Genomic DNA, 105722 nt, shown 5'->3' with positions numbered 1-105722 from the left:
TATCTGCTCAGGTCATGCCCCCGCCCGGTCCCTCCCCCGCTCCTGCGCTCTCCAACGTCCATGCTCGAGGACGTGAGAAGCTGCTTGCTCATCTCGCCATGCTGTTGTTCGCCTCACTCATCGCGGGATCATTCTCGTTCGGCGGCATGGCGGCGCAACATCTGGACTCCGGGCCGCTGACATTGATGCGCTACCTCATGACGGTGGCAGTGATGGGCGTTCTGACGTTCTGGATCATGAGGGTCCCGTTCGCGCTGCCTCGAGCCATCTGGAGATATGCAGTCCTCGGCGGTCTCATAGCAACGTACATGCTCACGATGTTCATCGCGCTGGAGTTCACCAGCCCGGTCCAGACAGGAGCAGTCTTCACCCTCATGCCGCTGATCAGCGCAGGGTTCGCGCTGATGTTCATCGGCCAACGGACACGACCAGACGTCCTGGCTGCTCTTGTCACGGCGGGGCTTGGAGCCATCTGGGTCATATTTCGCGCCGACGTTCAGGCACTGCTTTCGTTCGATATCGGACGCGGCGAGCTGATTTTCCTGGCTGGTGTGATCGGCCATGCTGCCTACGTGCCGCTGCTGAGAAAACTATCCCGGGGGGAGAACCCCGTATTGTTCGGTTTCTGGATTATCGTGTTCACGGTGCCATGGCTGGTGCCGACGGGTGCACGCGAGCTGGCCTCGCTGGAGTTTAGAGCGCTGCCACTGTCGGTCTGGGCCACCCTTGCCTACCTTTCCATCGTGACGACTGCCTTTACCTTCCTACTGCTTCAGTACGCGTCCATGCGTCTACCGGCTGCCAAAGTCCTTGGTTATGGATATTTGACGCCCAGCTTCGTGATCGTGCTTGAGGGGCTTCTGGGGCACGGGTGGGTTGCTCCCCCGGTCATCCTCGGCGCCCTCGTGACTGCGGCAGGACTCATAGTCATGGGCGTTCTGAAGGACTAAAGCATCCCTCCCCCGGAGATGTCACAGGCGACCTTGAATGGTGAAGCGGGAGGAATTTGCTTTCGAAGCACCTAATCCGGCTTCGAGGTCCTAGCTGACGGAGTGCGATATCGGGACGATGTATCTGCTCAACTTGGATCAGACTCGTTCGGGCCTGATTTCTTCGCGGACAGCTTTGGAAGCATAGCGGGTACTGCCGCGAGAATGATCAAGACCACGAAGGTTGACAGGACGGCGGTTGCTTCCAATCCCAGGCCCGCTATCACTCCAATTCCTGCCGTCGCCCAGATGTTCGCTGCCGTCGTTAAACCCTCGACCTCCCGCCGCGCTGCACGAACCATGATCGCGCCCGCACCGAGAAAGCCGATCCCTTGTACAATGCCCTGCAGCACGCGAGATAGATCTCCAATCTCCATGCCACTTTGCAACGGACCTAGTACGAAAAGTGCTGCACCGACGGCCACCAGCATGTGCGTCCGGACGCCTGCGCTTCTTCCCTTCAGTTCCCGCTCATATCCGAGGATCCCGCCGAGCACCGCCGCGAGTACCAGGCGCACCGTGATGCGTGTAATGGTAGACACGTCTGGAACATCCGAGAACTCACTGACCACCGTTGACCAAATCTCCGCTCCCACGGCAGTATCCTCATGTTGGTTGTACAGTCGCAGCGACGCTGCAGTGCCATCCGTTAACCGGGTTGGCAAGTGCAGGTTGCTGCACCCGCCGGGATGGACATCCCGATCCTGCCTGGTGGTGAGTTTTCTTTAGAGGAACGGCAACTTGATCAACGTTGAGCAATGTTCGCACCTCACGCCGCCTGAGCTAATGGTTCACCACCGCTCTCAGCGCCGCCCTTAGTTGCTCCACCCCATGGGGTTTCGTCAACAAAGCCGTGCGCGACGCATCTTCCAGCACGGGGCCATTGGCTGCTCCTGTCGCGAAAACCAACCCATATGGAGCAGTCACGCCATCTCTCCGTGCAGCAAGCTATCACAACAACGCTCACGGGCGGACTGGACACTCCATGCGTCTTCTCGATTGACAGCCGCGGGAGAACCCTGTGGCCGCTGGCTTTAGCCCTTGAACAACACTCTTGCGGCCGCAGCCGCTTGCGCTCGCTGCAGTTCAGAAGGTATCGACCAAGGTAACGACGCGCGAACGCACAACTCCTCGCGCAAAGAGACGATAACCGGCAATCATTGACGATTTGCTAGAGATTGGATTCCCATGGAAACCACCACGATCAGCAACCGCGCATAATTCGCGCAATGGGCAATCGAACGTTCCCGTGTCATCGTCGCGGAGCAAGGGAGCAACCTGGCGATGGCGGCACGCGACATGGATGAGGGACAGATTGCCGAGACCGGCAATGCACTCGGACAGGCGATTGTCGACGCCCTGCTCGAGGTTTTTGACGGCTTGCTCGCGGAGGAGTAATCACCCGCTTGAACGTACCCCCTAAAACTCCGTTTCCGTCACCGTGAGACCAGCACCCCGATGGAATTTAGTGCGAAGGAACTCGGAGTACCGCTGTTTCAGTTCCTGGATTGAAATCCGGCCCTCGATCCAGTCGTCAACGCTGGCGCGGAATATCGGACTGGTCTCGAACTGAAAACCCCGCTGAGCCCAACGATCGACAACGCGATCAAAGATTTCCCTGCGCCGTTCAGGCGTCATGCTGAACTCCCACTTCACCGGCCTCACGTCCGGATGAATACAGGATTCGCTTGGTCATCGCAGCAGCTAAATTAGCAGGTCGTACGGGTGCCCACGCGAAAGACATCCCGGGGTTAGCTACGGGCCAAGCACAAGCAGATTTGGATCATGACGCGTCTGATTTCGAGGCCTGCAGTCCGCAGCAACCCCACATCAGACCCTCAACCATCGGGACTTCAAGATGGGCGAGCTTCGCCAGAACTCCAGTAAAGTCTGAACTTCGCTCGCCGCATGGCACTGGGCGGCAGAGATCATCGACACCTCCCTTCGACCGCTTGTCAGTCATCCGAAGAACCAAGGCCGAGTGCCTCGCCGATTGACGCTGTAGCATAGGCTATGCGGGATCGAACCGTCTCGCGGCACTTTTCAAAGCTCATCGAAGGGAGAACCTCGTTGTGGAGATCGCATCAGATGTCGTGCAGCAATAACCAGGACAGCAATGCAGCCAGCAACCTTCATCAGTTCTACGCCGATCGCACCATACGAGAAGCTGCCTGAAGAACCCAAATTGCCTGCACTGATCATGCCTATCAATCGGAACAGGAAGATAGCAGTCCCGGAAGCCGACAGCGCTATGGCCAGCTTGAGGTAGAGCTTCGGCATGTAGTCCTCATTGGTTACGGCATCTGCTAAATAAATGTTAGCAACTCGTGCGACACTGGCCAATCCCCGAGGATACGAGCGTGTGCATCTCAGCGTGGCGTGCGGGTGGTCGAACTCGATTGCGATACTACCGCCACCATGATGAAACGCCTGATCGACCTGCTCGGCCTCGACTTGTTACGTGCGCAACGTTGAACGCTTCTTCCAAACGGTGCCAGATCGCATTGTAAGGAGGATGCTTGGTCTGTAGCCGAGGTCCATTTACATCGTGATTGGCACCGGTTGGTGACCTGCGGCCGAGCACTGCGCCTGGGAAGAGCAGGCCCTGCGGAGGCGACTATGCGGCTAGGTCTGGATCAGACGTCCTCGGCCAGGCCCTGAACGGTCACCTTGGTAGGAACATCCGGGTTGTTCTCGAACCGATCCCGATGGAGCGCTGCTCTTGCCAACAACATAAAGGTCACAGGCGTGGTGACGGTGATGAAGAGCCCGACAAGCAGCTCGTGAGCAACAAGCCGCCCTCCAGCAAAGCTGAAGAACAGGATCGAGGCGGTCATGATGCCGCCCGTGCCCCAGCTCGTCGACAAGGTCGGGGGATGAAGCCGTTCATAGAAGTTTGGAAGCCTCAGGAAGCCGATTGCTCCAATGAGAGCCAGGCCGGCGCCCAGCAGCAGGAAGAAGGCGACCAGAATGGCCGCCCAAATCGGGATGTCGGCTGCCGAGTAGATCATTCGATCACCTCCCCGCGCATCAGGAACTTCGCAAGCGCGACGGTGGCGACGAAACCCAAAAGGCCGATGACCAGAGACGCCTCGAAATAGACCGTCTTCCCCGTTCCGATGCCGAAGGCAGCCAGTAGAAGCATGGCATTCACGTAGAGCGCATCGAGGCCAATGATCCGGTCTTGAGCACGCGGGCCGAAAAACATCCGGACCGAGGCAATCGCCATGGCGATCATCAACATGATCTGCGCCAGGCTGACGGCCGTGAAGATTATGATCGCGCTCATGAGAAGATCTCCATCAACAGCTTTTCATAGCGATTTTTCAGCAGATCGCGCCACTCGTCCTCGCTGGCCAGGTCGAATACGTGGATCAGAACCGAACGCTGATGGGAATCATATTCCAGCCAAGCTGATCCTGGTGTGCTGGTCACGATCACGGCGAGGATGGCAAGGGCGGTCGGATCATCCAGATCGAGCGGCAGATCTATGAACGCTGAATGTCGACCGCTGCCGCGCCCGCGCAGGATCACCCACGCGACCGCCAGATTGGACCGGACGATGTCAGTCATCACAACCATCAGCAGCTTCGGGATCAGATACCACTTGCGCAGGCGTGGCTTGCTGGGACGTAAGGAAACCATGGTCCATGAAGCCACGACTGCCACGATGGTGCCGAGCACGAGATGGCCCAACGTAAACCCGTTGAGGAGCAGCCACATGACGAGAAGCGCGAGTGTCAGGAGCGGATACGGAAACATGATTTAGTCCCCGCTCGCTTGAGGCTGCAGATCGCGCCAGGAGGGCAGCGCCTTTTCCTCCATGACGCCATTCAGGTAGCTGCCACCCTTGCCTGTGGAGCGGACGGCAGCCTCCATGTAGGATAGCGCCGGACCGGCCTGGATGGTCAGTGCAGCAAGCAGTGCCAACAAGGCCAGTACGGGAGCAACTTCGACGACCAGCACCCGTGGCACTGCGACGTCGAGGGAGCTCCAGAAGGTTCGAATTCCCGCACGCGTCAGCGCAATGAGGGTCGCCAACCCGGCAATGATGATCAAGGCGGCGAGGGCGAGCGCCGGCCCTGTAGGCGGAACGCCGATCGATCCGGTGCCTATGATCGCCGAGAGAATGCCGAACTTGGCAATGAAGCCCGAAAGGGGCGGTAGGCCCGCAAGCAGGATAGTGCAGCCCGCGAAGCAGACACCGAGCATTGCAAGCGTTGCCGGCATCGTGACCCCATCCAGTTCTTCCGGGACATCGTCATCTGCATCGCCATAGGCCTCCATGGTGACGGCAAGCACGGATGCTCCTGCCCCCTGGCATCGCTCGACCAGTTCCACAAGCAGGAAAAAGGCACCCAGAGTGAGGGTGGAGCTGACCAGATAAAGAAGGGCGCCTGACGTGGCTGCCGCATCGTTGAGGCCTATGACGGCCAGCAAGGTGCCGGAGGACACGAGGATCGAATAGGCACCAATCCGTGCCAGTGCCTGGGAAGCGAGGACCCCTATGATTCCGAAGGCAAGCGTCACCATTCCACCGTACAGGAGAAGGGCTGACCCGAAACCGGCAGAGGGACCCTCGGCGAACAACAGCATGGTCAGCCGCAAAATGATGTAGATCCCGACCTTGCTGAGCAAGGCAAAGATGGCGGCGACTGGTGCCGCGGCAACGCTGTAGGCACTGGGCAACCAGAAGCAGAGAGGCCACATGCCTGCCTTGATCAGAAAGGCAACCCCGAGCACTGCGGCTCCGGCTTCCATCAACATCCTTCGGTCCGGCTCGATCCCGGGAATGCGGGCGGCCAGATCGGCGATGTTGAGCGTGCCGGCGGTACCGTAGATCAGGCTTACGCCGATCAGGAACAGCAGCGCCGCCGCCAGATTGACGGCGATGTAATGAAGCCCCGCCTTGACCCGCAGCGGTCCTGACCCGTGCAGCAACAGACCGTACGAGGCCGCCAGCATGACTTCGAAAAATACGAAGAGGTTGAACAGGTCACCCGTCAGAAAGGCGCCGTTCAGGCCCATCAACAGAAACTGGAAGAGACTATGGAAATGAGCACCCGCCGAGTGCCAGCGGGCCATCGAAAAGACAAGGACAGGAACGGATAAAACCGCCGACAGCGCCACCATGAATGCGGAGAGGCGGTCGACCACGAGCACGATCCCGAAGGGAGACGCCCAGTTGGCGACGAGATAGACCCCGCTCGCACCGTAGTCGGCTGCCGCGATGCCGACCAGCAGCAGCGATACCAGCAACAGCAGCAGAGAACTGACGAGGCCGACCATCGACTTCAGGACGCGCTGACGGTCCGCGATGAACAGCATGAGTGCGCCCGATACCAGGGGTATGAGGATGGGCGCCACGATGAGATGCTTTGACCAGTCCATCATCGGGAATCGCTCCGACCATCGACGTGGTCACTACCGGTCAGCCCCCTGGCGGCCAGAAGGACGACCAGAAAGAGCGCGGTCGTCGCGAAACCGATGACGATCGCCGTCAAGACCAGCGCCTGCGGAACCGGATCGCTGATGCTGGCCACAGAGGCTCCGTCGATGAGAAGCGGCGGCTCGTCCGACTTGACGCCGCCCACTCCGAAGATGAACAGGTTGACGGCGTAGGAAAGCAGGGAAAGACCGATGATCACCTGGTAGGTGCGCGGGCGAAGGATCAGCCACACGCCGCAGCCGGTCATGACGCCGATGGCGATCGAAAGCACAACTTCCATCAGCCGACCTCCTCCGCCTTCTTCTCCAGTGCATTCAGCCGGTTGATGCGGATCGACTGGTGCGCAAGGGCTACGAGAATGAGAACGGTCGAACCGATCACCAGCAAAAAGACGCCGAGATCGAAGAGCATGGCGGTCGCGGCGGGAACCTTGCCGATCAGTGGCAGGTCCAGATATCGGGAATGGGAGGTCAGGAAGGGATACCCCAGAAGCCACGCCCCGACGCCCGTCGCAGTCGCGGTTAGCAGGCCTGATCCCATCCATCGCAGCGGTAGGATGCGGATACGTTCTTCCGCCCAACGCGTCCCTCCCGCGAGATACTGGAGGAGGAAAGCGATTGACATGGCGAGACCTGCGGAGAAGCCGCCTCCCGGCAAGTCGTGCCCGCGAATGAAGAGATAGATCGCGAATGTGATCACGACAGGAAACAGCCACTGCATGATGACGGAGGGAACGGCGAGATAATCTCGGGCCGTATCTCCGACGGTTCGGTCAGGCTGTTGCTGGTCAAAGGCTGTCTGGACTCGCTGCTGTTCCGGGGGCGCCATACTGTCTGCTGCCGGACGGAAGCGGCGCAAGAGCGCGTAGACGGTCAACGCGACAATTCCTAGAACGGTGATCTCGCCCAGCGTGTCAAACCCGCGGAAATCGACGAGGATCACATTGACGATGTTGCGCCCGCCGCCTTGGCTATAGGCATTGCTGATGAAGTAATTGGCGATCGCGTCGGGTACGCTCATGGTCATCACTGCGTAAGCGATGAACGCCATTCCCACGCCACAGGCCATGGCGAGGATGAGGTCGCGGAAGCGTCTGAACCTCGCCCGGAAGGTCAGTTCATCCTTCAGTTCCTCAGTCCTCTTCGGCAGCCATCGAAGCCCGAGCAGGATCAGAACCGTCGTGACGATCTCGACCAGCAACTGGGTGATCGCCAGATCCGGGGCCGAGAGCCAGACAAAGGTCAGGCAGACGATCAGGCCAACACCGCCCAGCATGACCAGCGCGGCCAGGCGGTGATATTTAGCAAGATACGCGGTACCGACCGCCAGGCAGGCACCGATGACCCACAGGCCCGAGAAGGCGATATCGATGCGGGACGGCTCGATCATCCGCGACTGGAATCCGAGCAGGTACAAGGGCGTCAAGGCGGCCATGAAGCCGACAAAGGTGACCCAACGCAGCTGCGGCTGCAGAGCGCGTGTCCCGAGACGGGCCTCGAGCTCCCTTGCCCAGCGCCATGACACCGTCACGAGGACACGTTCGAAAATGCGCTGCCCCCTGAGGTGCCGGAACCATGGAGGGCCCTCATCGCAGCGTGCAAAGTAATGGCGAAACCCGAAATAGATTCCGGTCCCCGCAACAAGTGCGAGAGCACTCATCAGGAGCGGCGTATTGAAGCCATGCCAGACAGACAGGCTGTACTCCGGCGTCGCTTGACCAAGAACGCTGACGGCAGCTTCCCGGAGAAAGGGACCGATCGTGAGGTTCGGTACGATACCGACGACAAGACAGGCAAAGACGAGAAATTCAATGGGGAATCGCATCCAATGCGGTGGCTCATGCGGCTGCCCCTTTGGAAGATCGAGGGCCGGGGGGCCAAAGAAAACGGCGTGGATCAGACGCAGTGAATAGGCAACGCTGAACGCACTGGCGGTGACGGCCAGATAAGGCAGAGCGGTATCGAGCCACGAATCGGCATGTGTCTCCACCGATTCCGCAAAGAACATCTCCTTCGACAGGAAGCCGTTCAGGAGAGGCACGCCAGCCATGGCAGCACTGGCGACCATCGCCAGCCGACCGGTTATCGGCAGGTATCTCAGCAGTCCGCTGAGCTGGCGCATGTCGCGGGTGCCAGTTTCGTGGTCGATGATGCCGGCAGCCATGAACAGCGACGCCTTGAACGTCGCGTGGTTGACCATGTGGAAGATGGCGGCAACGGTTGCGACCGGACTGTCAAGACTGAGGAGCGTGGTGATCAGGCCAAGGTGGCTGATCGTCGAATAGGCCAGCAGTGCTTTCAGGTCCTGCTGGAACATGGCGAAATAGGCACCAAGAACGAGCGTACTGATCCCGGCAAGGCCGAGCAGCAGGAACCATTCATAGGTCCCCGACAGGGCGGGCGAGAGGCGCACCAGGAGAAAGACACCTGCCTTCACCATCGTTGCCGAATGGAGGTAGGCCGATACCGGCGTGGGCGCGGCCATGGCGGCTGGAAGCCAGAAATGGAATGGAAACTGCGCGCTCTTGGTAAAGGCACCGACCAGGATCAGGATCAGGCTCGCCAGGTAAAGCGGGTGTGCGCGGATCTGGTCGCCAGCTGCCAATATAGCATCGAGTTCATAGCTCCCGACGATAGAGCCGAGCATCAACAGGCCTACCAGCAGACAGAAGCCACCCGTCGCCGTGATGGTCAGTGCCATGCGAGCGCCATCACGCGCAGCGGCATTGTGATGCCAGTAGCTGATCAGGAAGAAGGATGAGAGACTCGTCAGCTCCCAGAAGATCGACAGGAGGATGACATTGCCGGAGATGACGATGCCAAGCATCGAACCCATGAACGCCAGCAGGAATGAGAAGAAGCGCGGGATCGGGTCCTGCTCCGACATGTAGTAGCGGGCATAGAGCACCACGAGCAGGCCAATGATCGCAACGAGTGCAGCGAACAGCCATGCGAACCCGTCCATTCGCAATGAGAAGCTGAGGCCCAGTTGCGGCAGCCAATCAACCGCGAAGCGAACAATTCCACCGTGGGCTATGGCGGGATAGAGCGCCGCAATGGCCGCTATGACAATGCCGCAGACCGCTGCCGCGATCGAGGCGGGAAGTAGTCGTGAATGCGTGCGCAGCGCCAGCGCAACAACGACGCTTCCCGCGAAGGGAAGGAAGACCACCAGAAGGAGAAGATGCTGCTGCGTGATTATCCCAATGCCGTATTTCCTTCCGGGGCCTTCGCAAATCGCCCTAAATGACGTATATCGCCACAGACGGGGGTGCCGCAATGGGTCAAGCCACAAAAGAGCCAGCCATCACACCGGCAATGTGTCGCGCCGCTCGAGGCTGGCTCAACTGGACGCAACAGCAGCTTTCGGACCGTTCCTCCATATCTCGCAGCACGATCCGCGATTTTGAAGGTCACCGGCACGGTCTCCACCGCTCAACGGCCGCGCAGTTGAGGCGTACGTTTGAAGACGCCGGGGTGCTATTCACCTCGGTTGAAGGGGTGGGCGCTGGCTTATACGGACCGGCGGCATCATTGGCCGATGAATCGTTAGGCTCGGATGACGCGGCTTTGTTGAAGGGGAAGCGGAGTTAGTATGTGGCTCATCAACGCCGCATACTTGTAAACCTTGTACTATTAATTGTAACAGGCTTTGCCTTGGCCGTGCAGCTTGGTCAAGGGCGAGCCGACACCAGTGCGTGGCGCTCCGGCTGAATACAACGTTAGGAAAAGATGACACTGACATCTGGGCGGAAGCGCGACGTCAGGCTCCTATGGCCGTCGTTCCCGCCCATCACATGTCTTAGGACTCCGACGGCGCACCCATCTCACCCGGAGTCAGGGAACGACGGCGGACAATATTTACCTCGCCCTGAAGGGTCTGCTTTCGGGTGCACCCGAAGCCAGCTCCTATGACTGAGATACACGCGCTAAGCGGAAATTATTTCCGGTACGGGGCCGACATCAGACAGTCCGATGTTGGGTGCCGAAAGGTAAAAGCCGACATCGCCGATGTGCTCAGAGTTCGACCCTTAGCCAACAAATGATTGCGTGTTGGGGAGCGTCAGCGTAGTGTCAAGCATGTTGCCGATGGCGCTGGTGAAGTCCGGGATACAGTGGGCGGCGCCGCCTCCTTCGCGACCAGCCACGTCACCAATGACGGAGGTAGGCCAGATTGAGCGACGCAAGCGCTTACGATGTGATGAACTGCTCGTGAGTTCGCTTAGTAGCGGCTCGCAATCTTGCTCAACGGACGAGGTAGACTGAAAAAGTGTTCACTGGTTGCCCGCTATGCGTTCCCTCGCCGCGGCCACTGCCGTCTATTTAACTACCGCCTGCAATGACTGCGTGATCGACTTGGCCGTTTCCCGGATCATCCTGGCATAGTCCGCGTGCTTGCCTTCGTCGTAGCGATAGAGCGGTATGCTGATGCTTACCCCTGCAACCGGCTCGCCGGATCGATCGTAGACGGCGCTGCCAAAGCAGCGAATATCTCGCTCATTTTCCTCATGATCATAGGAATACCCCCGATCCCGGGTCTTCCTGACCTCATCAAGGAAGAGATTTGGGTCGGTGAAGGTGAACTCGGTGAACGGGCGCAGTTCAAGCCCCGCGATGATCTTCAGGGCCCGCTCCTCTGGAAGTGCGGCAAGATAGGCCTTGCCGACCGAGGTTGAGTGAAATTCAACGCGCGCGCCAATCCTGGTCATCATGCGTACCGCGTTTGGACTTTCCAGCTTGTCGATATACGCCATACCATTACCGCTTGGCACCGCAAGGTGAACGGTCTCCTTGGTGGCATCGCGAAGCGCCTCGATAAAGGGGCGTGCCGCGGTGCGGATATCGGAAGCTTCCCAGCTCTTCGATGCAAGTTGAATGAGCCGGTAGCCCAGCGTGTAGGTGCCGTCACGGTTCTGCATTACCAGCCCTTCAGCGGCGAGGCCCGCAACGATCCGGTAGGTCGTTGCGCGGGGAAACCGAGCGGTGGCGGTGAGCCGCGCGATGTCGAACTTCCCCGGGTTGTCGGCAATTACCTGCAGCACAGTCATGAATTTCGAGAAGGAGGCTGCACCTTGCACGGTGGGGCCAAACGCCTCTCCTGTAGATACAGCTGTGTGCTTGTTCATGGTGTCGATCGCCGGACAAATTGTTTCAAACGCTAGCGTCATGATGCGCGGCTAAGGTCACTTTCGCAAGCACACCGGCGCCACCAATGATGGTGACGGCAGATCGGGTGGGTCAGCGGGAATGCACTTCCAGATAACGCAGGACCAGCTTTGCGATTGACAAAGGCGTCCGGCTCAGCAACCATGAAGTGGACAGAACGTCCATATTGTGGACAGGCAGGACTTGCTTTGAGGAGGCGGTCTATGCCGGATTGACACTGGGAGGTGGCAATGACTGCGATCGATCGGATCAGTTCGCGCGTGATGCGGCCTGAGAACCTCCGTCACCTTTTCCCATCCTGTTTTGGCCCGATTGCCGCAGCCATATCCGCGCCGCGGCCTTGGGCACCAGCATTCTCCCGGGAGCAGACATGAACATCATCCAATACCTGACAACGATCCATTTTGGCGCAGGTGCAGTTTCTTCTCTCAGTCAAACTTTGGAGGAACTGGGCATCACCAGACCCTTCGTCATCAGCGACCACGGCGTAAAGGCTGCAGGGCTGCTGGGTAGTGATGCAATGCAGGTGCTTTCATCGGCTCCGGCTTTCCTGGATGTCCCGACCAATCCCACCGAATCTGCAGTCAAGGAAGCACTGGTGGCGTATCGGCAGCACGGCTGCAATGGCGTGGTAGCAATAGGCGGCGGCTCCCCCATCGATCTGGCCAAGGGCGTTGCGCTCCTTGCGACACACGAGGGGGAATTGGAGCAGTATGCAGCCATTCTTGGTGGCATACCGAAAATCACCAGTTCAGTTGCCCCCTTGGTGGCGGTGCCCACCACGGCCGGGACAGGGTCGGAAGTCGGCCGAGCAGCGCTCATCACCTTGGACGATGGCCGCAAGCTTGGCTTCATCAGCCCGTTCTTGATTCCCCGACGCGCGATCTGCGACCCCGAGCTGACGCTGGGGCTTCCCCCTGCTCTCACCGCTGCGACGGGCTTGGATGCCTTGTCTCACTGTATCGAAACCTATCTGTCGCCGCGCTACAATCCGCCGGCGGAGGCAATCGCTGTGGATGGCTTCGCGCGCATCTGGGAGGCCCTACCAAAGGCCTACGCCAATGGAGCTAACTTGTCCGCCCGCACAGAGGTGATGATGGGAGCGCTGCAGGGCGGTTTGACCTTCCAGAAGGGGCTGGGCGCCGTTCACGCTCTCAGCCACGCATTGGGTGGATTGAAGGAACTCAAGCTCCACCATGGCACCCTGAATGCCATATTGATGCCACCGGTTCTGCGTGCCAACGCCTCGCATGCCGCCACGGCTGCCAAGATCAGTCGACTGGAAGCGGCTGCGGGAATCGAAGGCACTACACTTGCAGATGCACTCGACGAATTGAACCGCAAGCTCGGCGTGCCCCGAAAATTGTCCACCCTTGGCGTCACTCGCGACGTCTTTGCCTGGACATGCGAACGCGCGCTCGCCGACCACAGCCATCAAACCAATCCGCGCAACCTCACGAGTGAAGAGTATGCGGAAATACTTGAGAGCGTCATGTGATGGAGGCCGCGCAGTCTATAGACGGACAACGAGGAAGGCCCGTTGCACTGGTCACCGGTGCAAGCCACGGCATTGGAGCTGCAACTGCAAGACTGCTGGCAGCCGAGGGCTTCGATGTCTGCGTGAATTTCCTGAGTGACGCAGATGCCGCCGCCAAAGTGGTGGCAGATTGCGAGGCTGCGGGTGCTCGAGCGGTAGCGGTGCGTGGTAATGTCGGCGATCGCGAGGACGTCAGACAGTTGTTTGCGACATGTGACGAAACACTGGGCCGCGTTTCCTGCCTGGTGAACAATGCCGGCATCATCGGGCGAGCTTGCCGTCTGGAGGAGCTTCGACCTGAAGAACTCGAGAAAACATTCGCAGTCAATACCTACGGCGTCGTCTATTGCACGCAGGAGGCTGCGCAACGAATGTCGACACGGCATGGAGGCAAGGGGGGGACAATCGTCAACATGTCCTCCATTGCGGCAGCTCTCGGCAGCCCGAATGAGTACATCCACTACGCGGCTTCGAAGGGTGCGGTCGAAACGTTAACGGCGGGAACAGGAAAGGAACTGGCGCCGGAGGGCATTCGCGTGAATGCCATTCGCGTCGGGACGACCAACACTCGGATCCATCTCGAAGGTGGGAATCCTGAGCGCCCGGCAAAAATTGCGGCACTGACGCCGATGGGGCGCATCGCCGAACCAGAAGACATTGCTCGAGCCGCATTGTGGCTTGCATCACCCGGATCCGGTTTCATCACCGGTACCGTCATTACGGTGGCAGGAGGACTATGACGATGGCAATAGGCGCTAAGCTGCCAAAAAGCTTCGAGGAGGAACGACGATATTGATGACATCGCTGACCTGAACGACACCATCACTTGCGAAACCTTGGGAGGAACAACATGAAATTCGCAAAAGGTATCATTGCAGCTCTCATGCTGTCGGCAACAGCAATGCCCGCATGGGCAGAATATCCCGATCGCCCGATCACTCTGCTGGTCGCCTGGGGTGCCGGCGGCGGTACAGACGCCGTCGCACGCGTAGTCGCCGTGGGGCTTGAAAGGGAACTCGGACAGTCCGTCAACGTGGTGAATCGCACCGGTGGTTCCGGCGTCGTCGGTCACTCGGCCATGGCAGACGCCGAGCCCGACGGATATACACTTGGCCTGGCGACCACGGAGGTCAACCTGATGCACTGGCTCGGGCTGACGGAGCTGGACTACAAGGTCTACACGCCCCTCGCCCTGATGAACCAGGACCCAGCCGGCGTGCAGGTATCCGCGGATTCTGAATATCAGAACCTGGGCGAACTGCTGGAGGCAATCAAGACGTCGCAACCCGGCACCTTCCGCGCTACCGGCAGTGGCCAGGGATCAAGCTGGCACGTGGCGATCGCCGGCCTGCTCAACTCCGAGGGCATTGACGCCTCCACCGTCACCTGGGTGCCAAGCGATGGTGCCGCGAGCGGCCTACAGGAACTCCTTTCAGGGGGAACCGAGATCGTACCCTCGTCACTGGTCGAAGCCCGTGCTCTCATTGAGGCAGGTCGAGTGAAGTCGCTTGCCTACATGAGCAAGGAACGCTCCAAACTCTTCCCTGATGTGCCGACCCTGAAGGAGGAGACGGGTTCCGACTGGGAATTTGGCGCCTGGCGTGGGATCGTGGCACCGAAGGGCTTGCCGGACGACATTCGCGACAAGCTGATTGCTGCCTTGGAGAAGGTCTACAATAGCGAGGAATACAACCAGTTCCTGAGCGCACAGGGTTTTGGGGCGAACTTCCTACCCGGTGAGGAATTCGGTAACTTCATGGCGACCAATGACGTGAACTTCGGTGAAACGATGAAGGCGATCGGGTTGGCCAAGTAGCCGCGAGGAGCGATCAAGCAGGCCTGATTACTTCCGGGCCTGCCTGACCATCATCAATCAGGTGCTTTCATGCGATTCAGCGATACCACGCTTGGTGCAATCTTCCTTCTCGCAGGCATTTCACTTGCCTGGTATTCCTTCAATCTGCCCGCGATCCCGGGTCAAAACTACGGTGCAGCCACGTTCCCGCTCCTTATTGCGATGGGGCTTATCGGCTGCTCTGCCCGGCTGCTGTACACCGGCATCAGTCAAGGAAATCAGCCCTTGATGTCCCTCTCGGACGAGGTGAGGAACCCACGCAGGCTCGCCGGCGTCGTAGCAACGCTGCTTCTCGTTCTCTTCTACATTCTCTTCGTGCAGATCCTGGGATTCATCCCGACCGCGATCATCATAACGCTTTCCATGTTCCTCATCTTGAAGGTACGCCCTGCCAAGGCAGTCATTCTAGCGATCCTTGCCGCCTTTGCTTGCGACTTCATCTTCAGGACGATGCTGCTCGTTCCCCTGCCGTTCGGGATAGTCCCGCGGCTTCCCTGGTAGGAGATAGAGATGGATGTCATCCTTCAGGCGGTCGGGCTGGTGGCAAATGGCAATGTCATCCTTACAATCATCGCCGCATCGATCTTCGGGCTCTTTGTTGGCGCCGTGCCAGGCCTTACCGCCACAATGGCCACAGCTCTGCTCGTTCCCCTCACCTTCTTCATGGAACCGGTAGCCGCCGTTGGCGCCATCGTCGCTTGTTCGGCCATGGCGATCTTCGCAGGCGATATTCCGGGAGCATTGCTCCGCATACCGGGCACACCCGCCTCTGCGGCCTATGTCGAAGACACTTATAGGCTTACCCAAAAGGGACAGGCGGAACTTGGTCTCGGGGCTTGCGTGCTCTTTTCGGCACTCGGCGGCCTTTTCGGCACCATCGTCCTCATCTTCGCGGCACCGTCACTGGCCGAATTCGCCGTCAAGTTCTCTTCTCCCGAATACTTCTGGATCGCGCTCCTCGGCTTGACCTGCGCCGTCTTCATGGGAGCTTCCAATCCGGCCAAGGGTCTTCTCAGCCTATTCATTGGCCTCACCATCGCGTCCGTCGGCTTGAACAATCCCGCCGGTGTTCCGCGGCTCACCTTTGGCTCGACCGAAATGATGGCGGGCATCGACTTCATTCCAGTCATGATCGGCATCTTTGCCATTTCCGAGGTCTTGCGGACGGTCTTGAGCGGGGGCGAGAGCTGGCAACAAGCGCCAGCGGCTGTCGGGAACATCTTCCGCGACTGGGGCGGCATGCTGAAGACTTATTGGAGACAGCTTCTCCGGGGCAACATCACAGGAACTGCGGTCGGCATTCTCCCCGGCGCCGGGTCGGATGTCGCGGCTTATGTCAGCTATGCGATCAGCCGCCGGTTTTCCAAGACGCCGGAGAAATACGGAACGGGTCATGTCGAGGGTGTTGTTGAAGCGGGAGCGGCCAACAATGCCTCCCTTTCGAGCGCATGGGTGCCCGCACTGGTCTTTGGGATTCCCGGAGACACGATGACTGCGATCGTGATCGGCGTGCTCTACGTGAAGGGGATGAACCCCGGGCCAACCCTGTTCATCTTCAATCCGCAGACGATCTATGCGGTCTTCCTTATCTTCATTCTCGCCAACCTGATCATGATTCCGCTGGGCTGGGCGCTGATCAAATTTTCCAAGAATATCCTCCGGGTCTCCAAAGCGGTTCTCATGCCGTTGATCCTGATCTTTTGCATCGTGGGCGCATTTGCTTCCAACAACGCGGTCTACGGGGTCACGATCATGCTCGTCTTTGGCGTTGTCGGTTATCTGATGGAGGAGAACGGGTTTCCGATAGCGCCGTGCGTGCTCGGCATCGTCATCGGCCCCATCCTGGAAAAGAACCTGATCACCACCCTGATCAAGTCGCAGGGCAATCTGTTGGACTTTATCAACCGCCCGATCGCCTTCGGCATCTTTGCGATATTCTGCCTGGTATGGGTGTCGATCATCATCTCGTGGATCAAGGCGCCTCGGCGGAACGACGAAGCGGTTAGCGAGGAATCCGATTGACGAGTTCATGCCTGCTGGGACACCTGGACCCGTGCAGGCGCCAAGAAACCTCTTCGGTAAAGACGAAAGGTGATTCACATATGTACAGCTACATGAAGGGCTCGACCCATGAGCTTGCGTCACTGGAGATCGCCATTAAGGCCATCCCGGATGACCCGCGCGTGTGGGTTCCGCAGGCTCCTAATGTCTACTTCCGTCCGATGTTCCTGAACACTCTCGGCGGCCAGTGGTGCAATCTGCTGAAGGTCACCCGCTCCGGCATCCTGTCCCGGCACGTTCATCCGGCTCCGGTGTTCGGGATGGTGATGAAGGGCAAATGGCACTACTTCGAACATGACTGGGTTGCCGAAGAGGGTTCCTTTGTCTTCGAACCGCCGGGTGAGATACACACCTTGAATGTCCCTGAAGACTGCGAGGAGATGATCACCTTCTTCAACATTTCCGGTTGCATGGTCTACCTGGACAAGGACGACAGGCAGATAGGCTACGAGGACGTCTTCACCAAGATCGACATGTGCCGTGCCCACTATGACAAGATCGGCCTGGGAGCGGATTATGTCGACCAATTCATCCGCTAGCTCCGCGGAGTGGGCTCGAGGCTGGCTCGAGGGACGTCGCGTTTTAGTCACTGGCGGGACCGGCGGCATTGGCGGCGCGATTGCCCGATGTTTCATGGAAGCCGGGGCAACAGTCCATGCAACAGGCGCAACAGAACAAGATTGTGAAACGGCTCAAGCTGCCGATCCTTCCGGCTCAATTGTCTACAGCGTGCTGGATGTTCGCTCGAATGATGCAGTCACACGTTTTATCGGTGGGCTCGATGATGTCCATGTTGTCGTCAACTGCGCGGGCGTCATACGCCGTGGCGAAGAGCGGAATCCTGAGGTCTTCGATACGGTGGTCGACATCAACCTCAATGGCACGATGCGCGTGTGCGAAGCGTCTTTGGAGAAGCTTGCAGCCAATGGGGGCTCCATCATCAACATCGCCTCAATGCTGAGCTTCTTCGGCGGCGGTCTGGTACCGGGCTATTCTGCCTCCAAGGGTGGCATTGCTCAACTCACCAAATCGTTAGCCATTGCTTATGCTCCCAAGGGCGTTCGTGTAAATGCCATCGCGCCAGGATGGATCGCAACGCCACTTACCCAGGCGCTACAGGATGATGCGGCTCGAGCGGGCCCGATACTGGCGCGTACGCCGATGGGGCGTTGGGGCAGCCCGGAAGACATACAGGGTTTGGCACTCTTCCTTTCGAGCCCCCAGGCCGCTTTCATGACAGGGACTATAATCCCAGTCGACGGGGGCTATTCTATCTCTTAGGAGCTTAGGGTCGAAACCCATTGATCATGTTGATTTGCTGCGGCAAATCAGATTCAAGATTCCCAATCAATGGATTGGAGGCTTTAAGTCGCTTGTTTTGGCTGTCGGACGAGCAATGGGCGGTCATTGAGCCCCTGTTGCCGAGGAACAAGGGTGGGGCTCGCCGGGTCGATGATCGTCGAGTGATCTCAGGCATCATCCACGTTCTCAAGGTCGGCTGCCGGTGGTGCGATTGCCCGGGCGACTATGGCCCTTCGACCACGGTCTACAACCGCTTCAATCGTTGGTCTCGCAAACGGTTCTGGACTGAATTGGTCGAGGCGCTCGCGACGTCTGGCGCGGTCACCAAAAGCACCTCCATCGACAGCACCTACGTCAAGGCGCACCGCTCGGCCATGGCGGCAAAGGGGGGCGAAAAATCAGGCTATCGGACCTTCGCGCGGCGGGCAAACCACCAAAATCCACGTCCTCACCGACGTGATCGGTCGCCCTTTCGCATTCATGCTGACCGGTGGCAATGCGGCAGACAGCCCGGTCGCGCCACACCTGCTGGCTGGTCTGAAGGGTGCGCGATATCTCCTTGCGGACAAGGGATATGACGCCAACAGTCTGCGAAAGCGACTGCGCCAGTCCGCAATCGTCCCCGTGATACCTGGCCGTTCAAATCGCACAAGGCCGATCCGATACGACGCCGAACGCTACAAGAGCCGCCACCTCATCGAGAACGCCTTCTGCCGACTGAAAGACTTCCGACGCGTCGCAACGCGTTACGACAAGCTTGCCAGAAACTTCCTCTCCGCAGTCGCCTTGGCCACCCTCGTCGCGTTCTAGCTATGATTGAGTCTGAACCCTAGCGCACCCGGTTGGCGTGCAATGTCGGCTTTCGCGCAGTTATGTCGACAGTCTCAACGACAGAAATGAAGGCGCAAAGCGGAAATGATTTCCGCTGTCGGCGGATATCGTTGAAAAACTCGTAGGGTTGGCTGCTCATCCGCCCATTTCTGCCTTTAGGCAGATCCAGCATGTCCCTCTGCCCAGAGCCTCAGCGTAGGGTGGTAGCCGATGCCGCTCTCAGGCGGCATTGACGCTGTGTGATGGCCTGAGTTTGGCCAGCCTTTTTAGGTTTTGGGCAGTTGCGGAAAGCAGGATTTGTCTCGCGCACCACACGGCCTCGAGCCTTAGCCGGGCCATGCGCATGATGCGCTTGAGGTGAGCAAAGAGCATCTCGACCTTCTTTCGGCGATGCCATGACTGCAGGTATTCCGGTGTCGCGGCTATCGCTCGGGCGACATCACGGGCATCTGCGTTGAGATCGCGCGGCACCTCGCGCATCGGTGTGTTAGGGCAGCAGCGAGGCTTCAGTTCGCAGCGATCACAGTCCCTCTTGCTGGCGCGGTAAAGCCGCGTCCCTTCGATCTCCTTTTGTTAGGGACGAACAATTCTTGTCGATGAAGGCGAGAGGCAGCATCTGCAACCTCCCGCCTCGACGCGCCTAGTGCGCTGCCCTGCCACTACCGCCAACAGGCCTGATCATCCAAGGCTTCACAGCAGGTTCCTTGGCAAGGATACCCTTCTTCTTGGCAAAAGAACGTATCGCATCGCGTGCTGCCCGAAGAGGTTTCAGACCATCATGGGCCATATAGCAGGTCTTCAAGACCGCCTCATGAATGAGGTCGCGCTCCCGTTCTGGCCAATCCTCCAGGTAATCAATCGCCTCCTCCACGGCCGTAATCTCGCGGACGAGGTTCTTTTGTTCCTTCAGATACACCGGACGATCAAAGAGCTTCGAGATCATTTCCACCTCACTGATTCTGTTTGTGATCAACAAGGAAGGCGCTGTGGCCAACGCCGATTATCGATGTGGTTTGCCGCGTCCTTCCGTTCAAGTCGGAACACCACTCAGGTCACTAAATCTGATAGGAAAACCGTATATGTCGTAGGGCGCGAACGTAGGCGCTTACTGCACATAAAAGCAGGTGGGCGTACCTGTTGCCCCTTACCTGAACGGGATTACGCGGCGGCGAAAAATTTCATCCGAGGTTCTTGAACCGGCATTTCTCGCCAACCAGATTCATTGCATCGGCAGCCTTAGTAGGGGCCGATAGGCCGGAGACGCAGGTTTTCGGTGGCGTCTCCAATCCATGTTGCTTTACGGAGGATATGGTAATGAGAACGGAACTTGATTTCGCACCCCTCTACCGGTCCAGCATTGGCTTCGACCGTGTGTTCAACCTTCTCAATAACGCGCAGCGCCTGCAGGCAGTTGACCTCTGGCCACCCTACGACATCGTCAAAGTTGGCGATGACGACTATGCGATCACCATGGCAGTCGCAGGTTTCAGCCAGAGCGATCTCGACGTCACCCAGGAGCGCAACGTCCTGATCATCAAAGGGACGAAAGCAGAGAAGAAGGAAGGGGAGTACCTACATCGGGGCATTGGCGGACAGTCGTTCGAGCGTCGCTTCGAACTGGCTGACCATGTTCACGTCGAGACGGCGTCGCTCTCCGACGGTCTCCTGCGAATTGTCCTGAAGCAGGAAGTCCCGGAGGCGATGAAGCCCCGGCGGATCGAGATAGGCAATGGGACCGCGGCCCCGCCGCTACAGATTGAATCTGACAAGCAGGTAGCCTGAACTCATTGAACTTCCTAGATACAGGAAGACCACGAAAAGAGGGCCCGCGTAGGGCGGGCCCGCCAACAGGACTCCATCTGGTCTAAGTAAGGCAGCCGCGGTCAGCGGCCGCCTCTATCGTTCACGTCTCTATGAGACAACCCTGTTTTCTCAGAGCGGCATCGACCCAAGTCCGATCGTTCGTTCCTGCGCGGATGTTCTCCATCTGCTTCGTCTCCGCCTCATGCTTTTTGCTGGCAGCGTTGAAAACGTTCTCGACATCGTTGATGGACACGCTCAAAAGACCATCTGCATCACCACAAATCAGGTCTCCAGGGTTGATCACCATCCCGCTGATTGAGATCGGAACGTTCACCTCGCCAGGTCCATCTTTGTAGGGGCCTCGATGGGTGACTCCGCAGGCAAAGACTGGGAACGAGCCGGCGCTCAACTCAGCACTGTCGCGGATCGCTCCATAGATGACAATGCCGCCTAAGCCGCGCTGGGCAGCGTGTGCTACCATAAGCTCGCCAATGATCGCATTAGTGAGATCACCTCCTGCATCGACGACGACGATATCGCCGGGTTCCGCTACGTCGAGGGCCTTGTGGACCATCAGGTTGTCTCCGGGACGAGACTTAACAGTCACAGCCGGACCAACCATCGTGCCGCCGGTATAGTAGGGGCGTAGGGCGGCCCCAGCCGCTGTCATCCGGCTCATGACATCACTAACATTCGCCACAGGCAGCTTCCGAAATGCCTCTACCCAATGCGCATCGACGCTACGCTCACGGCGGCAGACTCGAAATCCGATCATTCTATTCCTCCTTTTTGAGCCAGCGCCAATTCAAGCGGCAGCTACGAGTTCCTTGTTCGCCAGCGCGCGGCTGTCATAGCCTCGCCCTTCGAGCACGCCGACAATATGCTCAACACTCTGAACCGCCATGTTGCGGAGAGCCGAGCGACTTGCGCCGCCGATATGCGGTGTGGCGATGACGTTAGGCAGCGACCAAAGCGGGTTGTCGTTGTCCGGCGGTTCTGTTTCAAAGCTGTCGAGGGCCGCGCCCGCTATCAACTGTGAACGCAATGCAGCAACCAGAGCTCCCTCGTCGACAACAGCGCCACGGGCGGTATTTACGAGGAATGCAGTTGGCTTCATCAGTGCGAGGCGCTCCGCGTTAATGAGATGGTGCGTCTGTGGGATCAAGGGGCAGTGAAGACTAACGACGTCGGCGGCTTTCAATATAGCTTCGAGATTGCGGCTGACCGCAATATCAGGTGTATCACCAGCGAAGGGGTCATAGGCCGCCACCTCCATACCGATGCCTTTTGCAAGAGCGGCAGCACGTTGCCCAATCTCGCCGAACCCGATCACCCCGAACACTGCGCCAGCCAAATCGCGGCCAACATATTTCGTCTTCGGCCAGGCTCCACCCTTGACCGCCGTGTCGAGCGGAACGACGTCCTTCATTAGCGCGACCGTGAGGCTGATAGCTAGTTCCGCAACCGATTGTGCGTCGGCCGCCAGCGCACGCAGTACCGGCACGCCACGTCCAGTGGCAGCAGAAAGGTCGATGTTGTCCACGCCGCTGCCGTGCTTAGCAATCACTCTCAGACGGGGAGAGGCTTCGATCACCGAACGGTTGATCTGACCCTGGCGCACCAGGATTGCATCTACCTCCTTGTCATGCGCGAGAGCGGCAAGATCATCGGAGGTTGAATAGGCCGGCGCGTAGATGGTTTCGATCCTATGCGCGGCCAGTCGATCCCTTGCCTCTTCAACCAGCTCCGCGCCTGTGACCATGACCCGCCTTGGCCGCATCGCACCGGATTCGGCTCCTGCGCTCATCTACTCCTCCTTCGACTCCAACGACTACTAACGTGCCCAGGAATGGGCCGTTGACGAAACTCATTTATCGCGTATTGTACTAAATGAAAAGGTGTTGTACTTAGTACAACGTACAGCATCTTTCGGAGGAGTCAATGCCTGGAAATTCAGCCGGCGTCGCCGCGGTAGAGCGCGCCGCATCATTGCTTGAGGCTTTCACCGACCGCGATTTCTCTCTGTCGCTGGGCGAGCTCTCGCGTCGCGTGGAATTAGACAAGTCCACCGTGCTTCGGATTGCTCGTTCCCTTGCGAAGCACAGTCTGCTCATTCGCAATGACGACGGAAGTTGGAGACTGGGACCGAAGCTGATGAAGCTCGGTAACATCTACCAATCAACCTTCAGAGCAGCGGATATCATCGAGCCGCTCCTGGCTCAGTTGGTGGATCAGACGGGGGAAAGCGCGGCCGTTTATGTGCGCGAAGGACAAGAACGGCTCTGCCTGTTCCGCCACGATTCCCATCAATCAATTCGTCATTCGGCACGTGTTGGCGACCTGATGCCACTCGAGCTCGGTGCACCAGGGCGCGTCATCCTCGCGTTCACAGGCAAGACAGGAACTGTCTACGACGAAATCCGTCAGAAAGGGTTCTACGCGACGTTCGGTGAACGAGACCCTCAGGTGGCAAGCCTCGCGGTACCTATCTTCCGCGATGGCACGAACCTCTTTGGGTCGCTTGCCCTGACTGGCCCGCCAGCGCGCTTCACTGAAGAAGCGATCAACAGAAATCTCGAAAATCTTCAAATGGCTGCCCGCCGACTTTCGGCAGCCATGGGAGGAGAACCCGGATAATTAAGCGGGACCGGGCCCGGCCCACGGCCGGCGCAGGCCGCGCAGGCCTTCCTCAGACAGAGCCCAGCCAGGCGAATGGTCGGCGATGCGCCGGCGGGTTCGTAAAACGTCGCGGGCGATGGTGAGTTCGTGGGTTGGGGTGCGGATGTCGCGGAGAGCGTCGTGGAGGACGAGGTCTTCGAGGTGGGCGAGTTCGCCGTCGATCCACAGCGAGGCGCAGGCGTCGGTGAAGTTCTGGCGTTCAAGGAAGCCGGCGCCGACGGGGGAGCGGGCGATGCGTTCGTCGAGACGGGCGAGAGCGCTGCTGGCGTCGGCGACGGGTCTCAGCAAGTTTGAGATGGGCAGTTTGGCGAGATCGTAAAGCATTGATTTTATGGTAAACGATTTGCTAAGCGAAAGCCATCGCGCCTCTACAGTTCCTCACATGACATAAAGAAGCCCCCGGTGGTTCACCGGTGATAAGTAATGCTTATCGTCATCTATTGCTTGCCGACTTTTTACAATGACGAGGACTTTTGCCTCAGCGAATCCCACCTATACTTTAGGCTCGCTGCCCCTTGCTATCCGCAACGACCTAGCATCTGTGTAATACTTGACGACTAACGTCGCTCGAAAGAACCTGAGCCTAGGTCGAACGCAGGAGCGACACCCGTAACGTTAATCGAGCATTTTGCGGAAAGACTGCGTATCCCCCATTAGCGCCATCGGCCCGGTAAGGGACTTCCTCCACTTGCATTCGGATCACGTTCCACATTCGGTTTGGCCGCCTCAGACCCAACCTTCAATAACCTCTTGCATATGTGACAGTCTCTGTGATAGTCGAGTCGCTAGCAGTTCGGACTTCATCGTGCAGATTCAGGGGGTTACGGATGTAACATCTCCTGATGAGCGAGTCCTCTTCTGGGCACCATTTCCCACTAAATAACTGATCCCATTCAGTTTGGTCACGTCACGCGTGGCCCTGCCACTACGCTGAATCTCAGCCCTCAGCACCGATCGCCTGGAACAGCAGGGTTTCCCCGATCCCAACCCTTGGATCGGGGCAGTTCGTCCCGCGGCACTTCTCAGAGCACGGGTCAACTCGGCCAGTAAAAGACTACCGCGACAGTTCCTCAGGCTGGCCGCGGGAGAGTCCAACCTTCAGCTGACTTCCTGCTTCGGCGCGACCTTTTCGGAAAAATTCTCGAAGAACTGGCCTGCCAGCTTCTGCGCCGTACTCGCAATGAGGCGGCTGCCGAGCATGGCGAGCTTGCCGCCGACATCGGCCTTGGCCGCATAGCGCAGGATGGTCGAGTCACCGTCCGCCTCCAGTTCGACATCCGCGCCGCCCTTGGCGAAGCCGGCGACGCCGCCGCTTCCCTCGCCGGAGAGGGAAAAACGATCCGGTGCCCCGGCGGTATCGAGCGTCACCTTTCCGCCGAAGGTCGCCTTCACGGGACCGACCTTCAACGTCACCTTCGCCTCAAGCTCGTTGTCGGACACCTTTTCAAGTTCCTGGCAGCCCGGGATCGAAGCCTTCAGCACCTCGGGATCGTTGAGCGCGGCATAGACCTCGTGCTTCGGCGCCTCGATGCGGATTTCGTCTTTCAGTTCCATCTTGTCTCCACCCTTACATGCAACAAAACCGACGATGCAGAAGCAGAGAGAGATCAGATGTCTCCTCCTGCCGCTGTTCTTCGGCCGGCATAGTCGAGAACATCTTCTCGCGAAGACGATCTCCTGCCCTCCTCAACAGGCCCGGTCTGGCTGCAGCATCAGCCGGACCAGCCTCCGGAGCATCGTCCTTTTCCGGCCCCGCGCCAAGCCGTTCTTTTTCGGCCGGGCCTTCGCGCATCACCCGCCGCTGGCTGCGCCGCCGCACCTCCACTAGTTCGGCGACGAGCGAGAGCGCAATTTCCTCCGGCGTCACCGCGCCGATGTCCAGGCCCGCGGGCGCCTTCACGCGCTCCAGATCCTCCTCAACCACCCCGGTCGAGCGCAGCTCCTCCTTGAGCGAAGCGGCTTTGGCGCGGCTGCCAACGAAAGCGACATGGGCGGCGGGAGAACCGAGTGCCGCGCGTAACGCCGCCTCGTCGCCCCGCCCCTGAGTCGCCACCACCAGATAGCGCTCGCCCGGCGCATCGGTCGGCAGAAGATAGCCCTCGATCCGATCGTCGACCTCGGCGAAGGCCGGCTGATCGGGCGCCGGCGCGCAGGCGACGGTATGGAAACCGAAGCGGCGGGCAAGATCGGCGAGCGCGATGCCGACCGGGCTTGCGCCCAGCACGTAGAGATGCGGGACCGGCAGCACCGGCTCGATGAACACGTCCATGGTTCCCTTGGACGGGCACATGTTGCGGGCAAAGCGGATGCCGTCTCGGACTTCGCCCGGCGCCACGCCGAGTTCGGACAGCAGGTCCTCCGGCTGGACGGAGATGAGGCGCGGCTCGCCATCGGCGATCGCGTCCCTTGCCGCCCGCAGCACCGCGCCGCGCGCGCAGCCGCCGCCGATCCAGCCCTCGGCAATCGTGCCGTCCTCGACGATCACGGCCTTGGCACCGGCCTTCGCCGCCGTCGCCGCGACGGTGCGCACGACCGTCGCCATGACGAAGGGCGTTCCGGCGCGTTTCAGCGCCTGTGCGATCTCGTCGATTTTCGGTTTCCTCATCATGCGAGCCTCCTCCGCTCACACCTTTCGAAGATGCGGTTCAAGCGCCGCAAGCGCATCAAGCGTATTGGCCGCGGCGAAGAGATCGAGATGCGGCAGCGCCGCCGCCATGCCGCGCGCCACCGGCTCGTAACCCCCCCAGCCCTTCAGCGGATTGAGCCAGACGATCTTGCAGCCCCGCCGCCTCAGCCGGGCGAGTTCGGTGCCTATCTGATCCGCGGGATCCGTGTCGTAGCCGTCGGAGAGGATCACCACTACGGTTCTTCCCGTCACCATGCCGCGCGCATATTGATCGTTGAATTGCTTCAGGTTGGCGCCGATCCTCGTGCCGCCGCCAAAGCCGTTGGCCATCAGCGACAGCCGCTCCACCGCCCTCAAGGTATCATTGTCGCGCAGCGCGTCGGATATCCGCACGAGCCGCGTGTGCAGGAGGAAGGCGTCGGTGCGGCTGTCGACGCTGACGAGCCCCTGCAGAAAGGCGAGGAAGATGCGCGCATAGACGCTCATGGAGCCCGACACGTCGCAGATCGCGACGATGTTCACCGGCCGGTCCGGCCGGCGCCGGCGCAGGAGTTCGACGGGATCGCCGCCATGGGCGACCGAACGGCGGGCGATGCGGCGGAGATCCAGCATGGCGCCGCGGCGCGCGGCCATGCGCCGCCGCGAGCGCCGGTCGCGCAGCGCACGGGCAATCTGCCGGGCGACGGCCTCGGCTTTGGCCAGTTCGTCCGGCGTGACGAGACCGCGAAGGTCGGCACGGCGCACGGCCTCGATGCGCGAGGCGAGCAGGCGTCCGGTCCCGCCGGCCTCGCTTTCACCTTCGCCGTCGCTGTCCGGGACGTCCGCCACGCCGCCGCTGGCGCGGCTTTCGATCATCTCGCGGATATTGGAGGTCTGGCGCGGCGGCCGGCGCTCGAATTGGCGTTCCCGCCCCGGCCGCTCGCGCCGCCTGCCATCGGCAAGCCAATAGGCGTCGAAGAGTTCGTCAAAGGCGCGAAAGCCATCCGCGCCACGGGCGCAGACCGATTTCAGCGCAAGCCGCACCTCGTCGCGGTCCGTCGCATCGATGGCATGAAGCGCGGCAAGGGCCATCTCGCCCTCCGGCATGCCGGCATTGAGCCCGTTCAGCCGCAGATGGGCCATGAAGCCCGCCATGCGTTCGGGGACCGTCTGGCGTTCGGGAAAGCGGGTCGCGCGCATCAGGCCGCCTTTCCGACAAGCCGCTGCTGCACCTCGATCGGCACGGCGGCGCGGTCAGCCTGGGTTTTCAGCAGGCAGACGAGCGTCGCCTGAAGTTCGACGGGATCGTCGGCGAGGTCGTTGATGCCGAGGCCGGCGATCGCCGCCGCCCAGTCCAGCATCTCAGCGACGCCCGGCTTCTTCTCCAGATCCTCCTTGCGAAGCGCCTGAACGACGCCGACGATCTGCTCGCAAAGCCGCGCCTCCAGGCCCGGCTGGCGGGCGGCGAGGATCGAAAGCTCGGTCACCCGGTCGGGGTAATCGACATAGGAATAGAGGCAGCGGCGGCGCAGGGCGTCCGACAGGTCGCGCGTGCCGTTCGAGGTCAGGATCACATGGGGCCGCGTCTTCGCGGTGATGGTGCCGAGTTCGGGGATCGTCACCTGGAAATCCGAAAGGAGTTCCAGCAGATAGGCCTCGAATTCCTCGTCGGCGCGATCGACCTCGTCGAGAAGCAGCACCGGCGCCTTGTCCTGACGGATCGCTTCCAGAAGCGGCCGCGCGAGCAGGTATTTCTCGGAGAATATCCGATCCTCGATGTCGTCGGCGGCACCACCACCGCTTTCAGTCGCGGCCCGGATCGAAAGGAGCTGGCGCTGGTAGTTCCATTCGTAGATGGCGGCAGCCGCGTCGAGGCCCTCGTAGCATTGCAGGCGGATGAGGCGGGTGTCGAACAGTTCGGCCAGGGTCTTGGCGAGCTGTGTCTTGCCGACGCCCGCCGCTCCTTCGAGCAGCAGTGGTTTGCCGATTGTCACGGCAAGATGCAGCGCCATGGCGAGGTCGTTCGAGGCGACATAGCCATGCTCCGCAAGGTCCTGCTTCAACGTCTTCCAGGTCATCGCATCCATCCGGCAAGAAGCGGGCCGGCCGCGTACCGGCCCGCTTTCCGCATCCTCAGCCGTGCAGGCCGAGTTCGTGCGCCGTCTTCCAGATCCGCCAGTGATCGTGGGGCATGTGCGTCTGTGTCAGCCCGAAGGCACGGAACGCGTCATGCACGGCGTTGGAAAAGGCAGGCACCGAACCAACGTTCGGGCTTTCGCCCACGCCCTTGGCGCCGATCGGGTGATGCGGCGAAGGGGTGACGGTGAAGTCGGTCGTGTAGTGCGGCGTCTCCCAGGCCGTCGGCAGGAAGAAGTCCATCAGGGTTCCGGTCTTCACGTTGCCCATGTCGTCGTAGGCAATCTCCTGGCCCATGGCGATGGCATAACCCTCGGTCGCGCCGCCATGGATCTGGCCCTCGATGATCATCGGGTTGATGCGTGTGCCGCAATCATCGAGCGCGTAGAACTGCCGGATCTCGTGCTCACCGGTGTCAACGTCGATTTCCATGACGCAGATATAGGCGCCGAAGGGATAGGTCATGTTCGGCGGGTCGTAGTAGCTCACCGCCTCCAGGCCAGGCTCGAGACCCGGGATCGCTTGGTTGTAGGCGGCGAAGGCGATCTCCTTCATGGTCTTGAAGCGCTCGGGCGCGCCCTTGACCGCGAAGCGGTCGACATCCCATTCGACGTCGTCGTCATGGACCTCCAGCAGATAGGCGGCGATCATCTGCGCCTTGGCGCGGATCTTGCGGCCCGCCATGGCGGTCGCCGCCCCGGCGACCGGCGTTGAGCGCGAGCCGTAGGTGCCGAGACCATAGGGCGCCGTGTCCGTGTCGCCCTCCTCCACCGTGATGTCGTCGGCGGGTATGCCGATCTCGGAGGCGAGGATCTGGGCGAAGGTGGTGGCATGGCCCTGCCCCTGGCTGATCGTGCCGAGACGCGCGATCGCCGATCCGGTCGGATGGATGCGGATCTCGCAGGAGTCGAACATGCCGAGCCCCAGGATGTCGCAGTTCTTGACCGGGCCCGCACCGACGATTTCGGTGAAGTGGGTGAGGCCGATACCGAGCAGCTTGCGCGTCCTGCCGGCCTTGAAATCCTCGATCCGCTGGACCTGCTCCCTGCGCAGCCCGTCGTAGTCGACAGCTTTCAACGCCTTATCCCAGGCGGTGTGGTAGTCGCCGGAGTCATATTCCCAGCCCAGCGCCGAGTGATAGGGGAACTGGTCCTTGCGGATGAAGTTCTTGCGCCTGAGTTCGGCCGCATCCATGCCGAGCTTGATCGCCAGAACCTCGATCATCCGCTCGATGAAATAGGCCGCCTCCGTCACCCGGAACGAACAGCGATAGGCGACGCCGCCCGGCGCCTTGTTGGTGTAGACCCCGTCCACCGCCAGATGCGCGACCGGGATGTCGTAGGAGCCGGTGCAGATGTTGAAGAATCCGGCCGGGAACTTGGTCGGGTCGGCGCAGGCGTCGAAGGCGCCGTGATCGGCCGTGACGTGGCATGACAGGCCCGTGATCTTGCCGTCTCTGGTCGCCGAAATCCTCCCCTTCATCCAGTAGTCGCGGGCAAAGGCGGTGGCCATCAGGTTCTCCATCCGGTCCTCGACCCATTTTACCGGAACCCCGGTGACGATGGAGGCGACGATCGCACAGATATAGCCCGGATATACGCCGACCTTGTTGCCGAAGCCGCCGCCGATATCGGGCGAGATGACGCGGATATTGTGTTCCGCGATACCGGAGATGAGGGAGGCAACCGTCCGCACCGCGTGCGGCGCCTGGAAGGTGCCCCAGACCGTCAGCTTGCCGTTGACCTTGTCCATCGACGCGACGCAGCCGCAGGTCTCCAGCGGACAGGGGTGGGTGCGGTGATAGTAGACCATCTCCTCGGCCACCACGTCCGCCGAGCGGAGCACCTTCTCGGTCGCGTCCCTGTCGCCCTGTTCCCAGGTGAAGATGTGGTTGTGGTGCCGGCGCGGCCCGTGCGCGCCCTCGGTCTTGCCCGCGAGATCCTCGCGCAGAACCGGCGCATCCGGAGCCTCGGCCGCTAACGGATCGACGACAACCGGAAGCTCCTCGTAGTCGACCTCCACCAGTTCGACGGCGTCGGCGGCGATGTAGCGGTTATCGGCCACGACGAAGGCGACTTCCTGCCCCTGGAACAGTACCTTGCCGTCGGCCAGCACCATCTGGACGTCGCCGGCGAGCGTCGGCATCCAGTGCAGGTTGAGCGGCGCGAGATCAGCTGCAGTCAGCACCGCGATCACACCGGGAAGCGCCTTGGCCTTGTCCGAGTTGATCGACCTGATACGGGCGTGTGCGTAAGGGCTTCGGACGAAATCGCCGAACAGCATGCCGGGCATCTTCATGTCGTCGACGTAATTGCCCTTGCCCTGGGTGAAGCGGGCGTCCTCGACGCGCTTGCGGGAGGAACCCAAGCCCTTGAGGGCTGCAGCGCGTTCGGTGTTCGGGGGTGTCATCTCGTTCATTGTGCCGCCTCCTTGACCGCATTGAGTTCAGCCGCCGCGGCGAGGATCGCCTTGACGATGTTCTGGTAGCCGGTGCAGCGGCACAGATTTCCGGACATGCCGAAGCGGACCTCCTCTTCGGTCGGATCAGGCTTTTCCTGCAGCAGCCGATAGGCGCGCGTGATCATGCCCGGGGTGCAGAAGCCGCATTGCAGGCCGTGATGCTCCTTGAACATCGTCTGCAGCACGTGCAGGCCGTCCGGGGTTCCAACGCCCTCGATCGTGGTGATGCTGGCGCCGTTCGCTTGGGCAGCGAAGACGGTGCAGGATTTGACCGACCTTCCGTCCATGTCCACGGTGCAGGCGCCGCAATGGGTGGTCTCGCAGCCGATATGGGGACCGGTGATCGAAAGCTCCTCGCGGAGCACGTGGATCAGCAGTTCCCGGGGTTCTGCGAGCAGTTCCACGGCCTTTCCGTTGACCGTCATCTTGATGTGCGTCTTGCTCATGGGAAACTCCTTCAGGCGCGGGACGCGGCGCGTTCGATCGCGCGGCGCAGGACAACGGCGGCTGCGTGGCGCTTGAAGGCCACCGGACCCTTGTTGTCGTCCTGGGGGTTGATGACCTCGAGCATCGCATTGACCGCGTTTTCAACATCGGCGGCGCCCAGTGCAGTGCCGACGAGCGCGTCGCCCGCCGCCTCGCACCAGACGGGCGTGTCGGAAAGATTGGTCATGGCGATCGATGCGGCGGAACAGGCGCCGCCGGATTTTGCGATCACCACCGCGGCCGCGGCCGTGGCATAGTCGCCGGTCTTGCGCTTCTGCTTCACATAGGCGTGGCCGCCGGCCGGCGCCTCGAAACTGACCGCGGTGAGAATTTCTTCGTCCGTGCGAGCGGTGAAATAGGCAGCCTCATAGAAGTCACGCGCCTTCACCGTGCGAGCCCCATCTGGACCTTGCAGGTGGTAGCTCGCGTCGAGACACTGCATCAGGGCCGGCATGTCGTTGCCGGGATCGCCGTTGGCGACGTTGCCGCCGAGCGTGCCGACATAGCGCACCTGCGGATCGGCGATCTGCAGCGCGGCCTCGCGAAGGATCGGAGCGACATTCGCGAGCGCTGTACTTTCGATCAGTTCGTGCTGCGTCGTCATGGCACCAATGGTGACGCTGCGTCCGTCGATCCGGATGCCCTTCAGGGTGCCGATCTTCTGCAGGTCGACCAGATGCGCGATGTCGGTCATGCGCATCTTCATCATCGGGATAAGGCTGTGGCCGCCGGCGAGCACGCGGGCGCTGTCGCCGAAGTCGGCGATGAGTTTCACCGCCGCCTCGACGGACTCCGGGCGGTGGTATTCAAAGGGTGCCGGTATCATCGATTTCCTCCCAGAAACGAAGCGAGCCGGCAGGCACGCCTCTAATGGAAGGATGAAGGGGACATCTGCCGCCGCAACGTCGAAGACCCTGGCGGCGAACGGTTCTGCACGAAATGCGAAATAGCTGCACGAAACGCGCAAAAAGGCCGATTGAGCTCGCTAGATGCTCAAGGCGCTGCGAACGCGCGGCACGAAGGCGCGGCTGACGGGTGCGGACTTGAGGGAGGCCACTCCCTCGAACAGACATCGACCGTTGTCCTTTGCGCGCTCGAAGGCCGCCACCTGCTCGATATTGACGAGGTAGCTCCTGTGGGTACGCAGGAACTGCTGCGGGTCGAGCCGCTTCTCGATCACGGATATCGAGAGGGGACAGAAGAGCTTTTCATCGGAGGTGTAGATGATGGAATAATGCCCCTCCGCCCGAATGGCCGCGACCTTCGACGGTTCAACGAAATAAATGCGCTTGTCGCGCTCGTAGGGCAGGCGACCATGCTCCGGCAGTTGCGCCTCGTTCGTTTCGGGCTGCGGCTTGGGCGTGTTCGTCACCGGAGCGGAGGCGGAAACGGAAGGCGATGCCTCGGACGTGCCTACCAGCACGAAGTTGGTCGCCGTTAGCAGGAACGTCCCGCAGATCACGAAGGCCGACAGCATGACCAGCAGTGCCAGAATGCCATTGTCGATCAGCGGCGCAACGTCGCCTGATCCTTCGCCCACACGGAAACCGGTCCAGCCGACGGCGACGAAGTGCACGAGGACGACCGACAGCCCGAAGATGATGGCGCCCAGGAAGATATGGCCGGTCGAGCGGCGAACATAGGAAATCCGCAGCGCCACAATCCCCATAGCCGTCGCGCCCAGGACGGCCAGCACGACGCCCGGCAGCTCGAAGGTCGGCAAGCAGCCGCGAATGCCGGACATGCCGACATAGTGCATGACGACGATACCATTTCCGAGAATCGTCCCGGCGACCGCCGTATGGATCCAGGTGCGCCCGACATAGTGCATGATCAGGATGGCAATGCCGCACATCAGGATGGCGATCAGCGCCGAGCCAAGGGTGCTGATCGCATCATAGCTGATGGGGACGGGCAGGCTCATCGCCAGCATCGCGACGAAGTGCATGGACCAGATGCCGCCGCCGAGCGCCATCGATGCCATGACGATCATGAACTTCCGCCGCACATCCGGCAGAGCGTTGATGCCCCTCGTAAGCGTCAGGCCCGTAAAGGAAGCCATGATCGATACCGCGATCGAGGCAAACACCAGGACCAGATCGTAATTGGGTGCCAGCATTCGCGAAAAGCCTATTCCGGAGCCGATTGCCTTCGAAGACTAGCAAGCTTTGTTCGATGCGTCATCCGGTACGAAGGCTGGCATCAGAAGGGGGAATGCAACCGCATAAAGGGCAGTGCGTAGCGGCGACACCGTTTGCTTGCCGCGAACGACAATTGCGACGAGGCCTGTGCCTCTGTGCCAGCCGTGTCCTCGACGGACGGCAGACGGTAGAAAATCCGCTCAGGGCATGGACAAACATGACGAGAATGTTCAGGTTAAATTGGGACGGTCGTTTCAGGTCTACCCAATGGCCTGAACGATAGGGCATCACCGAGATGTCCAGCCGTGCCAGCCCGTCATCATTCTCATACCCGGCGACGTTACGCCGCCTTCAGGAAACGCCATTGAGCTACCGACACTCGATGACCTGCTACACGGAGGGTATCCGCCCGCTCGTGCCTGCGCAGTGGAGGAGTTTCGACGGCATCGTCGGCGTCTACTGGGATGCAGAGGGCCAGTCGGGAGCGAAGGCCTACTACCTCTCTCCCGACCCGCGAATCGTCATCTTCTTCAACGACGTATCGCCGCATATCCAAATGACCAACCGGGAAGGCGGCATCGGACGCGACGCGCGGCCAATGACACGAGCGGTCTACGTGCCGGCAGGCGTCCCGCTCTGGACGGCCTTCACCTCCTCGCATCGCTTCTCGCATCTCGATATCCACCTCCACAGCGACCGGCTTCTGCGCTTCATCGCCCCGGCCCTGGGAGGAGCGGCCGCACGTTCCATCCTGCGCCGGCCTGTCGAGATCGAGAATGTCGGACCGATCGAGACGCTGGCGGGTCTGCTGGTCCAGGAGCTTGCCGCACCCACCAGGCACGCCGTCTATGGCGAAAGCCTCGTCGGCAGCATAGCCACTGCACTTCTCGATCTTCCGGCGGAAGAGAAGGCCCCGGCCGGCGGCCGGCTCACGCAGGCGCAGCTTAAAAAGCTGCATGGCCGGTTCGATGCGCGCACCGACGGGCGCCTCAGCGTTGCCGAGATGGCCCAGACCGTGGGGCTGTCGGAGAGCTGGTTCACCCACGTCTTCAAGCAGACGACCGGCGAGACGCCGCAGCAGTGGCAGCGCACGCGCCGGGTTGCGCTGGCACAGAAGCTGCTGACCGAGACCGATCTGACGGTTGCCGACATTGCCCTGCAGCTTGGATTTGCGGACCAGGCCCATCTTACCAAGGCCTTCCGCCAGGTCGCCGGCGATACCCCTGCGTCCTGGCGCCGCCTGCAGCGCTACCGATAGTTCCCCGCCCGAACTGACCCGGGCGGGGATTTGCGTTGTCACCAGGTCTGGCGCAGCGTGGCGTAGATTGCGCGGCCGGGATTGTAGTAGACGCCGCCGCTGTCCTGGCTCGCAACATGCTTCTCGTCGAAGATATTGCTGGCGTTCAGCTGGAGCGTGGTGTTCTCCCTGATCTCATAGGTGAACGAAGCATCAAACACCACGGCGCTTTCCGAGGCTATGGTGTTTGTGATGTTCGTGAAATAGGAGTCCACATAGCGCGCTCCCAGACCGAACGTCATGTCACCTCGGATGCCGTTTCCTGGCAGCGTGTAGGTGCCCCAGATGGACGCCATATGCTCAGGCACCCGCATCAGGCGATTTCCGTCATTCGCTCCGCCCGGCTCCTTGATCTCGGAGTCGATATAGGTATAGGCCGCGATCAGGCCGATGTTATCGGTGATTTCCGCCTTGGCCTCGAGCTCTATGCCGCGATGACGTACCTCTTCGACCGTGGTCGGCAGGTAGGTCACGCTGTCGTATACGGTGATATTCCCCTTCGTGAGGTCATACACCGAAGCCGTGAAGAGCGCCGGAAAGGCCTCCGGCTGATACTTGATGCCGGCTTCGTACTGCTTGCCGGTCGTCGGCTCGTTGCCTGCACCCGGAGGCGCGACAGACTCTGCGTAGCTCACATAGGCGGCCAGCTCATCGGTGATCTTGTAGCTCAGGCCGACGCGCTTGGTGAACTCGCTGTAATCGCCCTCCTTGACGACGCCGGTGAAGAGGTTCGTTTCACGCAGGTCGAGCCAGTCGTTCCGCAGACCGACGCTCGCTGTCAGCCTGTCGAAGAACGTCAGGTCCTGCTGGACGTAGATGCCCTTGGTTGTCTGGTCGTTGCGCGTGCCTGAATTGGGCGCTGTCGAGGCAGGCCCCCCGGAGTAGACCGGATTCATCCAGTTGATGCTCGGTGCCCCGGGGATATACAGGCCGAAATTCTGGGAATTGAAGTTGTTGTAGTCGACGCCTGCGAGGGTGCGGCTTTCGACATCGTTGAAGCGGGTTTCGTACATCAGGTTCGCGTCGATGACGAACTGCTCGCTCGACTTGTCGCTGCCGAAGTAATAGCGGTCCGCCAGATTGGAACCGTCGGTGCGGGTATTCGACAGGTAGGCCCCTCCGAATGCGTCAGCCGATTTCATGTACCTTGCATTGGAGCCGATGGTCAGCCCGTTGCCGAAGTCATGATCGAGCATCACGCTGTAGGTGTTCCGGTTGGTCGTCCGGAAATAGTAGTCGGGTTCGCCGAAGAAGCGGTCGCGGTCAAAATCGGACCCGATCGGGTGGCCGCCGCTGCCGGGAACGCCATCCGTGTTCAGGTGATCGAAGAGGAACGACAGGCTTGTCAGGTCTGCGGGACGCCATGTCAGACCACCCATGATGAACTTCTTGTCGTCCTGGGAATGATCATATTCGGCATCGGCATTCTGATAGATGCCGGTCAGGCGATAGGAGAGGGTGTCATCTTCGGTGATGTTGTCGCCGAAATCGATCCCCGCTTCCTTGTGCGAGAAGGAGCCCACGGTGCCGTAGACTTCCCCGAAGCGCTCGCTCTTGGGAAGCTTGGTCACGTAGTTCACCGAGCCGCCGGGCTCTGCCGCGCCGAAGCCCGCTGAGCTGGCGCCCTTCAGTATCTCGATCCGCTCGAACGCATAGGGCTCTTCCCGTGCTGCGCCGAAGGTCCGGCCGATCGGCAAGCCGTCGCGATAGGTGTAGGGGGAAAAGCCACGAATGTCGAAGTAGTCGAACCTGTCGTCCGACCCGTAGAAGTCGGTGACGACGCCGGCCGTGTACTGGACGACCTGCTCGACGGTCGAGGCACCACGTTCCTGGACCTCCTTGGAGGTGATGACCGAAACCGAAGCGGGCGTCTGCAGGACTTCGGTCGGCATCTTGCCGACGCCAGTGGCCTTCCTCGCCACGATCGTGCGGGCGTCATCGTCGCCGTTTCCGCTGCCCTCTATGACGATGGTTTCAAGTTGGGTGCCGCCGGCGGCCTCTGACCCGTCCTGGGCCACGGCTGACGTGGCCGAGATGGCCGCCAATGCCGTGCAACTCAGCAGGATCGCCTGCCACCCTGCCATGTTGCCCCCCGTGGGATTACCGCCTCGCCTATGGATCTTCATCATTCAACCCGGAAACTGATCACTATGTTGCTGGAGCCCGGCCGCAGCAGCAGCCGGTTGGCACGAGCTGCATCTGCGGCCTGCAGGAGTTCCCCCTCAAACCCCTGGCGATGGCAGCGATCGGCCTGTACCTCATCCGCCCATAACTTGATAGCTTTAATCCAGTATTGTCGATTCCTGCGGTCTTGTACGAAGCCCCGGAAACTTCCGCAGGGCATGGAGACAAACCTGCGGAGGACTTGACGGACGCAATCTAAGATGAGACGGACACTCCAGTTATTGCCAAGGAGGATCTCTCCCGTTGCTGCGTTTCGTTCTCCTGTCCGCACTCGCGATTGCGTCCTGCTCGCTATCCACCACGGGGGCGTCGGCCCAGCAGGCGAGGTATCCGATCACCGTCAAGCACGCGTTCGGTACGACGACCATTGCCAGCAAGCCGGAACGTGTGGCGACCGTCGCCTGGGCGAACCACGAAGTCCCGCTGGCGCTCGGCATCGTTCCGGTCGGATTTGCGGCAGCCAATTTCGGTGACGATAACGGCGACGGGCTGCTTCCCTGGGTAGAGGAGAGGCTGAACGAGCTAGGGGCAGAGACGCCCGTGCTCTTCGACGAGGGCGACGGGATCGATTTCGAGAGTGTGGCCGCCACCAATCCCGATGTGATCCTTGCTGCCTATTCTGGACTGTCGAGAGCAGACTACGAGACGCTGAGCCAGATCGCGCCGGTCATCGCCTATCCGGAATCGCCCTGGGCGACGGATTGGCGGGAGATGATCCGCTTCAACAGCGCCGGCCTCGGCATGGAGGAGGAAGGACAGGCGCTGATCGAGCGGATCGAGGCTGACATCGCCAAGGCGAGAAGCGAGCATCCCGAGCTCGAGGGCAAATCGGCAATGTTCGTTACCCATCTGGACACGACCAACCTCAGCGTCATCAATTTCTATACGACCAACGACACGCGGGTGAAGTTCTTCCAGGACCTTGGTCTGAGCATGCCCAGTAGCGTGGCAGAGGCCTCCCGTCCCGGCCAGTTCTCTGGCGGCATCAGCGCGGAGAAGATCGATGCGTTCGATGATGTCGACATCGTCGTCACCTATGGCGGCGAGGATCTGAAGAAAGCGCTGGCGGCCGATCCGCTGATGTCGAGAATGCCGGCTGTCGCCCATGACGCGATCGTCATGTTGGGACGAAATCCGCTCGGCACGGCGGCCAATCCCACGCCGCTCTCCATACGCTGGGTTCTCGATGATTACGTGGAGCTGCTGGCAAAGGCAGCAGCAAAAACAGAATGACGACGGGCGCGGAGGGGATGCGACTGCTCTGGCTGGCGACGGTAATCGCTGGCCTCACGCTGCTGCTTGGCCTCTCCGTCGCGGTCGGCACCCGATCCGTCGGCTGGAGCGAAGTCGTAGCTGCGCTGGGCGGCGCCAGCGGGACGATCGACCAGGCGGCGGTGACGGTGCGTATTCCGCGCACCCTTCTGGCAGGCGCGGCCGGGGCCGCCCTGGGACTGGCCGGAGCCATCATGCAGAGCGTCACCCGCAATCCGCTCGCAGATCCGGGGATCCTGGGCGTCAACCTCGGTGCATCGCTCGCTGTCGTGGTTGGGGTCGCATGGTTCGGGATCACCTCCTCACAGGCTTTTATCTGGGTCGCGATCCTCGGAGCAGGTGTCACGGCGGTCTTCGTCTACACCATCGGGTCGCTGGGCCGTGGCGGCGCGACGCCGCTCAAGCTTGCCCTTGCCGGCGTGGCAACATCCATCGCCTTCGCATCGCTGGTCGTGGCAATCATCCTGCCACGCGCGGACATTGCCGGAGGCATCCAGTCCTGGCGGATCGGCGGTGTCGGCGGGGCAACCTTCGGGGCAATAGGTGAAGTCACGCCCTTCCTCGTTGGCGGCGTGCTCCTCGCCCTCCTGTCGGCGCGGCGACTGAATTCCCTGGCGCTCGGCGACGAGATCGCAACCGGCCTTGGCGAGCGCGTGGCCCTCGCACGCGCCACCGCAGCGCTCTCGGCAATCCTCCTGTGCGGCGCCACCACCGCCGTGTGTGGCCCGATCGGGTTCGTCGGGCTCGTCGTGCCGCATCTCTGCCGCCTGCTGGTCGGCGTCGACCACCGCTGGCTGTTGCCCTTCTCGGCCCTTGCAGGGGCCTGCCTGCTTCTTGCGGCAGACGTGATGGGCCGCATCATCGCCCGCCCCAACGAGTTGGAGGTCGGCGTTGTCACAGCTTTCATCGGCGCGCCCTTCTTCATCTGGATCGTCAGGCGGCAACGGGTTCGCGAACTGTGACCATGCAGGCATCTTCGATCGACATCATCGGGAACGGGCGCGCGAGCCGCATGCGGCGGCGGCGACTGGTGATCGGCTCGCTCCTCACCCTGGTCGTGCTGCTTTTTGCCTTGACGCTCATGCTCGGGCAGACTTTCACGCCGCCCGGGGAGGTTCTCCGGGTGCTGTTCGGCGAGGAGGTTCAGGGGGCAAGCTTCACCGTAGGGCAGTTACGGCTGCCCCGGGCAGTGCTTGCCGTGCTGACCGGGCTGAGCTTCGGCCTGGGGGGAGCCGCTTTCCAGATCATGCTTCGCAATCCTCTCGCCAGTCCTGATATCATCGGCATCAACCTCGGCGCCAGCGCGGCGGCCGTCTTTGCGATCGTCGTCCTGCAGATGAACGGTCCGGCCGTCTCGGTGTTCGCGGTGATTGCCGCCCTAGGCGTCGCCATGGCCATCTACGGCCTCTCCTTCCGGCATGGCGTGGCGGGAACGCGGCTGATCCTGATCGGCATCGGCGTTGCCGCAATGCTGGAGAGCTTCATCGCCTACACGCTTTCGCGCGCGCCTGCCTGGAGCCTGCAGGAGGCCATGCGATGGCTTGCCGGAAGCCTGAACGGCACGCAGACCAGCCAGGCCCTGCCGTTGCTGCTCGCGCTTTTCCTGTTCGGCGGACTCCTGCTCAGCCGCGCCCGCGACCTCGACACACTGAGGCTCGGGGACGACACAGCTGCTGCACTCGGGACGAATGTGGCCGCCACCCGCATCATCGTGATGATCGCGGCGGTGGGCGTCATCGCCGTCGCAACCGCAGTGGCCGGACCGGTGTCCTTCGTCGCCTTCCTGGCGGGATCCATCGCGGCCCGTCTTGTCGGCGGGAACGGGTCCACACTGCTGCCGGCCGCCCTCGTCGGTGCAGTCCTTGTGATGCTCGCTGACTATGCCGGGCAGTTCCTGCTGCCCAGCCGATATCCGGTGGGCGTCGTCACCGGTGCGCTCGGAGCGCCCTACCTGATCTACCTCATCATACGCGTCAATCGCAGCGGAGGGTCCCTATGATCACTCACACCCTGGCTGCCAAGGCCCTCTCCGCCGGTTATGGCGATACCGTCGTCCTGAACGGTCTGGACCTGGACGTGCCCCCCGGCCGGATCACTGCAATCGTCGGTGCCAACGCCTGCGGGAAATCCACCCTGCTGCGCGCAATGTCCCGGCTTCTTTCGCCTCACAACGGGCAGGTCCTTCTCGACGGCAAGTCGATCCACCACATGCCACCGCGGCAGTTGGCTAAAATGCTTGGCCTCCTGCCGCAATCGCCTATCGCCCCCGAAGGCATCACCGTAGCCGATCTCGTAGGCCGGGGCCGACATCCTCACCAAGGCATGTTCTCGCGCTGGAGCCGCGGAGACGACGAGGCGGTTGCGGCGGCGCTGGAGATGACGAAGACGGCCGGGCTCGCCGAACGACCCGTGGACGAGCTTTCCGGCGGGCAGCGGCAACGGGTATGGATCGCCATGGCGCTGGCGCAGCGGACAGACCTGCTCCTGCTCGACGAGCCGACCACCTTCCTGGATGTCAGCCACCAGATCGAGGTTCTCGATCTCCTCACCGACCTCAACCACTCGCGCGGCACGACAATCGTGATGGTGCTGCACGACCTCAACCTGGCGGCGCGGTACGCGGATCATCTTGTCGCCATGGCGCGAGGGCGCCTGCATGTTTCCGGACCTGCGGAAGAGGTCTTGACGGAAGAGACCGTTCGCCACGTCTTCGGCCTGGACAGCCGCATCATTTCCGATCCGATCTCGGGGCGTCCCATCATGTTGCCGATCGGCCGTCACAGGGTGACGGCGGAGCCGACCGGCACTGGAGCCCCCCTCCCATACTCAAGCGACAATCCCCAAAAGGAAGACCATTCATGAATGCAGCCCAGCAGTTCAAACTCTCCGGCGTTGCGCTGCCGAAGGATGCCCTCGGCATGCTCGAGGAAGTCTGCGAGCACTTCATCGAACATTCGGAAGTCCAGCGCGACGGCGACCTCGTCGTCCTTAAGAACGAGGACGGCACGGCCGGCATCCGTCTCGAGGACGGCAAGCTGCTGATCGATCTTGCCTGCACGACCGAGGAAACGCTGCAGGGTACCCGGGTCATGCTTGCCGAACACCTGTTCTACTTCGCCGGTGACGACCCGCTGGAGTTGACCTGGTCGAACCCCACCACCCTCGCCCGGCTGCCAAACATCCACGAGGTGACCGTCATCTCCGCCGAGGACGTCACGCCCCACATGCGTCGCGTCAGGTTTTCCTGCCCCGATATCGAACCGTTCACAGGTGGCGATATGCATGTCCGCATCCTGGTGCCGCCAAAGGGGCGGGCACCGGTCTGGCCGGGCCTGCAGGAAAACGGCCGGGTTGCCTGGCCGGAGGGAGAAGACGAGCTCCTGGTCCGGGTCTATACGATCCGACGGGTCGACAGGGACCGGCGCGAGTTGTGGATCGACTTCCTGCAACACCCCGCAGATGGCGTCGCCACTCCTGGTGCGGATTTCGCCCGCGACGCAGAACCGGGACAACTCGTTGGCCTGCTGGGACCGGGGGGCGGTGATGCTCCTTCTGCGGGTTCCATCCTGTTCATCGGCGACGAAAGCGCCCTGCCGGCAATTGCCCGCATCGCCGAGGAAGTCCCCTCCACGACCCGGATGAAGGCGATCATCGAGGTGGCCGATGCGGCGGAAGAACAACCGCTTGCGACCTCCGGCTCCATCGATATCCGATGGTTGCACCGGAACAGCTATGTCGCCGGTTCTACCAACGTGCTGGCGGAGGCGGGCAAGGAAGCAATCACCAAGTCCGACGGCCAGACATTCGTCTGGGTGGCCTGCGAAAAGGAGGACGTCCGCTCGATCCGGAAGTTTCTCAAGAGCCGCGGGCAAGACCGGAAGATGATGTATGCCGCCTGGTACTGGGAGCGCAGCTGAGGCGACCAGCAGCGCCACGAAACCGGCGGCCGCACAGTCAGCGGCCGCCATTGCGTTCGGTGGAGTGGCGGTGCGCCAGCACCACCTGTCTCACGGCATGAGTTGCCCGCCATTGACCTCGATGACCTGCCCGATGATGTAGCCGGACAGCTTTTCGGAGGCGAGGAAGAGGTAAGCGCCAACGCAATCCTCGGCTATGCCAAGGCGGCCCTGCGGAATGGTGGCCAGCGCCGCCTGCAGGTGCTGGGGGGTCGAGTAGCGCTCGTGGAAGGGCGTGGTGATAGTGCCCGGCGCGACGCCGTTGACGCGGATCCCGAACGGAATCAATTCCTTCGCCATGCCCCGCGTCACGTTGGAGACGAAGGCCTTCGACGAACCATAGATGCCGGCCCCGTTCGACGCCCCGTTGCGGGCAGCGATGGAGGTTGTGTTGATGATGAAACCACCATTCTTCTTCAGGTGCGGTATCGCGGCGGTGGACGCTGCCAGGACGGAACGCGCGTTGAGGTCCATCACCGCATCATAATGCTCGTCCGTCATCTCGGCATAGGCCACGCGCGCGACCATGCCACCGGCATTGTTGACGAGCCCGTCGAGGCGACCGAAGGCGTCCGCCGTCTCCTCGACCACGCGGGCCATCTCTCCCGATTTGGAAGCATCGCCGCGGACCAGGTGGACCCGCCCTCCGGCTGCCTCGATCTCCTCCGCCAGGGTCTTCGCGGCGTCTACGCTTGCATTGTAGTGAAGGCCGACAAGCGCCCCCTGCGCGGCGAATTCCCGGGCCAGCGCCGCACCGATTCCGGTCGAGGCGCCGGTGATCAGCACGGCTTTTTCGGAAAGGTCGGGAATGATGAGCTTCGTGGACATGTGCTACCTCCTCGCGGACACGACTTCAGCCGACCGGATGCTCTCGGGCCCCGCCGGCGGACGACAGTCATCGGCGATGCCGGCGGTATACACAAGCCATTTCTTCTGCGGAAATGGCCAGCTTCGGCAACCTGACATGCTGACGTCCGAGATCCCGTGCAGCGAGCAGGTGCGTCAGGCCGTCTCGCGGAAGAGCTCGCGACCGATCAGCATGCGGCGAATTTCGGACGTACCGGCACCGATCTCCATCAGCTTCGCGTCCCGCAGCAGGCGGCCGGTGGGGTTATCATTGATGTAGCCATTGCCGCCGAGGACCTGGATGGCCTGAAGCGCCTGTTGCGTGGCCTGCTCGGATGCGTAGAGGCAGCAGGCGGCAGCATCCTGGCGCGTCACCTCGCCACGATCGCAGGCGGCTGCGACGGCGTAGACATAGGCGCGCGCGGAATTCATGGCGGTGTACATGTCGGCGATCTTCGCCTGGATCAGCTGGAATTCGCCGATCGCCTGGCCGAACTGCTTGCGTTCGTGAACATAGGGCATCGCCACATCGAGGCAGGCGTGCATGATCCCGACTCCAATGCCGGCGAGCACGACGCGCTCATAGTCGAGGCCGGACATGAGGATACGGACGCCTTCTCCTTCGGCTCCCATGACATTTTCGGCCGGGACCTCGCAATCGGAGAAGACGAGTTCGCAGGTATTGGACCCCCGCATGCCGAGCTTGTCGAGCTTCTGTGCCGTGGAGAAGCCCTTGAAGCCTTTCTCCACCAGAAAGGCCGTGATGCCCCTGGGCCCCGCCGACGGGCCGGTCTTGGCGTAGACAACCAGCACATCGGCATCCGGGCCATTGGTGATCCACATCTTGCTGCCGTTCAGCACATAGAGGTCGCCGCGCCTCTCGGCCCTCAGCTTCATCGAGACGACGTCGGAACCCGCGCCGGGCTCCGACATGGCAAGCGCCCCGACATACTCGCCCGAGCAGAGCTTCGGCAGATAACGCCTCTTCTGGTCAGGGGAAGCATTGCGGTTGATCTGGTTGACGCAGAGGTTCGAGTGCGCGCCGTAGCTCAACGACGTGGAGGCCGAGGCGCGGGCGATTTCCTCAACGGCAATGACATGGGCAAGGTAGCCCAGCCCCGAGCCCCCGAATTCCGGATCGGCGGTGATGCCGAGCAAGCCGAGGGCGCCAAGTTCCGGCCAGATATCGCGCGGAAACTCGTTCGTACGATCAATCTCGTCCGCGCGGGCGCCAAGCCTTTCCTGGGCGAACCGGTGGACCGTGTCGCGGACAGCCTCGACGTCCTCGCCAACTGCAAATTTCATCGATGCGTGGAACACCGGTCTCCTCCCGGACGTGCCTCTGTCAGAACATGGTTGTGGGGCACGCCCCGCGCGGCGTCAATGATCCTTCACGACTTCGCAAGATAAGGTCGCCCGCAAGTGCGATGCGGCAAAAAGATTGCCTACTCGGGCAGATGAAGCGGATTGAGACCGGGGACCCAGTGCGTGTTGGGCGGGCGGGTGCCGGAATAGGTAAGTCCGCTCTCGCTCTCGCATCGGTAGACGCGACGCGGTGCGACATCGCCATAGAGGATGTCATAGCGCCCCCGTCCGACATAGACATCCTCAATGCTGGTCGTGCAGCTGTAGCTGTCGCGCCGGACTCGCTCCTCCTCCGGAACGACGCCTGGGAGATCCTTGTAGACGTTCAACGGCTTGCGCCGGAACTCGTCGTCGGCTGCGGCCCTCGCCGGCACGAGCGCTGCGAAACCTATGGCGATCAGCATCAGAAGCGGCAATATCCAGGCGCATTTCAGCATCTTCATCCCTCGAATCGAAGGAAAGATAGGCGCTTCATTCGATAGGTGCCACGCCGCCATGTTTACGATCGCGTGAACGGCGCGAGGCGGCGAAAGCCGGTCGGGCGGCTGTAGAGCCAGCCTATCCGCTCGATCGCGGCATCGAGGTCTTCCCGCGCCACCGTCATCGTATGCCCATTGGCGTGCAGCATTGTCTCGGCATCTTCCATGATGCCGACATGACCCTTCCAGAATACGAGGTCGCCGCGGCGAAGCTCCTCCCTCGTGATTTCCGTTCCGATCGCCGCCTGCATGTCGGAATCACGCGGCGCCGACTGGCCGACCATCATCAGCGACAACTGCACGAGCGCGGAGCAATCGATGCCGAAACCCGAGCGGCCACCCCAGAGATAGGGCGTCTCCAGGAAGCGCGCCGCCACATCGACGTAGTCTTCCGGAGGTGCCTCGGCGAGCGGCCGGCAGTGGGATCGGATGAGTGCTGTCCCGTCGGGCAGGACGAAGTATGCCGTGCCGCGGGTTTCCGCCGCTCCCACGATCCTGACGCGACTTCCCATGGACAGGGCAGAGACGGGAGGATGGCGCAATTCGGGGCCCGGGTATAGGAAGGTGCGCTGGACACAGATGATGTGCGTCGCCTCCTCGGGCTCATTCAGCGCGTCCATCGGCAGATATCCCACATAGCCATCCTCGCAGGACTGCACCCATGTCCAACCGTCAGCCCGCTCGAAGACGCGGACTGCTTCACCGAGCAGGAGTTCGGTATCTATGCCGCAGTCTGCATCCGGCCTGGGCCTCAAAGGCACGACAGGCACGCCGACCTGCGCGGGGACGCCGGTCACGAAGCGCGCAGCCTCCACCTGCCCCCGCAGGGCCTCGTCTGCCAGATCCGCCCGGAAGGCGTGGAGCCGTCTGTCCAATGTCATCGCATCTTCCATGTTCAGGTAGACCCACATTGCCGTGAACCAGATCAACAGAAGGGTTCAGCCGCTGCGACATGCGCCTCAGAGTACAGGAGCGTCATGCTAGTGCGAAGCGGTTAGCGGATCATTGCCGGGCGAGTTCCCGGACATACCGGTAGAGCGTCCGGATGGCGAAGGCCTCGCCACCGACCGGGGCATGCGGCTTCTCCGAAAGAGTCCAGCCATAGATGTCGAAATGCACCCAGCGCGTCTGCGGGCGGACGAAGCGCTTGAGGAAGAGCGCGGCGGTGATGGACCCTGCCATTCCGCCGGAAGGCGCGTTGGTGATGTCGGCGGCACGCGATTTTAGGTCCTTGTCATAGCCTTTCCACAGTGGCAGTCGCCACATGGGATCGTTTTCCTCGGACGAGATGGCCGACAGACGCGCCGCCAGGGAATCGTCACCGGTGAAGAATGGCGCCACGTCCGGCCCGAGCGCAACACGCGCGGCGCCGGTCAGGGTCGCCATGTCCACGAGGAGGTCACAGGGCGTTTCGTCGGCGAACGCAAGAGCATCGGCAAGCACGAGCCTGCCTTCCGCATCGGTGTTGTCGATCTGAACCGTGAGCCCCTTGCGGCTGCGATAAATGTCACCGGGGCGGAACGCATTGCCGGCGATCGAATTCTCGACCGCAGGGATGAGCACCCGCAACTCCACGTTCAGACCGGCATCCATGATCATCAATGCCAGACCCATAACGTTCGCCGCGCCGCCCATGTCCTTCTTCATGATGGCCATGTTGGCTGCACTCTTGATGTCGAGGCCACCGGTATCGAAGCAGACGCCCTTGCCGACCAGGACGATGCGCGGTGCACCCTCCCTGCCCCATCGCATGTCGAGGAGCCGGGGTGCTTGCGCACTGGCACGACCAACAGCGTGAATGATCGGGAAATCCTGCGCCAGGAGTTCATCGCCGATGATGGATGTGACGCTTGCTCCGTAATGTTTGCCGAGAGCGCGCAACGCGGACTCCAGCTGTTCGGGCCCCATGTCGTTGGTCGGCATGTTGATCAGGTCACGGGCAAGGAACACACCGGCAACCTGCCGCTCGACATCGACCCGAATGTCGTCGGCAAGCGCAAGCCGGACCTGCCTCTGCTTATCCTTCCGGTAACGGCCGAACAGGTAGGTCCCCAGGCCGAAGCCGAGCGCGATTTTTTCCGGTGCCAACGCGCTCTCGACATGCCAGTCGCCGGCAGGAAGGAGCTTGGCGAGCCTACCGGCTGCAAATGCCTCTTCCGTTTCACCGCTGAAGCCGAAGAGTGCCGCAGCAAGCTCGCCGTCCGCTCCGGGAACGAGGAGCAGGCTGCCGGGCTCGGCCGCGTAACCCGCATTGCGCGCCCAACCAAGCATCGAGGCCTCGATCGTGCCCTTCTCGATGTCCGATGGCGCAACGAGATAGACAGGACGGGACGCAGGGGAGTGCTGCGTGAACGGGGATGGGCGGTCGATGTGGCTGTAGCTGTTCATGGAAAGCCTTCTCGTGGTGAATCAGCGCCTTAACGGTCTATTAGGGTTAACAGTCTATTGCTGGAGCAAGCAATGCGCCATCGGCGGGACCTTCGCCACGGGCAAGGCGCAGCAGAAGGCACGAGACCGACCATGGCAGCTATCGCATCCCCGACGCATCGCAAGGCCCGCCTCGCACAGGCGACCGCCATGCTGCTTCTGGCAGCGACGCTGGCGGGATGCGCCACAAGGCCGGACAAGACAACGACGGGATCGATCCCGATCTCGGGCGCGCCTCTGGAGAGCATGAGCGCCCCACAGCTCGAGAATGCGGAACGTTCGATCGGCGCCGCCTATGAGCGCAACCCAAGGGACCGCAATGCAGGGCTTCGCTATGCGCAAGTGCTCGGCATGACCGGCAAGCACGCCCAGGCGCTGGCCGTCATGCAGCAGGTGGTTATTGCCCATCCGACGGATCGCGACGTACTGGCCGCCTATGGCAAGGCGCAGGCGGCCGCGGGCCAGCTCGAGCAGGCGCTCACGACCATCCAGCGCGCCCAGACGCCGGATCGCCCGGACTGGCGCCTCTACTCCGCCGAAGGGGCGGTTCTCGACCAACTGGGTCGCTCGGACGAAGCGCGGCAGAAATACCGACTGGCACTCGATGCACAGCCGAATGAACCGACCGTAATTTCCAATCTCGGCATGTCCTATGTGCTGAGCGGCGATCTGCGGACGGCGGAGACCTATATGCGCTCGGCCGCGCAGCAGCCCGCCGCCGATAGCCGCGTGCGCCAGAACCTCGCGCTCGTGGTTGGCCTGCAGGGCCGCTTCAAGGAAGCCGAGGAGATCGCGCGGCGCGAGCTATCCGCCCAGCAGGCGGACGCGAACGTCACCTATCTGCGCTCGATGCTGTCGCAGCAGAATTCCTGGGCGAAGCTCGCCGACAAGGACAGCCAGCAGAAGGCAACCAACTAAAGGGTCTCTGCTACCGTTTTCCATTACATAGCCGGAGGTGGATGTCGGGGAACCGATGGCTCCTGCAGCGCCGTGTTCATCCGTTCTCGGTCAGAAGCGGTCGGCAACCTGTATGCCGGCCGGGCCGAGAATGACGGCTACCAGCACCGGCAGGAAGAACAGGATCATGGGAACAGTCAGCTTGGGTGGCAGGGCAGCCGCCTTCTTCTCGGCCTCGTTCATCCGCTCGTCACGCCCCTCCTGGGCAAGAACCCGCAATGCCTGGGCGATGGGGGTTCCGTAGCGCTCGGCCTGGATGAGCGCCTGGGTTACATTCTTCACCGTATCGAGCTGCGTCCGCAGGCCGAGGTTCTCGAGAGCCACCCTGCGATCCTGGAGGAAGGAGAGTTCGGCTGTCGTCAGCACCATTTCCTCGGCCAGCGGCGGCGACTGGTTGCCCATTTCCTCCGCCACCCTTCGCATGGCGGCCTCGATCGAGATCCCCGCTTCGACGCAGATCAGCATGAGGTCGAGTGCATCGGGCCAGGCCCGCTTGATGGATTGCTGGCGCTTGGTTACCCGGTTGCTGACGTAGATGTTCGGGAGGTAGAAGCCGACATAGGCGCAGACGATCGCCACCAGCATCCGGATCGCGATCGGCCGGTCGGCCAGATTGCCGAGCACGAAGATCCAGACGATAGCCAGCAGGAGAAAGACGAAGGGCAGCAGGAAGCGTGCCGCAAGGAAGATGTTCAGCGCGTTCTGTGACCGCAGACCCGCTGCGCGCAGGCGGTTCACGGTATTGTCGTCGACCAGCGCCTTGCGAAGGTTGAAACGCTCGACGAGCTGAAGGGCGGACTGGTTGTTCTGGGTCCGCAGTAAAGCCTTCGACGCCTCGGCATTCATCCGCGCCCGCTCCCTCGCGCGCATCTGCTCGCGCTCGGTGGACACCGCCTTCATGCGCTTGTTCAGGTCGCCCCTTTCCAGGAACGGGCTCGCGAGCGAGTAGAAGGTGGCGAAGACGGCAATGGCGACCAAGAGGGCAAGGAGCAGAACCGGATCGGTCAGCGTCGCGGCTATATCCCTGGTCATGGCTGCCCCCTAGATGTCGAAGTTGATCATGTTGCGCATGACCAGAATGCCGATCGACATCCAGATCCCCGAGAACAGCATGATGATGTGGCCGCGCGGATCCGTGAACAGGATGGTCATGTAGTCCGGCGATGTCAGGTAGACGAGCGTTGCGACGATGAACGGCAAGGCGCCGATGATGGCTGCCGAAGCCTTCGCCTCCATCGACAGGGCCTGCACCTTGGCCTTCATCTTCTTGCGCTCACGAAGGACGCGCGAGAGGTTGCCAAGCGCTTCCGACAGATTTCCGCCTGCCTGGCTCTGGATGGTGATGACGATGGAAAAGAAGTTCACCTCCGGCAGCGGCATGGTCTGCATCATCCGCACGCAGGCCTCCGGAATGCTGAGACCGACCTGCTGGGATTCGATCACCCGGCGAAACTCGGTCTTCACCGGCTCCTGGCCATCCGCCGCGATGAGCCGCAGCGCGTCGTTCAGGGGCAGGCCTGACTTGATGGAGCGCACCATGACGTCCAGTGCATTCGGGAATTCGACGAGAAAGCGCTTCTGCCGCCGCTTGACGAGAAAGCTCAGTATCCAGCGCGGCATGCCTATGGCCGCCGCGAAACCGCCACCGATGGCGAGCAGTGGCGGCGCTCCCGCCAGAACGGCCACGAGCAGGACGACGATCCCGAGGACGGCGCTCATGATGTAGAACTGGGACATCTGCAAGGGCAGGCCCGTCTGGATCAGGCGAGACTTTATGCTCGAATTGCCGATCCTCCGTGACTTCTCCTCCTGCTTCTTCTCAAGCTCCTTGAGGCTGTCCTGGACCGACTTGCGGCGCTTCGACATTTCCTGGACGCGGTCGCGCGCAGCCTTGACCTTGCCGATGTCGGTTTCGGCCGACTTGACGCGGCTGAGGCGGGCGTCCGTCTTCTTCTCGGTCTCGATGCGGGAGAACAGCAGTGCGTAGCAGAGGGCGCCGGCAGCGATGGCGGCTAGCGTGATGACCAGCAGGACATTGGGGTCGAAACCGAACATCAAGCCCCTACCCCGCGACCTGTTCCATCGCGTCCAACGCGGCCGCCAGCCGCCGCTCTTCATTGAAGTAGCGGGCGCGATCCCAGAAATGCGGCTTGGCGATGCCGGTCGAAACGTGCCGGCCGATCAGCCTGCCATTGGCATCCTCGCCTTCGATCTCGTAACGCATGAGATCCTGGGTGACGATCACGTCGCCCTCCATCCCGATGACTTCCGTCACATGGGTGATGCGGCGCGAGCCATCGCGCAGTCGGGCGGCCTGAACGATGACATCCACCGAGCCGGCGATGATCTCGCGGACGGTCTTGGCCGGCAGCCCGAAACCGCCCATGGCGATCATCGATTCCATTCGGCTCAGGCATTCGCGCGGCGAGTTGGCGTGGATGGTTCCCATAGAGCCGTCGTGACCGGTGTTCATCGCCTGAAGCAGGTCGAACACCTCCGGGCCGCGGACTTCACCGACGATGATGCGTTCAGGGCGCATGCGAAGGCAGTTCTTGACGAGATCGCGCATGGTGATCTCGCCCTCGCCCTCGATGTTCGGGGGGCGGGTTTCGAGACGCACCACATGCGGCTGCTGAAGCTGCAGTTCGGCGGTATCCTCGCAGGTGATCACCCGCTCGTCCGCGTCGATGTAGCGGGTGAGGCAGTTGAGCAGCGTCGTCTTGCCCGAGCCGGTACCGCCGGAGATGACGACATTGCAGCGGACGCGGCCGACGATCTGGAGGAGCACCGCTCCTTCCTGTGTGACCGAGCCATACTTGACCAATTGCTCGAGGGTGAGCTTGTCCTTCTTGAACTTTCGGATCGTGAGCGCTGGGCCGTCGATGGCAAGCGGCGGAGCGATCACGTTGACGCGGGAGCCGTCTGGAAGTCGCGCGTCGCAGATAGGCGAGGACTCGTCGACGCGTCGGCCGACCTGGCTGACGATGCGCTGGCAGATCGACAGGAGCTGGGCGTTGTCGCGAAAGCGGATGTCCGACTCGATCGTCTTTCCGCTCACTTCGATGAAGGTCTGGCCAGAACCATTGACCATGATGTCGGCGATATCGTCGCGTGCCAGAAGCGGCTCGAGCGGACCGTAGCCGAGCACGTCGTTGCAGATGTCCTCGAGCAGTTCCTCCTGCTCGGAAATCGACATCGCAAAGTTCTTGATCGTGATGATATCGTTGACGATATCGCGGATTTCCTCGCGTGCGCTTTCGCCGTCGAGCTTGGCGAGCTGGGAGAGGTCGATCGTATCGATGAGCGCCGAGAAGACCTGGCTCTTCGTGTCGTAGTAGAGTTCGGTCCGAGGGGTCTTCTTGCGGCCGCTCGTCGGAGCAAGCGGCGGCGGCGCGACCTGCTGGCGGGCCGCCTGGGTATCCCTCTGGGGTTCGGCGAAGACTTCCGGACCGGTCGCCTGGCTTGCCGCGGGTGCGGGGGCCACAGGTGCCGGCGCTGCCGGCGCAACCACGCCGGAAGCCTTCCCAAAGCCGTCTTGTCCACGTTTTCCGAACATCAGTGCAACCTGTCCCTCGATAGGGTCTTCTACTTGCGGCGAAGCATTCCAAGCACCTTGGAAAGCCCGCCCTTCCTGATCTTCCTCATCTCGGTGCGGCCGGTGACGATGTGGCAGATCTGCGAGAAGGTCTCGGCTGCCGCCGACTTCGCATCCACTTCCGTGATCATCCTGCCGCTGTTGGCGGCATTGCCGAACAGCTGCACGTCGAATGGCAGGATTGCGGCCGGCTCGATCTCCAGCGCCTCCATGAAGTCGGAAGGGGCGATTTCGGGGCGCTTGGGCATACCCACTTGGTTCAACACGAGATGCGGCAGATGATCGTTCGGCCTGAGCTTGCGAAGCGCGTCGAGCATGTTCTTCGCGTTGCGGAGATTGGCGAGATCCGGAACAGCCGTGATGACCACTTCGTCGGCCTCCGCCAGCAACGATCGGGTCCATTCCGACCACGTGTGCGGGAGGTCGAGAACTGCCACCGGGGCGCTCCGCTGCAAGATTTCCACCACCGGCTGGAAGGCGGTGCCGCCGTAGTCATAGGTGCGGTCAAGAATGGAGGGAGCCGCCAGAAGGGAGAGGTGCTCGGAGCACTTTGTCAGCAGACGATCCAGGAATACCTCGTCGAGGCGCTCAGGAGCGAAGACGGCTTCGGCAATACCCTGCGCGGGATCCTGATCGAAGTCGATATTGGCGGTGCCGAAGGGCAGGTCGAGATCGGCTAGGATCGTCTCGGTGGAGAAAAGGCTGGAAATGCCGAAAGCACAATTGTGGGCAATGGTGGATGATCCGACGCCGCCCTTGGCGCCGATGAAGGCGATCGACCTGCCGAGCGGCTCCGCCTCGGGATCCACGAAGATCGCCGCCACCGAGGCCAGGAGATCGGCCATCTGGACCGGGCCGACGAGATATTCGGAAATGCCGCTCCGGATCAGGTCGCGGTAGAGCGCGATGTCGTTGTACTGGCCGACGAGGATCACGCGGGTAGACGGATCGCAGACTTCGGCAAGCGGTGCGAGTTCGCCAAGGAGGTGGCCCGGGGCGGTATCCGTCTCGATGATGATCAGGTTCGGGGTCGGTGAAGACGCGAACATGTTGGCAGCGGCCTCGATGCTGCCATTGGTGATCCGCATGTTGACCTTCGTCATCCGCCGGTCGCGCGCCATGCGCTCGACAGTCCTCTGCAGGGCATCGCTTTCGCAGAAGGCGTGAATGGAGATGCGCGGCAGGGGCCGAAGAGAGGCGAGATCGGACTGGGCCTCGACCTCGAGTCCGGCTCCGTGCTGCTCGTCCGGCGCTGCCGGGATGCTGTAGTCTATCTGGTTCATGAGCCGACCTGCCGTGCCGGGAAAAGGAGGTTCATCGCAAGTCCCTCAGTTCGGTATAGGCTCCCCGATAGCGCTCCATTGCGCGGCCGCGTTGTTCGGCATCGGCCGGTGTCGAGCGGCGGGGGCCGAGGAGATCGTTGGGGTTGGCGATCTGTGCCGCCAGGTTGCGCTGGCTGGCGCAGCCGAAGTTGTAGTAATTGCGGTTTTCGATGGTGTTGAGCGTGATGTCCTCGGGCCATTCACCACATGGAGTGGTCTGGGCAGTGATAGCGACATAGGTGAGCCTGATGGGGGCCGAGGCACCGTAATCATGGGCCGCGAAGCCTGTCTGCAGGATGCGGTTCTTCGGCACGCCCATTCGCACCAGCAGTCGGCGGATATCCCCCGCTGCATAGGCCGCGGCACCGGAATTCAGAGCTCCCTGTGGCGTCATGATCTGGATGATGCCCTTCGACGACCGCTGGTATTCCTGCGCGAACCCGGCAATCACCTCGCGCTGGCCGACGGTCAGGCCGTGGTCTCCCGCGGCGATCGGTATGTCTATGACCTTCTCGGCCTCGCCCACAGTAATCGGATGACGGGTCCGGTAATCGTCCGGGAGTGATCCGGTCGTGACACCGTCCGGGTTGGCGCAGCCGGACATCAATACGGCGATGCCGAGCAGGACCGTCGCAACGGTCCGTCTTCCGGGATCGGCTACTCCAGTTGCGACAGGATTGCTCATTGTCCGGCGCCTTTCGTGCTGCCTCTGGCTGGTCAGGGGATCGGGGTGCAGGCTCTTCATTTGTAGATGAACCCGACATTGCCTTCATACGGAAGGGCAGGTGGTGGAGCGTCCTTTCGGCCGTAAATGCGGTTCACGTGGCCGAGGAAGACACTGGCGACATCACTCGCGGGATTGAAATTGTCGTCAGGACGGGACAGCTCGTTGCGCGCAACCGGCCGGACGAGGTAGGGCGTCGCGATGATGACCAGCTCCGTCTCTCTCCGATCCAAGGTCTTCTTTCGGAACATTGCGCCAAGTATCGGAACCTTGGAGACACCGGGTGTTCCGCTGGCGGTTTGCTGAACGTCGTCTCGGATCAGGCCCGCGAGCGCGATAGAGCCTCCGGAGGGGAGCTCCAGGACGGTCTCGGCGTCGCGTTTCCTGTACTGCGCGACCCCGCTGTTAGACGGTGTAGGCTCTGACACGGAAGTCTGTATGCGAAGGCTGATGCGGCCGGACGAGAGCACTGTGGGAGTGAACGCGAGCTGGATACCATAAGAGTATGGTGTCAAGACCAAGCGCCCCTCATCGTCCGTGGTTTGATAGAGCGTTTCGCCGCCCGAGGAAAATGTTGCAGACTGTCCTGAGATCGCCGTCAGCGTGGGTTCGGCGAGAGTCCTTATGGCATCGGCTTGCTCGAGCGCACTTAGCACCGTGTCTATACTGAGCTTTCCGAGATTGCCTGCTACGCGTCCCACAACTCCGTCGGCACCAGTCGCTACTCTGAGAATGTCCAAGCCTGACCCGGACCCTGCGGGGTTGCGCTGGAAGATGTTGTCAAATCCCAGTTGCTTGACCACTTCGCGGCGGATTTCCGCAACGGTTACTTTGAGCGTGACCTGGTCCTCGCCCTCGATGGTCAGCAGGTTCACCACCTGAGACTGCTGGCGTCCTTCCGCATAGATGGCGACGGCGCCATCGCCACTGCTTTCGCTGGTCGCCACCGTATTGCGGGTCGTCGCCTCGCCGCCCTTGAGGAAGATGGACGCGAGCCTTGTCGCCTGCGCTGCATCCTGCGGTGTGCGTACCGTCCCGCTCAACACGATGTTGTCGGAGATGATCTCTACCTTGATGTTGGAATCCGGCAGGAAGCGACGGAGATTGGCTGCAAGCCCCGAGATATCGCGCTCGATCTCGAGGTCGATTGCGACAATCTCTTCCCCGTTTCGGCCGAAGATGAAGATATTCGTCTGGCCGACCGTCTTGCCGAAGAGATAGATGCGCCGCGAGGTGCGGGTCACCGCGTCGGCCATGGACGGGTCTGCTACCAGAATGTCGTGGGCGTCGGCGGGCAGATCCACGACGATCGCCTTGTTGAGGCCTATCTTGAGGCGCTTGCGCGCACCCATGCCGATCTCGCTGATGCGGACGATGCTGCTTTCCTGAGCCATGGCTCGCGAGACGGAGAGTGCCCCCGATTCCGGCACTCCGGGAATGCCTGAAACCGCCATGGCAAATGCCAGGCCCAACGCGGCGGTTGTCCGCCCCATGCGTACCAAGATCGTCAACGTCGGCGCTCCGTTACTGTGCATTTGCCCCTGCCGCCTTCTGGTTTCCGACGATGGCGCCCGACTTGATGACCTGGATCTCTGCCCGTCCGCCGCCGCTCAACAGGTAGTCGGCCGCTATGGTATCGGGTTCCTGCGCATCGGCGACGGAGCGGAGCGCAAGCGTCAGGCGGTCCGCCATCTGCTGGGCCACGGTGATGACCTTCGCCTGGTCCGGGGTCAGCTCAAGAGTGGCCGTTGTGCCGATGACGGTTTTCTGGCCATCCTGGCTTTCCTGGATCTGCTGGTCGACCGCCAACACTCGAATGTTCGTCAGCACCTCCTCCGTCAGGAAGCGCCCTTCCTCGCTGCGGCGAACCATGATTACGTCGACGCGATCGTTCGGCAGAACGAAACCGCCTGCGCCCGTCGCTACCGAAATCTCCGTGGCGACGGCCCGCTTGCCGGCAGGCAGGAGCGACGACATGATCCGGTTCGAAGAGTCCGCTATCTTTTCGGCCCGGACCGGCTCGCCTTCGAAAAGCGGCAGGCGGACGACCATGCCGCTCAGCTCGGTGATGGCCTCGGGCCGCGCCGACTGCGTGATCACTCCTTCGACGACACCATCCTCGGGCCAGGGCAGCCAGCGCAGGTTTTCCTCGTTCAGGCGACTTCCGACCGGCAGGTTCGCTGACGACACAAGGACATTGATGCTCGGCTGTTTCTCAATGATCGTCTCGGCGATCTGCGGCGCGCTCGTGCCGGACAGCCGCATGGCCAGCACGCCGGCCAGGCCTGCTGCAACGACGGCAACCGTCAAAATCAGGATACGAGCGGGTTTCATCACCATTCCTCGCGGGACTCAATCTGCCCGCAGAATGGCTGCCAATGGTGTAAGTAAGGTTAATGATATCGTTACGCGCTTGGTTAACGAAACCTTGTAACCCCAGCCTTCACTTCTGGAGGAGGGTCAGCGCGCTCACCGCAATGGGCGAGCTCCAGAATGTCAGCATGCCAGCGATGCCGATCGCGACCCCATAGGGCACCTTTTTGGATACAAGGACGGGGGCTGGGAGAATGTGGCCGATCATTGCGAAGCGATCCGCCTGAGAGCGGAGCAACATCACGAGCAATGTAATGAGACCACCCCAAAGAGCGGTCTGAACGATGAAGGCGCCGAGCGCGGCGCTGAAACCGAACCAGACGGCCGACGCGGCCAAGAGCTTCACGTCGCCGCCGCCCATGATGTTCAGGTAGAAGAACCCGAAGCAGACGGCGAGCACCACCGCGCCTGCTGCAACGCTCATGCTGATCTCGGCCCAGGGAAGGCCGGAGACCGGCGCCAAGACGGCAAAGGATGCGAGGAGGAAGATCGATATCCTGTTGGGTATCGTCATGGTGAAGAGATCGCTGACAGCCGCAATGAGCAGGCACATGGGCAGAACCAATAAGACTGCTGCAGAACTCATACGTCCTCTCCCGGCGGCGTGGTTGCCGCACCCTTTCCCCTAGCCAAGAGGTTCAGACCGCTCCGTTCGGAGCGGTTCTGTCATTTATCCGGCGGAACTGCTGCCGGATCAGTAGGTCTTGTTGTTGGCAGTCTGCATCTTGCCGGAGATCGAGCTGAAGGTATCGTTCAGCGTGTTGCCGAGCGTGGTTGCGCCGGCGATCAGGGCAACGGAAATGAGGGCTGCGATCAGACCATATTCGATGGCGGTCGCACCGGATTCATCTTTCTTGAAGCGAGCGAAAAACTTCGACATTGGAACTCTCCTACGACACGTTGGTGAATCAGCAAATCCCGACAACTGTTTCCGTTGTTCGGATGCAGGCACCGTAGCGAGAGACGATTTCGATCCACTTAAAGAAGATCGTTAATGGGGCGCTAATACCGCAGCGCTCATCCCTTCTCAAAGACCCCCTGGGATTCCGATAGAAAACAAGAGGATCGCCGCCGAGCCGGGCGGCACTCCGGGAAATGCCGGTGATGAACATGGCGCTGCGGCTTCCTGCTCCCGTTTCTCTCCTTAAGGCTTCATTCACCACTATCCCGCATTATCGCCGAGGCATCATCCATCCAAAGGCCAGGAAATGTTCTGCACGCACGCCCTTCGTCTCGGCCTCGCCCTGCTCGCGCTTGCGGGCGGCGCATGGCCAGCATCGGCTCAGGAGGAGGACATTCTTCGCGTCTTCATGAACCATGCCCGGGTCCTGCGGCTCGACCGACCGGTCAGCAAGGTCATCGTCGGCAATGCCAAGGTCGCCGACGCCACCGTGGCCGACCCGACGACCATCGTTGTCACGGGCCGCAGCTTCGGCACCACCAACCTCGTCCTACTGGACAGCGACGGCAATGCCATCGCCGACGAGCGTGTGCTCGTGTCGATCGATGAGGGGAACACGGTTCGCGTATTCCGCCCATCGGACCGCAAGATCCTCTCTTGCACGCCGACGTGTGAAGAGCATGCGGAATTCCCGCAGGGCACGCCGTAGCCATTCCGTGTTGCCGTTTGACTGCAAATGCAGCGGCGTCCGAAACGCTTTGTCAATAATCGACCCCTAACATCACCTGCGTGACAGCGGGTCGATCAATCATGTGCCGGAACAAACACAATGCCCCGGATGACGTATCCTGCGCCCGTAGCCAGCGCTTGAGCGCGCGCTTCGTCCGCTCGCGCGACGGCGCTGCCGCGATCGAATTCGCCATGCTCGCAATCCCCTATTTCCTGATCGTCTTTGCCATCATCGAGACCTTTGTCGCGTTCACCGGTGAGCAACTGGTTTCCAACGCGGTCGATACGCTCTCCCGCCAGATACGGACGGGTCAGATTACGGCCGCGAATACCACCAAGGCCGATTTTCGCGGCAAGTTCTGCGACGAGGTATCCATCCTCATCACATGCAGCGGAGAGGACAGCAGCAAGCTGATCCTCGACATGCGCAGCTTCTCCAAGTTCGCCGAGATTCCCGACGATATTCCGCGCAAGAACGGCGATCTGGATGCCACAGACACGTTCGCCCCCGGCGGCCCAGCCAGCATCAACATGCTGCGCGCCTATTACCGGTGGAGTGTCGTTACCGATCTCGTGCGTCCCTATATTTCCGGCCTGAGACCGGCTGACGGATCGCTTCCCAAGGAATTCCTGATCGTTGCCACTGCCTCCTTCCAGAACGAGGACTACGAGTGATGGGATGGGCAGGGCCGAGCGGCATCGTGAGGAAGGCCATTTCATGTTTCTGGCGTGATCGCCGAGGCGTGGGCGCCGTCGAGTTCGCGCTGATCGCGCCGCTGCTCCTGATGATCTACATCACCGTCTTCGAACTGACGATCGGCCTGAGCGTCTCGAAGAGGGTTGCCCGTGCCTCCGGAGCGATCGCCGATCTCGTGACCCAGCAGCCGAGCGTTTCCAAGAGCTCGCTCGCAGAGATGATGAATGTCGCCCAGAGTATTTTCGTGCCATACGGGGCATCAGACATCTCCCTCGATATCACCGGGATCAAGGTTGGCTCTTCCAGTTCGACGGTCGCCTGGTCGTGGAATGAAGCGGGGGGCAAGCCTTACGGCACGGGAAGCGTCATCAACATTCCTGCCCAGATGAAGGTGCCAGACTCCTTCATCGTCCATGCGGAACTGTCGATTCCTCACCGGCTGCTGATGTTCATGCCGGGGCTGTTGCCGAGCGAAGTACGCGACATTACCATCCGGCGCGACTACTACTTCCGCTCTCGGAGCGGCAAGGAGATCACTTGCGCCGACTGTTGATGCTCCATCACGCCCTTTGCCAAAGCAGGCGCTAAACTATATGTAACCCGATGCGCGACTGACTTCGGCAGCGCGATCCTTTTCCCGGGTGACTGATGGCGCGTGCCTTTCTCTTCGTTCTGGATTCCTTCGGCGTCGGTGGCGCTCACGATGCCGCAGCCTATGGTGATTTGGGCTCCAACACACTCGGCCACATCGCGGAATTCTGTGCCGCCGGCGCCGCCGACCGTGCAGGCTTGCGGAAGGGGCCGCTGAAGCTGCCTAACATGTCCTCACTCGGCCTCCTGGAGATAGGGAGGCTGGCGAGCGGCGACTATCCGGCAGGCATGCCGCTTCCCGAACGGATCTTCGGCCTGCATGGTGCCGCGGATGAAGTTTCGCGGGGCAAGGATACGCCATCGGGCCATTGGGAGATTTCCGGCACGCCTGTGATGTTCGACTGGGGCTATTTCCCTTCCGAGGGGGAGGCCTTCCCGCCGGAACTGGTGGAGGCGATCTGCAGCGAGGGGGGCGTGCCCGGTATCCTCGGCAACCGCCATGCGTCCGGGACCGAGATCATCGCGCGCCTCGGCGAGGAGCATATCCGTTCCGGCAAACCCATCTGCTACACGTCCAGCGATTCCGTGCTGCAGATCGCCGCCCATGAGACCCATTTCGGTCTGGAGCGGCTGCTCGATCTCTGCAAGACGGTGCGCCGTCTCGTGGATCCGCTCAATATCGGCAGGGTGATCGCCCGTCCCTTCATCGGGGAGAGGCCGGCAGACTTCGAAAGGACAGGGAACCGGCGCGACTTTTCAGTCCCGCCACCCGAGCCGACCCTGCTGGAACGTCTTACCGAAGCGGGGCGCAAGGTCCATGCGATCGGCAAGATCGGCGATATCTTCGCCCACCAGGGCGTATCCCGCGTCGTGAAGGCCAACGGCAATGCCGCATTGATGGCCGCCACCCTTGAGGCCATGGAGGTCGCCGAGAGCGGAGACTTGGTCTTCACCAACTTCGTCGACTTCGACCAGTTGTATGGACACCGGCGCGATGTACCGGGCTATGCAGCAGCGCTCGAGAGCTTCGACCGTGCGCTGCCGGAAATTCATCGACGGCTCAAGGCGGGGGATCTGGTGATCCTCACCGCTGACCACGGCTGCGATCCCACATGGCGTGGCACCGAACATACGCGTGAGCGGGTGCCGGTCATGGCCTTCGGTCCCGGAATCCGCTCTCGCGACATCGGTATCCGGCCGACCTATGCGGATATTGGCGAGTCGGTGGCGGCGCACCTCGGCATCCCCGCCGGCTCGCATGGATGGAGTTTCCTTTGACCCGACATCTCCTGAAGGCCGAGATCCACTGCCATATCGAAGGGGCAGCACCGCCGGTTCTTGCCGCGAAGCAGGCGGATAAATACGGCGTCGACACAACCGGCTTCCTCCGCGATGGCGCCTATGTCTGGAACGACTTCTCGGAGTTTCTCTTCTGCTATGACCGCGTCGCGGCTCTTTTCCGCACGGACGCGGATTATGCGCTGCTGACGGAGAGCTACCTCACGGAACTGGCCAGGGCGAACACGATCTACAGCGAGATCATCGTTTCCCCCGACCATGGCGACCGGATCGGACTTGGCGCCGACGCCTATCTCTCCGGCATCTGCGAAGGTATACGCCGGGCGGGTGAGAAGACGGGTATCGAGGCCCGCATCATCGTGACCGGCGAGCGTCACTTTGGCCCGGATAGCGTCATCGCCGCTGCCGAATATGCCGCGCGCAGCCAAAACCCGCTGGTGACCGGTTTCAACATGGCAGGCGAGGAGCGCATGGGCCGCGTCGCCGACTATGCCCGTGCCTTCGACATCGCCCGGGACGCAGGTCTTGGATTGACGATCCATGCAGGCGAGGTCTGTGGCCCGTTCAGCGTCATCGATGCACTCGACCTCGTGCGCCCCTCGCGTCTTGGCCACGGGGTGCGCGCCGTGGAGGATCCGGAACTCGTTGCGCGTCTCCGCGATCTCGGCACGGTTCTGGAGGTCTGCCCCGGCTCAAACGTTGCCCTCAACGTCTACCCTGACTTCCACCACCACCCGCTACGCCGGCTCCACAAGGAGGGGGTCCGGGTGTGTCTCAACTCGGACGATCCGCCCTTCTTCCACACGTCGCTTGAGCGGGAATATGAGATCGCTTCCAGCGTAATGGGTTTTTCGGATGCCGAGATCAATGCCATGACCCGCACTGCGATCGAGGCGGCCTTCGTCGACGAGGCAACACGCCAGCGGCTGCTTGAGCGGTTGCCTGACGACACTTTGGCGGCTCAACCACGGGCAAACCAGGCCCAGGGACTTGCGGTTTTCCGCCAACCAATAAAGAAGAGAAACATCAACAACAGGGGAAGGCAGTTCTGATGGACGGCGTCACGGTCATCGATCATCCGCTGGTGCAGCACAAGCTGACGATCATGCGCAAGAAGGAGACATCGACGGCGGGATTCCGGCGTCTGCTGCGCGAAATCTCCACCTTGCTCTGCTACGAGGTCACCCGCGATCTCGAACTGACGATGGAAACCATCGAGACGCCACTTCAGGAGATGCAATCGCCGGTCCTCGAAGGCAAGAAACTCGTCTTCGCATCGATCCTGCGCGCCGGAAACGGTCTTCTCGAGGGCATGCTGGAACTGGTTCCCTCCGCCCGCGTCTCACACATCGGGGTCTACCGCGACCACGAGACGCTGCAGGCGGTGGAGTACTTCTTCAAGGCGCCCGATGACATCGCGGAACGGCTGATCATCGTGGTCGATCCGATGCTGGCGACCGGCAATTCGGCGATCGCTGCGATCGACAAGCTGAAGGAGCGCGGGGCGCACAACATCCGCTTCCTCTGCCTGCTGGCAGCACCGGAAGGCATCGAGAGCTTCCGAAAGCATCACCCGGACGTGCCTGTCTACACGGCATCCATCGACAGCCACCTCAACGAGAACGGCTACATCGTCCCCGGTCTCGGCGACGCCGGGGATCGGATGTACGGAACGAAATAGCGGCACCTTAACCGGCTCTTTACGACGAGACGAGTTTCAGGCCCCGGCGGCATCGCGTTCAGCACATTCTTCATCGGCAATGATGTAAAGTCGTGCCGAGTTGAGAACGTGGCGGGGGCCAGCATGATCGGACGCAACATCTTCCTGTTCGCGGTCGGCGCCGTTCTCATGTCGCAGGTGCCGTCACTGCTCGGGCTGACGGACATCTCAGAGCCGGTGGAGACGACGCAGGCCACTGCGCCCTCGGCGCCGCCGTCGCCTGCGCGGCTTGCGGCGATTTCTGCCGACGACCGGGGACACTTCAACGCCGTCTTCCGCATCAATGGGCGGCCCGTCGAGGGCATGATCGACACCGGCGCCTCCTTGGTCGCCCTGAACGAAAGCACAGCGCGACGGATCGGCATCGCCGGCAGCCGGCTGCAGTTCAAGCACCAGGTCAGCACGGCCAATGGCAAGACCGAGGCTGCGCATGTCGTGCTGGATGAGGTTGAGCTCCAGGGCGTACGGGTGCGGCAGGTAGATGCGTTCGTGCTGCGCGACACGGCGCTTTCCTCGGCACTGGTCGGCATGAGCTTCCTGAAAAAGCTGACGTCCTTCAGGGTAGAGCGCGGGACGCTGAGACTGTCGCAGTGATCAGGCGATCCGTTCAAGCACGACCGGAGTAGGCTCCGGCGCAGCATCGGCAATGCGGAACGAACGCGTGAGCGCGGCCACAGCACCTTGTGCTTGTGCTTCGGTGTTTGCATGCACGAAGGCAATCGGATCACCCTCCGACACCTTTGTCCCGAGTGGCTGTATCCGGTCGACGCCGACCCCGTGATCGATGCTATCCTGAGGACGTTTGCGGCCTCCGCCGAGCTCGACGACAGCGAGACCCACGTCACGCGTTGCGCAGGCAGCAAGCCAGCCGCCGTGCGGGGCCGGCACGGGCATGACAACCGGTGCCTTTGGCAAATATTGGTCCGGCTTCTCTGTGAAGTCGGAAGGTCCGCCAAGGGCGTGGACCATGCGGGCGAAGATCTCCAGGGCCTTGCCACTGTCGAGTGCGGCAATGGCTGCGGCCCGGGCCTCCTCTGCGCTGCGGCGGGCTTGCGCCTGCTGGAGCATCTCGGCCGCAAGCGCGACGACCACCTCATCCAGCCGGCTGCCGTTCTTCCGCCCCATCAGGAAATCGATGGCATTCCTGACTTCGACCGCGTTGCCAGCAGCATCGGCGAGCGGCTGGTTCATGTCGGTCAGAAGCGCGCTCGTACGGGTCCCGGCTCCGTTGGCGACATCGACAAGGGAGCGGGCGAGCCTGGCGGCATCCTCTGGGGCTTCCATGAAGGCGCCATTGCCAACCTTCACGTCCAGTACGAGTGTCTGGAGCCCGGCAGCGAGCTTCTTCGAAAGGATGGAGGCAGTGATGAGAGGCACGGACTCCACCGTCGCGGTCACGTCGCGGATGGCGTAAAGGCGCCGATCCGCCGGCGCGAGATCCCCCGTCTGGCCAATGATGGCACAGCCCACATCGGAAACGACCCGGCGGAGCAGCACGGGATCCGGCATGACATTGTAGCCCGGGATCGACTGGAGCTTGTCCAGCGTCCCGCCAGTATGGCCGAGCCCCCTGCCGGAGATCATCGGCACTGCGAGCCCGCAGGCCGCGACGATGGGGGCAAGCATCAGGGAGACGTTGTCTCCGACACCACCGGTAGAATGCTTGTCGGATACGGGCCGGCCCACACCCGGCCAATCCATGACCTCGCCGGAATCGCGCATGGCAAGAGTGAGCGCGACCGTTTCGTCGCGGGACATGCCCCGAAAGAAGACAGCCATGGCGAAGGCAGCAGCTTGCCCTTCGCTGATATCGTCGCGGGTCAGCCCTTCGATGAAGGCCGAGATCTCCTCAGCCGCAAGCTCCTGCCCGTCGCGCTTCCGGCGGATGATCTCCTGGGGAATCATGCCGTCAGTAGCCCGTGGCTGCGCGCGGCGAGGCGGCGCCACTCAGCACCGCCAGAATGTCGTCGAGAAGACCGGACGCACCAAACCGGAACGTCGACGGCATGACCCAATTCGGCCCCATGATGGTTTCGGCAAGCCGCAGATAGAGGTCTGCGTCGGAGACCGTGGCGATACCCCCTGCGGGCTTAAAGCCGACGCGCTTCCGGGACGCTCGGATGGTGCGCAGCATAATGTCCGCAGCCTCGAGCGTGGCGTTGACGGACACCTTGCCCGTGGAGGTCTTGATGAAATCGGCACCGGCCGCGATCGCCAGTTCGGATGCCCGGCCTATCAGGACGCTGTCCTTGAGTTCGCCGGTCTCCAGGATGACCTTGAGGCAGGCCTGTGGGCAGGCAATGCGTACTGCCTCGACCATGTCGGTGACGGCGGCTTCGTCGCCATCAAGAAGGCGTCGGTAGGGAATGACGAGGTCGATCTCATCGGCACCATCGGCGATCGCCTGCCGCGTCTCCTCCACCACATCGATTACCGGAAGGTCGCCCGACGGGAAATTCACCACTGTCGCGATACGGACCGGATGCCCCTGCCCGAGGAGCGCCCTCGCCTGCGCCACGAATCGCGGCCAGATGCAGATCGCGGCCGCAGAGCCGTAAGGGGTTTGCGCCCGCCGGCACAGTGTCTCGATCGCAGCCGCATCGCAATCATCGCGAAGGTTGGTGAGGTCGAGCAGAGAAAGCGCGAAGCTGGCGGCTTCCCGCGGAGTGTTGATCTCCATGGCTGATACCTCCTCGTCAGGCTTCATCATCGGCGTTCAAACGATCGGACGCAACCCGCCGATTTTCGCAATCCCATGCAAGGGTGACCAAAAACCTGCACCGGTCTGTGTCACAGTCCCTTGTCCGCCAGCATTTCCTCAAGGATGGCGGCTAGGCGGCGGCCGCCGACAGGCGCCATATCCTTCGTCTCCTCGTGACTGAGCTCCCCTCCGGTCATGCCGGCACCGAAATTCGTGATCACCGAAGCCGCGGCAACGCGCAGACCGAAGAAGCGTGCCAGGATCACCTCCGGGACGGTGGACATACCGACGGCATCTGCTCCCAAAGTCCGCGCCATCCGGATTTCCGCCGGCGTCTCAAAGCTCGGGCCGGAAAACCACATGTAGACGCCGGTGAACAGCGGGATGCCGCAGCGTATCGCCGCGTTGCGCATGTCGGTTGCGATTTCGGCATCATAGGCGTTGGTCATTCCCACGAACCGCCGGTCGCCCTCCTCCCCGATCAGAGGATTCATGCCAGAGTAGTTGATGTGGTCGGTGATCTGCATCACCGAGCCCGGCGGCATGTCCTGACGCAGAGAACCCGCAGAGTTCGTCAGGACAAGCGACTGGACGCCAAGCCCCTTCAAAACCTCGATAGGGAAGCGCATGGCGCGCGGGTCGCCCTTCTCGTAGTAGTGGGCACGGCCCGAAAGCATGATGACCGGCTCCCGACCCAGATGGCCGGCGACGAGTTCGCCCGCATGACCTGTCACACCACTCACCGGAAAACCCGGCAGGTCGCGATAGGGAATGCGAACCGGATCGGAGATGTTCTCGACCAGCGAGCCAAGGCCAGAGCCAAGCACGACGGCGCAACGCGGCATCAGCCCGTTCAACCGATCGACGAGAAGATCCGCAACGTCCCTCATCCGATCACGTCCGTCTCGAAGGCGTAGGGCAGGAGTTCAGCCATGGTCACTGTCTTCTGGACCCCCTGATCGTCGCAGAGATAAATCCGTGTATCCGCCGACGCGAACTCGGCAATCTTCTGCCGGCAGCCACCGCAGGGGGTACAGAGCGGCAGTTTCTCGGCGATCACCGCGATCTCCTCGATACGGTTACCGCCGCCCATGATCATCGCGCCGATCGCAGTCGGCTCGGCGCACCAGCCCTGAGGAAAGGAAATGTTCTCGATGTTGGCGCCCACATAGACACTGCCATCATCGGCACGGATCGCCGCCCCCACCGGAAATTTCGAATAGGGCGCATAGGCTCTCGCCATTGCTTCCCGGGCAACCTCGAAGAGCTCGTGGGACATGCGTCAGCGTTCCTTCACATAGGGGACACCGCCCGCCTTCGGCGCATGGGCGACACCGATGAAGCCGGCAAGGAGTACAATGGTGAGGATGTAGGGCAGTGCCTGGAATATCTGGACGGGCACTTCGCCGATGCCCGGGACCGACTTGCCCTGCATGAAATTGGCGACTGCATCCAGGAAGCCGAAGAGCAGGCAGGCGAACATCACCGGCACCGGCTTCCACTTCGCAAAGATCAGTGCGGCGAGTGCGATATAGCCCTTGCCCGCCGACATGTTGTTAATGAAGGCGGCCGACTGGGCAATGGCAAGATAGGTGCCCGAGAAGCCGCAGAGGAAACCGGCCACGATGACGGCGCGGTACCGCATCCATGTCACCGAGATGCCAGCCGTATCCACGGCTCCGGGATTTTCGCCAACGGCACGGAGACGCAGGCCGAATCGGGTGCGGAACAGGACCCACCAGGCAATGGGAACCGCCAGGAACGCCATGTAGGCGAGGATGTTGTGGCCGGAGATGACATTGGCATAGAGCGGGCCGATGATCGGCACGTCGCGCACTGCATCGGCCCCGGGCAGGATGATCGGAGAAAATCGTCCGTCGCCCGGCACCTGCGGGGTACGTCCCCCCTGCCCGAACCATGCCTGGCCAAGAACCACCGTCAGTCCCATGGCGACGAAGTTCAGCGCCACGCCCGAGACAATCTGGTTGCCGCGATTGGTGATCGAGGCAAAACCGTGGACGAGGGAGAAGACGATCGACACCCCAATGCCGGCCAGCAGGCCAAGCCAGGCCGATCCGGTCACATAGGCGGCACAGGCGGAAGCAAAGGCGGCCGCCAGCATCTTCCCCTCAAGGCCGATGTCGAAGACCCCGGCACGTTCGGAAAACAGGCCGGCAAGCGCGGTGAACAGGAGCGGGATCGACAGTCGCAAGGCGGAGCCGAGGATGCTGACGAGAATATCAAAGAACTCCATCCGTCCCTCCTCAGGCTCTGGCTATCTGTTGATAGACACGCACAATCGCGGGACGCAGCATGTGCTCCAGCGCACCGGCAAACAGGATCACGAGGCCCTGGATGACGACGATCATGTCGCGCGTGATGGTCGGCATCTCGAAGGACAGGTCGGCGCCGCCCTGGTAGAGGATGCCGAACAGGATGGCTGCCAGGATGATCCCCACCGGATGGCTGCGCCCCATCAGCGAGACGGCGATCCCGACGAAACCCGCGCCGGCGACAAATTCCACCTGCAACCGGGCTGCAGCGCCATTGACGGCATTCAACGCCATCATGCCGGCCAGCGCGCCGGAGATCAGCATGGCGATGATGACGGTACGGACGTAGGGAACCCCGGCATAGATCGCTGCCGACGGGCTGATCCCGAGCGTGCGCATCTCATAGCCGAGCTTGGTACGCCAGATCAGCAACCAGACGAGGTAACACATCACCAGCGCGATCAGGAACGACACGTTGAAGGGCGCCGGCCCTAGCTTCAGACCGAAGAGTGCCATCAGCCAGTCGAGCTTGGGCAGTTGGCCACCCTCCAGGAAAGTGCGCGTTTCGGGCGCCATCTTGCCTGGCACGATCAGCACGTTGACCAGCAGGTAGACCATCAGCGCTGCGCCGATGAAGTTGAACATGATCGTGGTGATGACGATGTGGCTGCCGCGCTTGGCCTGCAGCCAGGCAGGAATGAAGGCCCAGGCGGCGCCGAAGATCGCAGCCCCTGCGACGGCGAAGGGCATTGTCACGTACCATGGCACGTAGTGGTCGAGGGCAAGCGCAGCCAGCGCGGCACCAAGTCCACCGACATAGGCCTGACCTTCGGAACCGATGTTGAAGAGGCCGGCATGGAAGGCGACGGCGACTGACAACCCGGTAAAGATGAAGCTGGTGGCATAGAAGAGGGTGAAGCCGATGGCGTCGCCACGACCGAGCGAGCCCTGGATCAGGAACTTCAGAGCCTCCCAAGGGCTCTCGCCGATCCACCAGACCACCAGCCCGGAGAAGAAGAAAGCCAGGAGCAGGTTGATCAGGGGGATCAGGCCATAGCTGATCCAGTTGGGAAGCGGCACGGATGCTGTCGTCATGTCGACCTCACGCCGCAATACCGGCCATCATCAGGCCGAGTGTCTGTTCTTCGGTTTCGCCGGTCTTTTCGCCAACGATGCGGCCGGCGAACATGACGAGGATGCGGTCCGAAAGCGAGCGGATCTCGTCCAGTTCGACAGAAACCAAAAGGACGGCCTTGCCTGCGTCGCGCGTCTCGATGATCCGGCGGTGGATGAATTCTATTGCACCGACGTCGACGCCGCGTGTGGGCTGGCCAACGATAAGCAGCTTTGGGTCCCGCTCGATCTCGCGAGCCACCACGATCTTCTGCTGGTTGCCTCCGGAAAAGTTCGCCGTCCTCAGACGCGCATTGGGCGGGCGGATATCGTATTTTGCAATCTTGTCTTCGGCATCCTTGCGGATCGCGTTGAGATCGAGGAAGGCACCGCGGCCGTATTTCGGGTCACGGTGATAGCCGAGAATGGCGTTTTCGTATTCTTCGAATTTCAGGACGAGCCCCATGTGATGCCGGTCTTCCGGGATGTGGGCGAGGCCGAGATCGCGGCGCCGAGCCGCATCCAGTCCGGCAACCGGCTGGCCATCCATGATGATCTCGCCTGAAGAAGGTTTGCGTATCCCGGCGATCGCCTCCAGCAGTTCCGACTGGCCGTTGCCGGCCACTCCGGCAATCCCGACGATTTCCCCAGCCCGGACATCGAATGAAACATTGTCCACCATGGTCACGCCGCGGGCATCCTTGACCGTCAAGTTGCGGACCGACAGCAGGACCGGCCCTGGCCTCGCCTCACCCTTTTCCACATGCAGGAGGACATGGCGGCCCACCATGAGCTCGGCGAGCTCCTCCACAGTCGTCTCCGCCGTCTTGCGGGTCGCGACCATTTCGCCGCGGCGCATGACGGAGACCGAGTCGGTGATGGCCATGATCTCACGCAGCTTGTGGGTGATCAGGATGATCGTCTTTCCCTGCTCCCGCAGAACACGCAGGACGTTGAACAGGTGGTCGGCCTCTGCGGGCGTCAGCACACCAGTGGGTTCGTCGAGGATGAGGATATCCGCACCACGATAGAGCGCCTTGAGAATCTCGACGCGCTGTTGCGCCCCAACGGGAAGTTCTTCGATGATCCCATCCGGATCGACTTCCAGCCCATACTCCTTCTCCAGGCGCTCAAGTTCGGCTCTCGCCTTGTCGGCGGACCGTCCGAGGAACTGGCCGCCTTCGACACCGAGCATCACGTTCTCCAGGACGGTGAAATTCTCGACGAGCATGAAGTGCTGGTGAACCATGCCGATGCCTGCGGCAATAGCAGCCTGGCTGTCCCGGATCAGTATCGGCTTTCCCGAAATGCGGATTTCGCCTTGGTCTGCCTGATAGAATCCATAGAGAATCGACATCAATGTCGACTTGCCGGCGCCATTCTCGCCGATAATGCCGTGGATTGTCCCCTTGGCGATGTTGAGATTGATGTTCTTGTTGGCGTGAACGGGACCGAAGCTCTTGTCGATGCCCACAAGTTCGATCGCCGGTACGGCTGAAGGGTCTAGGCTCAAGCGTCCGCCTTTCAAATCGCGCATATGGCAAGGGCGCCTGCAGCACTGCTGCAGGCGCCCTTGGTTCGATTACTTCGGGCAGGAATTGTCGGACATGTAGTCGTGAACCTTGACGGTTCCCGCAATGATGTCGGCCTTGGCCTTCTCGACCGCCTCGGACATTTCCGGCGTGATCAGCGCCTTGTTGTTCTCATCGACGGCGTAGGTGACGCCGTCTTCCTTGACGCCTAGTGCCTCAACGCCCGCGGTGAACTTGTCGTCCTGTGTGTCCTTGAAGGCGTTGTAGACGGCGAGGTCGACGCGCTTGACCATGGAGGTCAGCACCTTGCCGGGATGCAGGTGGTTCTGGTTGGAGTCGACGCCGATGCCGAGCTTGCCATTGTCGGCTGCGGTCTGAAGGACTCCGAGGCCGCTGGCGCCGGCTGCCGCGTAGACGACGTCTGCGCCCTGGTCGATCTGGTTCTTGGTAAGCTCGCCGGCGCGGACCGGGTCGTTCCAGGCTGCACCCGTGGTGCCGACCATGTTCTGGAAGACCGTCGCGTCAGCCTTTGCCGCCTTGACGCCCTGGACATAGCCGCAGCCGAACTTGCGGATCAGCGGAATATCCATGCCGCCGACGAAGCCGACCTTGCCGGTCTGCGAAGCCATGCCGGCCAGGAGGCCGACGAGGTAGGAGCCCTCCTCTTCCTTGTAGACGACTGAACGGACGTTCGGCAGGTCAACGACGGAATCCACGATCACGAACTTGGTGTCCGGGAACTCGGCTGCGACCTTTTCCATGGCCGAGGTCCAGGCGAAGGAGACGGCCACGACCGGGTTGAAGCCGCGGCTCGCAAAGTTGCGGATCGCCTGCTCGCCCTGCGTGTCGCTCGTAGGCTCGAAATCCCGATACTCGACCCCCGTCTCCTTCTTGAACTGTTCGGCGCCACCGAAGGCTGCCTCGTTGAAGGATTTGTCGAACTTGCCGCCGGTGCCGTAGACGAGCGCCGGCTTGATTTCCGCTGCCAGCGCGGTCGCCGACATTGCTGCAACGGCCATGAGGGTCAAAAGGGTTTTCTTCATCGTTCAGCCCTGTTTCAGAATGTTGTTAGCTGGGTCCTCCCGCATGCCGTTCGATGGCAAGCTGCGGCAACCGGTCTTCCCCGCAACAGACTGGCTTTAAGCACTTTTGCATGGGTGGTGGAAAAATTCACCCGATTTTTTTCATCTGGTAAAATTCTGGTGCCGGCACCCGATGACACAAAAAATGCCGCGCACGAAACGGGCGCGGCATCCTGAAGATGTCCTGAAGGCCAGAGGTGACTACCCGACCGGGCAGCTCACGCCGGTGCCGCGCAGGCCGCAATAACCGCCGGGGTTCTTGGCCAGATACTGCTGATGGTAATCCTCTGCGTAGTAGAAGATGTCGAGCGGCGCGATCTCCGTGGTGATGCGCCCCTTCTTTCCCGCCGAGTCGAGCGCTGCCTGGAAAGCCGCCATTGCCTCCCTCGCTTCGGCCGCCTGCGCCTCGTTCGTCGTGTAGACGGCAGAACGATAGGTAGTACCGATATCATTGCCCTGCCGCATGCCCTGGGTAGGATCATGTTCCTCGAAGAACGTCTTCAGCAAGACTCGATAGGATACAACCGCGGGGTCAAAGACCACCTTGACGATCTCCGCGTGGCCGGTGAGCCCCGTCGTCGTCTCCTGATAGGTGGGGTGGGGCGTGATCCCTCCAGCATAACCGACGGCCGTCACATGTACGCCGGGGATCTTCCAGAAGAGGCGCTCCGCACCCCAGAAGCATCCCATGCCGAAATAGGCAATCTCCATTCCGTCGGGATAGGGTTCATGGAGTGAATGCCCATTGACGAAGTGGTTGTCGGAGGTCGGAATGGGCTGCTCTCGGCCCGGGAGCGCCGTCTCCGGCGTCGGCATGGCAGTCTTCTTGTTGAACATGTCGATCACGAACATCATCGCCTCCTGGCGTAAGAGGAAATGCCTGCCTGCGGGAACCGGATGTTCGATCAGGCTGAGAAGCGGCCGGCAAATCGCGGGCGCCGGTAGCCGATCATCCAGAACAGCAAGGCAAGCACGAGGAAAACGGCAAAGGCGGGCTGCGAGAGAACCGGCGCGATGGCCCACCGCCAGGCATCGGCATGGATATAGTGTGCGAAGGCGGCCTCCGCCATAGCGAGGCTGACAACGTCGAGGTTCTGCCAGTGATTTCCAAGCGACGTCACCACTACGGATGAGGAAGCCACCGACTGAATGGAATCGAGCGTCCCTGCGAATATCGCCGCGACGAGCGCCAACAGGCTGAGAAGGCGGAAGAAGCTGCGTATCAACGGCTGTTTTCCTGAAGTCGCGAACGGGAAGGGCGAGGACAAAGTGTTTCGCCAAGCGATAACGCGGGCCGACTTACGGCGCAACAGGCACCGCTCAGAGCGCCTTCTGGCGCAGCCACGTAAATTCCGGTTGATCGACGCGAAATCCTCGTTATATATCGCGCCCGACCGCTGCTTCGCGTCTGTGCAGGCAGCCCTTACTCCAAGGACAGGTGGCCGAGTGGTTGAAGGCGCACGCCTGGAACGCGTGTATACGGGAAACCGTATCGAGGGTTCGAATCCCTCTCTGTCCGCCACTCCCCAACGAGATCATTTGCTCTAGTTCAGGCATCAGGCCCATTTTCGTGGCTCTTGGGTCAAGGCCGGCTATGTCGGGCCAGGAATGGCGCGGCGTGACTAGGCCCGCGCAAGGAAGGGCGGGCATAGCTTTGGTGGCCCGATGAACGGGTTCCAAAGAGGGCAATGAACATGTCTCACGATCTCGACCTTTTGGGCGCCATTTCCGAACAAATGCTCAGCCTCTTCCTAGAAGACAACGACCTCGACACGTTGACGGATGTTCTCGTCGAGGCGCTGGAGGAGGCGCTTGCGATATTGCAGGATGAAATCAGCGGCGAGACTTTGCACTGACGGCCGAGCCAAGGCCTCGCGAAAAATGACGTCAGTTTAAGAACGGTTATAAGAAAAACCGGAACAAGCTTCCTCCCTGGGGGTTCTTCTGCGCGGAAGGGCAACGAAAGGAGAAAGACATGAAAAAGATCCTCATTGCTTCTAGCGCTATTCTCGCAGCCATGTTTGCAACCGGCGCCTCCGCCCAGGAAGGAACCGCAAGCGGTGCAGCCGGTGGGGCCGTAACCGGCGCCATCATCGGCGGACCTGTCGGTGCTGCCGTCGGCGGTATTGCCGGTGCAGCCCTGGGCACTGCGATCGACCCGCCGCCGCAGGAAGTCATCCGCTACGTCGAAACGCAGCCGGCTCCTTCAGCGCGCGTCGTTGTTGAAGAGGAAGTCGTGGTCGGCAAGCCCCTGCCGGAGACTGTCGTCCTGACGCCGGTGCCCGAGCATGAGACCTATGCCTATGCCGTGGTCAACGAGCAGCGCGTGATCGTCGATCCGCAGACCCGCACGGTGGTCCAGGTCATCCAGTAAGTTCTGGATCAGAATATTGATCTAGAGCCCCGCTCACCGGCGGGGTTCTTTTTTAGATCTTGTCAGACCAGCACGACCTGATCGACGCGATCCTGGGCACCGAAGAAGCGAAGATAACGCTCCACCTCCGCCGGATCACCGGTCGCCTTGCGCGGGTTGTCGGACAGCTTGACGGCGGGACGGCCGTTCGCCTCGCTCACCTTGCAGACAAGCGAGATCGGCTTCAGGCTCTCCACATATTGAGGCGCGCAGCCGGCAAAGTCATTGGTGAGGTTGGTACCCCAGCCGAAGCTCATCCGAACCCGACCCTCGAAATGGCGGTAGGTGTCGATGATCGCATCGACATCCAGTCCATCCGAAAAAATCAGAAGCTTGCTTCTCGGATCTCGTCCCATGCGCTGCCACCAGTCGATGATCTTCTCTCCGCCCTCGATGGGCGGTGCGCTGTCGGGTCGAAACCCGGTCCAGTCCGCAACCCATTCCGGCGCATCCCGCAGGAAGGCCGCGGTTCCGAAGGCGTCTGGCAGGACGATGAGCAGGTTGCCACCATAGAGCCGGTTCCAGTCCTTCAGGACCTTGTAGGGCGCAGCCCGCAGTTCCTCGTCCGAATCCGCCAGGGCAGCCATCACCATGGGGAGTTCGTGCGCATTGGTTCCCACCGCTTCCAGGTCAGAGTCCATCGCGAGAAGCACGTTGCTGGTGCCGGTGAAGCCGGCACCGATCCCTTCCTTCAGGGCCTCCACGCACCAGCGCTGCCAAAGGAAACTATGACGCCGGCGCGTCCCGAAATCGGATATCCGCAGCCCCGGGAGCGCCCGCAGACGCTCGACCTTCTCCCACATCTTGGCCTTGGCCCGCGCATATAGCACGTCGAGAGCAAAGGGGCCCATGTGCCGCATGGCTGCGCGAGAGCGCAACTCGTTGATGATGGCGAGCGCCGGGATCTCCCACATCGTGGTTTCCATCCAGCGGCCGTGGAAGTTCAGCTCATACTGGCCGTCGCGCTTGGAGAGTTCGTATTCCGGCAGCTGGAAGGTCGCGAGCCAGTTCAGGAACTCCGGCTCGAAGATCTGCTTGCGTCCATAGAAGGTGTTACCGGCAAGCCAGATCATCTCCTTCTTCGACAGGTGGAGGCTGCGCGCGTGGTCCAGCTGCTCACGCAGTTCCCCCTCGTCGATCTCCTCCGCCAGGCGTACCGTCTTCGTCCGGTTGATAAGGGAGAAGGTCGCGTCGACGTCCGGATAGAGCTTCCAGATCATCTGCAGCATCAAGAGCTTGTAGAAATCGGTATCGATCAGGCTGCGAATGATCGGGTCGAGCTTCCAGGTGTGGTTGTAAACCCGGGTGGCGATATCGGTCTTCGTCATGCCTGTCCTGCCTTGGCCCAAGAGGGCCGGCTCGACTCATCGGAACGAAGGCCAGTCCGCGAACCGCCTCCGGGTCGCAAGACTTAGGGAAAAATGACCGGCAAGTCCACACGCCAATTCGGCCGCGGCGGGTCGCGGCCGAAGGTACCAGAATGGAATTGGCGTCAGTTGGCCGGTGCGTTGGCGGCCGGCGGAGCAGCCGCCGGATCCGCAGACGGCTGCGCCTCTTGCGTGGCGGGCGCCGTGTCTCCGGCAGGCGGCGTCGCCGTCTGTTCTGCAGGTGGCTCGGTCGACTGGCCCCAGATCTCGGCAACGCCCCAGGCGATCATGACGAGAACGATGCCGGCGATCAGGACCTTCAGGACCGGAAAACCCGCGCGCCCCTGCCGCGCCTCGGTGCCGCTCAACGGCTTTTCGGTGGTACCAGGATGTCGGCTGCCGGTACTGGGATCATTGGGATCAAAACGGGTGTTCATCTTATGTCGCTCCTCTGCGCGGCCGAGCTCGGCCGATCTCTTGGCAGGGGAACGATCTGCGCCCAGCGAAGTTCCGTCGGGTCAATAACCGACTGTGCGGTCGACGACGTGCTGCATAGGCTGGTTCGTCTCATAACGATCGATCTGTTGCTCGACGTGACGCAGCAGTGCCCGCACATCCGTCGCAGAGGCGGCGTGCGGCGTGATGATGATGTTCTCCAGGCTCCAGAATGGACTATCCGCCGGTAGCGGCTCGACCTCGAAGACGTCCAGCGAGGCGCCGCATAGCGTCCCGTTGCTGAGGGCTTCCAGCAGGTCTCGCTCCACCTGGCTTCCGCCCCGCCCGGCGTTGATGAACACCGGACCGCCAAGGGGGCCACCCCGCCGAAGCTTGCGAAACAGGCCTGCGTTGAAGAGTGCGCGGGTATCCGGCGTCAGGGGAAGAAGCCCGACCAGGATATCCGTTCTCGACAGGAAATCGTCGAGCCCGGAATTATCGAAGGTGTCGATGTCTTCGATGTCCTTCGCCCTTCTCGACCAGCCGATCACATTGAAGCCCATCATCTTCAGCTTTGCCGCCGAATCCCGCCCCAGCACACCGAGGCCCATGATGCCGACCGTGACATCCTTCGCCTCCGGCTGCGGCAGTTCGCGCCACAAATGCTCGCGTTGCTGCCTCCTATAGGCCGGAGCCTGGCGCAGATGGCTGAGGCATTGCAGCACCACCCACTCGCTCATGCGGGTGGTGAGGCTCTCGTCGACAAAGCGGACAATGGGGAGCGGAGGCAGATCGGGTATGGTGAGGATGTGATCAACGCCGGCGCCGCCGGAGAACAGCACCTGGAGATTGGGCGCCCGGAGCAATAGGTCGCGATCGGGCTTCCACACGACTGCATATCGCGCCGACGACAGATCCTGATCCTTGTCGGCCGCCAGCATTACCTTGCGCCCCGGCAAGGCGTGGCTGAGGGCGGCGTCGATTTCCCGACGCTCAAACTTCAGATCAATGACGACGGCCGGTTTGGAAGATGACATGGAATCCTCGTCGCGCTACTGGCTGATGGCAGCCGTGTCGACCGCCCTGAGATCGAAAGCCGCGGCCATCAGCGCCTTCGTATAGTCCTGCTGCGGCGCCTGGAAGACTTGCTCCGACGGCCCTTCCTCGACGACCTTGCCACCGCGCATGACGATGACATGGTTGGCGAGCGCCTTCACAACCTTCAGGTCGTGGCTGATGAAGAGGTAGGCGAGTTCGTGCTTCTTCTGCAGGTCGCGCAGAAGGTCGACCACCTGCGCCTGCACCGTCATGTCGAGCGCTGAAGTCGGCTCGTCCAGCATCACGAAACGTGGCTTCAGCACCATGGCTCGAGCAATGGCGATGCGCTGCCGCTGCCCGCCGGAGAACTCGTGGGGGTAGCGCCAGCGGGTGTCGGGATCGAGCCCGACCTCGGTCAGGGCCCATCGTACCCGTTCGTCGCGCTCGTCCGGGGAGAGCGACGGCTCATGGACCTTCAGCCCCTCCGCGATGATTTCCCCCACGGACATGCGCGGGCTGAGCGATCCGTAGGGATCCTGGAAGACGACCTGGAGGCGATCACGCAGCGGGCGCATCTGCTTGAACGAGTAGTTGCCGATGTCATTGCCTATGAAAGCGATCCTGCCCTCCGACGAGATCAGGCGCGCCAGCGCGAGGCCGAGCGTCGTCTTGCCGGATCCGGATTCGCCCACCACGCCCAGTGTTTCGCCGGCCCGCAGCGACAGGCTGACGCCGTCGACCGCCTTGACGTGATCCACGACCCGCCGCATCAGGCCCGCCTTGATCGGGAACCAGACACGAACATCCTGCCCTTCCATCACGATCGGCTTGGTGGGATCCGCCACCGGCGGTTCGCCCCGGGGTTCGGACGCCAAGAGGTGGCGCGTGTACTCGTGCTGCGGGTGTGTGAACACGTCCTCGACATTGCCGGTTTCGACGATCCTCCCCCCGGTCATCACACAGACGCGGTCCGCGAACTTGCGGACGATGCCGAGATCATGGGTAATGAAGAGCATGGACATGCCGTGCTCGCCCTTCAGCCGGCTCAGGAGTTCGAGGATCTGCGCCTGAACGGTGACGTCGAGCGCCGTTGTCGGTTCATCGGCTACCAGGAGCTTCGGGCGGTTGGCGAGCGCCATGGCGATCATCACGCGCTGCCGCTGGCCGCCGGAAAGCTGGTGCGGATAAGCCTGCAGCCGCTTCTCAGGCTCACGGATGCCGACCTGGTTCAACAGTTCCAGGATGCGCGCCCGCGCCGCCTGGCCGGTTATGCCCTGGTGGAGATCGAGGATCTCGCCGATCTGCTTCTCGATCGTGTGAAGCGGATTGAGCGACGTCATCGGCTCCTGGAAGATCATCGTGATGTCGTTGCCGCGCACCTGCCTCAACATCTGATCAGAGGCCTTCAACAGGTCATGCCCGCCAAAGATAATTTCTCCGGAGGGATGGCTGGCGGCCGGATAGGGCAAGAGGCGCAGGATCGAATTGGCCGTGACCGACTTGCCGGAGCCCGATTCACCGACCAGAGCGACAACCTCGCCCGGCATGATGTCGAAGGAGACACCGTCCACGGCGCGCGACGTCTCCTTCCCCTGGTGAAAGGCAACCGACAGCTCGCGAACGGAGAGAAGAGGTTCGGTCATCGGTTCACCGGAAGGTCTTGCGCGGATCGAAGGCGTCGCGGATCGCCTCGCCGATGAAGATCAGCAGGGACAGCATGATCGACATGGTGAAGAAGGCGGTCAGCCCCAGCCATGGTGCCTGCAGGTTGTTCTTGCCCTGGGCGATCATCTCCCCGAGGGAGGGCGAGCCGGGTGGCATGCCAAAGCCGAGGAAGTCCAGCGACGTCAGGGTTGCGATCGAACCCGAGAGAATGAAGGGCAGGAAGGTCAGCGTCGCGACCATGGCGTTGGGAAGCAGGTGGCGGAACATAATGGTCCAGTTGCCGACACCGAGTGCGCGCGCCGCGTTCACGTATTCGAAGTTTCGCGCCCTCAGGAATTCGGCGCGGACAATGCCGACAAAGCCAACCCAGGAGAAGAGCAGCATGATCCCGAGCAGGACGAAGAAGCCGGGAGGCAGGATCGCGGCGATGATCAACAATATGTAGAGCACCGGCATCGACGACCAGATCTCGATGAAGCGCTGGAACAGGAGGTCTGTCCATCCGCCGAAATAGCCCTGTATGGCCCCGGCCGTCACGCCGATCACGGCGGAGGCGATGGTCAGAGCCAGGCCGAAGAGAACCGAGACGCGGAAGCCATAGATGATGCGGGCGGTGACGTCCCGCGCCTGATCGTCCGTGCCGAGCCAGTTGAGATTGCCGAGGATGCAGGCCGGGTCCTCCGCTCCGAGCGGATAGCCCGCGCAACGCTGCTCCTCTTCCATCAACCAGAAGGGTGCCGTGGGAGCAGAATGCGGGATGTTGGAGTTGACCGTCTGGTAGGAATAGCGGATCGGCGGCCAGATCATCCAGCCATTCGCCTCGATCTCGTCGGCAATGAAGGAGGACCGGTAGTCGGTGGTGGCGAGGAAGCCACCGAACTTCTCTTCCGGATAGTCCACCAGCACCGGAAACAGTATCTCGCCCTTATAGGACGCTACAATCGGCCGGTCATTCGCGATGAACTCCGCAAACAGGCTGAGAGTGAAGATGACCATGAAGATCCAGAAGGACCAGTAGCCGCGCCCGTTCGCCTTGAAGTTCTGCAGACGGCGGCGATTGGTCGGTGACAGCCAATCGCGTCGCGGGCGCGACGTTGCGGCCGGCATGGTCGCGGGCGCCTCCATCACACATCCCTCCGCTCGAAATCGATGCGCGGGTCGATCCAGGTGTAGATCAGGTCGGAGACAAGGCTGACGACGAGGCCCATGAGCGAGAAGATGTAGAGCGTGCCGAAGACTATCGGATAATCACGGTTGACGATGGCGAGGTAGCCGAGGCGGCCCAGGCCATCGAGGGAGAAGATGTTCTCGATCAAGAGCGAGCCGGTGAAGAAGGCGGAGATGAAGGCCCCGGGAAAGCCGGCGATGACGATCAGCATGGCGTTGCGGAAGACGTGTCCGTAGAGCACGCGCCGCTCGGGCAATCCTTTCGCCCGCGCGGTGACCACATATTGCTTGCGTATCTCGTCCAGGAAGGAGTTCTTGGTCAGCAGCGTCGTCGTCGCGAAGGCCGACAGTGAAAGGGCGATCAGCGGCAGCGTCAGGTGCCAGAAGTAGTCGATGATCTTCTCCCACCACGAAAGCTGCGCGAAATTCTCCGACACCAGCCCGCGCAGCGGGAACCAGTCGAAGAAGGAGCCTCCGGCAAACAGGACGATCAGCAGGATGCCGAAAAGGAAGCTCGGGACTGCGTAGCCGACGATGATGATCCCTGAGGTCCAGATGTCGAAGGCGGACCCGTCCCTGACAGCCTTTCGGATACCAAGCGGGATGGAGATCAGATAGGAGATGATGAGGATCCAGAAGCCGAGCGAGATGGAGACCGGCAGCTTGTCGATGATCAGGTCCATCACCGAAGCGTTGCGGAAGAAGCTCTCGCCGAAATCGAAACGGATATAGTCCCACATCATATCGAGGAAGCGGGTGAGCGGCGGCTTGTCGAAACCGAACTGCTGCTCGAGCTTGGCTATGAATTCCGGATCCAGTCCCTGCGCCCCGCGATAGCGCGAATTATCCTCAAAACCGCCGCCCTGGGAGCCCAGAAGATCTCCGCCACCGGAGAGCCTGTCGGAGGCGCTGTCCCCCTGACCGGTCAACTGCGCAATCACCTGCTCGACAGGGCCGCCCGGCGCAAATTGCACCACCAGGAAGGATATGCCCATGATGCCGATCATGGTCGGGATCATCAGCAGCAGGCGTCGAAGAATATAGGCGCCCATCAGGAGCTAGCTCCGGAGACGGCGGGAGCACGAGCGCTCGGCATGGTCAGCGTCAACCGATATCGTCCTTCCTTCACGGCCAGGGCCGCATGTTTGGTGATTCGCACGACTAGTGATGCCACAGTGCCCGGCGGAGGGCTAGTTCGCGGCCCTGGTGGACCACCAGATCGCCGGAAAGCCCAGGGAATACTCCGGCAGTTCTTCCGGGTGTGCGATCGTGTCCCAATAGGCGATGCGCGATGTCTTCGAGCTGTAGCTCGGCACAATGATATGATGCGCGAGCAGAACCCGGTCGAGGGCCCGCACGGCGGCAATCTGCTCATCGCGGTCCTTGGCGAAGATCACCTTGCGGATGAGAGCGTCGACGCCCGGATCGCTGATGCCGCTGTAGTTCTGCGATCCTTCGCGCTTCGCGGCGTCGGAACCCCAATACTCGGCCTGTTCGTTGCCTGGGTTCATGCTCTGGCTCCAGGCATTGTACATGACGTCGAAATCCCGCGAACGCCAGCGGTTGGTAAACTGCGACTGCTCGACGCTGCGGACCGTCGCTTCGACGCCGATCATCTTCAGGTTTCGCGAGAATGCCAGCGCGACAGGCTCGATAGTCGGCCCGCCGAGCATGATCTCGAAGCTCAGCGGTTCGCCCGTCTTGGCGTTGACCATGCGGTTGCCGCGAAGCTCATAGCCTGCTTCGCGCAAGAGGGTCACCGCTTTGCGCAGGTTCTCGCGCAGCTTTTGCGGATCACCATTTACTGGGTTTTCGTAGGGGGTCGTGAAGACCTTGGCGGGGACGAGATCCTTCACCTCGTTCAGGATTTCCAGTTCCCTTCCCTCCGGCAACCCAGACGAAGCAAGTTCAGTGCGGAAGAAGAAGCTGTCGACGCGGTCGTAGGAGTCGTAGAAGATGGTGCGCCGCAATTCCTCGAAATCGAAGGCGTAGTTGAGCGCCTCACGCACCCGCGGATCCGAGAACTTCTGACGGCGCGTGTTGAAGACGAAGCCGACCATGACGCCGACCGTGCGAAGCTCGTTCTCGTGCTCCTCGAGCTTGACGCGGCCATCCTTCACCGCCGGGAAGTCATAGGCAGTCGCCCAGCGGCGGGCGGTATTCTCCCACCAGTAGTCCTCGTTGCCCGAGCGGAAGGATTCAAACATCACGTCGCGGTCGGCATAGTAGCGGTAGGTGATGGTGCGGAAGTTGTTCTGGCCGATGTTCACGTTGAGCTTGCTGCCCCAGTAGTCGTCGCGCAGTTCGTAGGAAACGACCGAGCCCGGCGTCACGGAGGCCACCTTGTAAGGCCCCGAACCGATCGGCGGCTCAAGTGATGTGCGGGTAATATCGCGCGGCTGGCCGTTCGGGCCGGTGCCCTGCCACCAGTGCTTCGGCACGATCGTCAGCTGGCCGACGATCTGGGGCAGTTCCCGGTTGTTCGGCTCGTCAAAGGTGAAGGTGATCTCGCGCTCGCCGGTTTTCTCGGCGTTGACCACATGGCGATAATAGAACTCCATCTGCGGGACGTTCTTCTTTGCGGTTTCGAAGCTGAAGATAACGTCCTCCGGCGTGACCGTGTTTCCGTCGGCCCACTTCGCCTCCGCCCGCAAGCGGAAGGTGACCGAGGAATAGTCCGCGGGATAGCTGAGGGCCTCGGCCAGTAACCCGTACATCGAGTTGAGTTCGTCATCTGCTGTGACAAGCAGGGGCTCGTAGACATGTCCAAGGCCGCTCGCAGGCTCCCCGCGGGCAAGCAGCGGGTTGAGCGTGTCATAGCTTCCCTCCACAGCCAGGCGCAATGCTCCCCCCTTTGGCGCCTCCGCATTGACGTAGTCGAAATGCGGGAAGCCCTCCGGGTACTTCAGTTCGCCGACCGTGGCGATGCCATGCTGCCAACGACGATCCGGCTCCTGCGCGAGCGCTCCTGCGGACAGGGTTGATGACGCGAATGCCAACGAGAAAATCAGGGTAGCGAACCGGCGAGCCAACATGCGGGATCCCTTTTGTGTTCTTGTTGACCGGGAGCATAGGGCAAAGCGCGGCAAAATACAGACGTAGAGCGCTCACATCCGCATTATCGGCTCGATGCGATCCTGCATCTCCGTTTCAACAAAATCGTCTTCCACGCTAGATTTGGGTGAAGTGATTTGCGGGGACGACGGCAGGCATGCACAGCACGACACGATTCATGACCCGGCTCCTCGCGGCAGGAGCGGGACTTCTCCTGATCGCCGGCCAGGCGGTGGCCGAGACGCCGGCAAAGGAACTGTTTGGAGGAGCAAAGCTGCCGAGCCATACCGAGCCCGCTCCCCATGGCTCCTATGCCAAGGGATGTATAGCAGGCGCGGTCGCCATCCCGACCGACGGGCCCACCTGGCAGGCGATGCGCCTTTCCCGCAACCGGCGCTGGGGCCATCCTCAGATGATCGCCCTCCTCGAACGCTTCTCCCGCGACGCGGCGAGCCTCGGCTGGGGAACCGGCATTCTGGTCGGCGACATCTCGCAGCCACGCGGAGGCCCGATGCTCTTCGGGCATGCCTCGCACCAGATCGGCCTCGATGCGGACATCTGGTTCACGCCGAAGCCCTCGCAGCCGCTTTCACCGCAGCAGCGCGAGGATCTTCCGTTCACCTCCATGCTCGACAAGAGCAAGTTCCTCACCGTCGATTCCAGGCGCTGGACCAACACCCACGCACGGGTGGTCATGCAGGCTGCGAGCTATCCGCAGGTGGAGCGCGTCTTCGTGAACCCCGCCATCAAGAGGAAGCTCTGCGACACCTGGCGTGGCGACCGGTCCCTGCTCGGCAAGGTGCGGCCTGTCTACGGCCATAACGAGCATTTTCACATCCGCATCCATTGCCCGACGGGCGCAGCCGGCTGCAAGCCGCAGGCCCGGGTTCCGAGTGGTGACGGCTGCGACAAGTCGCTTGCCTGGTGGTTCACCGACGAGCCCTGGGCGAAACCGAAGAAGGATCCAAACAAGAAGCCGGTCAAGCCAAGGCCGGTGATCCTTTCGGATCTGCCGAAGGCATGCGCCGCAGTCCTCGCCGCGCCGGCCAGGCCCGCGGAAGAGGCCGTCCTCGGATCGGGCATGGCCGCCTACTCCGCGCCTATGGCGGTGGCGGCGCCGGTTCAGGACATCGAGGCCATCATCAACGGAACCGTGCTTCCGGACCATGGGCCGATACCGCAGCCGCGACCCTTCCCCTAGCCGGGCTTTTCAACACACGGCAGTCACTGTAGAAGCCATGTAAATCGATTTAAGCCCGGCAGGGGGAGTAGGCTGTGACCGGTTGTATCGCGCTGATCGCACATGACGAGAAGAAGGACGACATGGCGGAGTTCGCGCGGCAGCACCAGGACGCGTTGTCCCGCTTCCGGATCATTGCGACGGGAACAACGGGCGGTAGGGTCCAGGATGCCTGCCCCGGCCTTGAAGTCACCCGGCTGAAGAGCGGTCCCTTGGGCGGCGACCAGCAGATCGGGGCGATGGTCGCCACTGGCGAGGTCGACATGCTGCTCTTCTTCATCGATCCGCTCACCGCCCTGCCGCACGATGTCGACGTCAAGGCACTGACCCGGCTGGCGACGGTCTATGACATCCCCATGGCGCTCAATCGCGCGACCGCGGAAAAACTGATTGATTTCCAATAGATGGACGCAAGCATGCACCACGCCACCGAGAACGAGCGCCTGCCCTTCCCGATCCTGCTCGGCGACATCGGCGGCACCAATGCCCGCTTTTCCATCCTGGTCGACGAGGACGCCGAGCCGATCCGCTTTCCGAACGTGCAGACGGCCGACTACGGAACGATCGACGAGGCAATCCGCCAGGATGTGCTGGAGAAGACTGCCGTGCGACCCCGCTCTGCCATTCTGGCCGTTGCGGGCCCGATAGAGGGTGACGAGATCGACCTCACCAACTGCGACTGGGTCGTCAGGCCGATGTCCCTGATTGCCGAACTCGGCTTCGACGACATCCTGGTGCTCAACGATTTCGAGGCGCAGGCGCTGGCGGTGGCATGCCTGACGGAAGACTACCGCGATGTCATCGGCCCTTCGTCCACGGCCCTGACGGCGTCGCGGGTGGTGCTCGGGCCCGGGACGGGGCTTGGTGTTGCAGGTCTGGTCCACGCCCGCGCCACATGGTTTCCCGTGCCGGGCGAAGGCGGCCATGTCGATATCGGTCCCCGATCTCCTCGTGACTTCGACATCTTTCCGCATCTGGAGTCCATTGAGGGACGGATTTCGGCGGAGCAACTGCTCTGTGGTCGCGGCCTGGTCAACATCTACCGTGCTGTCTGCGCGGCCGACGGGGTCTCGCCGACACTCGCTCTTCCCTCGGACGTCACCGCGGGCTGGCAGTCCGGCAGCAACCGCCAGGCAATGGAGACGGTTTCGCTGTTTTCGACCTACCTCGGAAGACTGGCGGGCGACCTTGCATTGGTCTTCATGGCCAAGGGCGGCGTCTATCTAGCCGGTGGGATTTCCCAGAAGATCATTCCGGCGCTCAAGCAACCGGAATTCCGTGTGGCCTTCGAAGACAAGGCTCCGCATTCAGAGCTAATGCGCAACATCCCGACCTTCGTCGTCACCCATCCGCTTGCGGCACTCGCCGGCCTTGGGAGCTATGCGCGAACACCTGCGGCCTATGGGATTTCGACGCAAGGCCGGCGCTGGCAGCGCTGACCGTTCCTGACTTGCCCGCAGTCCGCCCGCACTAGCCAAGCCGGCCCTCGCTCGCTATAGACCCGCCAAGGGCTACTGGCCCTTGGCCGTTCACACACGGGAAAGTGCCTGTTGGGCTCAGCGAAAGACAAGAAGCCGCATCTCGATTCCGGCACCGTGACAAGCGTGCTCAAGCGCGTGATCGCGGAGAACGGCCGTGACCACATCAAAGGCTACGCCTTCGCGATCTTTTGCCTGGTCGTCGTGGCAGCGACGACGGCGTTCACCGCCTGGATCATGGAGGCGGTGGTCAACGAGGCGTTCGCCAATCAGCGCGCCGACATTGTCTGGCTCATCTGCGGTGCGATCTTCGTGGCATTCGTCCTGCGTGGGCTTGCCACCTATGGCCAGTCGGTGACCCTTTCGAAGATCGGCAACAATATCGTGGCGCGCTACCAGCGCCGGCTCTACAGCCATCTCATGGGGTTGTCGGTCGGCTTCTTCAGCGAGGCCCGGTCAGCGCATCTTGCCGCGCAGATCAGCCAGAATGTCAATGGCGTCCGCGACGTCCTCAATCTCACCGTGACCTCAACGGCGCGCGATCTCCTGACGCTGATCGCGCTGATCGGTGTGATGGTCAGCAAGGATCCCATCCTGTCGCTGATCGTTTTCGTGGTCGCGCCACCGCTCATCCTCGCCCTTCGTTACGTATCGCGCCGATTGCGGAGCGCGACCCGCGAATCCGTGGAGTTGAATAGCCACGTGCTCGGCGCCATGCAGGAGACGATCCAGGGCATTTCCATCGTCAAGGCCTTCACCATGGAGAAGGAACTCGGAGACAAGGTCGAAAAGCTGATCAGCCAGGCTGAAAACCGCGCCAACCGGATAGCTCGGCTGACGGAGCGGACGGCACCGTTGACTGAGACCTTTGCCGGCTTCGCCATCTCCAGCGTGCTCGCCTATGCCGCCTTCCGGTCGATCTATGACGGCGTGCCGCCAGGGGCATTCTTCGCTTTTGTCACGGCGCTGCTGATGGCCTATGATCCAGCCCGCCGGCTGGCGAAACTGCAGGTGCACCTGGAGCGGGCGGTGGTCAATGCGCGGATGATCTATGCCCTCCTCGATCTGCAGCCGCAGCAACGGGAAAAGCCGGGCGCCAAGGACCTCAAGGTCACAGAGGCGAGGATCGAGTTCCGCGGCGTATCGTTCGCCTATGCGAGCGGCGACCCGGTCCTCCGCGGTGTCGACCTTGTGGCCGACGGCGGCAAGACGACCGCCCTGGTGGGGCCATCCGGCGCCGGCAAATCGACGATCATCAATCTCATTCCGCGCTTCTACGATCCCTCGGAAGGATGCATCCTGATCGACGGGCAGGACATTACCGAGATCACCAAGATGTCGCTGCGCCGGCACATCGCCTATGTGTCGCAACAACCGTATCTGTTCGAGGGAACGATCCGCGACAACATCCAGTACGGCCGCCCCGAGGCCACCGATGCGGAAGTCGAGGAGGCTGCCAGGCTCGCCTTCGCACACGACTTCATCCTCGCCCAGCCCTTCGGCTACGAGACGCCCGTCGGGGAAAACGGGGTGACGCTCTCCGGAGGTCAGCGCCAGCGCCTGTCGATTGCTCGCGCGCTGGTTCGAAATGCGCCGATCCTGCTGCTCGACGAGGCGACGTCCGCCCTCGACAACGAGTCCGAAGCAGCGGTGCAGAAGGCGCTCGAGACGGCGATGAGCGGCCGCACCGTGATCGTGATCGCGCACCGGCTCTCGACGGTGGTCAATGCCGACAAGATCATCGTCATGCATGAGGGACGGGCTGTCGAGGAGGGGACCCACGAGACTCTTGCACAGCGCGAGGACGGTCTCTACGCTCGCCTCAACAATCTGCAGTCCCCGGATACAAGCCCATAAAGATGAAAGCATTGCCGGCATGAGCGACAATCCGATGAAACTCGTGGTGGTGGGCGCGGCCGGACGCATGGGCCAGACGCTGATCAGGGTCATCCATGAAACCGGCGGCGCCGTGCTGCATGCTGCGATCGAGCGAGAGGGCTCGCCCTTTGTCGGGAAGGATGCAGGCGAGATCGCCGGCGTCGGCAATCTGGGCGTTCCCATGACCGTCGATCCGCTGCAGGCTTTCGTCGATGCCGACGGCGTCCTCGATTTCACCAGCCCGGCCGCATCGGTGGCGTTCGCTGGGCTCGCGGCACAGGCGCGGATCGTCCACGTCATAGGTACAACCGGGTGTTCTTGGGGCGACGAGGAGAAGATCAGGGCTGCGGCCCGCCATGCGCGCATCATCAAGTCCGGCAATATGAGCCTTGGCGTGAACCTGCTCGGTGTACTCGTGGAGCAGGCTGCGCGCGCGCTCGATCCCGCCCAGTGGGACATCGAAGTTCTCGAGATGCATCACAAGCACAAGGTCGATGCCCCCTCGGGGACTGCATTGCTGCTGGGTCAGGCTGCTGCGCAGGGACGTGGGATCGACATGTTGGCCAATGCAGTCAAGGTCCGCGACGGGCATACGGGCGCGCGGGAGGCCGGCACGATCGGCTTCGCCACGCTGCGCGGTGGCTCCATCGTCGGGGACCATTCGGTTCTGTTTGCCGGCGAAGGCGAACTGGTCACGCTCTCGCACAACGCCCTCGACCGCTCCATCTTCGCACGCGGCGCAGTGACGGCGGCGCTTTGGGGCCGTGAGCGAAAGCCCGGCCTTTACGACATGCTCGACGTGCTCGGGCTCAACAACTGACGATCCGGAGGAATTGACTTCATGAGCGGTACTCTAGTCCTTGTTCGCCACGGCCAGAGCGAATGGAACCTGAAGAACCTCTTCACCGGCTGGCGTGATCCGGACCTGACGGAGCTTGGCATCCAGGAGGCGGGAATCGGTGGCAAAGCGCTTGCGGATGCCGGGCTGAAGTTCGATATCGCCTTCACCTCGGTTCTCAAACGCGCCCAGGACACGCTCAGGATCGTCCTCGACAAGGTCGGCCAGCCGGACCTCGAGACGATCCGCGACGAAGCGCTCAACGAGCGTGACTATGGCGATCTCTCCGGCCTGAACAAGGACGATGCCCGCAAGAAGTGGGGTAAGGAGCAGGTGCATATCTGGCGCCGCTCCTATGATATTCCGCCGCCAGGCGGCGAGAGCCTTCGGGATACGGGCGCGCGCGTCTGGCCCTATTACATGACCGAGATCCTGCCCCGCGTCCTGCGCGGCGAAACGGTCCTTGTCGCGGCCCATGGAAACTCGCTGAGAGCGCTGGTCATGGTCCTCGACCGGCTGAGCAAGGAAGAGATCCTGAAGCTGAACCTCGCGACGGGGGTGCCGATGGTCTACAGGCTCAATGCGGACTCGACCGTGGCCTCCAAGCAAATCCTCGGGGACATGTCCGGCGCGCACTGAGCCGGTACAGGTCCGGCGAATGTTCAGTTCTCGATCGTGAACTGAACCCGGTCGGCGGGGAAGCGGCTGACCGAATACTGGATCGGGGTCCCTTTCGTGTCCGCGTTCAGTGACCGCGTCACCAGCAGGACTGCTCCTGCCGACAGACCAAGGTCTTCCATGTCGGCACGTTCCGCGTGGCTGGCGGTGATCTCCGTCGTGACGCGCAGGTAGTCGGATAGTCCAAGGGCGTTTAACGCTGCCGTGATGGAACCGCTGTTGCGATAGGCTTCGTCGATCCCGGCGAAGCGTGACGCCGGAAACCAGGCCGTCGCCCGAGAAACCGGCCGGCCATCCGCCTTGCGCAAGGTCTCAAGCCGGATGAGCGGCGCACCTTCTGCAAGCCGGAGCCTTTGCGCCAGATCTTCCGACGCGGGCTCCGCACCACTTTCCAGCAGCAGTCCTTCCGTCTCCCTCGCCTGTGCACCAAGACCTTCTATGAACCGCGTCCGGCGCGAGATTGGAAAGTTCAGCCGTTCCTTCCGCTCAATGATCGTACCCAATCCCTGAACAGCTCGGACGATGCCTTCCTGGGCGAGTGCCGCCAGTGCACTGCGCACCGTGTGGCGATTGACGCCGAATTGCATCGCCAGGACGATTTCCGGCGGCACCCTGCCCGTCTCGTCATATTCGCCGTTTGCAATGGACGCACGGATGCGATCGGCAATCTGGCGCCACAGGGCCACGCCGCTCTGCCGTTGAACCTGAGATCCCGCCGCCATCGTCATACTCTTGTTACATCCTGCCGTTAGCTGTAGAGTAACTTGTATGGTTGTCTATAACAATAGACATTTGATGGAAAGATGATGACAAACCCCTCGACCGACATTTCGGATGGGCCGCGCCAGGGCCGCCAGCGAACCGCTGCACTGCTTGCTCGCGCTAGCTTCGATGAACTGAACGCCGCCTGGCAAAAGATAGCCGAGAAGCCGGAGGTCAACCCGGTCCGCGGACCGGAAACGGGACTGGTAATGGTCCGGGGCCGGATCGGAGGCGGCGGCGACCCCTTCAACCTCGGCGAGGCGACTGTCACGCGAGCCACCGTCTTGCTCGCCTCCGGCACTGCCGGCCACGCCCATTCCCTTGGTACGGACAAGGCGAAGGTCCGCATGGCAGCGATCTTCGATGCCCTTTGGCAGGAAGATCAGACACATGCCTTTGTCGAGGCGGAAATCCTCGGCCCGATCGAGGCACGGATCGCGCAGCAAGATCGGCAGAAGGCGGAAGAGACGGCGGCGACGCGCGTCGACTTCTTCACCATGGTCCGCGGAGACGATTGATGAGCATGAACGTCCAGGCGCTGTCCGGCGGCTTCTCCGCCCCGGTGTTCGATTCACAAGCCGTGTTCCGCTCGCTGATGGACGGGATGGCCCGTCCGGGGACGGTTCAATCGATCACAAGCGAGATCGGACAACCGTCGCCCCTTGGGAAGGCTGCGGGGGCGGTGGCACTTGCCTTATGCGACGCGGATACTCCCGTCTGGCTCCAGCCCTGCTTTGCCAAAGCAAGCGTTGCCGACTGGATCGGCTTCCACACCGGTGCTCTTCTCGCGCAGGAGAAAAGCGAGGCAAGGTTCGTTTTCCTGCAGGCAGCCTCCGGGCTCTATTCCTTCGACCTCTTTGCATCCGGGACGCAGGAATATCCCGACCGCTCGGCAACCATCGTGATCGAAGTTTCATCGATCGGCAAAGGCAGCGAGCTCGTTCTCCGCGGGCCAGGCATCAAGGAGCAGCGGACCGTGAGTGTTGCGGGCCTTCCGGATGTTTTCGACGAAATCTGGAAGGGGAACCGCTCGATCTTCCCGCGCGGAGTCGACGTCATCCTGACGGCCGGCGACCGCCTGCTCTGCCTTCCCCGCACAACTAGGATCGGCTGAGGAGAACGCCATGTATGTTGCCGTCAAGGGTGGCGAGGTTGCCATCAACGCCGCCCACAGCCTCCTCGCAGACCGCCGCCGAGGCGACCGGTCGCTGCCTTCCTTAACGATCGACCAGATCGTCGAGCAGCTGGCGCTCGCCGTCGACCGCGTCATGGCGGAAGCCTCCCTCTACGACCGAGCATTGGCGGCTCTTGCCGTACGTCAGTCTCGTGGAGATATGATCGAGGCCATCTTCCTGCTTCGCGCCTACCGTACCACGCTGCCCCGCTTCGGGGCCTCTGTTCCCATAGACACCGCCCGGATGGCGATCGAACGGCGTATCTCTGCCACCTACAAGGACCTGCCGGGCGGGCAGGTACTCGGGCCGACCTTCGACTACACCCACCGCCTGCTCGATCCCTCGCTTCTGTCGGATGAACCGGTTCCGACACCATCACGGAAGGAGCCGCTTCCCGACACGACGACGCGCGTCTCCGATATTCTCGCCACCGAGGGGCTGATCGAGGAGGACGGCGCCTTGCCGGAGGACGAGCCTCCTGGGGACCTCACGCGCGAGCCGATGGAATTCCCCATGGGGCGCGATCTGCGACTGCAGGCACTTGCCCGCGGCGACGAGGGCTTCCTGCTGGCACTCGGCTATTCGACGCAGCGCGGCTATGGCCGCAACCACCCGTTCGTCGGCGAGATCCGTATCGGCGAAGTCGAGGTCGAGATGGAGGTGCCGGAACTAGGCTTTACAGTCTCCCTCGGCTCCATCCAGGTGACGGAATGCCAGATGGTAAACCAGTTCAAGGGCTCTTCCAAGGCGCCGCCGCAGTTTACCCGCGGCTATGGCCTGGTCTTTGGCCAGAGCGAGCGGAAGGCCATGAGCATGTCCCTGGTCGATCGGGCGCTGAGGGCGGAGGAACTGGGTGAGGATGTCACGGCGCCGGCCCAGGACGAGGAGTTCGTAATCTCGCACGCGGACAATGTGCAGGCGACAGGCTTCGTCGAGCATCTCAAGCTACCGCACTACGTGGATTTTCAGGCGGAACTTGCGCTGGTGAGGAAGATGCGCGCCGACATCGCGGCAGCCGAAAGGGGCAACAGCGCCATTCGAGACGCTGCGGAATAGATGATCAGTCGCGGCCGGTTTCGCTGTACCAGTACGCACAGCATAGGCCGCTCGCTGCGAAGACCGAGAAGAACATCGTGATCAGAAGGCCAGTATCCATGACTATCGTCTCCTTTTGCATTGGAGAAACTCATCATGTCTCCTGAGGTTCCGTCCGACCAAGGTCTGGCGACCTACAACTTCGCCTATCTCGACGAGCAGACGAAGCGGATGATCCGCCGCGCGATCCTCAAGGCGATCGCCATACCGGGCTATCAGGTTCCGTTCGCTTCGCGCGAGATGCCCATGCCCTATGGCTGGGGCACCGGCGGCGTGCAGGTGACGGCCTCCATCATCGGGCCGGATGACGTGCTCAAGGTGATCGACCAGGGTGCCGACGACACGACCAATGCCGTATCGATCCGGGTCTTCTTCCAGAAGGTCGCCAACGTGGCCGTGACGACCCATACCGGAGAGGCGACCATCATCCAGACGCGCCACCGTATTCCCGAGCAGTCGCTGACCGAAGGGCAGGTACTTGTCTACCAGGTGCCGATCCCAGAGCCCCTGCGCTTCCTGGAGCCTCGCGAGACGGAGACGCGCAAGATGCACGCGCTGGAGGAATACGGGCTCATGCATGTGAAGCTCTACGAGGACATTGCGCATAATGGCCGGATCTCCAAGACCTACGCCTATCCGGTCAAGGTCGCCGGCAGGTACGTCATGGACCCCTCGCCGACGCCGAAGTTCGACAATCCGAAGATGCACATGTCGGACGCGCTGCAGCTCTTCGGCGCCGGGCGCGAAAAACGCATCTACGCCATCCCACCCCATACGGAGGTCGTCAGCCTCGACTTCGAAGACCACCCCTTCGAGATCCAGCGCTTCGAAAAGCCTTGCGCACTCTGCGGCGCAGAGAATGTCTATCTCGATGAGGTGATCCTCGACGACACGGGCGGCCGGATGTTCGTCTGCTCGGACACGGATCATTGCGAGAAACGCCGCGAACAGGGCCATGCCGGGGAAATGCTGGCTCACCAGGAGGCTGCGGAATGAGCGAAACACCGCTTCTGAGGGTCAGGGAGGTCTCGAAGTTCTACGGGCAGCGTATCGGCTGCAAGGCGGTTTCCTTCGATCTGTGGCCCGGCGAGGTGCTGGCGATCGTCGGCGAATCCGGCTCCGGCAAGACGACGCTGCTGAACTGCATCTCGACCCGCCTCATGCCATCGACCGGCAGCGTCGAATATGCCATGCGCGACGGCAGCATCCGGGACCTCTACCACATGGGTGAGGCAGAGCGCCGCTTCCTGATGCGCACCGACTGGGGCTTCGTCCACCAGAACCCGGCGGATGGGCTGCGGATGACGGTCTCGGCTGGCGCCAATGTCGGGGAGCGGCTGATGGCCGTCGGCAATCGTCACTACGGCAACATCCGCTCGACCGCCCTTGATTGGCTGACGCGAGTGGAGATCGGCACGGACCGTATCGACGACGCCCCTCGCGCCTTCTCGGGCGGCATGCGCCAGCGGCTGCAGATCGCACGAAACCTTGTCACAGGTCCGCGCCTCGTCTTCATGGATGAGCCGACAGGCGGTCTCGACGTCTCCGTGCAGGCGCGTCTGCTCGACCTCGTCCGAGGCCTCGTCAACGACCTGGGGCTTGCCGCCATCATCGTCACCCACGATCTGGCGGTTGCGCGGCTCCTGTCGCACCGGATGATGGTGATGAAGGACGGCCACGTCATCGAACATGGTTTGACCGACCGTGTGCTGGATGACCCGCGCGAGCCCTATACGCAGCTCCTCGTCTCCTCCATTCTGCAGGTATAGGAGAGCATCATGGCAACTCCCCTCGTCGTCTCGGAAGTCTTCAAGAGCTTCACCATGCACCTGCGCGACGGCATCCGCCTGCCCGTCGTCAATGATGTCAACTTTTCGGTCGCCAGCGGCGAATGCGTCGTGCTTGGCGGCCCTTCAGGCATCGGCAAGAGCTCCATTCTCAAGATGCTGTACGGCAACTACGCCGTCGATGCGGGCCAGATCCTGGTCTCCCACCGCCACCGGACGGTCGACATCGCCAGCGCCGATCCTCGCACGGTGCTGGATGTGCGCCGTCATACCATGGGCTATGTCAGCCAGTTCCTGCGAACCGTCCCCCGTGTCTCGGCGCTTGATGTCGTCGCCGAGCCGCTGCTGGCGCGTGGTGTCGGTCCCGATGAGGCGAGGGAAACGGCATCGGCACTGCTGTCGCAGCTCAACCTCCCCAAGGAACTCTGGAGCCTGCCGCCGGCAACCTTTTCCGGAGGCGAGCAGCAGCGCGTCAACATCGCGCGCGGCTTCATCACCGATCACGGCATCCTGCTGCTCGACGAGCCGACCGCCTCGCTTGACGCCCGCAACCGGCGTGTCGTCGTGGAGATGATCGCCGAGAAGAAAGAAAAGGGCGTGGCGCTCCTGGGCATCTTCCACGACGAGGAAGTGCGCGAGGCCGTCGCAGATCGCGTTCTGGATGTGATGCAGTTCTCGCCACGAAGGGCCGCCGCATGAGCGTCAAGGTCGGACTTAAACCCTCCATCCACGCGAGTGCGAATGTGAGGAACTCGGTGCTCGGACGCTACACGGAGGTGGCGGAGCGCTGCCGCATCGACGAGGCGGAGATCGGCGACTATTCCTATATCATGCAGGATGGCGCGGTGTGGTGCGCCACGATCGGCAAGTTCGTCAACATCGCAGCTTCGGTTCGCATCAACGCCACCAACCATCCGACATGGCGGGCGACGCTCCACCATTTCACCTATCGTGCCGCCAACTACTGGGACGATGCGGAGAACGAGGAGGAGTTCTTCGAGTGGCGCCGGGAGCATAGGGTCACGATCGGCCACGACGTATGGATCGGTCACGGCGCAACCATCCTCCCCGGCGTCACCGTCGGTAATGGCGCGGTCATCGGAGCCGGTGCGGTCGTATCCAAAGACGTGGCACCCTTTACCATCGTCGGCGGTGTTCCCGCGAAGCTCATCCGCGAGCGCTTCACGAAGGAGATCGGCGAGCGGATGGACGAACTCGCCTGGTGGGATTGGGACCATCGCAAGCTGCGCGCTGCACTGGATGATTTCCGCAGTCTGACGGCAGAAGATTTTCTCAGCCGGCATGGCAGCCATTCGCAGGCGGCGAAAACGCTTGAGGCAGGATGAACGGAAGAATGCCATCATCATTCTGTCACGCAAATCGCCTAGCGCAGGGCCGGTGTCGGGAGCCCGACCCAACCTGCAACCCATCAGCCTTCACCTGAACGCAGATCGAGTTCATGCGCTACGCCATCTATTTCTCACCCGCTCCCGATGACCCGCTGACCGCGACGGCCAGCGAATGGCTGGGGCGCGATGCCTTTTCGGGGCAGATGCTCGATCCGCCGGCGTCGCTTTCCCTGCCGGTGGCGCAGTGGCAGGACCTGGTTGCCGAGCCGCAGCGATATGGGTTTCACGCCACGCTGAAGGCACCGTTCGCACTTCGCGAGGGACGCACAGAGGCAGATCTCGTCGATGCGTTCGACCGCTTCGTGGCAGCCACGGAGACCCTTGCCATTCCGCGGATCGTTGTCGGGCAGCTCGGGCCCTTCTTCGCGCTCGTTCCGGGTGATCTTCATCCGCCGCTGCAGGCATTTGCCGCTTCCGTGGTCGAAGCGTTCGAACCTTTCCGGGCACCCCTTTCCGAGGCCGACGTCGCACGCCGCAGACCGGAGCGCCTGACCCTGGCGGAGCGGCAGAACCTCGACCGGTGGGGCTATCCCTATGTCATGGACGAGTTCCGCTTCCACATGACGCTGACGCGGCCGGTCGATGGCACTCTTGCTCCGCATGTTCATGCCGAGTTGCGGCAGCGTTTTGCACCTTATGCAAATGCACCGCTCGCCATCGACGGTCTTGCGCTCTTCGTCGAACGCAGCCGCGGCGAGCCCTTCACGATCCATCGATGGCGGCCCCTTGGCATGCCGCAGGACAACAGAAAGATCCTCCCATGAGCGTAGAAACCGTTCTGTCGAATGCCCGCATCATCGTCGGTGACGAGATCATTGCCGGATCTCTGGTCATCCGCGACGGACGGATTGCCGAGATTTCCGCGGGGGCGTCTCGGGCCGGGGAGGATTTCGAGGGCGACTATCTCATTCCCGGACTGATCGAGTTGCACACGGACCATCTCGAGCAGCACTACTCGCCGCGCCCCGGCGTCCGCTGGAACACTACGGCTGCCATACAGGCGCATGACGCTCAGGTGGCGACCTCAGGCATCACGACGGTCTTCGACTGCCTGCGCATGGGTGCGGACGAGGATGGTGGATTCGAAAAGGGGGAGATGCGCAGCCTCGCCGATGCCATCCAGGCTGCCCAGGCCGACGGACGGCTACGGGCAGAGCACCTCTTCCACCTGCGCTGCGAGGTTTCCTCGGACAACGTGCTCGAGCATTTTGCCGACTTCGAGCACGATCCCTATGTCCGCCTCGTCTCCCTGATGGACCATGCGCCGGGCCAGCGGCAGTTCCAGTCGATGGACCAGTATATCCTTTACTACAAGGAGAAGCGCGGCCTGAGCGACGAGGCCTTCGCTCACTTCGTGGCACGGCGCCAGGCGGCTTCGGCCAAATACGCCGCCGGCCACCGAAACGAATTGGCCCGCATCTGCGCCGAGCGCGGCATCACCGTCGCGAGCCATGACGATGCGACGCTCGATCATGTCGACGAGGCAATCGGTCACGGTGTGCGGCTGGCGGAATTCCCCACCAGCTTCGATGCCGCGGAGGCGTCACACAAGGCGGGGATGAGCGTACTGATGGGCGCCCCGAACATCGTTCGAGGCAAGTCGCACTCGGGCAACATTGCTGCGCGTGAGCTTGCTGAACGCGGCGTGCTGGACGTGCTTTCGTCCGATTACGTGCCGCTCAGCCTGCTGCACGCGCCCTTCGTGCTCGCCGACGATATCGATGCCATCTCGCTTCCGCGAGCGATCGCGATGGTCACCTCCACGCCCGCACGAACCGTGGGGCTGGATGACCGTGGCCGGATCGCACCCGGTCTTCGCGCCGACCTCGTTCGCGTCAAGCGCGACAATGGTGTGCCGGTAGCACGCGCGACATGGCGGGAAGGCCGGCGGGTGGCGTGATGGGCGACGCTTCTTCAGCCCGGCGTACCATTGCCGGCAGGCTGATCGTCGTCGTCGGGCCGAGCGGCGCCGGCAAGGACACGCTGATGTCCTATGCCGCTCAACACTTAAAGGAGCGGCCGGAGGTGGTCTTCGTGCGGCGCGTAATCACGCGCGACGGAGGTTCCGGTGGAGAGGACCACGACGCTGTGTCCGATGCGGCCTTCCGCCGGATGTCCCAATCTGGCGGCTTCGCCGTCTGGTGGGAAGCGCACGGCCTCTGTTACGGAATCCCGATCGAGACGCGACATCAAATCGACCTAGGCCATGTCGTGGTGGCGAACGGCTCGCGTGCCGCCCTGCCCCACTTCAGCGCCGCATTTCCGGCAATGACCGTCATCAATGTCACGGCGCGACCTGAGGTTCTGGCTACCCGGCTGGAATCACGCGGACGGGAAACGCGCGACGAGATTCTCCGACGGCTGCAGCGCAGTTCACCGCAGCTCGTCGGGCCCTACGAGCTTTTGACGATCGACAACAGCGGATTGATCGAGGAAGCAGGTCAGGCCATGGTCGATGCCCTGACGAGGTATCTTCCGGCTTTCTCGTGTCGCTAGTGCGCCTCGTCCCAGTTTGACGCTGCGCGCGCATCGACCTTCAGCGGCACCTTCAAGGCGATCGCCGGCATAGCCGCCTGCTCCATGGTCGCCGTGATGACGGGCAGCGTCTTCTCGATCTCTGCGTCTTCCACTTCGAAGATCAGTTCGTCATGGACCTGCAGAAGCATGCGGGCAGACAGGTTCGCAGATTGGAGAGCCTGTTCCATCCTGACCATGGCGCGACGGATGATGTCGGCGGCCGACCCCTGGATCGGCGCGTTGATGGCAGCCCGTTCGTTGAAGGAGCGCACCTGCGGATTGGAGGACCGTATCTCCGGATAGTGCGCCCGGCGACCGAAGATGGTTTCGACGTAGCCGTGCTCGCGGGCGAATTCCTTGGTGCTGTCCATGTAGTCGCGGATGCCGGGGAATCGCTCGAAATACTTCTTGATGTACTCGCCTGCTTCGGAGCGCTCGATGGAGAGCTGGTTCGCCAGACCGAAGGCGGAGATGCCGTAGATGATGCCGAAGTTGATCGCCTTGGCGCGGCGGCGGATCTCGCTTGGCATGCCCTCAACCGGTACCCCGAACATTTCCGAGGCGGTCATCGCGTGGATGTCGATGCCGTCTGCAAACGCCTGGCGCAGTTGCGGGATGTCAGCGACATGGGCGAGTACCCGCAGTTCGATCTGGCTGTAGTCGGCAGAGACAAGCTTGTGGCCGGATGTGGCGATGAAGGCGGTGCGGATCTTCCGTCCTTCGGTCGTGCGGATTGGGATGTTCTGCAGGTTCGGCTCGACCGACGAAAGACGCCCGGTCGTCGTCGATGCCAGTGAATAGGACGTGTGAACGCGCTTTGTCTGCGGGTGGATGTAGCCCGGCAGAGCGTCTGTATAGGTAGACTTTAGCTTGGTCAGTTGCCGCCAGTCGACGATCTTGCGCGGAAACTCGTGCCCGGCCGCAGCCAGGTCTTCCAGCACCTGCGCCGAGGTGGACCACTGGCCCGTCTTCGTCTTTGCCCCGCCCGGCAGGCCCATCTTGCCGAACAGGAAGTCGCCCAGCTGCTTCGGTGAGCCGATCGTGAAGCGCTCGCCGGCGATCTCGTAGATCTCGTCCTCTATCGCCGCGGCCTTTTGCGCGAGCTCCCCCGACAGCCGAGAGAGTATCTGGCGGTCGACCGTGATGCCGCGCTCCTCCATGCGGGCGAGCGTGGAGACCATCGGCCGCTCCAGCCGCTCATAGACGCGCATCAATCGGTCGGCGACCAGCCGCGGTTTCAGAACCATGGCAAGCCTGAGGGTGAGATCCGCCTTTTCGGCGGCGTAGACCGTAGCCCGGTCGATCTCGACCATATCAAAGCTCACGCCAGACTTGCCCGTCCCCGCGACATCCTTGAATGAGACCGGCATATGGCCAAGCCAGCGGTCGGAGAGCGAATCGAGGCTGTGTCCGCCCCTGCCTGCCTCCAGGACGTAGGACATGAGCATCACGTCGTCATAGGCGGCGATTTCGATCCCGTACCGCTTGAGGAGCAGATAGGCATATTTCAGGTTATGCCCGACCTTGAGGACGGAAGCATCTTCGAGCAGGGGCTTCAGCCGCTCCATCACCTCGGCGGCGGTCAGCTGATTGTCGGCACGGCCATTGCCGAGCAGATCATTGCTTCCAGTCTTGTGGCCGAAGGGGATATAGGCGGCCCGGACGTCGAGACCGGACGCATTACGGCTATTGTCGGCGAGCGCCAGCGAGATCCCCACGACATCCGACAGCATCGGGTCGATGGACGTTCCCTCGGCTTCAAAAGCCACCAGTCCGGTTTCCCGGGCTGACCGGAGCCAATCGTCCAGGTCCTCCAGATCGTCGATCGTGACGTAGCAGCTCTTGTCGATCTTCGCCGTCGCGAAGGCCTCAGCTCGTGCCTTGGCAAGTTCCGCCGGGGTACTGTTGCCGTAGGGGTCAGTTGTGCCGGCCTTGCCACCGGCAGGCGTCGCTACCCTGGGCTCGGCACTGCTGGTGCCGGCATCGAGATCCGGCCCCCGCGCCGCCGCTCCCCATTCGACCTGCACGTGCGCCGGCTCGATCGCGCTGGCATCGCAGTCGCAGGCCTCCGCCACACGGCGCGTCAACGTCCCGAATTCCATGGCCTTCAGGAAACCGATCAGCTTCGGTCCGTTCTGCGGCTCCAGCACGAGAGCATCCAGCGGCATATCAAGGGGTGCATCCGTCCGCAGTTCAACGAGCCGGCGCGACAGGCGTGCCAGTTCCGCATTGGCAACGATGTTCTCACGCCGCTTGACCTGCTTGATCTCCGCAGCACGGGCGAGAAGCGTATCGAGGTCGCCGAACTCCTCCAGGAGCTGGGCTGCGGTCTTCGGGCCGATCCCGGGGATGCCGGGGACATTGTCGACGGAATCCCCGACCATTGCCTGCAGGTCGATCATCTTCTCAGGCGGCACACCCCATTTCTCGATGACTTCTGGTATGCCTATCTGCTTGTCCTTCATGCTGTCATACATGTGGACATTCGGGGTCACGAGCTGCATCAGGTCCTTGTCGGACGAGATGATCGTGACGTCAGCGCCGATCGCTTCCGCCTGCCTAGCATAGGTGGCAATGATGTCGTCCGCCTCGAAGCCTTCGGTCTCGATACAGGGAAGGTTGAATGCCCTCGTTGCCTGGCGGATCAGCCCGAACTGCGGGATCAGGTCTTCCGGCGGCTCGGAACGGTTCGCCTTGTAGGCGTTGTAGAGGTCCTTGCGGAAGGTCTTCGCGGAATAGTCGAAGATCACGGCAAAATGCGTGGGCGTCACCCCGACCGAGGTGTCGCGCGCATCGGTGAGCAGCTTCCAGAGCATGTTGCAGAAGCCCGAGACCGCCCCCACGGGCAGGCCGTCGGACTTGCGGGTCAGTGGGGGAAGGGCGTGGAACGCCCGGAAGATGAAGCCGGAGCCATCGACAAGGAAGAGGTGATCACCTTTTTTCATGGCTATGGAATAGCGTGGGGCACCCGCGTCGTCCATGAAAATCAGGCCGCGCCTAGCGGCTCGGCATCACCCGAACGTTACCGATTTGTAATTCTGCATTCCCTTGAAAAGCCCGGTTTCACTTATCATCTCCAGCTTACCGGCGACTGATCACGCCGCAGTCCGGCAGCTGGCTCGTCCCCCGCCGCGCCGGACCGGACAAAGGCCTCACCCCCTCTCCGGGCCTTTGTCCTCCTGTTGAAACCGCCATGGCCGTTCCCCTCCCGGCCGTGGCGGTTTTCTCTTGTCAGGCCTCCCACCACAGGGTTGGCGAAAGCATGGGCTGCTATATATTCGCGCAGTACTGCCGACAGGGCTCCCTTCATGCCGTTCGACCGCTCCCATAGCGCAACTTATCTCGCCGGCCAGCTCGCCAAGTGCTTCGCGCGATCGCTGCAGAATCGGGCAGCGGGGCTCGGTTTTTCGCCCGGCCAATTCCCGGTTCTCCTGGAGCTGTGGCAGGAAGACGGTCTGACGCAGAAGCAATTGCTGGATCGACTCGAGGTCGAGCAGGCGACACTCGCCAATACGCTTGCCCGCATGGAACGTGACGGACTGATCCGTCGCGAGCCGCATCCCCATGACGGGCGGGCACAAATCATCCAACTGACGGAAAGCGCCAGGGACCTTGAAAAAAGTGCGATCGATGCGGCAGCCGAGGCCGATGCCGCACTTTTCGAAGGTTTTCGTCAGTTCGAACGGGAACTGATGCTGGAATACATGCGAATGGCGATAGAGAATGCCCGCAAGGCCTGAAGGGGCGGCTCGGGCGGGGCTCGAAACAAGCGCATCTTTGCAATAAGGTCGCCCCTGTTCTCCCAGACAGGATTTTCCCATGACAGACCTTTCCCCCATACTTGACCGCGCCGACCGCAACCTCGACGACAGCCTCGACCGCCTTTCCCGGTTGGTACGCATCAAGTCGATCTCCACCGACCCGGCCTACAAGGCGGATTGCCGCGCCGCAGCCGAATGGTTGGTTGCGACCCTTGCCGATATCGGTTTCGACGCATCGATCCGTGATACGGCCGGCCATCCGATGGTGGTTGCCCATCATGCGGGCGCCACGGATGACGCACCGCACGTCCTATTCTACGGCCACTACGACGTCCAGCCAGTCGATCCGATCGAGCTCTGGGAGAACGATCCCTTCGCTCCTTCGGTCAAGGATATCGGCGCTGGGCGCAAGGTGATCACGGGCCGCGGCACGGCCGACGACAAGGGCCAGTTGATGACCTTCGTCGAAGCCTGCCGCGCCTACAAGGAGGTCAATGGCAGCCTGCCGCTCCGGGTCACCATCCTGTTCGAGGGCGAGGAAGAATCGGGCTCGCCTTCGCTGAAGCCGTTCCTGGAAGCGAATGCGGAAGAGCTCAGGGCGAGTTGCGCGCTCGTTTGCGATACGGGCATGTGGGATGGCGACACGCCGGCGATTGCAGCTGCCCTTCGCGGCTTGGTCGGAGAAGAGATCATCATTTCGGCGGCAGATCGAGACCTGCATTCGGGGCTGTTCGGCGGAGCCGCAGCAAACCCGATCCATATCCTGACGGATATCCTGGCAGGTCTGCGTGACGAGACCGGCCGCATTACCCTTGAGGGCTTCTACGATGGTGTCGAGGAGACGCCCTCAAACATCAAGGCGGGCTGGGAGAGCCTTGGCCGCAGCGCGGAGAACTTCCTTGGCGACGTCGGGCTTTCGATACCTGCCGGCGAGAAGGGACGATCCGTCCTGGAACTGACCTGGGCGCGCCCCACCTGCGAGGTCAACGGCATCTGGGGCGGCTATACAGGGGAAGGCTTCAAGACGGTGATCGCCGCCAAGGCGTCCGCCAAGGTCTCGTTCCGTCTTGTCGGACAACAGGATCCGGCGAAGATCCGCGAGAGCTTCCGTGCCTATGTCCGCTCCAGAGTTCCAGCAGATTGCTCCGTTGAGTTCCACGAGCACGGAGGATCTCCGGCGATCCAGCTGTCGTATGACTCACCGGTTCTTACCAAGGCGAAGGCTGCGTTGTCGGACGAGTGGGCCAATCCGGCCGTCGTTATCGGCATGGGTGGTTCGATACCTATCGTCGGCGACTTCCAGAAGATGCTCGGCATGGAATCCTTGCTGGTGGGCTTCGGCCTCGTCGATGACCGGATTCATTCGCCGAACGAGAAATACGACCTTAAGTCGTTCCACAAGGGCATTCGGTCATGGGTGCGCATTATCGCTGCCCTGGCGGCCCGGTAGCCGAAGCTCGGCTCGAACTTTACGCACAAAAAAGGTCGGGCTGGCCCGACCTTTCTGATTCCCGATTCTTTTAGTGCCAGTACATCCGTGGTCACCCAGGAATCGGGACTGGCATTTCCGGCGCGTCCGCTTCAGGCGCTTGAGGCCAACCGCGGCTCTGGCGATCATCATCGCCCCTGCTGGTTAACATTTCGTAAACAACGAATATGCCAACCATCGGCGCGATGGCGCGGTTTCCCGCATTTGCTCACTGCGCCGGAAATGCCGATAGACCGAGAGATGGGAAGAAGGATCTCTATTTGCAAGAGCTAAAATACAAAAAGGCCGGACAGGCCGGCCTTCTCGTCAGAATTCAAACCTGAATCAGGCTGTCTGCAGCTGGTCAGCAGCAACCTTGCCGGAGCGGCGGTCGGTAACCAGTTCGTAGGAGAGCTTCTGCCCGTCGTTCAACGAGCTCATGCCGGCGCGCTCAACAGCGGAAATGTGGACGAAAACGTCGGCGCTGCCGTCATCCGGCTGGATGAAGCCATAGCCCTTGGTTGCGTTGAACCACTTAACAGTACCAGTAGCCATATCGATGCCTTTCTTATGCAAATATCGGCGATGTCCCAGCAAGGCCGGAACGGGGAAGTTCGTATTTGCAGAAAGATGGTCGAGAGCACCGGGGCGCTTAGAGCAGGCTTATCAAACAAATAGCGACGCGAAGGAGATAGAAGCGGGACCCATCCCTGTCAAGAATGAGCGGCCGATCGACTATCCTCCAAAAGCAGAAAACCCGGCGCGGGAGGAGGAGCGCCGGGTTTCCGATACTGACCAGCAACTGGGAGGAGGAGGTGTTGCCGGTCCCATCCAAGGAACGCTGGGAGGAGGAGTGCGTCCTTCGATGATTGAAATATACACCGCCCGCGCTTGGAGAACAGCGATCTTTTCGCAGCGCAGCATTGCATCATATGCATAGCAGAAATGGAGTTGCCTCTGACTCGGCTAAATTCTATTCATTCGACATGAGCCTCGACACCGTCCGCCAGTTCTTTTCCCGTTACGCACCCGATATAGAAGTCATCGTCACCGAGGAGAGCTCCGCCACGGTTGCTCTCGCTGCGGCGGCCCACGGTGTCGAGCCAGTGCAAATCGCAAAGACGATTGGCGTTCAGGCAGGCCCGACCGCAGTATTGGTCGTCATGGCTGGAACGGCCCGCCTGGACAACAGAAAATTTCGGGATCACTTCGGCGCAAAGCCGCGGATGCTGGGTGGTGAAGACGTAACGCAACTCACCGGCCATCCCGTAGGAGGCGTCTGTCCATTCGGACTGATCTCGGACGTGCCGGTCTTCTGCGACGCGTCGCTCCGTGTGGTGCCGGAAGTCATCCCGGCAGCGGGCGCGGCGAATTCTGCCGTCCGAATATCTCCGGAGCGGATGGCCGAACTGAGCAATGCGAAATGGATCGACGTCTGCCAGACGGCCTGACGATTTGCCTGGGCGTCAGTAATAGCGGCGGTACCAGGGGCTACGGTTTTCGAGTGCCTGAGTCCCGACGAGATAGCCAATGGCGAAGCCGATCGCCCCTACCAGCGTGAAGATCGTGGTTGCGGTCGCCGGATGCTCGCGGATCGCTCCGGCGACCGAGCTCGCTTCTTCCTGGACGTAGGATGCCGCGCTTCCGGCGCGGTCCGCGAGGCGGTCCCTCAATGCCGCGACCTCAGCCCTCAACCCTGCAATATCTTCGCCGATCTTTCCGTTCCGATCGGAATCAGTCTCGCCCATCGGCTTCACGCTTCCTGCAGATTCGACCATAGCAGCCTCCATCGTTGCTCGTGCCGGATCAACTTTTCGCGCTGCAATAGGTTCCGTCCCGGAGCCAGCTGCGATGCTCAGGTGCCGCGGCTTTCGGCGAGGATATGGGCGAGCGATTCGAGCTTCTCCTGCTCGCTCAGGCCCTTCTGCATGGAATGGACAAGGATCAGGGCAAGCGCCTCCCCATCGGGGCTCGACTTGCTGATGTTGTGCTCGACACATGCTTGGTCGAACACTTTCTGCAACATGCTCAGCTGGTCCGGGCCTACCGGATTGCGAACCGTCTTAGTCGGCACACGAACCTCCCCTGCTGTTGCGGCCCAAATCAAGTTCCACCCCTGTTCCCTAGAGGGGATTGATCGCATAAACTTTGGCTTTATGAAGGCGGACTTGTGCAGGGCTTGCGTCGAGGCAGGTTGCGCGCACGGAGCTGCGGGGCTAACGGCCCGAAAAAGACGTTGAGCGAGCGCCGGGGGATGGCGCTCGCTCATGGTCGTTCACGGCTCCGCCTTACGCTGCGCCGGCAGGATCGCCGATCGGCAGAAGCGCCGGATCAAGATTCGGATCCTGTGGGTTCTTCGTATCTCCTGGATCCTGAACCGGCGTCAGAGGTGGCTTGCCCTGCGTCCTGTCCGGAATGCCGGGGGTAGAGGTCGGGCCCCGAGGAGTTTCGGACGCCGGTGTCGGTATTGGATCTCTGTTCGGCATGGCATAGTCCTTTCATCGTTCAGGAGCGCAACGGAGTGCGCGCGACATTGTTCCGCTCCAAGGAGGGAAACGGCGGTCACCTGCCACGTCTTTCAGAGAACCTACTCGGTTGCGACGCTCTGCTCTTCGACAGGCTTTTTCTTCGACGCGACGAGCGTCTGATCGTCAGAGGCGACGCTTGCGGTCGTGGTGGAGTAGTCGACAGATGTCGAAGCGGTCACCTTGGGGTGTCCCGCACAGTCAGCCAACGCCGCAGATGCCATCAGGCCGAGCGCCGAAAGGGTTGCGAGAATTAACTTCATGGCATTCTCCTTCCTTGGTTGCGGCTGCAGGGTACGCTCGAACTGTGAGAAGGCAAAATCACAAATCCGCTCCCTGAGCCGAATTTCCTGCCTGCGCCATGAAACCACCGCGGAGGCCATGGGTTCACCCTTCGTGACAACAAGGGAGATCACTCATGAAAAAGATACTCGCCATCGGCTGCGTCACCCTCTCGCTGGCCGCATGCACGGCAACTGAACGTGGCGCCGGTATCGGTGCGGCGACCGGAGCCGTCGTGGGCGGTGCCGTGACCGGAGATGTTCGCGGTGCCGCTGTCGGCGCTGCTGTGGGCGGCGCATCCGGCGCCCTGATCGGAAGCGTGCAGGATCAACCTGGCCGCTGCTACTATCGCGACCGCTACGGAAACCGCTACATCGACGACTGCTGATGTCGACGGCCGGTCTGGATCAATCGGGCCGGCCGCTTCATCTTCCTTCTCCGTTCTTCGAGACAGCGATCCGAGGGACCGGGTCACATCGACTTAAGCGATCGTCTTCTTGAACAGGACGGTACCGTCGTCCCCAATGAAATCGAACTCTGCGCTTTCATCCTTCAGGCAGGCTGCGAGAAAGCCAATGCGCGCCTCGCTGAAGAGTGCACGGGGATGGGGCTTAACCGGACGAGCCTCGGCTCCGGCTCCGGACGTAAAATAGGCTATGCCTTCATCCTCGATGCAGGACAGATCGTGATCATGACCGTTGAGATAGGCATCCTCACGAGGCTTCCTCCAACATGGCAAGTTTATGGCAAGCAGGT

The 105722-nt window shown here is 61.8% G+C and carries 107 protein-coding genes, 1 tRNA gene and 4 pseudogenes; 50 read left to right on the top strand and 62 right to left on the bottom strand.

Going from position 1 to position 105722, the window contains the following annotated elements; genetic code table 11:
• A partial coding sequence (locus ACEPP2_RS14035; protein WP_395516948.1) for a DMT family transporter occupies positions 1–950 on the top strand: 950 nt, incomplete at its 5' end.
• Between the two features lie 128 nt (positions 951–1078).
• On the opposite strand, the gene ACEPP2_RS14030 is transcribed toward ACEPP2_RS14035, so the two are convergent.
• The 9 genes from ACEPP2_RS14030 to ACEPP2_RS13990 all read right to left on the bottom strand — a co-directional run bounded on the left by ACEPP2_RS14030 (position 1079) and on the right by ACEPP2_RS13990 (position 9639).
• The gene (locus ACEPP2_RS14030; protein WP_281978392.1) at positions 1079–1531 is read right to left on the bottom strand and encodes an MgtC/SapB family protein; all 453 of its coding nucleotides are present in this window, start codon (positions 1529–1531) and stop codon (positions 1079–1081) included.
• Between the two features lie 877 nt (positions 1532–2408).
• Complete coding sequence (locus tag ACEPP2_RS14025; RefSeq protein WP_395516947.1) at positions 2409–2627, bottom strand: hypothetical protein; 219 nt, start codon at positions 2625–2627, stop codon at positions 2409–2411.
• A 405-nt stretch (positions 2628–3032) separates the two neighbouring features.
• Entirely contained in the window at positions 3033–3269 is a 237-nt protein-coding gene (locus ACEPP2_RS14020; RefSeq protein WP_281978394.1) for a hypothetical protein, read from the bottom strand.
• Between the two features lie 356 nt (positions 3270–3625).
• Positions 3626–4000 (bottom strand): monovalent cation/H(+) antiporter subunit G, encoded by a 375-nt coding sequence (gene mnhG, locus ACEPP2_RS14015; protein ID WP_172977812.1) that lies wholly within the window; start codon positions 3998–4000, stop codon positions 3626–3628.
• Positions 3997–4278: a K+/H+ antiporter subunit F gene (locus ACEPP2_RS14010; protein ID WP_077548029.1), complete on the bottom strand. Its 282-nt coding sequence runs from the start codon at positions 4276–4278 to the stop codon at positions 3997–3999. The genes mnhG and ACEPP2_RS14010 overlap by 4 nt, the downstream gene beginning before the upstream one ends.
• The gene (locus ACEPP2_RS14005) at positions 4275–4751 is read right to left on the bottom strand and encodes a Na+/H+ antiporter subunit E (RefSeq protein ID WP_281978395.1); all 477 of its coding nucleotides are present in this window, start codon (positions 4749–4751) and stop codon (positions 4275–4277) included. Before ACEPP2_RS14005 ends, ACEPP2_RS14010 begins: the two co-directional genes overlap by 4 nt.
• Positions 4752–4754: 3 nt before the next feature.
• A complete protein-coding gene (locus ACEPP2_RS14000) occupies positions 4755–6383 on the bottom strand; it encodes a monovalent cation/H+ antiporter subunit D (protein WP_077548033.1) in 1629 nt (542 codons plus the stop codon).
• A complete protein-coding gene (locus ACEPP2_RS13995; protein WP_077548035.1) occupies positions 6380–6718 on the bottom strand; it encodes a Na+/H+ antiporter subunit C in 339 nt (112 codons plus the stop codon). Before ACEPP2_RS13995 ends, ACEPP2_RS14000 begins: the two co-directional genes overlap by 4 nt.
• Positions 6718–9639 (bottom strand): monovalent cation/H+ antiporter subunit A, encoded by a 2922-nt coding sequence (locus tag ACEPP2_RS13990; RefSeq protein ID WP_395516960.1) that lies wholly within the window; start codon positions 9637–9639, stop codon positions 6718–6720. The genes ACEPP2_RS13995 and ACEPP2_RS13990 overlap by 1 nt, the downstream gene beginning before the upstream one ends.
• Before the next feature lie 77 nt (positions 9640–9716).
• On the opposite strand from ACEPP2_RS13990, the gene ACEPP2_RS13985 reads away from it, so the two are divergent.
• Positions 9717–10031: a helix-turn-helix domain-containing protein gene (locus ACEPP2_RS13985; protein ID WP_235864252.1), complete on the top strand. Its 315-nt coding sequence runs from the start codon at positions 9717–9719 to the stop codon at positions 10029–10031.
• 725 nt (positions 10032–10756) lie between these two features.
• Here the strand turns inward: ACEPP2_RS13985 and ACEPP2_RS13980 are convergent.
• Positions 10757–11605: an IclR family transcriptional regulator gene (locus ACEPP2_RS13980; protein WP_281978397.1), complete on the bottom strand. Its 849-nt coding sequence runs from the start codon at positions 11603–11605 to the stop codon at positions 10757–10759.
• Positions 11606–11973: 368 nt separating this feature from the next.
• Here ACEPP2_RS13980 and ACEPP2_RS13975 point away from each other — a divergent pair, with 368 nt between their 5' ends.
• The 8 genes from ACEPP2_RS13975 to ACEPP2_RS13940 all read left to right on the top strand — a co-directional run bounded on the left by ACEPP2_RS13975 (position 11974) and on the right by ACEPP2_RS13940 (position 19168).
• Complete coding sequence (locus tag ACEPP2_RS13975; protein ID WP_281978398.1) at positions 11974–13101, top strand: iron-containing alcohol dehydrogenase; 1128 nt, start codon at positions 11974–11976, stop codon at positions 13099–13101.
• Entirely contained in the window at positions 13101–13880 is a 780-nt protein-coding gene (locus tag ACEPP2_RS13970; RefSeq protein ID WP_281978517.1) for an SDR family oxidoreductase, read from the top strand. Before ACEPP2_RS13975 ends, ACEPP2_RS13970 begins: the two co-directional genes overlap by 1 nt.
• 110 nt (positions 13881–13990) lie before the next feature.
• The gene (locus ACEPP2_RS13965; protein ID WP_281978399.1) at positions 13991–14956 is read left to right on the top strand and encodes a tripartite tricarboxylate transporter substrate binding protein; all 966 of its coding nucleotides are present in this window, start codon (positions 13991–13993) and stop codon (positions 14954–14956) included.
• 69 nt (positions 14957–15025) lie between these two features.
• Positions 15026–15496: a tripartite tricarboxylate transporter TctB family protein gene (locus ACEPP2_RS13960; protein ID WP_281978400.1), complete on the top strand. Its 471-nt coding sequence runs from the start codon at positions 15026–15028 to the stop codon at positions 15494–15496.
• A gap of 9 nt (positions 15497–15505) precedes the next feature.
• Positions 15506–17017 carry a tripartite tricarboxylate transporter permease gene (locus ACEPP2_RS13955; protein ID WP_395516946.1) on the top strand — a complete coding sequence of 504 codons (1512 nt, stop codon included), beginning with the start codon at positions 15506–15508 and terminating at the stop codon, positions 17015–17017.
• Between the two features lie 80 nt (positions 17018–17097).
• Positions 17098–17595: a 2,4'-dihydroxyacetophenone dioxygenase family protein gene (locus tag ACEPP2_RS13950; RefSeq protein WP_235864253.1), complete on the top strand. Its 498-nt coding sequence runs from the start codon at positions 17098–17100 to the stop codon at positions 17593–17595.
• The gene (locus ACEPP2_RS13945; RefSeq protein WP_395516945.1) at positions 17573–18337 is read left to right on the top strand and encodes an SDR family NAD(P)-dependent oxidoreductase; all 765 of its coding nucleotides are present in this window, start codon (positions 17573–17575) and stop codon (positions 18335–18337) included. Before ACEPP2_RS13950 ends, ACEPP2_RS13945 begins: the two co-directional genes overlap by 23 nt.
• 26 nt (positions 18338–18363) lie before the next feature.
• A protein-coding gene (locus ACEPP2_RS13940) for an IS5 family transposase (protein ID WP_395516959.1) occupies positions 18364–19168 on the top strand; the annotation gives its coding sequence in 2 pieces (ribosomal slippage) (positions 18364–18792 and positions 18794–19168; 804 coding nt in all).
• 240 nt (positions 19169–19408) lie between these two features.
• On the opposite strand, the pseudogene ACEPP2_RS13935 reads toward ACEPP2_RS13940, so the two are convergent.
• A pseudogene (locus ACEPP2_RS13935) lies at positions 19409–19750 on the bottom strand (transposase); the annotation flags it as partial.
• Positions 19751–19829: 79 nt separating this feature from the next.
• A complete protein-coding gene (locus ACEPP2_RS13930) occupies positions 19830–20132 on the bottom strand; it encodes a DUF982 domain-containing protein (RefSeq protein ID WP_395516944.1) in 303 nt (100 codons plus the stop codon).
• Positions 20133–20503: 371 nt separating this feature from the next.
• Here ACEPP2_RS13930 and ACEPP2_RS13925 point away from each other — a divergent pair, with 371 nt between their 5' ends.
• A complete protein-coding gene (locus tag ACEPP2_RS13925) occupies positions 20504–20971 on the top strand; it encodes an Hsp20 family protein (protein ID WP_395516943.1) in 468 nt (155 codons plus the stop codon).
• A 121-nt stretch (positions 20972–21092) separates the two neighbouring features.
• On the opposite strand, the gene ACEPP2_RS13920 is transcribed toward ACEPP2_RS13925, so the two are convergent.
• Together ACEPP2_RS13920 and ACEPP2_RS13915 are read right to left on the bottom strand one after the other, a co-directional pair.
• Entirely contained in the window at positions 21093–21767 is a 675-nt protein-coding gene (locus ACEPP2_RS13920) for an RraA family protein (protein ID WP_395516942.1), read from the bottom strand.
• A gap of 30 nt (positions 21768–21797) precedes the next feature.
• On the bottom strand, positions 21798–22799 hold the full coding sequence (locus tag ACEPP2_RS13915; protein WP_395516941.1) for a hydroxyacid dehydrogenase: 1002 nt from the start codon (positions 22797–22799) through the stop codon (positions 21798–21800).
• A 134-nt stretch (positions 22800–22933) separates the two neighbouring features.
• Between ACEPP2_RS13915 and ACEPP2_RS13910 the strand changes: the two are divergent.
• Together ACEPP2_RS13910 and ACEPP2_RS13905 are read left to right on the top strand one after the other, a co-directional pair.
• Positions 22934–23092 (top strand): annotated as a pseudogene (locus ACEPP2_RS13910) (helix-turn-helix domain-containing protein); the annotation flags it as partial.
• A 54-nt stretch (positions 23093–23146) separates the two neighbouring features.
• Positions 23147–23629 (top strand): IclR family transcriptional regulator, encoded by a 483-nt coding sequence (locus ACEPP2_RS13905; RefSeq protein ID WP_395516957.1) that lies wholly within the window; start codon positions 23147–23149, stop codon positions 23627–23629.
• A gap of 27 nt (positions 23630–23656) precedes the next feature.
• Here the strand turns inward: ACEPP2_RS13905 and ACEPP2_RS13900 are convergent.
• The 9 genes and pseudogenes from ACEPP2_RS13900 to ACEPP2_RS13860 all read right to left on the bottom strand — a co-directional run.
• Positions 23657–23995: pseudogene (locus ACEPP2_RS13900) on the bottom strand (RHE_PE00001 family protein); the annotation flags it as partial.
• Between the two features lie 774 nt (positions 23996–24769).
• Positions 24770–25225 carry an SRPBCC family protein gene (locus ACEPP2_RS13895; protein ID WP_281977693.1) on the bottom strand — a complete coding sequence of 152 codons (456 nt, stop codon included), beginning with the start codon at positions 25223–25225 and terminating at the stop codon, positions 24770–24772.
• Between the two features lie 244 nt (positions 25226–25469).
• A pseudogene (locus tag ACEPP2_RS13890) lies at positions 25470–26279 on the bottom strand (XdhC family protein); the annotation flags it as partial.
• A 15-nt stretch (positions 26280–26294) separates the two neighbouring features.
• The gene (locus ACEPP2_RS13885) at positions 26295–27476 is read right to left on the bottom strand and encodes a vWA domain-containing protein (protein WP_395516940.1); all 1182 of its coding nucleotides are present in this window, start codon (positions 27474–27476) and stop codon (positions 26295–26297) included.
• Positions 27476–28363 (bottom strand): AAA family ATPase, encoded by an 888-nt coding sequence (locus ACEPP2_RS13880; protein WP_449619208.1) that lies wholly within the window; start codon positions 28361–28363, stop codon positions 27476–27478. Before ACEPP2_RS13880 ends, ACEPP2_RS13885 begins: the two co-directional genes overlap by 1 nt.
• A gap of 46 nt (positions 28364–28409) precedes the next feature.
• Positions 28410–30830: an aerobic carbon-monoxide dehydrogenase large subunit gene (locus tag ACEPP2_RS13875; RefSeq protein ID WP_395516938.1), complete on the bottom strand. Its 2421-nt coding sequence runs from the start codon at positions 30828–30830 to the stop codon at positions 28410–28412.
• The gene (locus ACEPP2_RS13870; protein ID WP_142588954.1) at positions 30827–31318 is read right to left on the bottom strand and encodes a (2Fe-2S)-binding protein; all 492 of its coding nucleotides are present in this window, start codon (positions 31316–31318) and stop codon (positions 30827–30829) included. Before ACEPP2_RS13870 ends, ACEPP2_RS13875 begins: the two co-directional genes overlap by 4 nt.
• Positions 31319–31329: 11 nt before the next feature.
• Positions 31330–32184, bottom strand: coding sequence for an FAD binding domain-containing protein (locus ACEPP2_RS13865; RefSeq protein ID WP_142588955.1), 855 nt, complete (start codon positions 32182–32184; stop codon positions 31330–31332).
• A gap of 159 nt (positions 32185–32343) precedes the next feature.
• Positions 32344–33477, bottom strand: coding sequence for an MHYT domain-containing protein (locus tag ACEPP2_RS13860; RefSeq protein ID WP_077548587.1), 1134 nt, complete (start codon positions 33475–33477; stop codon positions 32344–32346).
• A gap of 386 nt (positions 33478–33863) precedes the next feature.
• Between ACEPP2_RS13860 and ACEPP2_RS13855 the strand changes: the two genes are divergently transcribed.
• Entirely contained in the window at positions 33864–34757 is an 894-nt protein-coding gene (locus tag ACEPP2_RS13855; RefSeq protein WP_142588956.1) for a helix-turn-helix domain-containing protein, read from the top strand.
• A gap of 38 nt (positions 34758–34795) precedes the next feature.
• On the opposite strand, the gene ACEPP2_RS13850 is transcribed toward ACEPP2_RS13855, so the two are convergent.
• Positions 34796–36922, bottom strand: a complete 2127-nt coding sequence (locus tag ACEPP2_RS13850) for a TonB-dependent siderophore receptor (protein ID WP_395516937.1) — start codon at positions 36920–36922, stop codon at positions 34796–34798.
• Positions 36923–37226: 304 nt separating this feature from the next.
• Here ACEPP2_RS13850 and ACEPP2_RS13845 point away from each other — a divergent pair, with 304 nt between their 5' ends.
• From ACEPP2_RS13845 to ACEPP2_RS13825, 5 genes are read left to right on the top strand one after another with little or no spacing between them, the layout of a single operon-like run.
• Positions 37227–38213: an iron-siderophore ABC transporter substrate-binding protein gene (locus ACEPP2_RS13845; protein WP_395516956.1), complete on the top strand. Its 987-nt coding sequence runs from the start codon at positions 37227–37229 to the stop codon at positions 38211–38213.
• Entirely contained in the window at positions 38210–39214 is a 1005-nt protein-coding gene (locus tag ACEPP2_RS13840; protein WP_395516936.1) for a FecCD family ABC transporter permease, read from the top strand. The genes ACEPP2_RS13845 and ACEPP2_RS13840 overlap by 4 nt, the downstream gene beginning before the upstream one ends.
• A gap of 2 nt (positions 39215–39216) precedes the next feature.
• Positions 39217–40251, top strand: a complete 1035-nt coding sequence (locus tag ACEPP2_RS13835) for a FecCD family ABC transporter permease (protein ID WP_395516935.1) — start codon at positions 39217–39219, stop codon at positions 40249–40251.
• Complete coding sequence (locus tag ACEPP2_RS13830; protein ID WP_077548581.1) at positions 40248–41114, top strand: ABC transporter ATP-binding protein; 867 nt, start codon at positions 40248–40250, stop codon at positions 41112–41114. The genes ACEPP2_RS13835 and ACEPP2_RS13830 overlap by 4 nt, the downstream gene beginning before the upstream one ends.
• Positions 41111–42169 carry a DUF2218 domain-containing protein gene (locus ACEPP2_RS13825; RefSeq protein WP_395516934.1) on the top strand — a complete coding sequence of 353 codons (1059 nt, stop codon included), beginning with the start codon at positions 41111–41113 and terminating at the stop codon, positions 42167–42169. The genes ACEPP2_RS13830 and ACEPP2_RS13825 overlap by 4 nt, the downstream gene beginning before the upstream one ends.
• A 90-nt stretch (positions 42170–42259) precedes the next feature.
• Here ACEPP2_RS13825 and ACEPP2_RS13820 read toward each other — a convergent pair whose 3' ends face one another.
• From ACEPP2_RS13820 to ACEPP2_RS13800, 5 genes are all read right to left on the bottom strand, one after another.
• Positions 42260–43036 (bottom strand): SDR family NAD(P)-dependent oxidoreductase, encoded by a 777-nt coding sequence (locus ACEPP2_RS13820; protein ID WP_142588961.1) that lies wholly within the window; start codon positions 43034–43036, stop codon positions 42260–42262.
• A 174-nt stretch (positions 43037–43210) separates the two neighbouring features.
• Positions 43211–44359, bottom strand: coding sequence for an isovaleryl-CoA dehydrogenase (locus ACEPP2_RS13815; RefSeq protein ID WP_395516955.1), 1149 nt, complete (start codon positions 44357–44359; stop codon positions 43211–43213).
• A gap of 140 nt (positions 44360–44499) precedes the next feature.
• On the bottom strand, positions 44500–44862 hold the full coding sequence (locus tag ACEPP2_RS13810; RefSeq protein ID WP_395516933.1) for a hypothetical protein: 363 nt from the start codon (positions 44860–44862) through the stop codon (positions 44500–44502).
• 56 nt (positions 44863–44918) lie between these two features.
• Positions 44919–45779, bottom strand: coding sequence for a C40 family peptidase (locus tag ACEPP2_RS13805; protein ID WP_395516932.1), 861 nt, complete (start codon positions 45777–45779; stop codon positions 44919–44921).
• Between the two features lie 121 nt (positions 45780–45900).
• On the bottom strand, positions 45901–47286 hold the full coding sequence (locus tag ACEPP2_RS13800; protein WP_395516931.1) for a leucyl aminopeptidase family protein: 1386 nt from the start codon (positions 47284–47286) through the stop codon (positions 45901–45903).
• A 132-nt stretch (positions 47287–47418) separates the two neighbouring features.
• On the opposite strand from ACEPP2_RS13800, the gene ACEPP2_RS13795 reads away from it, so the two are divergent.
• Positions 47419–48243, top strand: a complete 825-nt coding sequence (locus tag ACEPP2_RS13795) for a tetratricopeptide repeat protein (RefSeq protein ID WP_077548574.1) — start codon at positions 47419–47421, stop codon at positions 48241–48243.
• A 90-nt stretch (positions 48244–48333) separates the two neighbouring features.
• Here ACEPP2_RS13795 and ACEPP2_RS13790 read toward each other — a convergent pair whose 3' ends face one another.
• The 9 genes from ACEPP2_RS13790 to ACEPP2_RS13750 all read right to left on the bottom strand — a co-directional run bounded on the left by ACEPP2_RS13790 (position 48334) and on the right by ACEPP2_RS13750 (position 57176).
• Positions 48334–49314 carry a type II secretion system F family protein gene (locus tag ACEPP2_RS13790; RefSeq protein WP_395516930.1) on the bottom strand — a complete coding sequence of 327 codons (981 nt, stop codon included), beginning with the start codon at positions 49312–49314 and terminating at the stop codon, positions 48334–48336.
• Between the two features lie 9 nt (positions 49315–49323).
• Entirely contained in the window at positions 49324–50337 is a 1014-nt protein-coding gene (locus ACEPP2_RS13785) for a type II secretion system F family protein (protein ID WP_395516929.1), read from the bottom strand.
• Between the two features lie 7 nt (positions 50338–50344).
• On the bottom strand, positions 50345–51838 hold the full coding sequence (locus ACEPP2_RS13780; RefSeq protein WP_395516928.1) for a CpaF family protein: 1494 nt from the start codon (positions 51836–51838) through the stop codon (positions 50345–50347).
• 29 nt (positions 51839–51867) lie between these two features.
• Positions 51868–53160, bottom strand: coding sequence for an AAA family ATPase (locus tag ACEPP2_RS13775; RefSeq protein ID WP_152341315.1), 1293 nt, complete (start codon positions 53158–53160; stop codon positions 51868–51870).
• 31 nt (positions 53161–53191) lie between these two features.
• Complete coding sequence (locus ACEPP2_RS13770; RefSeq protein ID WP_395516927.1) at positions 53192–53884, bottom strand: CpaD family pilus assembly protein; 693 nt, start codon at positions 53882–53884, stop codon at positions 53192–53194.
• 56 nt (positions 53885–53940) lie between these two features.
• Positions 53941–55416: a type II and III secretion system protein family protein gene (locus ACEPP2_RS13765; protein WP_395516954.1), complete on the bottom strand. Its 1476-nt coding sequence runs from the start codon at positions 55414–55416 to the stop codon at positions 53941–53943.
• Between the two features lie 31 nt (positions 55417–55447).
• Positions 55448–56257, bottom strand: coding sequence for a Flp pilus assembly protein CpaB (gene cpaB / locus ACEPP2_RS13760; protein WP_052641372.1), 810 nt, complete (start codon positions 56255–56257; stop codon positions 55448–55450).
• 109 nt (positions 56258–56366) lie between these two features.
• Positions 56367–56882 carry an A24 family peptidase gene (locus ACEPP2_RS13755; protein ID WP_077548567.1) on the bottom strand — a complete coding sequence of 172 codons (516 nt, stop codon included), beginning with the start codon at positions 56880–56882 and terminating at the stop codon, positions 56367–56369.
• A 108-nt stretch (positions 56883–56990) separates the two neighbouring features.
• Complete coding sequence (locus tag ACEPP2_RS13750) at positions 56991–57176, bottom strand: Flp family type IVb pilin (RefSeq protein ID WP_052641368.1); 186 nt, start codon at positions 57174–57176, stop codon at positions 56991–56993.
• Between the two features lie 328 nt (positions 57177–57504).
• Here ACEPP2_RS13750 and ACEPP2_RS13745 point away from each other — a divergent pair, with 328 nt between their 5' ends.
• The 7 genes from ACEPP2_RS13745 to ACEPP2_RS13715 all read left to right on the top strand — a co-directional run bounded on the left by ACEPP2_RS13745 (position 57505) and on the right by ACEPP2_RS13715 (position 62827).
• A complete protein-coding gene (locus ACEPP2_RS13745; protein WP_395516926.1) occupies positions 57505–57906 on the top strand; it encodes a pilus assembly protein N-terminal domain-containing protein in 402 nt (133 codons plus the stop codon).
• Between the two features lie 101 nt (positions 57907–58007).
• Complete coding sequence (locus ACEPP2_RS13740) at positions 58008–58601, top strand: TadE/TadG family type IV pilus assembly protein (protein WP_142588974.1); 594 nt, start codon at positions 58008–58010, stop codon at positions 58599–58601.
• A complete protein-coding gene (locus tag ACEPP2_RS13735; RefSeq protein ID WP_395516953.1) occupies positions 58601–59176 on the top strand; it encodes a TadE/TadG family type IV pilus assembly protein in 576 nt (191 codons plus the stop codon). The genes ACEPP2_RS13740 and ACEPP2_RS13735 overlap by 1 nt, the downstream gene beginning before the upstream one ends.
• Positions 59177–59271: 95 nt before the next feature.
• Positions 59272–60492, top strand: coding sequence for a phosphopentomutase (locus ACEPP2_RS13730; RefSeq protein WP_395516925.1), 1221 nt, complete (start codon positions 59272–59274; stop codon positions 60490–60492).
• Positions 60489–61565, top strand: coding sequence for an adenosine deaminase (locus tag ACEPP2_RS13725; protein WP_395516924.1), 1077 nt, complete (start codon positions 60489–60491; stop codon positions 61563–61565). The genes ACEPP2_RS13730 and ACEPP2_RS13725 overlap by 4 nt, the downstream gene beginning before the upstream one ends.
• Positions 61565–62194, top strand: a complete 630-nt coding sequence (gene upp / locus ACEPP2_RS13720; RefSeq protein WP_052641355.1) for a uracil phosphoribosyltransferase — start codon at positions 61565–61567, stop codon at positions 62192–62194. The genes ACEPP2_RS13725 and upp overlap by 1 nt, the downstream gene beginning before the upstream one ends.
• Before the next feature lie 123 nt (positions 62195–62317).
• Positions 62318–62827 carry a TIGR02281 family clan AA aspartic protease gene (locus ACEPP2_RS13715; protein ID WP_077548560.1) on the top strand — a complete coding sequence of 170 codons (510 nt, stop codon included), beginning with the start codon at positions 62318–62320 and terminating at the stop codon, positions 62825–62827.
• Here ACEPP2_RS13715 and deoA read toward each other — a convergent pair whose 3' ends face one another.
• From deoA to ACEPP2_RS13665, 10 genes are all read right to left on the bottom strand, one after another.
• A complete protein-coding gene (gene deoA / locus ACEPP2_RS13710) occupies positions 62828–64138 on the bottom strand; it encodes a thymidine phosphorylase (RefSeq protein WP_395516923.1) in 1311 nt (436 codons plus the stop codon).
• 4 nt (positions 64139–64142) lie between these two features.
• Positions 64143–64913 carry a deoxyribose-phosphate aldolase gene (deoC, locus tag ACEPP2_RS13705; protein WP_077548558.1) on the bottom strand — a complete coding sequence of 257 codons (771 nt, stop codon included), beginning with the start codon at positions 64911–64913 and terminating at the stop codon, positions 64143–64145.
• 110 nt (positions 64914–65023) lie between these two features.
• Positions 65024–65824 carry a purine-nucleoside phosphorylase gene (locus ACEPP2_RS13700; protein WP_077548557.1) on the bottom strand — a complete coding sequence of 267 codons (801 nt, stop codon included), beginning with the start codon at positions 65822–65824 and terminating at the stop codon, positions 65024–65026.
• Positions 65821–66213 carry a cytidine deaminase gene (locus ACEPP2_RS13695; protein ID WP_395516922.1) on the bottom strand — a complete coding sequence of 131 codons (393 nt, stop codon included), beginning with the start codon at positions 66211–66213 and terminating at the stop codon, positions 65821–65823. Before ACEPP2_RS13695 ends, ACEPP2_RS13700 begins: the two co-directional genes overlap by 4 nt.
• Positions 66214–66216: 3 nt before the next feature.
• The gene (locus ACEPP2_RS13690) at positions 66217–67188 is read right to left on the bottom strand and encodes an ABC transporter permease (protein ID WP_077548555.1); all 972 of its coding nucleotides are present in this window, start codon (positions 67186–67188) and stop codon (positions 66217–66219) included.
• Between the two features lie 10 nt (positions 67189–67198).
• Positions 67199–68302, bottom strand: coding sequence for an ABC transporter permease (locus ACEPP2_RS13685; protein ID WP_052642415.1), 1104 nt, complete (start codon positions 68300–68302; stop codon positions 67199–67201).
• A 7-nt stretch (positions 68303–68309) separates the two neighbouring features.
• On the bottom strand, positions 68310–69857 hold the full coding sequence (locus ACEPP2_RS13680) for an ABC transporter ATP-binding protein (RefSeq protein WP_395516921.1): 1548 nt from the start codon (positions 69855–69857) through the stop codon (positions 68310–68312).
• Positions 69858–69902: 45 nt separating this feature from the next.
• Entirely contained in the window at positions 69903–70895 is a 993-nt protein-coding gene (locus tag ACEPP2_RS13675; RefSeq protein WP_077548553.1) for a BMP family lipoprotein, read from the bottom strand.
• Between the two features lie 240 nt (positions 70896–71135).
• Positions 71136–71786, bottom strand: a complete 651-nt coding sequence (gene msrA, locus ACEPP2_RS13670) for a peptide-methionine (S)-S-oxide reductase MsrA (RefSeq protein ID WP_281977873.1) — start codon at positions 71784–71786, stop codon at positions 71136–71138.
• Positions 71787–71839: 53 nt separating this feature from the next.
• Positions 71840–72157, bottom strand: a complete 318-nt coding sequence (locus ACEPP2_RS13665; protein ID WP_052642414.1) for a hypothetical protein — start codon at positions 72155–72157, stop codon at positions 71840–71842.
• Positions 72158–72366: 209 nt separating this feature from the next.
• Between ACEPP2_RS13665 and ACEPP2_RS13660 the strand changes: the two genes are divergently transcribed.
• The 3 genes from ACEPP2_RS13660 to ACEPP2_RS13650 all read left to right on the top strand — a co-directional run bounded on the left by ACEPP2_RS13660 (position 72367) and on the right by ACEPP2_RS13650 (position 73308).
• A tRNA-Ser gene (locus ACEPP2_RS13660) sits at positions 72367–72456 on the top strand.
• A gap of 172 nt (positions 72457–72628) precedes the next feature.
• The gene (locus tag ACEPP2_RS13655) at positions 72629–72790 is read left to right on the top strand and encodes a hypothetical protein (RefSeq protein ID WP_395516920.1); all 162 of its coding nucleotides are present in this window, start codon (positions 72629–72631) and stop codon (positions 72788–72790) included.
• 119 nt (positions 72791–72909) lie between these two features.
• A complete protein-coding gene (locus tag ACEPP2_RS13650; protein WP_281977717.1) occupies positions 72910–73308 on the top strand; it encodes a DUF1236 domain-containing protein in 399 nt (132 codons plus the stop codon).
• 62 nt (positions 73309–73370) lie between these two features.
• Here the strand turns inward: ACEPP2_RS13650 and pncB are convergent, their stop codons facing one another.
• From pncB to ACEPP2_RS13615, 7 genes are all read right to left on the bottom strand, one after another.
• The gene (gene pncB, locus ACEPP2_RS13645; protein ID WP_142588980.1) at positions 73371–74675 is read right to left on the bottom strand and encodes a nicotinate phosphoribosyltransferase; all 1305 of its coding nucleotides are present in this window, start codon (positions 74673–74675) and stop codon (positions 73371–73373) included.
• A 164-nt stretch (positions 74676–74839) separates the two neighbouring features.
• Complete coding sequence (locus ACEPP2_RS13640) at positions 74840–75151, bottom strand: hypothetical protein (protein ID WP_395516919.1); 312 nt, start codon at positions 75149–75151, stop codon at positions 74840–74842.
• Between the two features lie 81 nt (positions 75152–75232).
• Positions 75233–76186 carry a 2-hydroxyacid dehydrogenase gene (locus ACEPP2_RS13635; RefSeq protein ID WP_281977720.1) on the bottom strand — a complete coding sequence of 318 codons (954 nt, stop codon included), beginning with the start codon at positions 76184–76186 and terminating at the stop codon, positions 75233–75235.
• Between the two features lie 15 nt (positions 76187–76201).
• The gene (locus ACEPP2_RS13630) at positions 76202–77830 is read right to left on the bottom strand and encodes an ABC transporter ATP-binding protein (protein WP_281977721.1); all 1629 of its coding nucleotides are present in this window, start codon (positions 77828–77830) and stop codon (positions 76202–76204) included.
• 4 nt (positions 77831–77834) lie between these two features.
• Positions 77835–78977, bottom strand: a complete 1143-nt coding sequence (locus ACEPP2_RS13625) for an ABC transporter permease (protein ID WP_395516918.1) — start codon at positions 78975–78977, stop codon at positions 77835–77837.
• Entirely contained in the window at positions 78977–80071 is a 1095-nt protein-coding gene (locus tag ACEPP2_RS13620; protein ID WP_395516917.1) for a microcin C ABC transporter permease YejB, read from the bottom strand. Before ACEPP2_RS13620 ends, ACEPP2_RS13625 begins: the two co-directional genes overlap by 1 nt.
• 138 nt (positions 80072–80209) lie before the next feature.
• Positions 80210–82054, bottom strand: a complete 1845-nt coding sequence (locus ACEPP2_RS13615) for an extracellular solute-binding protein (protein WP_395516916.1) — start codon at positions 82052–82054, stop codon at positions 80210–80212.
• A gap of 197 nt (positions 82055–82251) precedes the next feature.
• Between ACEPP2_RS13615 and mepA the strand changes: the two genes are divergently transcribed.
• The 6 genes from mepA (at position 82252) to ACEPP2_RS13585 (ending at position 88146) form a co-directional block, all read left to right on the top strand.
• Positions 82252–83274 carry a penicillin-insensitive murein endopeptidase gene (gene mepA, locus ACEPP2_RS13610; protein WP_395516915.1) on the top strand — a complete coding sequence of 341 codons (1023 nt, stop codon included), beginning with the start codon at positions 82252–82254 and terminating at the stop codon, positions 83272–83274.
• A gap of 74 nt (positions 83275–83348) precedes the next feature.
• A complete protein-coding gene (locus ACEPP2_RS13605; RefSeq protein WP_395516914.1) occupies positions 83349–83717 on the top strand; it encodes a methylglyoxal synthase in 369 nt (122 codons plus the stop codon).
• A 12-nt stretch (positions 83718–83729) separates the two neighbouring features.
• Entirely contained in the window at positions 83730–84752 is a 1023-nt protein-coding gene (locus ACEPP2_RS13600; RefSeq protein ID WP_395516913.1) for a glucokinase, read from the top strand.
• Between the two features lie 111 nt (positions 84753–84863).
• Complete coding sequence (locus ACEPP2_RS13595) at positions 84864–86648, top strand: ABC transporter ATP-binding protein (protein ID WP_395516912.1); 1785 nt, start codon at positions 84864–84866, stop codon at positions 86646–86648.
• Between the two features lie 19 nt (positions 86649–86667).
• Positions 86668–87489, top strand: a complete 822-nt coding sequence (gene dapB, locus ACEPP2_RS13590) for a 4-hydroxy-tetrahydrodipicolinate reductase (RefSeq protein WP_395516911.1) — start codon at positions 86668–86670, stop codon at positions 87487–87489.
• Positions 87490–87510: 21 nt separating this feature from the next.
• On the top strand, positions 87511–88146 hold the full coding sequence (locus tag ACEPP2_RS13585; RefSeq protein WP_395516910.1) for a 2,3-bisphosphoglycerate-dependent phosphoglycerate mutase: 636 nt from the start codon (positions 87511–87513) through the stop codon (positions 88144–88146).
• Positions 88147–88169: 23 nt separating this feature from the next.
• On the opposite strand, the gene phnF is transcribed toward ACEPP2_RS13585, so the two are convergent.
• Positions 88170–88907, bottom strand: a complete 738-nt coding sequence (gene phnF, locus ACEPP2_RS13580; RefSeq protein ID WP_395516909.1) for a phosphonate metabolism transcriptional regulator PhnF — start codon at positions 88905–88907, stop codon at positions 88170–88172.
• An 81-nt stretch (positions 88908–88988) separates the two neighbouring features.
• On the opposite strand from phnF, the gene phnG reads away from it, so the two are divergent.
• The 10 genes from phnG to phnN all read left to right on the top strand — a co-directional run bounded on the left by phnG (position 88989) and on the right by phnN (position 96909).
• Positions 88989–89465: a phosphonate C-P lyase system protein PhnG gene (phnG, locus tag ACEPP2_RS13575; protein ID WP_077548539.1), complete on the top strand. Its 477-nt coding sequence runs from the start codon at positions 88989–88991 to the stop codon at positions 89463–89465.
• Positions 89465–90061, top strand: a complete 597-nt coding sequence (gene phnH, locus ACEPP2_RS13570; RefSeq protein ID WP_395516908.1) for a phosphonate C-P lyase system protein PhnH — start codon at positions 89465–89467, stop codon at positions 90059–90061. The genes phnG and phnH overlap by 1 nt, the downstream gene beginning before the upstream one ends.
• A 10-nt stretch (positions 90062–90071) precedes the next feature.
• The gene (locus ACEPP2_RS13565) at positions 90072–91178 is read left to right on the top strand and encodes a carbon-phosphorus lyase complex subunit PhnI (RefSeq protein ID WP_281977729.1); all 1107 of its coding nucleotides are present in this window, start codon (positions 90072–90074) and stop codon (positions 91176–91178) included.
• Between the two features lie 135 nt (positions 91179–91313).
• Positions 91314–92213, top strand: coding sequence for an alpha-D-ribose 1-methylphosphonate 5-phosphate C-P-lyase PhnJ (locus ACEPP2_RS13560; protein WP_395516907.1), 900 nt, complete (start codon positions 91314–91316; stop codon positions 92211–92213).
• Positions 92210–92986, top strand: coding sequence for a phosphonate C-P lyase system protein PhnK (phnK, locus tag ACEPP2_RS13555; RefSeq protein WP_077548535.1), 777 nt, complete (start codon positions 92210–92212; stop codon positions 92984–92986). The genes ACEPP2_RS13560 and phnK overlap by 4 nt, the downstream gene beginning before the upstream one ends.
• A gap of 9 nt (positions 92987–92995) precedes the next feature.
• The gene (gene phnL / locus ACEPP2_RS13550; protein ID WP_281977732.1) at positions 92996–93703 is read left to right on the top strand and encodes a phosphonate C-P lyase system protein PhnL; all 708 of its coding nucleotides are present in this window, start codon (positions 92996–92998) and stop codon (positions 93701–93703) included.
• Positions 93700–94350, top strand: a complete 651-nt coding sequence (locus tag ACEPP2_RS13545; protein ID WP_395516906.1) for a DapH/DapD/GlmU-related protein — start codon at positions 93700–93702, stop codon at positions 94348–94350. Before phnL ends, ACEPP2_RS13545 begins: the two co-directional genes overlap by 4 nt.
• A gap of 113 nt (positions 94351–94463) precedes the next feature.
• Positions 94464–95177: a DUF1045 domain-containing protein gene (locus ACEPP2_RS13540; RefSeq protein WP_395516905.1), complete on the top strand. Its 714-nt coding sequence runs from the start codon at positions 94464–94466 to the stop codon at positions 95175–95177.
• Positions 95174–96313, top strand: a complete 1140-nt coding sequence (locus tag ACEPP2_RS13535; protein ID WP_077548531.1) for an alpha-D-ribose 1-methylphosphonate 5-triphosphate diphosphatase — start codon at positions 95174–95176, stop codon at positions 96311–96313. Before ACEPP2_RS13540 ends, ACEPP2_RS13535 begins: the two co-directional genes overlap by 4 nt.
• Complete coding sequence (phnN, locus tag ACEPP2_RS13530) at positions 96286–96909, top strand: phosphonate metabolism protein/1,5-bisphosphokinase (PRPP-forming) PhnN (protein ID WP_395516904.1); 624 nt, start codon at positions 96286–96288, stop codon at positions 96907–96909. Before ACEPP2_RS13535 ends, phnN begins: the two co-directional genes overlap by 28 nt.
• Here the strand turns inward: phnN and polA are convergent.
• Entirely contained in the window at positions 96906–99875 is a 2970-nt protein-coding gene (gene polA, locus ACEPP2_RS13525) for a DNA polymerase I (RefSeq protein WP_395516952.1), read from the bottom strand. The two genes, phnN and polA, sit on opposite strands and share 4 nt — an antisense overlap.
• Before the next feature lie 363 nt (positions 99876–100238).
• On the opposite strand from polA, the gene ACEPP2_RS13520 reads away from it, so the two are divergent.
• Both ACEPP2_RS13520 and ACEPP2_RS13515 read left to right on the top strand, forming a co-directional pair.
• On the top strand, positions 100239–100670 hold the full coding sequence (locus ACEPP2_RS13520) for a MarR family winged helix-turn-helix transcriptional regulator (RefSeq protein ID WP_077548529.1): 432 nt from the start codon (positions 100239–100241) through the stop codon (positions 100668–100670).
• Between the two features lie 79 nt (positions 100671–100749).
• Positions 100750–102141: a dipeptidase gene (locus ACEPP2_RS13515; RefSeq protein ID WP_395516903.1), complete on the top strand. Its 1392-nt coding sequence runs from the start codon at positions 100750–100752 to the stop codon at positions 102139–102141.
• Positions 102142–102504: 363 nt separating this feature from the next.
• On the opposite strand, the gene ACEPP2_RS13510 is transcribed toward ACEPP2_RS13515, so the two are convergent.
• Positions 102505–102714 (bottom strand): cold-shock protein, encoded by a 210-nt coding sequence (locus ACEPP2_RS13510; protein ID WP_052641191.1) that lies wholly within the window; start codon positions 102712–102714, stop codon positions 102505–102507.
• A gap of 431 nt (positions 102715–103145) precedes the next feature.
• Here ACEPP2_RS13510 and ACEPP2_RS13505 point away from each other — a divergent pair, with 431 nt between their 5' ends.
• Positions 103146–103610 carry a YbaK/EbsC family protein gene (locus tag ACEPP2_RS13505; RefSeq protein ID WP_052642402.1) on the top strand — a complete coding sequence of 155 codons (465 nt, stop codon included), beginning with the start codon at positions 103146–103148 and terminating at the stop codon, positions 103608–103610.
• A 15-nt stretch (positions 103611–103625) separates the two neighbouring features.
• Here the strand turns inward: ACEPP2_RS13505 and ACEPP2_RS13500 are convergent, their stop codons facing one another.
• From ACEPP2_RS13500 to ACEPP2_RS13485, 4 genes are all read right to left on the bottom strand, one after another.
• Positions 103626–103937, bottom strand: coding sequence for a hypothetical protein (locus ACEPP2_RS13500; protein ID WP_281977738.1), 312 nt, complete (start codon positions 103935–103937; stop codon positions 103626–103628).
• A gap of 77 nt (positions 103938–104014) precedes the next feature.
• Positions 104015–104233, bottom strand: a complete 219-nt coding sequence (locus tag ACEPP2_RS13495) for a hypothetical protein (RefSeq protein ID WP_052641186.1) — start codon at positions 104231–104233, stop codon at positions 104015–104017.
• Positions 104234–104447: 214 nt separating this feature from the next.
• Positions 104448–104645, bottom strand: a complete 198-nt coding sequence (locus ACEPP2_RS13490) for a hypothetical protein (protein ID WP_052641184.1) — start codon at positions 104643–104645, stop codon at positions 104448–104450.
• Positions 104646–104746: 101 nt separating this feature from the next.
• The gene (locus ACEPP2_RS13485; RefSeq protein ID WP_139346251.1) at positions 104747–104947 is read right to left on the bottom strand and encodes a hypothetical protein; all 201 of its coding nucleotides are present in this window, start codon (positions 104945–104947) and stop codon (positions 104747–104749) included.
• A 155-nt stretch (positions 104948–105102) separates the two neighbouring features.
• On the opposite strand from ACEPP2_RS13485, the gene ACEPP2_RS13480 reads away from it, so the two are divergent.
• Positions 105103–105354 (top strand): glycine zipper domain-containing protein, encoded by a 252-nt coding sequence (locus ACEPP2_RS13480; protein ID WP_052641180.1) that lies wholly within the window; start codon positions 105103–105105, stop codon positions 105352–105354.
• Positions 105355–105722 lie beyond the last annotated feature (368 nt).

This window comes from Pseudorhizobium flavum (genome assembly GCF_044142885.1).
GTDB lineage: Bacteria > Pseudomonadota > Alphaproteobacteria > Rhizobiales > Rhizobiaceae > Neorhizobium > Neorhizobium flavum.
The sequence above is the reverse complement of the archived record's forward strand: the minus strand, read 5'-3'. Positions and strand labels throughout refer to the sequence as shown.

Coding starts and splice junctions, on each gene's coding strand:
- ACEPP2_RS14025 (WP_395516947.1), bottom strand. CDS start 2,627: ATGACGCCTGAACGGCGCAGGGAAATCTTTGATCGCGTTGTCGATCGT.
- ACEPP2_RS14020 (WP_281978394.1), bottom strand. CDS start 3,269: ATGCCGAAGCTCTACCTCAAGCTGGCCATAGCGCTGTCGGCTTCCGGG.
- mnhG (WP_172977812.1), bottom strand. CDS start 4,000: ATGATCTACTCGGCAGCCGACATCCCGATTTGGGCGGCCATTCTGGTC.
- ACEPP2_RS14010 (WP_077548029.1), bottom strand. CDS start 4,278: ATGAGCGCGATCATAATCTTCACGGCCGTCAGCCTGGCGCAGATCATG.
- ACEPP2_RS14005 (WP_281978395.1), bottom strand. CDS start 4,751: ATGTTTCCGTATCCGCTCCTGACACTCGCGCTTCTCGTCATGTGGCTG.
- ACEPP2_RS14000 (WP_077548033.1), bottom strand. CDS start 6,383: ATGATGGACTGGTCAAAGCATCTCATCGTGGCGCCCATCCTCATACCC.
- ACEPP2_RS13995 (WP_077548035.1), bottom strand. CDS start 6,718: ATGGAAGTTGTGCTTTCGATCGCCATCGGCGTCATGACCGGCTGCGGC.
- ACEPP2_RS13985 (WP_235864252.1), top strand. CDS start 9,717: ATGGGTCAAGCCACAAAAGAGCCAGCCATCACACCGGCAATGTGTCGC.
- ACEPP2_RS13980 (WP_281978397.1), bottom strand. CDS start 11,605: ATGACGCTAGCGTTTGAAACAATTTGTCCGGCGATCGACACCATGAAC.
- ACEPP2_RS13975 (WP_281978398.1), top strand. CDS start 11,974: ATGAACATCATCCAATACCTGACAACGATCCATTTTGGCGCAGGTGCA.
- ACEPP2_RS13970 (WP_281978517.1), top strand. CDS start 13,101: ATGGAGGCCGCGCAGTCTATAGACGGACAACGAGGAAGGCCCGTTGCA.
- ACEPP2_RS13965 (WP_281978399.1), top strand. CDS start 13,991: ATGAAATTCGCAAAAGGTATCATTGCAGCTCTCATGCTGTCGGCAACA.
- ACEPP2_RS13960 (WP_281978400.1), top strand. CDS start 15,026: ATGCGATTCAGCGATACCACGCTTGGTGCAATCTTCCTTCTCGCAGGC.
- ACEPP2_RS13955 (WP_395516946.1), top strand. CDS start 15,506: ATGGATGTCATCCTTCAGGCGGTCGGGCTGGTGGCAAATGGCAATGTC.
- ACEPP2_RS13950 (WP_235864253.1), top strand. CDS start 17,098: ATGTACAGCTACATGAAGGGCTCGACCCATGAGCTTGCGTCACTGGAG.
- ACEPP2_RS13945 (WP_395516945.1), top strand. CDS start 17,573: ATGTCGACCAATTCATCCGCTAGCTCCGCGGAGTGGGCTCGAGGCTGG.
- ACEPP2_RS13930 (WP_395516944.1), bottom strand. CDS start 20,132: ATGATCTCGAAGCTCTTTGATCGTCCGGTGTATCTGAAGGAACAAAAG.
- ACEPP2_RS13925 (WP_395516943.1), top strand. CDS start 20,504: ATGAGAACGGAACTTGATTTCGCACCCCTCTACCGGTCCAGCATTGGC.
- ACEPP2_RS13920 (WP_395516942.1), bottom strand. CDS start 21,767: ATGATCGGATTTCGAGTCTGCCGCCGTGAGCGTAGCGTCGATGCGCAT.
- ACEPP2_RS13915 (WP_395516941.1), bottom strand. CDS start 22,799: ATGAGCGCAGGAGCCGAATCCGGTGCGATGCGGCCAAGGCGGGTCATG.
- ACEPP2_RS13905 (WP_395516957.1), top strand. CDS start 23,147: ATGAAGCTCGGTAACATCTACCAATCAACCTTCAGAGCAGCGGATATC.
- ACEPP2_RS13895 (WP_281977693.1), bottom strand. CDS start 25,225: ATGGAACTGAAAGACGAAATCCGCATCGAGGCGCCGAAGCACGAGGTC.
- ACEPP2_RS13885 (WP_395516940.1), bottom strand. CDS start 27,476: ATGCGCGCGACCCGCTTTCCCGAACGCCAGACGGTCCCCGAACGCATG.
- ACEPP2_RS13880 (WP_449619208.1), bottom strand. CDS start 28,363: ATGGATGCGATGACCTGGAAGACGTTGAAGCAGGACCTTGCGGAGCAT.
- ACEPP2_RS13875 (WP_395516938.1), bottom strand. CDS start 30,830: ATGAACGAGATGACACCCCCGAACACCGAACGCGCTGCAGCCCTCAAG.
- ACEPP2_RS13870 (WP_142588954.1), bottom strand. CDS start 31,318: ATGAGCAAGACGCACATCAAGATGACGGTCAACGGAAAGGCCGTGGAA.
- ACEPP2_RS13865 (WP_142588955.1), bottom strand. CDS start 32,184: ATGATACCGGCACCCTTTGAATACCACCGCCCGGAGTCCGTCGAGGCG.
- ACEPP2_RS13860 (WP_077548587.1), bottom strand. CDS start 33,477: ATGCTGGCACCCAATTACGATCTGGTCCTGGTGTTTGCCTCGATCGCG.
- ACEPP2_RS13850 (WP_395516937.1), bottom strand. CDS start 36,922: ATGAAGATCCATAGGCGAGGCGGTAATCCCACGGGGGGCAACATGGCA.
- ACEPP2_RS13840 (WP_395516936.1), top strand. CDS start 38,210: ATGACGACGGGCGCGGAGGGGATGCGACTGCTCTGGCTGGCGACGGTA.
- ACEPP2_RS13835 (WP_395516935.1), top strand. CDS start 39,217: ATGCAGGCATCTTCGATCGACATCATCGGGAACGGGCGCGCGAGCCGC.
- ACEPP2_RS13830 (WP_077548581.1), top strand. CDS start 40,248: ATGATCACTCACACCCTGGCTGCCAAGGCCCTCTCCGCCGGTTATGGC.
- ACEPP2_RS13825 (WP_395516934.1), top strand. CDS start 41,111: ATGAATGCAGCCCAGCAGTTCAAACTCTCCGGCGTTGCGCTGCCGAAG.
- ACEPP2_RS13820 (WP_142588961.1), bottom strand. CDS start 43,036: ATGTCCACGAAGCTCATCATTCCCGACCTTTCCGAAAAAGCCGTGCTG.
- ACEPP2_RS13815 (WP_395516955.1), bottom strand. CDS start 44,359: ATGAAATTTGCAGTTGGCGAGGACGTCGAGGCTGTCCGCGACACGGTC.
- ACEPP2_RS13810 (WP_395516933.1), bottom strand. CDS start 44,862: ATGAAGATGCTGAAATGCGCCTGGATATTGCCGCTTCTGATGCTGATC.
- ACEPP2_RS13805 (WP_395516932.1), bottom strand. CDS start 45,779: ATGACATTGGACAGACGGCTCCACGCCTTCCGGGCGGATCTGGCAGAC.
- ACEPP2_RS13800 (WP_395516931.1), bottom strand. CDS start 47,286: ATGAACAGCTACAGCCACATCGACCGCCCATCCCCGTTCACGCAGCAC.
- ACEPP2_RS13795 (WP_077548574.1), top strand. CDS start 47,419: ATGGCAGCTATCGCATCCCCGACGCATCGCAAGGCCCGCCTCGCACAG.
- ACEPP2_RS13790 (WP_395516930.1), bottom strand. CDS start 49,314: ATGACCAGGGATATAGCCGCGACGCTGACCGATCCGGTTCTGCTCCTT.
- ACEPP2_RS13785 (WP_395516929.1), bottom strand. CDS start 50,337: ATGTTCGGTTTCGACCCCAATGTCCTGCTGGTCATCACGCTAGCCGCC.
- ACEPP2_RS13780 (WP_395516928.1), bottom strand. CDS start 51,838: ATGTTCGGAAAACGTGGACAAGACGGCTTTGGGAAGGCTTCCGGCGTG.
- ACEPP2_RS13775 (WP_152341315.1), bottom strand. CDS start 53,160: ATGAACCAGATAGACTACAGCATCCCGGCAGCGCCGGACGAGCAGCAC.
- ACEPP2_RS13770 (WP_395516927.1), bottom strand. CDS start 53,884: ATGAGCAATCCTGTCGCAACTGGAGTAGCCGATCCCGGAAGACGGACC.
- ACEPP2_RS13765 (WP_395516954.1), bottom strand. CDS start 55,416: ATGGGGCGGACAACCGCCGCGTTGGGCCTGGCATTTGCCATGGCGGTT.
- cpaB (WP_052641372.1), bottom strand. CDS start 56,257: ATGAAACCCGCTCGTATCCTGATTTTGACGGTTGCCGTCGTTGCAGCA.
- ACEPP2_RS13755 (WP_077548567.1), bottom strand. CDS start 56,882: ATGAGTTCTGCAGCAGTCTTATTGGTTCTGCCCATGTGCCTGCTCATT.
- ACEPP2_RS13750 (WP_052641368.1), bottom strand. CDS start 57,176: ATGTCGAAGTTTTTCGCTCGCTTCAAGAAAGATGAATCCGGTGCGACC.
- ACEPP2_RS13745 (WP_395516926.1), top strand. CDS start 57,505: ATGTTCTGCACGCACGCCCTTCGTCTCGGCCTCGCCCTGCTCGCGCTT.
- ACEPP2_RS13740 (WP_142588974.1), top strand. CDS start 58,008: ATGTGCCGGAACAAACACAATGCCCCGGATGACGTATCCTGCGCCCGT.
- ACEPP2_RS13735 (WP_395516953.1), top strand. CDS start 58,601: ATGGGATGGGCAGGGCCGAGCGGCATCGTGAGGAAGGCCATTTCATGT.
- ACEPP2_RS13730 (WP_395516925.1), top strand. CDS start 59,272: ATGGCGCGTGCCTTTCTCTTCGTTCTGGATTCCTTCGGCGTCGGTGGC.
- upp (WP_052641355.1), top strand. CDS start 61,565: ATGGACGGCGTCACGGTCATCGATCATCCGCTGGTGCAGCACAAGCTG.
- ACEPP2_RS13715 (WP_077548560.1), top strand. CDS start 62,318: ATGATCGGACGCAACATCTTCCTGTTCGCGGTCGGCGCCGTTCTCATG.
- deoA (WP_395516923.1), bottom strand. CDS start 64,138: ATGATTCCCCAGGAGATCATCCGCCGGAAGCGCGACGGGCAGGAGCTT.
- deoC (WP_077548558.1), bottom strand. CDS start 64,913: ATGGAGATCAACACTCCGCGGGAAGCCGCCAGCTTCGCGCTTTCTCTG.
- ACEPP2_RS13700 (WP_077548557.1), bottom strand. CDS start 65,824: ATGAGGGACGTTGCGGATCTTCTCGTCGATCGGTTGAACGGGCTGATG.
- ACEPP2_RS13695 (WP_395516922.1), bottom strand. CDS start 66,213: ATGTCCCACGAGCTCTTCGAGGTTGCCCGGGAAGCAATGGCGAGAGCC.
- ACEPP2_RS13690 (WP_077548555.1), bottom strand. CDS start 67,188: ATGGAGTTCTTTGATATTCTCGTCAGCATCCTCGGCTCCGCCTTGCGA.
- ACEPP2_RS13685 (WP_052642415.1), bottom strand. CDS start 68,302: ATGACGACAGCATCCGTGCCGCTTCCCAACTGGATCAGCTATGGCCTG.
- ACEPP2_RS13680 (WP_395516921.1), bottom strand. CDS start 69,857: ATGCGCGATTTGAAAGGCGGACGCTTGAGCCTAGACCCTTCAGCCGTA.
- ACEPP2_RS13675 (WP_077548553.1), bottom strand. CDS start 70,895: ATGAAGAAAACCCTTTTGACCCTCATGGCCGTTGCAGCAATGTCGGCG.
- msrA (WP_281977873.1), bottom strand. CDS start 71,786: ATGTTCGTGATCGACATGTTCAACAAGAAGACTGCCATGCCGACGCCG.
- ACEPP2_RS13655 (WP_395516920.1), top strand. CDS start 72,629: ATGTCTCACGATCTCGACCTTTTGGGCGCCATTTCCGAACAAATGCTC.
- ACEPP2_RS13650 (WP_281977717.1), top strand. CDS start 72,910: ATGAAAAAGATCCTCATTGCTTCTAGCGCTATTCTCGCAGCCATGTTT.
- pncB (WP_142588980.1), bottom strand. CDS start 74,675: ATGACGAAGACCGATATCGCCACCCGGGTTTACAACCACACCTGGAAG.
- ACEPP2_RS13640 (WP_395516919.1), bottom strand. CDS start 75,151: ATGAACACCCGTTTTGATCCCAATGATCCCAGTACCGGCAGCCGACAT.
- ACEPP2_RS13635 (WP_281977720.1), bottom strand. CDS start 76,186: ATGTCATCTTCCAAACCGGCCGTCGTCATTGATCTGAAGTTTGAGCGT.
- ACEPP2_RS13630 (WP_281977721.1), bottom strand. CDS start 77,830: ATGACCGAACCTCTTCTCTCCGTTCGCGAGCTGTCGGTTGCCTTTCAC.
- ACEPP2_RS13625 (WP_395516918.1), bottom strand. CDS start 78,977: ATGGAGGCGCCCGCGACCATGCCGGCCGCAACGTCGCGCCCGCGACGC.
- ACEPP2_RS13620 (WP_395516917.1), bottom strand. CDS start 80,071: ATGGGCGCCTATATTCTTCGACGCCTGCTGCTGATGATCCCGACCATG.
- ACEPP2_RS13615 (WP_395516916.1), bottom strand. CDS start 82,054: ATGTTGGCTCGCCGGTTCGCTACCCTGATTTTCTCGTTGGCATTCGCG.
- mepA (WP_395516915.1), top strand. CDS start 82,252: ATGACCCGGCTCCTCGCGGCAGGAGCGGGACTTCTCCTGATCGCCGGC.
- ACEPP2_RS13600 (WP_395516913.1), top strand. CDS start 83,730: ATGCACCACGCCACCGAGAACGAGCGCCTGCCCTTCCCGATCCTGCTC.
- dapB (WP_395516911.1), top strand. CDS start 86,668: ATGAGCGACAATCCGATGAAACTCGTGGTGGTGGGCGCGGCCGGACGC.
- ACEPP2_RS13585 (WP_395516910.1), top strand. CDS start 87,511: ATGAGCGGTACTCTAGTCCTTGTTCGCCACGGCCAGAGCGAATGGAAC.
- phnF (WP_395516909.1), bottom strand. CDS start 88,907: ATGGCGGCGGGATCTCAGGTTCAACGGCAGAGCGGCGTGGCCCTGTGG.
- phnG (WP_077548539.1), top strand. CDS start 88,989: ATGATGACAAACCCCTCGACCGACATTTCGGATGGGCCGCGCCAGGGC.
- phnH (WP_395516908.1), top strand. CDS start 89,465: ATGAGCATGAACGTCCAGGCGCTGTCCGGCGGCTTCTCCGCCCCGGTG.
- ACEPP2_RS13565 (WP_281977729.1), top strand. CDS start 90,072: ATGTATGTTGCCGTCAAGGGTGGCGAGGTTGCCATCAACGCCGCCCAC.
- ACEPP2_RS13560 (WP_395516907.1), top strand. CDS start 91,314: ATGTCTCCTGAGGTTCCGTCCGACCAAGGTCTGGCGACCTACAACTTC.
- phnK (WP_077548535.1), top strand. CDS start 92,210: ATGAGCGAAACACCGCTTCTGAGGGTCAGGGAGGTCTCGAAGTTCTAC.
- phnL (WP_281977732.1), top strand. CDS start 92,996: ATGGCAACTCCCCTCGTCGTCTCGGAAGTCTTCAAGAGCTTCACCATG.
- ACEPP2_RS13545 (WP_395516906.1), top strand. CDS start 93,700: ATGAGCGTCAAGGTCGGACTTAAACCCTCCATCCACGCGAGTGCGAAT.
- ACEPP2_RS13540 (WP_395516905.1), top strand. CDS start 94,464: ATGCGCTACGCCATCTATTTCTCACCCGCTCCCGATGACCCGCTGACC.
- ACEPP2_RS13535 (WP_077548531.1), top strand. CDS start 95,174: ATGAGCGTAGAAACCGTTCTGTCGAATGCCCGCATCATCGTCGGTGAC.
- phnN (WP_395516904.1), top strand. CDS start 96,286: ATGGCGGGAAGGCCGGCGGGTGGCGTGATGGGCGACGCTTCTTCAGCC.
- polA (WP_395516952.1), bottom strand. CDS start 99,875: ATGAAAAAAGGTGATCACCTCTTCCTTGTCGATGGCTCCGGCTTCATC.
- ACEPP2_RS13520 (WP_077548529.1), top strand. CDS start 100,239: ATGCCGTTCGACCGCTCCCATAGCGCAACTTATCTCGCCGGCCAGCTC.
- ACEPP2_RS13515 (WP_395516903.1), top strand. CDS start 100,750: ATGACAGACCTTTCCCCCATACTTGACCGCGCCGACCGCAACCTCGAC.
- ACEPP2_RS13510 (WP_052641191.1), bottom strand. CDS start 102,714: ATGGCTACTGGTACTGTTAAGTGGTTCAACGCAACCAAGGGCTATGGC.
- ACEPP2_RS13505 (WP_052642402.1), top strand. CDS start 103,146: ATGAGCCTCGACACCGTCCGCCAGTTCTTTTCCCGTTACGCACCCGAT.
- ACEPP2_RS13500 (WP_281977738.1), bottom strand. CDS start 103,937: ATGGTCGAATCTGCAGGAAGCGTGAAGCCGATGGGCGAGACTGATTCC.
- ACEPP2_RS13490 (WP_052641184.1), bottom strand. CDS start 104,645: ATGCCGAACAGAGATCCAATACCGACACCGGCGTCCGAAACTCCTCGG.
- ACEPP2_RS13485 (WP_139346251.1), bottom strand. CDS start 104,947: ATGAAGTTAATTCTCGCAACCCTTTCGGCGCTCGGCCTGATGGCATCT.
- ACEPP2_RS13480 (WP_052641180.1), top strand. CDS start 105,103: ATGAAAAAGATACTCGCCATCGGCTGCGTCACCCTCTCGCTGGCCGCA.